General features: G+C 67.1%; 80 protein-coding genes (1 of these 80 running past the window's edge). 26 read left to right on the top strand and 54 right to left on the bottom strand.

Annotation, left to right across the window (positions count from 1 at the left end):
- From LRH25_RS19090 to LRH25_RS19010, 17 genes are all read right to left on the bottom strand, one after another.
- On the bottom strand, nucleotides 1-520 hold the 5' portion of the coding sequence (locus tag LRH25_RS19090; protein ID WP_141285336.1) for an MlaA family lipoprotein. 467 nt of this gene lie to the left of the window's left edge; only the first 520 of its 987 coding nucleotides appear in the window; its start codon is at nucleotides 518-520; its stop codon lies off the left edge, out of view.
- On the bottom strand, nucleotides 517-1,002 hold the full coding sequence (mlaD, locus tag LRH25_RS19085; protein ID WP_141285338.1) for an outer membrane lipid asymmetry maintenance protein MlaD: 486 nt from the start codon (nucleotides 1,000-1,002) through the stop codon (nucleotides 517-519). The genes LRH25_RS19090 and mlaD overlap by 4 nt, the downstream gene beginning before the upstream one ends.
- 49 nt (nucleotides 1,003-1,051) lie before the next feature.
- Nucleotides 1,052-1,831, bottom strand: coding sequence for a lipid asymmetry maintenance ABC transporter permease subunit MlaE (gene mlaE, locus LRH25_RS19080; RefSeq protein WP_141285340.1), 780 nt, complete (start codon nucleotides 1,829-1,831; stop codon nucleotides 1,052-1,054).
- Nucleotides 1,831-2,673 (bottom strand): ABC transporter ATP-binding protein, encoded by an 843-nt coding sequence (locus LRH25_RS19075; RefSeq protein ID WP_141285342.1) that lies wholly within the window; start codon nucleotides 2,671-2,673, stop codon nucleotides 1,831-1,833. Before LRH25_RS19075 ends, mlaE begins: the two co-directional genes overlap by 1 nt.
- 297 nt (nucleotides 2,674-2,970) lie before the next feature.
- Nucleotides 2,971-4,437, bottom strand: a complete 1,467-nt coding sequence (locus tag LRH25_RS19070) for a glutamate synthase subunit beta (protein ID WP_141285344.1) — start codon at nucleotides 4,435-4,437, stop codon at nucleotides 2,971-2,973.
- 31 nt (nucleotides 4,438-4,468) lie between these two features.
- Nucleotides 4,469-9,217 (bottom strand): glutamate synthase-related protein, encoded by a 4,749-nt coding sequence (locus LRH25_RS19065; protein WP_141285346.1) that lies wholly within the window; start codon nucleotides 9,215-9,217, stop codon nucleotides 4,469-4,471.
- A 119-nt stretch (nucleotides 9,218-9,336) separates the two neighbouring features.
- Nucleotides 9,337-10,050 (bottom strand): transposase, encoded by a 714-nt coding sequence (locus tag LRH25_RS19060; RefSeq protein WP_141285348.1) that lies wholly within the window; start codon nucleotides 10,048-10,050, stop codon nucleotides 9,337-9,339.
- Nucleotides 10,051-10,121: 71 nt separating this feature from the next.
- Entirely contained in the window at nucleotides 10,122-11,306 is a 1,185-nt protein-coding gene (locus tag LRH25_RS19055) for a deoxyguanosinetriphosphate triphosphohydrolase (RefSeq protein ID WP_375140557.1), read from the bottom strand.
- Nucleotides 11,303-12,382: a 3-dehydroquinate synthase gene (gene aroB, locus LRH25_RS19050; RefSeq protein ID WP_231011958.1), complete on the bottom strand. Its 1,080-nt coding sequence runs from the start codon at nucleotides 12,380-12,382 to the stop codon at nucleotides 11,303-11,305. Before aroB ends, LRH25_RS19055 begins: the two co-directional genes overlap by 4 nt.
- Before the next feature lie 120 nt (nucleotides 12,383-12,502).
- Complete coding sequence (tnpC, locus tag LRH25_RS19045; protein WP_231011957.1) at nucleotides 12,503-13,939, bottom strand: IS66 family transposase; 1,437 nt, start codon at nucleotides 13,937-13,939, stop codon at nucleotides 12,503-12,505.
- A gap of 111 nt (nucleotides 13,940-14,050) precedes the next feature.
- Nucleotides 14,051-14,593, bottom strand: coding sequence for a shikimate kinase (locus LRH25_RS19040; RefSeq protein ID WP_141285133.1), 543 nt, complete (start codon nucleotides 14,591-14,593; stop codon nucleotides 14,051-14,053).
- A complete protein-coding gene (locus LRH25_RS19035) occupies nucleotides 14,590-17,334 on the bottom strand; it encodes a beta strand repeat-containing protein (protein ID WP_141285135.1) in 2,745 nt (914 codons plus the stop codon). The genes LRH25_RS19040 and LRH25_RS19035 overlap by 4 nt, the downstream gene beginning before the upstream one ends.
- A 40-nt stretch (nucleotides 17,335-17,374) precedes the next feature.
- Nucleotides 17,375-19,549, bottom strand: a complete 2,175-nt coding sequence (locus LRH25_RS19030) for a type IV pilus secretin PilQ (protein ID WP_231011953.1) — start codon at nucleotides 19,547-19,549, stop codon at nucleotides 17,375-17,377.
- The gene (locus tag LRH25_RS19025) at nucleotides 19,546-20,079 is read right to left on the bottom strand and encodes a pilus assembly protein PilP (protein ID WP_141285137.1); all 534 of its coding nucleotides are present in this window, start codon (nucleotides 20,077-20,079) and stop codon (nucleotides 19,546-19,548) included. The genes LRH25_RS19030 and LRH25_RS19025 overlap by 4 nt, the downstream gene beginning before the upstream one ends.
- Nucleotides 20,076-20,780, bottom strand: coding sequence for a type IV pilus inner membrane component PilO (locus tag LRH25_RS19020; RefSeq protein ID WP_141285139.1), 705 nt, complete (start codon nucleotides 20,778-20,780; stop codon nucleotides 20,076-20,078). The genes LRH25_RS19025 and LRH25_RS19020 overlap by 4 nt, the downstream gene beginning before the upstream one ends.
- Nucleotides 20,781-20,789: 9 nt before the next feature.
- Nucleotides 20,790-21,410 carry a PilN domain-containing protein gene (locus LRH25_RS19015; RefSeq protein ID WP_141285141.1) on the bottom strand — a complete coding sequence of 207 codons (621 nt, stop codon included), beginning with the start codon at nucleotides 21,408-21,410 and terminating at the stop codon, nucleotides 20,790-20,792.
- A complete protein-coding gene (locus LRH25_RS19010) occupies nucleotides 21,407-22,486 on the bottom strand; it encodes a pilus assembly protein PilM (protein ID WP_231011952.1) in 1,080 nt (359 codons plus the stop codon). Before LRH25_RS19010 ends, LRH25_RS19015 begins: the two co-directional genes overlap by 4 nt.
- 270 nt (nucleotides 22,487-22,756) lie before the next feature.
- Here LRH25_RS19010 and LRH25_RS19005 point away from each other — a divergent pair, with 270 nt between their 5' ends.
- Complete coding sequence (locus tag LRH25_RS19005; RefSeq protein ID WP_141285143.1) at nucleotides 22,757-25,153, top strand: penicillin-binding protein 1A; 2,397 nt, start codon at nucleotides 22,757-22,759, stop codon at nucleotides 25,151-25,153.
- A 77-nt stretch (nucleotides 25,154-25,230) separates the two neighbouring features.
- Here the strand turns inward: LRH25_RS19005 and cyaY are convergent, their stop codons facing one another.
- Entirely contained in the window at nucleotides 25,231-25,590 is a 360-nt protein-coding gene (cyaY, locus tag LRH25_RS19000) for an iron donor protein CyaY (protein ID WP_141285145.1), read from the bottom strand.
- Between the two features lie 417 nt (nucleotides 25,591-26,007).
- Entirely contained in the window at nucleotides 26,008-26,982 is a 975-nt protein-coding gene (locus tag LRH25_RS18995; RefSeq protein WP_231011951.1) for a porin, read from the bottom strand.
- Between the two features lie 262 nt (nucleotides 26,983-27,244).
- Between LRH25_RS18995 and coq7 the strand changes: the two genes are divergently transcribed.
- Nucleotides 27,245-27,868, top strand: coding sequence for a 2-polyprenyl-3-methyl-6-methoxy-1,4-benzoquinone monooxygenase (gene coq7, locus LRH25_RS18990; RefSeq protein WP_141285149.1), 624 nt, complete (start codon nucleotides 27,245-27,247; stop codon nucleotides 27,866-27,868).
- 15 nt (nucleotides 27,869-27,883) lie between these two features.
- Here coq7 and LRH25_RS18985 read toward each other — a convergent pair whose 3' ends face one another.
- Complete coding sequence (locus LRH25_RS18985; RefSeq protein WP_141285151.1) at nucleotides 27,884-28,312, bottom strand: OsmC family protein; 429 nt, start codon at nucleotides 28,310-28,312, stop codon at nucleotides 27,884-27,886.
- Nucleotides 28,313-28,750: 438 nt separating this feature from the next.
- On the opposite strand from LRH25_RS18985, the gene ilvA reads away from it, so the two are divergent.
- Nucleotides 28,751-30,289, top strand: coding sequence for a threonine ammonia-lyase, biosynthetic (gene ilvA / locus LRH25_RS18980; protein WP_211361287.1), 1,539 nt, complete (start codon nucleotides 28,751-28,753; stop codon nucleotides 30,287-30,289).
- Nucleotides 30,290-30,295: 6 nt separating this feature from the next.
- Here the strand turns inward: ilvA and LRH25_RS18975 are convergent, their stop codons facing one another.
- Nucleotides 30,296-31,006, bottom strand: coding sequence for a peptidylprolyl isomerase (locus LRH25_RS18975; protein ID WP_211361286.1), 711 nt, complete (start codon nucleotides 31,004-31,006; stop codon nucleotides 30,296-30,298).
- 228 nt (nucleotides 31,007-31,234) lie between these two features.
- Here LRH25_RS18975 and apbC point away from each other — a divergent pair, with 228 nt between their 5' ends.
- On the top strand, nucleotides 31,235-32,326 hold the full coding sequence (gene apbC, locus LRH25_RS18970; protein WP_141285153.1) for an iron-sulfur cluster carrier protein ApbC: 1,092 nt from the start codon (nucleotides 31,235-31,237) through the stop codon (nucleotides 32,324-32,326).
- Nucleotides 32,327-32,351: 25 nt separating this feature from the next.
- A complete protein-coding gene (gene mobA / locus LRH25_RS18965) occupies nucleotides 32,352-32,975 on the top strand; it encodes a molybdenum cofactor guanylyltransferase MobA (protein WP_141285155.1) in 624 nt (207 codons plus the stop codon).
- Nucleotides 32,976-33,035: 60 nt separating this feature from the next.
- Here the strand turns inward: mobA and LRH25_RS18960 are convergent, their stop codons facing one another.
- On the bottom strand, nucleotides 33,036-33,413 hold the full coding sequence (locus LRH25_RS18960) for a ribonuclease HepT family protein (RefSeq protein WP_141285157.1): 378 nt from the start codon (nucleotides 33,411-33,413) through the stop codon (nucleotides 33,036-33,038).
- 241 nt (nucleotides 33,414-33,654) lie between these two features.
- Between LRH25_RS18960 and LRH25_RS18955 the strand changes: the two genes are divergently transcribed.
- The gene (locus LRH25_RS18955) at nucleotides 33,655-34,887 is read left to right on the top strand and encodes a tetratricopeptide repeat protein (RefSeq protein ID WP_141285159.1); all 1,233 of its coding nucleotides are present in this window, start codon (nucleotides 33,655-33,657) and stop codon (nucleotides 34,885-34,887) included.
- A gap of 115 nt (nucleotides 34,888-35,002) precedes the next feature.
- Entirely contained in the window at nucleotides 35,003-36,106 is a 1,104-nt protein-coding gene (locus LRH25_RS18950) for a ProQ/FINO family protein (protein ID WP_231011950.1), read from the top strand.
- A gap of 48 nt (nucleotides 36,107-36,154) precedes the next feature.
- Here LRH25_RS18950 and LRH25_RS18945 read toward each other — a convergent pair whose 3' ends face one another.
- Nucleotides 36,155-36,649, bottom strand: coding sequence for a cyanophycin metabolism-associated DUF1854 family protein (locus LRH25_RS18945; protein ID WP_141291067.1), 495 nt, complete (start codon nucleotides 36,647-36,649; stop codon nucleotides 36,155-36,157).
- A gap of 10 nt (nucleotides 36,650-36,659) precedes the next feature.
- Entirely contained in the window at nucleotides 36,660-38,963 is a 2,304-nt protein-coding gene (locus LRH25_RS18940; RefSeq protein WP_231011949.1) for a cyanophycin metabolism-associated ABC transporter, read from the bottom strand.
- 301 nt (nucleotides 38,964-39,264) lie between these two features.
- Here LRH25_RS18940 and LRH25_RS18935 point away from each other — a divergent pair, with 301 nt between their 5' ends.
- The 4 genes from LRH25_RS18935 to LRH25_RS18920 all read left to right on the top strand — a co-directional run bounded on the left by LRH25_RS18935 (nucleotide 39,265) and on the right by LRH25_RS18920 (nucleotide 45,523).
- On the top strand, nucleotides 39,265-41,475 hold the full coding sequence (locus LRH25_RS18935; protein ID WP_141289472.1) for a cyanophycin synthetase: 2,211 nt from the start codon (nucleotides 39,265-39,267) through the stop codon (nucleotides 41,473-41,475).
- A gap of 65 nt (nucleotides 41,476-41,540) precedes the next feature.
- Nucleotides 41,541-44,111, top strand: a complete 2,571-nt coding sequence (cphA, locus tag LRH25_RS18930; RefSeq protein ID WP_141289473.1) for a cyanophycin synthetase — start codon at nucleotides 41,541-41,543, stop codon at nucleotides 44,109-44,111.
- Between the two features lie 18 nt (nucleotides 44,112-44,129).
- The gene (locus LRH25_RS18925) at nucleotides 44,130-45,005 is read left to right on the top strand and encodes an AraC family transcriptional regulator (RefSeq protein ID WP_231011948.1); all 876 of its coding nucleotides are present in this window, start codon (nucleotides 44,130-44,132) and stop codon (nucleotides 45,003-45,005) included.
- 68 nt (nucleotides 45,006-45,073) lie between these two features.
- On the top strand, nucleotides 45,074-45,523 hold the full coding sequence (locus tag LRH25_RS18920) for a VOC family protein (RefSeq protein WP_231011947.1): 450 nt from the start codon (nucleotides 45,074-45,076) through the stop codon (nucleotides 45,521-45,523).
- Nucleotide 45,524: 1 nt separating this feature from the next.
- On the opposite strand, the gene LRH25_RS18915 is transcribed toward LRH25_RS18920, so the two are convergent.
- Nucleotides 45,525-48,119, bottom strand: coding sequence for a chemotaxis protein CheW (locus LRH25_RS18915; RefSeq protein WP_231011946.1), 2,595 nt, complete (start codon nucleotides 48,117-48,119; stop codon nucleotides 45,525-45,527).
- A gap of 123 nt (nucleotides 48,120-48,242) precedes the next feature.
- On the opposite strand from LRH25_RS18915, the gene LRH25_RS18910 reads away from it, so the two are divergent.
- On the top strand, nucleotides 48,243-48,497 hold the full coding sequence (locus LRH25_RS18910) for a cysteine-rich CWC family protein (RefSeq protein WP_141287822.1): 255 nt from the start codon (nucleotides 48,243-48,245) through the stop codon (nucleotides 48,495-48,497).
- Nucleotides 48,498-48,548: 51 nt separating this feature from the next.
- On the opposite strand, the gene ahpF is transcribed toward LRH25_RS18910, so the two are convergent.
- Both ahpF and ahpC read right to left on the bottom strand, forming a co-directional pair.
- Nucleotides 48,549-50,123 (bottom strand): alkyl hydroperoxide reductase subunit F, encoded by a 1,575-nt coding sequence (gene ahpF / locus LRH25_RS18905; protein WP_141287821.1) that lies wholly within the window; start codon nucleotides 50,121-50,123, stop codon nucleotides 48,549-48,551.
- Nucleotides 50,124-50,364: 241 nt separating this feature from the next.
- Nucleotides 50,365-50,928 carry an alkyl hydroperoxide reductase subunit C gene (gene ahpC, locus LRH25_RS18900; protein WP_141287820.1) on the bottom strand — a complete coding sequence of 188 codons (564 nt, stop codon included), beginning with the start codon at nucleotides 50,926-50,928 and terminating at the stop codon, nucleotides 50,365-50,367.
- Nucleotides 50,929-51,097: 169 nt separating this feature from the next.
- On the opposite strand from ahpC, the gene LRH25_RS18895 reads away from it, so the two are divergent.
- Both LRH25_RS18895 and LRH25_RS18890 read left to right on the top strand, forming a co-directional pair.
- Nucleotides 51,098-51,349 carry a type II toxin-antitoxin system ParD family antitoxin gene (locus tag LRH25_RS18895; protein WP_141287819.1) on the top strand — a complete coding sequence of 84 codons (252 nt, stop codon included), beginning with the start codon at nucleotides 51,098-51,100 and terminating at the stop codon, nucleotides 51,347-51,349.
- Nucleotides 51,346-51,696 carry a type II toxin-antitoxin system RelE/ParE family toxin gene (locus LRH25_RS18890; RefSeq protein WP_141287818.1) on the top strand — a complete coding sequence of 117 codons (351 nt, stop codon included), beginning with the start codon at nucleotides 51,346-51,348 and terminating at the stop codon, nucleotides 51,694-51,696. Before LRH25_RS18895 ends, LRH25_RS18890 begins: the two co-directional genes overlap by 4 nt.
- Here the strand turns inward: LRH25_RS18890 and LRH25_RS18885 are convergent.
- On the bottom strand, nucleotides 51,675-54,605 hold the full coding sequence (locus LRH25_RS18885) for an adenosylcobalamin-dependent ribonucleoside-diphosphate reductase (RefSeq protein ID WP_141287817.1): 2,931 nt from the start codon (nucleotides 54,603-54,605) through the stop codon (nucleotides 51,675-51,677). The genes LRH25_RS18890 and LRH25_RS18885 overlap by 22 nt on opposite strands.
- Nucleotides 54,606-54,875: 270 nt before the next feature.
- Here LRH25_RS18885 and LRH25_RS32850 point away from each other — a divergent pair, with 270 nt between their 5' ends.
- The 4 genes from LRH25_RS32850 to LRH25_RS18860 all read left to right on the top strand — a co-directional run bounded on the left by LRH25_RS32850 (nucleotide 54,876) and on the right by LRH25_RS18860 (nucleotide 60,337).
- Nucleotides 54,876-56,657 (top strand): methyl-accepting chemotaxis protein, encoded by a 1,782-nt coding sequence (locus LRH25_RS32850; protein ID WP_259374092.1) that lies wholly within the window; start codon nucleotides 54,876-54,878, stop codon nucleotides 56,655-56,657.
- Nucleotides 56,658-56,778: 121 nt separating this feature from the next.
- On the top strand, nucleotides 56,779-57,849 hold the full coding sequence (ydiK, locus tag LRH25_RS18870) for an AI-2E family transporter YdiK (RefSeq protein WP_141289934.1): 1,071 nt from the start codon (nucleotides 56,779-56,781) through the stop codon (nucleotides 57,847-57,849).
- Between the two features lie 92 nt (nucleotides 57,850-57,941).
- Entirely contained in the window at nucleotides 57,942-58,451 is a 510-nt protein-coding gene (locus LRH25_RS18865) for a DUF3016 domain-containing protein (protein ID WP_170201019.1), read from the top strand.
- Between the two features lie 110 nt (nucleotides 58,452-58,561).
- The gene (locus LRH25_RS18860; protein ID WP_141289936.1) at nucleotides 58,562-60,337 is read left to right on the top strand and encodes an MFS transporter; all 1,776 of its coding nucleotides are present in this window, start codon (nucleotides 58,562-58,564) and stop codon (nucleotides 60,335-60,337) included.
- A 12-nt stretch (nucleotides 60,338-60,349) separates the two neighbouring features.
- On the opposite strand, the gene LRH25_RS18855 is transcribed toward LRH25_RS18860, so the two are convergent.
- From LRH25_RS18855 to LRH25_RS18815, 9 genes are all read right to left on the bottom strand, one after another.
- Nucleotides 60,350-61,750 (bottom strand): hypothetical protein, encoded by a 1,401-nt coding sequence (locus LRH25_RS18855; RefSeq protein ID WP_231011944.1) that lies wholly within the window; start codon nucleotides 61,748-61,750, stop codon nucleotides 60,350-60,352.
- Nucleotides 61,751-61,815: 65 nt separating this feature from the next.
- Nucleotides 61,816-65,121, bottom strand: coding sequence for a beta strand repeat-containing protein (locus LRH25_RS18850; RefSeq protein WP_231011941.1), 3,306 nt, complete (start codon nucleotides 65,119-65,121; stop codon nucleotides 61,816-61,818).
- A 164-nt stretch (nucleotides 65,122-65,285) separates the two neighbouring features.
- Nucleotides 65,286-68,834 carry a beta strand repeat-containing protein gene (locus LRH25_RS18845; protein ID WP_231011939.1) on the bottom strand — a complete coding sequence of 1,183 codons (3,549 nt, stop codon included), beginning with the start codon at nucleotides 68,832-68,834 and terminating at the stop codon, nucleotides 65,286-65,288.
- 184 nt (nucleotides 68,835-69,018) lie between these two features.
- Nucleotides 69,019-74,820: a beta strand repeat-containing protein gene (locus tag LRH25_RS18840; protein WP_231012010.1), complete on the bottom strand. Its 5,802-nt coding sequence runs from the start codon at nucleotides 74,818-74,820 to the stop codon at nucleotides 69,019-69,021.
- Nucleotides 74,821-75,063: 243 nt separating this feature from the next.
- The gene (locus tag LRH25_RS18835; protein WP_231011937.1) at nucleotides 75,064-77,871 is read right to left on the bottom strand and encodes a hypothetical protein; all 2,808 of its coding nucleotides are present in this window, start codon (nucleotides 77,869-77,871) and stop codon (nucleotides 75,064-75,066) included.
- 192 nt (nucleotides 77,872-78,063) lie between these two features.
- On the bottom strand, nucleotides 78,064-78,813 hold the full coding sequence (locus LRH25_RS18830; protein WP_231011935.1) for an SDR family oxidoreductase: 750 nt from the start codon (nucleotides 78,811-78,813) through the stop codon (nucleotides 78,064-78,066).
- A complete protein-coding gene (fghA, locus tag LRH25_RS18825; protein WP_310733334.1) occupies nucleotides 78,810-79,706 on the bottom strand; it encodes an S-formylglutathione hydrolase in 897 nt (298 codons plus the stop codon). Before fghA ends, LRH25_RS18830 begins: the two co-directional genes overlap by 4 nt.
- Before the next feature lie 2 nt (nucleotides 79,707-79,708).
- On the bottom strand, nucleotides 79,709-80,809 hold the full coding sequence (locus LRH25_RS18820) for an S-(hydroxymethyl)glutathione dehydrogenase/class III alcohol dehydrogenase (protein ID WP_141288326.1): 1,101 nt from the start codon (nucleotides 80,807-80,809) through the stop codon (nucleotides 79,709-79,711).
- Between the two features lie 93 nt (nucleotides 80,810-80,902).
- Complete coding sequence (locus tag LRH25_RS18815) at nucleotides 80,903-82,006, bottom strand: PDDEXK nuclease domain-containing protein (RefSeq protein WP_141288327.1); 1,104 nt, start codon at nucleotides 82,004-82,006, stop codon at nucleotides 80,903-80,905.
- 199 nt (nucleotides 82,007-82,205) lie between these two features.
- Here LRH25_RS18815 and LRH25_RS18810 point away from each other — a divergent pair, with 199 nt between their 5' ends.
- From LRH25_RS18810 to LRH25_RS18800, 3 genes are all read left to right on the top strand, one after another.
- Nucleotides 82,206-83,534, top strand: coding sequence for a DEAD/DEAH box helicase (locus LRH25_RS18810; RefSeq protein WP_231011934.1), 1,329 nt, complete (start codon nucleotides 82,206-82,208; stop codon nucleotides 83,532-83,534).
- An 84-nt stretch (nucleotides 83,535-83,618) separates the two neighbouring features.
- On the top strand, nucleotides 83,619-87,176 hold the full coding sequence (locus tag LRH25_RS18805) for an AfsR/SARP family transcriptional regulator (RefSeq protein ID WP_231011933.1): 3,558 nt from the start codon (nucleotides 83,619-83,621) through the stop codon (nucleotides 87,174-87,176).
- Between the two features lie 124 nt (nucleotides 87,177-87,300).
- Nucleotides 87,301-87,741: a hypothetical protein gene (locus tag LRH25_RS18800; RefSeq protein ID WP_141288159.1), complete on the top strand. Its 441-nt coding sequence runs from the start codon at nucleotides 87,301-87,303 to the stop codon at nucleotides 87,739-87,741.
- A gap of 28 nt (nucleotides 87,742-87,769) precedes the next feature.
- On the opposite strand, the gene fdhD is transcribed toward LRH25_RS18800, so the two are convergent.
- The 6 genes from fdhD to LRH25_RS18770 all read right to left on the bottom strand — a co-directional run bounded on the left by fdhD (nucleotide 87,770) and on the right by LRH25_RS18770 (nucleotide 95,922).
- A complete protein-coding gene (fdhD, locus tag LRH25_RS18795) occupies nucleotides 87,770-88,612 on the bottom strand; it encodes a formate dehydrogenase accessory sulfurtransferase FdhD (protein WP_141288158.1) in 843 nt (280 codons plus the stop codon).
- A 64-nt stretch (nucleotides 88,613-88,676) separates the two neighbouring features.
- Entirely contained in the window at nucleotides 88,677-88,913 is a 237-nt protein-coding gene (locus LRH25_RS18790) for a formate dehydrogenase subunit delta (RefSeq protein ID WP_141288157.1), read from the bottom strand.
- A gap of 63 nt (nucleotides 88,914-88,976) precedes the next feature.
- Complete coding sequence (gene fdhF, locus LRH25_RS18785; protein ID WP_141288156.1) at nucleotides 88,977-91,868, bottom strand: formate dehydrogenase subunit alpha; 2,892 nt, start codon at nucleotides 91,866-91,868, stop codon at nucleotides 88,977-88,979.
- Between the two features lie 54 nt (nucleotides 91,869-91,922).
- The gene (locus LRH25_RS18780) at nucleotides 91,923-93,509 is read right to left on the bottom strand and encodes a formate dehydrogenase beta subunit (RefSeq protein ID WP_141288155.1); all 1,587 of its coding nucleotides are present in this window, start codon (nucleotides 93,507-93,509) and stop codon (nucleotides 91,923-91,925) included.
- Nucleotides 93,506-93,976: a formate dehydrogenase subunit gamma gene (locus tag LRH25_RS18775; RefSeq protein WP_231012002.1), complete on the bottom strand. Its 471-nt coding sequence runs from the start codon at nucleotides 93,974-93,976 to the stop codon at nucleotides 93,506-93,508. The genes LRH25_RS18780 and LRH25_RS18775 overlap by 4 nt, the downstream gene beginning before the upstream one ends.
- A 260-nt stretch (nucleotides 93,977-94,236) precedes the next feature.
- Nucleotides 94,237-95,922: an OFA family MFS transporter gene (locus LRH25_RS18770; RefSeq protein ID WP_231011929.1), complete on the bottom strand. Its 1,686-nt coding sequence runs from the start codon at nucleotides 95,920-95,922 to the stop codon at nucleotides 94,237-94,239.
- 173 nt (nucleotides 95,923-96,095) lie between these two features.
- Between LRH25_RS18770 and LRH25_RS18765 the strand changes: the two genes are divergently transcribed.
- Entirely contained in the window at nucleotides 96,096-97,178 is a 1,083-nt protein-coding gene (locus LRH25_RS18765) for a substrate-binding domain-containing protein (RefSeq protein ID WP_141287575.1), read from the top strand.
- Here LRH25_RS18765 and LRH25_RS18760 read toward each other — a convergent pair.
- The 10 genes from LRH25_RS18760 to LRH25_RS18715 all read right to left on the bottom strand — a co-directional run bounded on the left by LRH25_RS18760 (nucleotide 97,154) and on the right by LRH25_RS18715 (nucleotide 105,788).
- Nucleotides 97,154-98,566, bottom strand: a complete 1,413-nt coding sequence (locus LRH25_RS18760) for a chloride channel protein (RefSeq protein WP_141287578.1) — start codon at nucleotides 98,564-98,566, stop codon at nucleotides 97,154-97,156. The two genes, LRH25_RS18765 and LRH25_RS18760, sit on opposite strands and share 25 nt — an antisense overlap.
- Nucleotides 98,567-98,691: 125 nt before the next feature.
- Nucleotides 98,692-98,835, bottom strand: a complete 144-nt coding sequence (locus LRH25_RS18755; RefSeq protein WP_170200855.1) for a hypothetical protein — start codon at nucleotides 98,833-98,835, stop codon at nucleotides 98,692-98,694.
- Between the two features lie 142 nt (nucleotides 98,836-98,977).
- Complete coding sequence (locus LRH25_RS18750) at nucleotides 98,978-100,756, bottom strand: MFS transporter (protein WP_375140574.1); 1,779 nt, start codon at nucleotides 100,754-100,756, stop codon at nucleotides 98,978-98,980.
- Nucleotides 100,757-101,020: 264 nt separating this feature from the next.
- Nucleotides 101,021-101,338 (bottom strand): hypothetical protein, encoded by a 318-nt coding sequence (locus tag LRH25_RS18745; RefSeq protein WP_141287574.1) that lies wholly within the window; start codon nucleotides 101,336-101,338, stop codon nucleotides 101,021-101,023.
- Nucleotides 101,339-101,420: 82 nt separating this feature from the next.
- Entirely contained in the window at nucleotides 101,421-102,401 is a 981-nt protein-coding gene (locus tag LRH25_RS18740) for a hypothetical protein (protein WP_141287573.1), read from the bottom strand.
- A gap of 13 nt (nucleotides 102,402-102,414) precedes the next feature.
- Nucleotides 102,415-103,068 (bottom strand): hypothetical protein, encoded by a 654-nt coding sequence (locus LRH25_RS18735; RefSeq protein WP_141287572.1) that lies wholly within the window; start codon nucleotides 103,066-103,068, stop codon nucleotides 102,415-102,417.
- Between the two features lie 36 nt (nucleotides 103,069-103,104).
- Complete coding sequence (locus LRH25_RS18730) at nucleotides 103,105-103,341, bottom strand: DUF1289 domain-containing protein (RefSeq protein ID WP_231011999.1); 237 nt, start codon at nucleotides 103,339-103,341, stop codon at nucleotides 103,105-103,107.
- A gap of 50 nt (nucleotides 103,342-103,391) precedes the next feature.
- On the bottom strand, nucleotides 103,392-103,907 hold the full coding sequence (locus tag LRH25_RS18725; RefSeq protein ID WP_141287571.1) for a YbaK/EbsC family protein: 516 nt from the start codon (nucleotides 103,905-103,907) through the stop codon (nucleotides 103,392-103,394).
- 23 nt (nucleotides 103,908-103,930) lie between these two features.
- Nucleotides 103,931-105,115, bottom strand: a complete 1,185-nt coding sequence (locus LRH25_RS18720) for a YbfB/YjiJ family MFS transporter (protein WP_231011928.1) — start codon at nucleotides 105,113-105,115, stop codon at nucleotides 103,931-103,933.
- Nucleotides 105,102-105,788, bottom strand: a complete 687-nt coding sequence (locus LRH25_RS18715) for a 2-hydroxychromene-2-carboxylate isomerase (RefSeq protein ID WP_141291675.1) — start codon at nucleotides 105,786-105,788, stop codon at nucleotides 105,102-105,104. The genes LRH25_RS18720 and LRH25_RS18715 overlap by 14 nt, the downstream gene beginning before the upstream one ends.
- 112 nt (nucleotides 105,789-105,900) lie before the next feature.
- Between LRH25_RS18715 and LRH25_RS18710 the strand changes: the two genes are divergently transcribed.
- Nucleotides 105,901-107,310: a serine hydrolase domain-containing protein gene (locus LRH25_RS18710; RefSeq protein ID WP_231011927.1), complete on the top strand. Its 1,410-nt coding sequence runs from the start codon at nucleotides 105,901-105,903 to the stop codon at nucleotides 107,308-107,310.
- Nucleotides 107,311-107,474: 164 nt separating this feature from the next.
- Here the strand turns inward: LRH25_RS18710 and LRH25_RS18705 are convergent, their stop codons facing one another.
- Complete coding sequence (locus tag LRH25_RS18705; protein ID WP_259374090.1) at nucleotides 107,475-108,122, bottom strand: chorismate--pyruvate lyase family protein; 648 nt, start codon at nucleotides 108,120-108,122, stop codon at nucleotides 107,475-107,477.
- Nucleotides 108,123-108,444: 322 nt separating this feature from the next.
- Between LRH25_RS18705 and LRH25_RS18700 the strand changes: the two genes are divergently transcribed.
- From LRH25_RS18700 to LRH25_RS33170, 3 genes are all read left to right on the top strand, one after another.
- A complete protein-coding gene (locus LRH25_RS18700; RefSeq protein WP_141288572.1) occupies nucleotides 108,445-110,571 on the top strand; it encodes a type I secretion system permease/ATPase in 2,127 nt (708 codons plus the stop codon).
- 1 nt (nucleotide 110,572) lies between these two features.
- A complete protein-coding gene (locus tag LRH25_RS18695; protein ID WP_141288571.1) occupies nucleotides 110,573-112,054 on the top strand; it encodes an HlyD family type I secretion periplasmic adaptor subunit in 1,482 nt (493 codons plus the stop codon).
- Between the two features lie 546 nt (nucleotides 112,055-112,600).
- Nucleotides 112,601-115,343: calcium-binding protein (locus tag LRH25_RS33170; protein ID WP_310742437.1), on the top strand; the 2,743-nt coding region annotated here is incomplete at its 3' end.

Here is a 115,343-nt window from a genome sequence, read left to right as displayed (position 1 = left end):
TCTTGCCCTGCAGCAGGTTGTTGACCGTGGACCAGACATCGCCCAGATTGCCCAGCACGTTCTCGACGCCGGTACGCACCAGCTCCGGCACGACCTTCTTGTAGCCCTCGGCCACCGGCTTGAGCAGGTGCGCGTCCAGGCTTTCGTTGAACGAGAACACGCCGCGGTTGAAGGACTCGAACGGGTCGCGCCTGTTCGGGGTCGGTGCCGAGGGCTTGTCACCGGGCTCGGTGTCACGGTCAGCCTGGGCCTCCGCGGGAACCGCACTCGCCGGCTCCGCTGCGGGCGCCGCCGCGGCGTCGGATGCAGCTGGTGCTGGCGCCGGTGCGGTCTGCTGTGCGTCCGCCTCGGCTGGCGCGACCTGCTGCGTGTCCGTTGCGGGCGTGGCCTGAATGTCCTGCGACTGCTGGCTTTCGGAGGGCTCGGCGGCAACCGCGATGTCGTCCTCGCCCGCATGCGCGGCCAGGCTCAACACCAGCAGCGCGGCGGCAAGGCCGCTGCGGCGTGTCGTCATGCTCATTTGGAATCCCCTGCACTGTCGGCGCCCGCATCGGCCGCCTTGTTGAACAAGAACTGTCCGATCAGGTTTTCCAGCACCACGGCTGACTGGGTCTGCTTGATCACGTCACCCGCGGCCAGGTTCTTGTCATCTGCCCCCGGCTCGATGCCCACGTACTGGTCACCCAGCAGGCCGGCCGTCAGGATCTTGGCCGATGAGTCCTTGGGGAACTGCACGCCCTTGTTGATTTCCAGCGTCACCAGGCCCTGGTAGGTGGCCGGGTCCAGCGTGATGGACTTGACCCGTCCGACGTTGACGCCGGCCGAACGCACAGGCGCGCGTGGCTTGAGGCCGCCGATGTTGTCAAAGCGGGCCTTGACCTGGTAGCCCTCGGTGCTGGAGAAGCTGGCCAGGTTGGCCGCCTTCAGGGCCAGGAAAACGATGGCGGCGGCGCCAAGCAGCACAAACAGGCCAACCAGGATTTCGATGCTTTTCTTGTTCATAAACAGTTCTTTCGTGCTCCCGCCTTGGGCATGGGATTCGACATGCAGCTCAAGGGGTGGAGAACATCAGGGCGGTCAGCAGGAAGTCCATCGCCAACACACCCAGGGAAGCAATCACGACGGTGCGCGTGGTCGCATGGGCCACGCCTTCAGGCGTGGCCTGGCTTTCATAGCCCTGGTACAGCGCCACCGAAGTGCAGATCAAGCCGAACACGCAGGACTTGACGACGCCGTTGCCCACGTCGCGAAACACGTCCACCCGCGACTGCATGATGGACCAGAAGTTGCCAGCGTCCACGCCGATCAGCAACACCGCAACGACATAGGCGCCGAGGATGCCGATGGCCGAGAACAGCGCGGCCAGCAGCGGCATCGAGATGATGCCGCCAAGGAAACGCGGCGCCAGCACGCGAGCACGCGGGTCGATCGCCATCATCTCCATCGCCGCCAGTTGCTCGCCGGCCTTCATCAGGCCGATCTCGGCCGTCAGCGAAGTGCCGGCCCGGCCAGCGAACAGCAGCGCGGCGACCACCGGCCCCAGCTCGCGAACCAGTGCCAGGTTGACGATCAGGCCCAGCGACTCGGCCGCCCCGTAGGTCACCAGCGCGTAGTACATCTGCAGCGCCAGCACGAAGCCGACCGCCATGCCCGAGGCCAGGATGATGACCAGCGAACGGTTGCCGATGGCGTGCAACTGCGTGACGACCAGCCCGAAGCGTCGCAGCGCCGCCGGCAGGAAGCGGATCAGGTCGAACAGGAAGAAGGTCGCATGACCCAGCGACTGCAGCACGCGCAACGTGGCGGCGCCCAGGCGCGCAACGAGGTCCATCACAGCGTGGCCCCCTGCGTGTCGGCGGCCGGTGCTGCCAGGCCCAGCTGCTCGGCCAAGGGCGCAGCCGGGTAGTGGAAGCGCACCGGCCCGTCGGGCTCGCCGCGGATGAACTGGCGCACTTCCGGCTCTTCGGACTGACTCAGCTCGGCCGGCGTGCCATGTGCCACGACCCGGCCGCCAGCGGCCATCAGGTAAGCGTAGTCGGCGATCAGGAAACACTCCTGCACGTCATGCGAGACCATCAGCGTGGTCGCGCCGGTGGCGTCGTTGAGCTTGCGAATCAGGTTGGCCGTCACGCTCATCGAGATCGGGTCCAGCCCGGCGAACGGCTCGTCATACATGATGACTTCCGGGTCCAGCGCCACCGCGCGAGCCAGCGCGATGCGCCGCGCCATGCCGCCCGACACCTCGCTGATGCGCAGCGCCGCAGCGCCGCGCAGGCCCACCGCGTTGAGCTTCATCAGCACGATGTCGCGGATCATTTCTTCGCTCAAGCCGCCATGCTCGCGCAGCGGGAAGGCCACGTTCTCGAACACGCTGAGGTCGGTGAACAAGGCGCCGAACTGGAACAACATGCCCAGCCTGCGGCGCAGCCGGTACAGCTGGGCCTTGTCGCGCACGTTGACTTCTTCGCCGTCGAACACCACCCGGCCGCTGTCGACGGCATGCACGCCGCCAATCAGGCGCAGCAGCGTGGTCTTGCCGCAGCCCGAGCCGCCCAGGATGGCGGTGACCTGGCCACGCTGGAAATTCAGCGACACGTCGTTCAGGATGCGCCGGCTCGGGTCGTAGCCAAACGTGACGTGGTCGATCTCAATCAATGCTTGGGACAAAGGCAAGCGCGGCCACCAGGACCGGACTCAAAGGGGTTGAAGACAAGAGGGGCCACGCGCAGCCAATGGCTGGGGACCGGAAAGTCAATGCGTAGGATACCGGATCTTGGCGTTTCGCCTGTGGCGCGGGGGTTTCCGGCGTGTGATACCGGGTTCAACCTGAAATGCCCGGCTGCTGAGCCTCTGTCGTTGGCGTCGCACGCAAGTCCCGTTGCCAATGCAATACCTCGGCGGCGCTGAAAGCGCGAAGACCCCGCCAACCATCGGTCGGCAGGGTCTTCTCAGTGGGAAAAGCGACTCTGGTCAGCGCGGCAGTTCGCTGTGGCCCATCAGGAATTCGTCCACCGAGCGCGCGGCCTGCCGGCCTTCGCGAATGGCCCAGACCACGAGCGACTGGCCGCGGCGCATGTCGCCTGCGGCGAACACTTTCTCGACCGAGGTGCGGTAGCCGTGGTGCGCCTCAGTGGTGGCCTTGGCATTGCCACGGTTGTCCTTGTCCACGCCAAAGGCTTCGAGGATGGTGCCGACCGGGTTCACGAAACCCATGGCCAGCAGCGCCATGTCAGCCTTCAGCAACTGCTCGCTGCCCGGCACTTCGACCATCTTGCCGCCCTGCCATTCGACACGAACCGTCTTCAGGCCGGTCAGCTTGCCTTTCTCGCCCACAAACTCCTTGGTGGCGATGGCGAACTCGCGCTGGCAGCCTTCCTCGTGGCTGGACGAGGTGCGCAGCTTGTACGGCCAATACGGCCAGGTCAGGGGCCGGTCTTCCTGCTCCGGCGGCGTGGGCATCAGCTCGAACTGGGTGACGCTGGCCGCGCCATGGCGGTTGCTGGTGCCCACGCAGTCGGAGCCGGTGTCGCCGCCACCGATCACGATGACGTGCTTGCCTTCGGCGCGCAGTTGACCCTTGAGCTTGTCACCGGCGTTGACCTTGTTCTGCTGAGGCAGGAACTCCATCGCGAAGTACACACCTTCGAGGTCGCGGCCGGGCACCGGCAGGTCGCGGCTCTGCTCGGCGCCGCCGGCCAGCAGCACCGCGTCGAACTCGGCCTTCAGCTGCTCGGCGCTGACGGTCTCCTTGGCCCAGTTGGTGACCTTGCTACCCTTGGGCAGCGCGCCGACCATCACGCCGGTGCGGAAGACCACGCCCTCGGCTTCCATCTGCTTGACGCGGCGGTCGATGTGCGTCTTCTCCATCTTGAAGTCGGGAATGCCGTAGCGCAGCAGGCCGCCCACGCGGTCATTCTTCTCGAACACCACCACGTCATGCCCGGCACGCGCGAGCTGCTGCGCCGCGGCCAGGCCAGCCGGGCCGGAGCCGACCACCGCCACGCGCTTGTCGGTCTTGTGCTTGGCTGGCTGCGGCGCCACCCAGCCTTCGGCCCAGGCACGGTCGATGATGGCGTGCTCGATGGACTTGATGCCCACCGCGTCGTCATTCACGTTCAGCGTGCAGGCGGCTTCGCAGGGCGCCGGGCAGATGCGGCCGGTGAACTCGGGAAAGTTGTTGGTGCTGTGCAGCACCCGGATCGCATTGCGCCAGTCGTTGCGGAAGACCAGGTCGTTGAAGTCCGGGATGATGTTGTTGACCGGGCAGCCGTTGTTGCAGAACGGCGTGCCGCAGTCCATGCAGCGTGCGCTCTGGACCTTGGCGTCATCGCTCTTCAAGCCGATGACAAATTCCTTGTAGTTCTTCAGGCGTGACTCGACCGGCAGGTAGCCCTCTTCGAGCCGGTCGTACTCCATGAAGCCAGTGACTTTTCCCATGATGTTTGATTCCTAGCTTGCTGCGGCTGGCTTATTTGGCGGGGACAGACTTGGAGGCTTCAACAGCCTTTGCCTTGGTCACCACTTCGCTGGCTTGTTGCTTAGCATGCATCTCGCCCAGCGCGCGCTTGTACTCGTGCGGGAAGACCTTGACGAACTTGGCGCGCGATTCGGCCCAGTGGTCCAGGATGTCGCGGGCGCGCAGGCTGCCGGTCCAGCGGTGGTGGTCCTCGATCAGTTTCTTCAGCGTGGCTTCGTCGGTCTTGCCGCGATGGAACAGCGCCTTGTCGGTACCGCCCTCCTGCTCGGCGGCCGGCAGCACCTTGTCCAGCGCCACCATCGCGGTGTTGCAGCGTTCGGCGAACTTGCCGTCTTCGTCGTAGACGTAAGCCACGCCACCGGACATGCCGGCTGCGAAGTTGCGCCCAGTCACACCCAGCACGGCAACAGTGCCGCCGGTCATGTATTCGCAACCGTGGTCGCCCGTGCCTTCGACCACCGCGGTGGCGCCCGACAGGCGAACCGCGAAGCGCTCGCCGGCCACGCCGCGGAAGAAGGCCTCGCCGCTGGTGGCACCGATCAGCGCGGTGTTGCCGACGATGATGTTGCGGCTGGCGTCGCCGCGGAAATCGATGCTGGGGCGCACCACGACCCGGCCGCCAGACAGGCCCTTGCCGGTGTAGTCATTGGCCTCGCCGATCAGGTACAGCGTGATGCCGGGCGCCAGGAAAGAAGCAAAGCTCTGGCCGCCGGTACCTTCCATCTGGATGAAGACGGTGTGATCCGGCAGGCCTTCTGGGCGGTGGCGGATCAGTTCGCCGGAGAGCATGGCGCCAACGGTGCGGTTGACGTTGCGCGTGTCCTCCATGAACTGGACCTTCTCGCCCTTTTCGATCGCGGCGCGGCACTTCTCGATCAGCTTGCGGTCCAGCGCGCGGTCCAGGCCATGGTCCTGCGACTCGACATGGAAGCGCGGCACCTCGGCCGGCACCTTGGGCAGGTGGAACACGCGGCTGAAGTCCAGGCCCCTGGCCTTCCAGTGGCCGATGGCCTTCTTGGTGTCCAGCAGGTCGGCGCGGCCGATCAGCTCGTCGAACTTGCGGATGCCCAGCTGGGCCATGATGCTGCGGGCTTCTTCGGCAACGAAGAAGAAGAAGTTCACCACGTGCTCAGGCTTGCCAGCGAACTTCTTGCGCAGCACCGGGTCCTGCGTGGCCACGCCCACCGGGCAGGTGTTCAGGTGGCACTTGCGCATCATGATGCAGCCTTCGACCACCAGCGGCGCGGTGGCGAAGCCGAATTCGTCGGCACCCAGCAGTGCGCCGATGATGACGTCGCGACCGGTCTTCATCTGGCCGTCTGCCTGCACGCGCACGCGGCCGCGCAGCCGGTTCAGCACCAGGGTCTGTTGCGTCTCGGCCAGACCCAGTTCCCACGGCGAGCCGGCATGCTTGATGGACGACCAGGGCGATGCACCGGTGCCGCCGTCATGCCCGGCGATCACGATGTGATCGGCCTTGCACTTGGTCACGCCCGCGGCAATCGTGCCCACGCCGACCTCCGACACCAGCTTGACGCTGATGCTGGCCCGCGGGTTCACATTCTTCAGGTCGTGGATGAGCTGCGCCAGGTCCTCGATCGAGTAGATGTCATGGTGCGGCGGCGGGCTGATGAGGCCCACGCCCGGCACCGAGTGGCGCAGGCGGCCGATGTACTCGGTCACCTTGCCACCCGGCAGCTGGCCGCCTTCGCCGGGCTTGGCGCCCTGGGCCATCTTGATCTGGATCTGGTCGGCAGAGACCAGGTATTCGGTCGTGACGCCGAAGCGGCCGGAAGCAACCTGCTTGATGCGCGAGCGCAGGCTGTCGCCGTCCTTCAGCGTGTAGTCGGACTCGATCACGTCGGCGCCCACCACGTCGGACACCTTGGTGCCAGCGTTGATGGGGATGCCCTTCAACTCGTTGCGATAACGCGCAGGGTCTTCACCGCCTTCGCCGGTGTTGCTCTTGCCGCCGATGCGGTTCATCGCGATGGCCAGCGTCGAATGGGCCTCGGTGGAGATGGAGCCCAGCGACATCGCGCCGGTCGCGAAGCGCTTGACGATGTCGGCCGCCGATTCGACCTCTTCCAGCGGAATGGCCTTGCTCGGGTCAAACTTGAACTCGAACAGGCCACGCAGCGTCAGGTGGCGGCGACTCTGGTCGTTGATCAGCTGGGCGTATTCCTTGTAGGTGTCGAACTTGCCCGAGCGGGTGCTGTGCTGCAGCTTGGCAATCGCGTCGGGCGACCACATGTGGTCTTCGCCGCGGGTGCGCCAGGCGTATTCGCCGCCGGTCTCCAGCATGCCTTCGAGCAGCGGGTCTTCGCCGAACGCGGCGCGGTGATTGCGCAGCGCTTCTTCAGCCACTTCGAACACACCGATGCCTTCGACCTGCGTGGCCGTGCCGCGGAAGTACTTGGCGACCATGTCGCGGTTCAGGCCGATGGCCTCGAATAGCTGGGCGCCACAGTAGGACATGTAGGTCGACACGCCCATCTTGGACATGATCTTCGACAGGCCCTTGCCGATGGCCTTGACGTAGTTGTAGATCGCCTTGTCGGTCGAAAGATCAGCCGGCAGGTCGGCGTGCATCGCCGTCAGCGTCTCCAGCGCCAGGTACGGGTGCACGGCTTCCGCGCCGTAGCCCGCCAGCACCGCGAAGTGATGCACCTCGCGCGCCGAACCGGTCTCGACGACCAGGCCGGCCGTCGTGCGCAGGCCCTCGCGCACCAGGTGGTGGTGCACGGCAGACAATGCCAGCAACGCGGGGATGGCCACGTGTTCGCGGTCCATCGCCCGGTCGGTGATGATCAGGATGTTGTGGCCGCTCTTCAGCGCGTCCACCGCTTCGGCGCACAGCGAAGCCAGCTTGGCCTCGACGCCGGCCTTGCCCCAGGCCAGCGGGTAGGTGATCTTCAGCTCGTAGGGCTTGAACTTGCCGCTGGTGTGCGCCTCGATCGCGCGCAGCCGCGCCATGTCCTGGAAGTCCAGGATGGGCTGGGCCACTTCGAGGCGCATCGGCGGGTTCACCGCGTTGATGTCCAGCAGGTTGGGCTTGGGGCCGATAAAGCTGTTCAGAGACATCACGATGGCTTCGCGGATCGGGTCGATCGGCGGGTTCGTGACCTGGGCGAACAGCTGCTTGAAGTAGCTGTAGAGCGGCTTGTTCTTGTCCGACAGCACGGCGAGCGGCGAGTCGTTGCCCATCGAGCCGATGCCTTCTTCGCCGGCAATGGCCATCGGTGCCATCAGGAACTTGATGTCTTCCTGGGTGTAGCCAAAGGCTTGCTGGCGGTCCAGTAGCGCCTCGGTGAAGCTGGCCGGTGCGGCGGCCTGCGCGGCCGGCACTTCGTCCAGCTTGACGCGCACGTTGTCGATCCACTGGCGGTACGGGCGGGCGCTGGCGAACTGGTTCTTCAGCTCGCCGTCGTCCACGATGCGGCCCTGCTCCAGGTCGATCAGGAACATCTTGCCCGGCTGCAGGCGCCACTTCTTGACGATGCGGTTCTCGGGGATGGGCAGCACGCCGCTTTCCGAGGCCATGACCACCAGGTCGTCGTCGGTGACGATGTAGCGCGCCGGGCGCAGGCCGTTGCGGTCCAGCGTGGCGCCGATCTGCTTGCCGTCGGTGAAGACCATCGCAGCGGGGCCGTCCCAGGGCTCGATCATCGAGGCGTGGTACTCGTAGAAGGCCCGGCGGCGCGGGTCCATCTTCTCGTGCTGTTCCCAGGCCTCGGGGATCATCATCATCGCGGCCTGGGCGAGCGGGTAGCCGCTCATGGTCAGCAGCTCCAGCGCGTTGTCGAAGGTCGCGGTGTCGGACTGGCCTTCAAAGCTGATCGGGTAGAGCTTCTGCAGGTCGTCACCCAGCACCGGGGACTTCATCACGCCTTCGCGGGCGCGCATCCAGTTGAAGTTGCCCTTGACGGTGTTGATCTCGCCGTTATGCGCCACCATGCGGTACGGGTGCGCCAGTGGCCATTCCGGGAAAGTGTTGGTCGAGAAGCGCTGGTGCACCAGCGCCAGCGCCGAGACGGTGCGCGGGTCGGCCAGGTCCTTGTAGTACTTGCCGACCTGATCGGCCAGCAACAGGCCCTTGTAGATGATGGTGCGGCAGCTCATGCTGGGCACGTAGTACTCGCGGCTGTGCGTGAGCTTCAGGCGCTGGATGGCGGCGGACGCCGTCTTGCGGATCACGTAGAGCTTGCGCTCCAGCGCGTCCGGCACGATCACGTCCTGCCCGCGGCCGATGAAGACCTGGCGGATCACCGGCTCGGTGGTGCGCACGGTGGGCGACATCGGCATGTCGCGGTCCACCGGCACGTCGCGCCAGCCCAGCAGCACCTGGCCTTCGGCCTTGATGGCGCGCTCCAGTTCCTGCTCGCAGGCCAAGCGCGAAGCATGCTCCTTCGGCAGGAAGATCATGCCAACGCCGTATTCGCCCAGCGGCGGCAGCGCCACGCCTTGCGCGGCCATTTCGGCGCGGAAGAAGTCGTCCGGGATCTGGATCAGGATGCCGGCGCCGTCGCCCATCAGCTTGTCCGCGCCCACCGCGCCACGGTGGTCCAGGTTCTCCAGGATCTTCAGGCCCTGCTCGACGATGTGGTGTGCTTTCAACCCTTGGATGTGGGCCACAAAGCCGACACCGCAGGCGTCGTGCTCCTGCGCCGGGTCATACAAGCCGCCTTCGGCGAGCGCTTCGATTTCTTGGCGGGTAGGTCCCGTGGCGGCCTGGGTCATGGCGCAATCCTCGACGGTAGCTGGGGAATGCCCTAGTGTGCGCAATAACGCCTTGCCCTTCAAGTTCTATAAATTGGGGTCAGAGTCAATTAAACAGGCCACGACCCCGATGCAAGCATTTAAATAGGGACAGAGTCATCTGTCACAGCTGGCTTTCGTGGCCGACCACGCGACTTGGGGACCAAAGGCCGCGCCAGATCCTGTGCCAACTGCTGCATGAAACGTGGGCTGCCGAGCGGCTGCGCCTTCAACAGACTGCTCGTCAGGCGTTGCCGCTCGGATTCGGAAACCCCCTCTTCCAGCCATCGCCTGTAAGCCGCTTCTCGCTCGAAAGGCGTGTTGCCAAGCTGCCAGAACGCGGGATGGTCAGTCAACAACGGATCGCGGCGCTGCCCAAGGTGGTGCGCCATGCTGGACCATGGGTGGTCAAGCAAGCCCGAGACCAACCCGGCCCGATGCGGGTTGAGCTCGATGTAGCGCAGGCAGCTCAGCAGGTGGGTGTCCGCGTCGACCAGGTGGGAGCGAAAGCGGCCTTCCCAGAGCGTGCCTGAGCGCTGATGCTTGTGGTTGAACCAGCCCACATAGCGACGGCCAAGGCTTTGCATCATGCGGCTGAGGCCCTCGACTGTCTCGGGCGTGGCCAGCAGGTGCACGTGGTTGCTCATCAACACGTAGGCATGCACGGCCACTTTGTGCTCATGTGCCACGTCTCGCAGGATGTCCAGATAGCGCTGACGGTCAGCGCTGTCGATGAAGACGTCAGCGCGGTTGTGCCCGCGCTGGATCAGGTGATGCGGGTATCCCGCGACCGACATTCGAGGTTGGCGAGCCATGCCGGCAGTGTAAACAAATCGACTCCGACCCCATTTTTTTGGGGTCGGAGTGTCTGCGGCACAAGCTGGTGTCAGCGCTCCAGGAACACTTGCCTGCCGGTGAGGCGTTGGTGCTCCCGGGTGGCGAAGCGGTCGGTCATGCCGGCGATGTAGTCGGCAACGCGCCGGGGGCTGATGCCCTCCGTGGTCTCAGGCTCGCGGTGCTCTTCCGGTAACTGGCGGGGGTCGTCGAGGTAGGCGGCGAACAGCTCGGCAATGATGCGGCGACCCCGCTCGGTGGTGTCCATGACCTGCGGGTGGCGGTACAGCTCACGAAAGAGGAAGCGCTTGAGCTCGGCGCTGGCATGGCGCATGTCGGTCGTGAAGCGGATCAGGGCAGGATGCCGGCGCACCTCGTCGCAGGAAGCAGGCGCCGCGGTTGCGAGCGACGCCGACGCACTGGCAATCACGTCATAGACCTGGGCCGAGAGCATGCGTCGGATGACTTCCGCAAGCAGGCGGCGTGGCGCCTTGCCTGCCAGACCAGGATGGTCACGCTGGACTTCCTCGTCGAAACGGGCGAACAACCGAACCTCCCGCAAGGCGGCCAGGCTCAGCAAACCCGAGCGCACGCCATCGTCAATGTCGTGCGCGTTGTAGGCAATCTCGTCGGCCAGGTTGCACAGCTGCGCCTCCAGGCTGGGTTGCGTGCCGTCCAGGAACCGGCGCGCGACACCCGATGGTTCGCGGGCTTCGATCTGCTGGGCCAATGGCAACGGGCAGCGCTTCAGGATGCCCTCGCGCGTCTCCAGGCACAGGTTCAGACCATCCCATCCGGGGTAGCGCTGTTCCAACGCGTCCACCACCCGCAAGCTCTGCAGGTTGTGCTCGAAGCCGCCGTACTCGGCCATGCAATCGTTCAAGGCGTCCTGCCCTGCATGACCAAACGGCGTATGGCCCAGGTCATGCGCCAACGAAATGGCCTCCACCAGGTCTTCGTTCAGCCCGAGGCTGCGCGAAATGGAGCGCCCGAGCTGGGCCACCTCCAGCGAATGCGTCAGGCGCGTGCGGAACAGGTCGCCCTCGTGGTTGAGGAAGACCTGCGTCTTGTAGACCAGCCGGCGAAACGCGGTGCAATGCACGATGCGATCCCGGTCACGCTGGAAGTCGCTGCGTGTCGGCGCGGGTGGCTCGGCGACGCGCCGACCACCCGGACTGGTCGGAGGCACCGCGTAAACCGCCCGCAGCGGCGAACCCGGGCTGTCCGGAACACTCACGCGGAGCAAGCCTCCAAGGTCTGGCGCACCAATGCCTCCGGCGCTGGCCGCACCACGGCCGAACCGATGCGGTCGATCAGCACAAACCGGATGTCGCCGCCTTCGGCCTTTTTGTCCACGCGCATGTGCTGCATGTATTCGTCTACCGGCAGCTTGGGACCCAGCACGGGCAAGCCGGCTCGTTGCAACAGTGCCGACAACCGGACCTGAAATCCTACCGGCATCAACCCCAGTCGCTCGGACAAGTCCGCGGCCATCACCATGCCCGCGGCGACCGCTTCGCCGTGCAGCCAGACACCAAAGCCGAGACCGGCCTCGATGGCGTGGCCAAAGGTATGGCCAAAGTTGAGAATGGCACGCAGCCCGCCTTCCCGCTCGTCGGCCGCCACCACAGCCGCCTTGATTTCGCAGCTGCGACGCACCGCGTGCATCAGCGCATCCGGCTTGAGGGCAACCAGATCGTCGATGTGATCTTCGAGCCACCCCAGGAAAGCCGCATCGGCAATCGGCCCGTACTTGATGACTTCCGCCAACCCGGCAGCCACCTCGCGAGGCGGGAGTGTCTGCAAGGTGTCCACATCGCAGAAGACACGCAGCGGTTGATAAAACGCGCCGATCATGTTCTTGCCAAGCGGGTGATTGATGGCGGTCTTGCCTCCGACGGAAGAGTCCACCTGTGCCAGCAGCGTGGTCGGCACCTGCACGAAAGGCACGCCGCGCATGTAGCAAGCAGCGGCAAAGCCGGTCATGTCGCCAATCACGCCGCCGCCAAGCGCCACCAACACCGTTTTCCGATCACATTCGTGACCCAGCAATTGGTCGAAGATCAGGTTCAGCGTCTGCCAGGTCTTGTGATGCTCGCCGTCTGGCAAGGTCACCAGATGCACCTTGGCAAATCTATTTTTCAGCTGGGTTTGCACTGCAGCGGCATACAGCGGCGCGACGGTAACGTTGGTCACCAGCACTGCGGCGGAGGCACGCGGCAAATCGGACCAATGCTCTTCAGCCCGCAGCAGGCCAGAGCCGATCATCACGTCGTATGCACGATCACCCAGGCAGACTGGCACGCGGATCATCGGCAAATTAGAGGTCGCAGTCCTTGTTGGCATGCGGCAGTGTAAGCGTGGCCAATAGGTACGTATTCAGCCCCCTCACGAGGAAGTTGAGCGAGCAAGGGATGCCAAGCCCGAAGGCCATCAACCTGAAGGCGCGATCTGCGGTGGCGGTGACAGCAGACTTGGGTGGGGCGCCTTGTCGATCCAGGCGATGACCGCCTGATGCATGTAGGCTAGCAAGTCGCGGCCTTGCCTGCGGCAGGTTTCGACGACGCTGAAGCCACGCGCGATGAACTCGTCGCCGCGCTTGGAGCGGGTCGGCCCGGAGATCTTGCGCTTGAGCACGATGGACCTGATCGACCGTTCGGCCTCATTGTTGGTCGGCGGCACGGCCGGGTTGCCCACGAAGCCCCACAGCGCCGGCCAGAGCTTGAGCAGGTTCTGGCAGGTGGCCTGCGTGCGAGGGCAACCGGTCTGTTCGACCCCTCGGGTCAAGGCTGTGTGAACGCGGCGCTGCAAGGCCTCGAACTGCGCGCCGGCCTTGCCCCGCTCGCGCCAGCGAAACAGCACAAAGCCCAGCCCGAGCAAGCGGCGCCCGATCCGCCCTGCCAAGCCCTGGCGCTGGCCGATCCGGTTGAAGTCTCGCAGCAGGTGCGCCCAGCAGACTTGCCGCCGCTGCGGATCGATGAACGCATAGCCCGCATACCGGTCCAACACGACGATGCCGCCGGGCTCGCGTCCGATCAGCTCATGGATCACATACCGGGCGCGCGAGGGCAAGATGCTGAAGACCGCCAGGTGTGGCTGGATCGCAGCCCAGACCCAGTTGGTCTGGCCTTCTCGCGGGTAGCGCGTCTCGTCCATGTGCACCAGCGGCGCCTTGGCCAGTGACCCGATGGCCTCATGCACCGGCGCCTTGAGCGCTTGGGCCACCTTGCCATGGGCCTGCGAGATGGTGCCCACGCTGAAGTCCAGCCCCATCATCTGCGCCAGCAAGTCACGGATCTTGAACTGCGTCAGGTGGTGGCGGGTGCCCAGCGTACCGATGATGGCCAGCGCGCGCGGGCCGATCTGTCCGCTGGGCACGCCGGCCGGCAACGGCGCGCGATGCAGCTTGCCGCAGCCCGAACACACGCCGCCGTACAACTGGTACTCCTGGACATCGGCCACCGCGGGCGGAATGTCGAACACTTGGTGGCGATACGGCTTGCCCCGCACGGCCACCGCCTCACCGCACTCGCACTGCGGCGGCGACATGCACTCGTGCAGCCCGTTGACCTCGGTCTCCGGCAGCAAGGCACGGTAGGGGCCGGGGTGGCCCTTTTGCGCGCCACGCTTGCGTCCACTGGCGCGGCGCTGCGCTCGGTTGGCGCCTCCCGGGCCGTCTGAGGACGGCGGCTTCGATGAATTGTGCGAGTCCAGCTTCAGCCGCTCGGCCAGCAGCGCCACGGCCTGCCTCAACTCGGCCAGTTCCAGGGCCTGCTGCGCGATGATCTCGTGACACTGCGCCAAGGTCGCCGGCTTGACGCCCTCGACCTCACTCGGGGTGCTCGGCGCGATGCTCGGAGTGATTGCCATGAGGCCGCAGTGTTCTAGTCAAATCAGCAGCTTACAAGAGGCAATTCAAGTCGATTCGGCCGTGCCCTGCGGCGACGACCCTCGATGGATGGTTGGGGGGCTGAATACGTACTAGCCGCTTGCCGGGCCCTTGAACTGCTCAGGCCGAGCAAGCTCCAGTTGCATCGCAATCAAGTGCGCCAAAGTTGCCACGGAACTGCGCCCCGTGTCGACGGTGAAGTCAGCGATCTCGCGATACAGCGGGTCGCGCTGCGCAAACAGTTCGCGCAACCGAACCTGAGGCGGCACGCCTTTGAGCAAAGGACGCTGGGTGTCGTGCTGCAGCCGGCGGGCCAGGTCATCTACTTGCGATCGCAGGTAGATGACCAGATTGCCATCCGCCTTGAGCGCGTGGCGGTTGGTCTCGCGCAGCACGGCACCGCCACCGGTTGCCAAAACCAATCCATCTCGCACCGCGAGCCGCGCGATGGCCAACTCCTCGACGTCACGAAATGCCGGCTCACCATGCAGCTCGAAATATGTAGAGATCGAGCAGCCGATTTGCTGCTCGATCTCATGGTCACTGTCCGCGAACCGCCAGCCCAGGTTGCGCCCGAGTTGGCGACCAATGGTGGACTTACCGCTGCCCGGCAGTCCAACCAAACTGACGATCACAACGAGCAGGCGGTCCCGGAAGGCGGCGCCGCGGAAGTCGACACAGCCACCGGGAAAGTCGTCGTCAAGCCCAACGGAGAAGTTGTGCTGATGTAGATAGTCCCAGAACTAGCAGTTGTGAACTTGTAGCTGATCGCCGCAGCGGTCGCCGTCGAAGTATTGGCCACCGGCGACCCACCGCTCACACTGGTGGTGATGCCGTCCGTCGCCGACACGGTAACGGTGGTGCCAGCGGGCATCGGATTGAGGCGATTGTTGTTCTCGTCAGAAACCAGGAAAGTCAGACTCCCCGCTGCAGGCAGCTTGTACAACGATCCGCTTGCCATGCGGTAGTAAGTAGCACTACTCGTAGTGAAGCCGTCGTCCGCCACCACGATGGACTGCGCCTGACATCCATCATCAAGCAAACCACCGGACACATTGGCGACGACCGGCGTAGACGTTGCATCTCTGAACCACATGAGACGGGAACCAGACGTGGATAGCACAGTCTCCGCCGCGCGACGAACATAGCCTGCATTGCTCCAGGTGCCGTCGCAAGTACCCGCTTGGAAAGGAATGCTTGCGTTGACGGCAAGTAGGGAACTGCTCGGAGAGTGGCACGCAATGGTTCCCGCCCCCTTGATGAACTGATCGCTTTGGCCCGCATTATAGGCTTGGCTGAATTTACGACTCAGGAACACAGCACCCAGATCTTGATAGTCCTCAATACTGTCCCATTTGTTGTCCCCGTTCATGTCAATGAACGACTCTTCACCCAGCGCATAAGCCACCACGGTGATTCGCCCATCGACAGGCCTCGGATCCGCCGACTGGAAGTTCACCGTCGTTCCAGCCAAACCATTTGTGATGGTAGTGAATCCCTGAGATTGGACTTGCCCACCCTCGGCCACGAAATTCACCGTCGTGTTGGCTGGCACGGGGTTGCCCATTCGATCGGAAGCGATCACCGTGTAAGTATTGGTTGTCCCGTCATGGTTCATGCCTTCGATGTTGATCGTCTGTTGAGACAGCGAAAAATTCAACTGGGACGGCAGTCCAACGGCGATGCTCAAGTTACTTGATACCGTAGAAATGCCTGCACTGGTCAACGTCGCCTTGATTCGAACAGGGGTTGGCACAGTTCCAGAACTCACTCGAACTGCCACCTGGCCATTCGAGTCACTGATCTTCGTTTCCGTAGGCGCGGAACCATCAGTATTCACACCCAGCGCATCCATGGTCAACCCGCCAACGGTCGTGGTCGGCTGAAGCGCTACGCTTTGGCCCGGGAGCGGATTACCCGCTTGATCGTTGACCACAAAGGTCACCACAGAAGTTTCGCCCAGTCCGGAACCCTTCAGATAGATCGTCTGCGGCGACGCAGAAACGAAGCCAAGACTGCCGGCGGAAGGCTGAGACAAAGGAATGGTCAGAGAGCCGCTGGTGGAGGTACCCACCACGGTCACCGTGACTGTGTCGGTCGTATCCGTCGCACCGCACTGTACATCCTTGTACGTAAAACTAGCCGATCCACTGGACGTTGTCACGGACGCAGGAGTAATGGTTGCCTTGCCCTTATTGGCGCACAGCGACTGAATGGACAAACCGACCGGTGTACCTGCCGTCGTTCCCGAGAGGCTGACATTCAACGTGGCTTGACCATAAGCGCTCAGAGCACCGGTCAACCCAGAGGTGAAGGTTTGGATGCCAACGGATGTCGCACTGGTTTGGAATCCGAGGCTCTTCGTCAAAGCCGTGCCGCTGACAGTGGCGGAAGCCACAACGTAATCGGCGCCTGTGGCTGTGGTACTCACCGGATACAACAGCACAGATGCCTTGCCAGTTGAATCAGTGAGTGCCGTGCTAGAACTGAACGTACCGAGGCCAAGTGTCGTGCTGAAAGACACGACAGCGCTGGGCACAGCATTCCCGCTCGCATCCTGCAGGGTCACCGATACCGTGACAGGATTCGAAGCTGTCACGGTTTGAGCGGAAAGCGCCAAGGCAAGCGAAGCCGCCCCCCCGCTGACACTCTCCACGACGCTGATTTTTGCAGTACCAGTCACGTTACCGCTGGTAGCGGTCACCGTAATCGTCCGCGTGGATGCGTCTGCACCCATACTCACGGTCGAAATGAATGTGCCAGATGTGCTGGTGGAGGAGGCCGTGGAAGTAACAACACCGCCGTTGTCTGCGGTGACCACTACCGGAGCGCCGCTGACAACCTGATTGTTAGAGTCAACTGCCGTAACCGTGACCGTTACGGGCGTCGGTGCTTGATTGGCAATCGCAACGGAACTCAGTTCAACACGAAGGGCTGAAACTGTCGTGCCGCCACTGGTACTTACCACTGAAATTCGCGCAGCGCCAGTTATCTTCCCACTTGTCGCGGTGACCGTAATCGTACGAACAGTGGTATCTGCCCCCATCCCGACCGAAGAGGTCAGCACGCCAGATGTATCGGTCGCAGAAGCAGTAGAAGTAACAACACCGCCGCTGTCCGCCGTTACAACTACAGGAGCGTCGCTAACAACCTGATTATTTGCATCCACCGCAGTAACAGTAACGGTGACTGCCGCGGGCGCCGTGTTGATGATCGTTGCGGAGCTAAGGTCCAAACGCAACGCCGCAACCGTGCTTGCGCCTCCGCCACCGCCACCAACCACGGGCGTGCCTGCATCACCTCCGCCACCACCACAGGCTTGCAACATGGCTGCCAAAAGCAACCAAGCCGCAGCAATTTTCTTCCGAACCATCATTTCCCCTCTATTCCTCTTCGGCCCAAGCCGATGCAAATACTCAGCGAGCTGCAGACCTGTCCGTGATGATCTTAGGTGTGATGAACATCAGCAGTTCCGTCTTGTTGTTGTACCGAACCGTGTCGCGAAACAAAACACCAAGATAAGGAATATCACCCAGCAGCGGAACCTTGTTGACCTCGTCGCGCTCCTCCTGCGTAAAGATGCCACCGATGACGACTGTACCGCCATTCTCCACCAGCACCTGGGTCTTCACGTGCTTGGTGTTGATCGCCGGGCCTGCGGTGGTGTTGTCGCCTCGACTATCCTTGTTGACTTCGAGCGCGAGAATCACATTGCCTTCTGGTGTGATTTGTGGCGTCACTTCCAGACGCAGACTCGCCTTCTTGAAGGACACCGCGGTGGCGCCGCTTGACGAAGCGATCTGGTACGGGATCTCCACGCCCTGCTCGACTTCAGCCTTGCCTTGGTCGGTGGTGATCACCCGCGGGCTGGACACGATCTTGCCCTTGCCTTCCGCTTCCAATGCGCTAAGTTCCAAGTTCAGAAAGCGATTGGCGGACGCACTGAAAAGCGAGAGTGCCATCGTTGCAGCGGAGGCCGTGCTGATGGCACTGGTATTGGCCGGAAGGCTCACGAACTGGCTGTTGGAGTAAGCGGTGTCGGTGCCCTGCTGATTGGTCTGATAACCAACCTGGTTGTAGTTGCCGCCCACCGTTACGTAGTTGCTACCGCCGACCGAATAGCCGGGAACTCCCCCATTGACGCCACGCAGGTCAGTAGCCCCCAATTTGATACCCAATGCCCGGCCGAACTTGTCATCAGCCTCGACAATGCGCGCCTCGATCAACACTTGGCGCACTGGAATGTCAATTTTGGAAATCATGGTCGTCACCTCTTCCAACTTGGAAGCAATGTCCGACACAAAAAGCTGGTTGGTTCGGGCTTCAGCCAACACCGAGCCTCGTGGCGAAAGAATCCGTGTTGCGTTGGCCCCCGAGCCTGACGCGGCGGATCCAGCACCGGCAGCGCTGCCTTGCCCGGTCAAGGCCTTTGCAATCTCTTCGGCCTTGGTGTAATTGAGCTGATAGGACTGGGTCCGCACGGGCTCCAGTTCCGTAATCTTCTTTTTTGCCTCAAGATCCACCTGCTCCTTGGCGGCAAGTTCTTCTTTGGGCGCGATCCACAGCACGTTGCCAGACTTGCGCATGCCCAGACCCTTGGCCTGCAAGATTATATCCAGCGCATGATCCCAGGGCACATCCTTCAGGCGCAGCGTAACGCTGCCGGTCACAGTGTCACTGGTAACCACGTTGAAATTGGTGAAGTCCGCGATAACTTGCAGCAGCGCGCGGACTTCAATGTTCTGGAAGTTCAACGACAGTTTCTCACCCTGGAAGCCGGGACCCTGCACCAGTTTGTTCGGATCCATGCGCACCGGACGAACTTCCAACACGAATTGCGTATCGGTCTGATAGGCACTGTGCTCCCAGGCACCGCGAGGCTCGATCAACAGACGAACTCGGTCACCATTTTGCACAGCCGAAATGCCTTGCACAGGCGTGCCGAAGTCGGAAACATCCAACTTGCGACGCAGACTCTCCGGCAGGGTGGAATGCAGGAACTCCACCACCAAATTCTGGCCCTGCTGCCGCAAATCTACGCCGACTTGGGTGTTGGCCAGCCCCACTACGACGCGCCCAGCGCCATCTGGGCCACGCCGGAAATCAATGTCCCGAAGCGCCAGCTGTTCGGAATTCTGGTTGGTGGCGAAATGCACCGCATCCTGGGCAGCACCTGCTGAAGCCTGCGAATCCAACAGGATCAAGAGCGTTTTGCCTTGAATCTCTGTCTTGTAGGAAGTTGCCTGCTTCAGGCTCACTACCAGCCGGGTGCGATCACCGGAATTGGCAACGTTGACAGACCGAACATTGCCCTGGTTAACCTCTACACTGGACGTGCCCAAACCATTGGTGACACCCGGCAGATCGATGGCCACCCGAGGTGGCGCCTGGACCACGAACCCGGTGGGCGCAGAAGCCAAAGGCTGGCTGAGTTCAACCCGAATCACTTCGCCATTGGCCTGTTGCGAACCGGTGACCGAGCGAATGACGTTTTGCGCCATAGCTAAGCCCGGCGCCATCATCCCGATCGACAGCGCCAGGGCTGCCGCGTACCAACTACGCATCTTGCGTGACTCCAACCTGTTGTTCATTGCCCCGACTCCTGAAGCTGGAGGGTACTGGTGCGTTCAATCCACTCGCCAGAGGCGTCTTGCACGATTTCACGCAACTCGAGCTCGGTTTCGGAAATCTTGGTGATCTTGCCGAAATTCTGACCCAGATAATCGCCCGCCTTCACGTAGTGCAGCAGCCCCTGAACCTTCAGCAATGCATGAGGCTGGCCCCCTCGATTCACACTGCCGACCATCTTCATGCCATCCAGAGGAAACGACTCCAACGGTTGCTTCCGGCGGCGCATTTCAGCCGCGAGGATCGCATTTGAGCCTCTCGCATCAAGTCGTGTCCCCGCCACCATCTTGCCCGCACCAAACGGCTCCGGCGCAACACTGCCAACATAAGGCTCCGGCTCGAATTTCCGCGGCGGTAAAATCGGTTGCACATTCGGCTTAACCTCTTTCGCCTGTTGATCCATCCAGGCCTGAATCTCCTGGTTGTCACCAGAACAGCCAGCCATCAACAGGATCAGTCCCAACCCAAGCCAAGTCAAAAACTGCCGACTCATGACTTGCCCTTCTTCTTTGCGCTCACCTTTGCAGCAGCCTCTCGCTTGACCTCAGCCACCTCGGCTGGATCCAGATAGCGGTAGGTCCGCGCTGTGGCTTCCATGACCAAGGCACCCGAGTTGTCCTTGGCTGTAGTGGGCGTGATAACCAAATTGTGCAAGGTGACGATGCGCGAAAGATTGGCGACATCCCCAGCGAATGAACCAATGTCGTGGAAGCGACCGGACACCCGAATGGCGATTGGCAACTCGGCGTAATAGTCCTTCACCACCACCTGCCCCGGCCGGAAGAGCTCAAATTGCATGCCCCGCCCAACACCGGCCTGATTGATGTCCGACAGCAGCGCATCCATCTCAGCCTTGCCTGGCAATTGCTTTTCCAGCTGAGTCACATACTCCTGAACCTGTTCCTTTTGCTTGCGTAACTCTTCAAGATTGACGGCCTGGGTGAGCTTCTGCCGATATTCGGTCTTGAGTTTTGGTTCAAGGTCCCGGGATTGCGCCAAACGATCTGTTTCATCACTGATCAATAACAGCCAGCCCACCACCACAGCCACGACGGCAGCCAATAGCCAGACCACAGCCTTTGGCAGTATCGGCCACTGTCCGGGCTCCTTGGGGTCCAAGCCCTGAAACTGGCCGCCCGCCGCACGCAGCGACGCCCCGACGTCGATTTGAGAGGTTTTTTTCTGTGTCGCCATGGTCAATACTCAGGACACTTTGGCGGTCGCAGGCTTGCCAAGTGCCGCGCCGCTGGCAGCCCCCGCAGGCGGAGCGGGCCGCTTGATCGACACTTTGATGGAAAAATCAAACAATTTGCGTTGATCCTTGCCAATCAGAATGTTGGCGGACTTGCTTTCCACCAACTCAGGACGCTCCAACCACGTGGAGTTGTAGGCAGTGTTGCGCAGTAACTCGGAAACACGCTCATTGGTCTGGGCAACGCCACTGACAGTGACCTGATTCCCACTTTGACGGACGGCAGTCAGATAGACACCCTCGGGCGTCTGCTTGACAAGCTCGTTCAACAGATAGACCGGCACATTCCGATCCGTCTGGAGGTTTTCCACAGCGTTTTGTCGCGCCTTCAAGGCTTCGATTTCAGCCTTCAAGTCCGCGATGTCCTTGATCTTGACTTCGAGCTTGGTGATTTCCGTCTTCAGAAAGCTGTTTCGGGAGTTCTGCGCGGCAGTCAATTGCTGCAACACGAGATACCAAAGCAGGACGATACCGGCACCCACAATGGCTGCCAGTCCCAGGGCCGCGAAAAATGCCCGCTTGCGTTCCTGCCGGCGCGCCTCTCGGTGGGGCAACAGGTTGATCAGGATCACTGCACAAATCTCCGCATGGCCAGGCCGCAGGCCGTGAGGTAAGACGGCGCCTCACGCTTGAGCTTGGCCTCCCGCACCGCCGGCCCTAATTTCATGTTCTCGAAAGGATTCACCACGCGCGAGGCGAAACCGGTGACGTCCTTGACGCGTTCGCGCAACCCGGTCATGGATGCCGCGCCACCCGCCAGCATCACGTAATGCACCTTGTGATGCGGCGTGCTGGTGAAGAAATATTGCAAAGCACGGCCAATTTCATGTGCCAAGCTGTCCACAAACGGCGTCAGCAAGGTGGGGCCATAGTCTTCGGGCAGATCGCCACTGAGCTTTTTCTGCTCCGCCTCTTCATATGAAAAGCCGTATTGCCGCGAGATCAACTGCGTGAGTTGGGCACCCCCGAAAGATTGGTCGCGGTCGTACAGCAACTCGTCTTCCCGCAGGACCTTGAGACTGGTGGTATCCGCGCCAATTTCAAACAACGCGACCAAAGCGTCCTTGCCTTGGTCAGGCAAAGCGGCGACCAGCCGCGTCATGGCCAGACGGGAGGCATGCGATTCAATGTCCAGCACAACCGGCGTCAACCCGGCCGCCTCGGCCAGGCCTTGCCGGTCCTGCACGCGGTCTTTTCGCGAAGCAGCGATCAACACATCCACATCACCGGCCGAATTCGAATTCGGTCCAATCACACAGAAATCCAGACTGACTTCGTCCAGCGAGAACGGGATGTATTGATGCGCTTCGGTTTCGACCTGAAGCTCCATCTCCTCTTCACGAAGACCGGCAGGCAGCACGATGCGCTTGGTGATGACCGCTGCGGCCGGCATGGCCATCACGACGTGTCGGGTGCGCGTGCCGCTGCGGGCCACAACGCGCCGCACCGCATCGGCCACTTCATCAAATTTCTCGATTTGCCCATCCACGATCCAGCCTTTTTCAAAAGGCTCGCTGGACAGTCGTTCGAGCACCAATTCGCCGGACGATGACTGACCCAGTTCAACCAGCTTGACGCTGGATGAACTGATGTCGAGACCCATCATCTGGGGATGTTTCTGGCCCAGAAAGCGATCAAGAAAACCCACGGGAGATGGCTCCAGCGACACCGTGAACGGGCGCAAAGTTAACAAAGCACTTCAATGCTAGCAGCAAGCTTGTTGACGAACCAAGGATTTCCCCGGAACGAATCCGCGCGTCCGTTGCGCCAGACTGACTGATTGGTAAGCAAACGATACCGGTGCGGAACCTTTGCGCCTCCACCCAAAAGCTGTGTTTGCGCCATGCGCTGGCTGCCTGAGCCAACGGCAGTTGAAGCAACTTCCACTTCCTATAATCGGCAGCTCAACGGGAGAACCATGAGCGACGCCGACCCCAACGATCCCGCCTCTTCCTCATCCAAAGGTCCCGGCAAGCACTCCAGTTCGAACGCCGCCGTCGCCCCCGCTTCGCGGGCGGTGGCCGCACTGTTGCGAGTGCTGGCGGCGCTGTTTGGCGTGGCCCTGGCACTGGGAGCGGCCGGCCTGATTTGCGGCGGCATTGCGTTGGCGGTCGCCTATCCGAATCTTCCGGAGCTGGACGCGATCACGGATTACCGCCCAAAGCTGCCGCTGCGAGTCTTCTCCGCGGATGGCGTCCTGTTGGGCGAATATGGCGACGAACGGCGGCAGTTCACACCCATTGCCGAGATTCCAGACGTGATGAAACACGCGGTGTTGGCGATCGAAGACGCCCGCTTCTATCAACACAGCGGCGTGGACTACCTGGGCGTGCTGAGAGCTGGCGTTGCGCAGTTCGGTGCCGCAGGCAGCCAGGGCGCATCGACGATCACGATGCAGGTTGCGCGTAATTTTTACTTGTCGACCGAAAAAACGATCACTCGCAAGCTTTACGAGGTGCTGCTGGCGCTGAAGATCGAGAGCGCCCTGAGCAAGGACCACATCCTTGAGATCTACATGAATCAGATCTACCTGGGGCAGCGCGCGCACGGCTTCGCGGCCGCCAGCGAAATTTACTTTGGCAAGCCATTGCGGGAACTGACCGTGGCCGAGGCGGCGATGCTCGCCGGGCTACCGAAGGCGCCGTCGGCCTACAACCCGATCGCCAACCCGCGCCGGGCAACAGTGCGGCAGCGCTACATCGTGGACCGCATGCTGGATAACGGCTTCATCACCGCCGAGCAGCGCGAGACCGCCCTCGCACAAACCCTGAAATACCGCACGCCAACCGAGGTGCCAGTGCATGCGGAATACCTCGCGGAAGCAGCGCGGCAATTGATGTTTGCCCAATACGGCGCTGATACCTACACCCGCGGGCTGAACGTGCAGTTGACGGTGCAAGCCTCGGATCAGGCCGCGGCCTACCACGCGCTGCGCAAGGGTCTGATGGACTTCGAGCGGCGGCAGGTCTACCGCGGCCCGGAAGCCTATGTGGACCTGCCGGCAGACCCCAAGGCGCTGGACGCACGCATTGCGGAAGCGCTGGCAGACCATCCGGATAACGACGAATTGAAGGCCGCGGTGGTGCTGGAGGCGTCGCCCAAGAAGGTCATTGCAGCACTGCAATCCGGCGAAGCGCTGACGATCACTGGAGAAGGCCTGAAGCCAGCGACCTCCGGCCTGTCAGACCGCGCAGACCCGAAGGTGCAAGTGCGACGCGGCGCCATCGTGCGGGTACTGAAGACTGTCAAGGGTGACTGGACACTGACCCAGCAGCCGGAGGTCGAAGGGGCATTCGTATCGATGGAGCCGCAAACCGGTGCCATCCGCGCCCTTGTTGGCGGCTTTGATTTCGGCAAGAACAAGTTCAATCACGTGACACAGGCGTGGCGGCAACCGGGTTCCAGCTTCAAGCCCTTCATCTATTCGGCAGCACTCGAAAAAGGCTTCACGCCAGCCACGGTGGTCAATGACGCACCGCTGTTCTTCGACGCCGGCAGCACCGGCAGCCAACCGTGGGAGCCGAAGAACTACGACGGCACCTTCGACGGCCCCATGTCGCTGCGGCGTGCACTGGCGAAGTCCAAGAACATGGTATCGATCCGCGTGCTGCAGGCCATTGGCGTGCCCTATGCGCGCGAATGGATCACCCGATTTGGCTTCGAGAAGGAGCGCCACGATCCTTACCTGACGATGGCACTGGGTGCGGGCTCGGTCACGCCAATGCAGATGGTGACCGGCTACAGCGTGTTTGCGAACGGCGGCTACCGCGTCAACCCGGTCTTGATCGCGCGGGTGACCGACACCCGCGGCCGCGTGCTGCATGAAACCCGGCTTGCACCGCCTGATGAATCGCTGCGCGTCATCGAACCGCGCAACGCCTTCATCATGAGCAGCCTGCTGCAGGAAGTCGCACGCTCCGGCACGGCGGCTCGCGCGCAGGCCACGCTGAAGCGGCCGGACATCTATGGCAAGACCGGCACCACCAATGACTCCATGGACGCCTGGTTCGCCGGCTTCCAGCCTTCGCTGGCAGCCGTCGTCTGGATCGGCTACGACAACCCACGCAAGCTGGGCGACCGTGAAACCGGCGGTGGGCTGTCGTTGCCCGTCTGGATCGAGTTCATGGGCCAGGCGCTCAAAGGCGTGCCGGTGGCCGAAGTGCAGCCCACGCCAGGTGTGGTCAACGTGGCGGGCGAGTGGTACTACGACGAGTTCAGTGGCGGCCAGGGCGTCAGCAGCCTGAACACAGAAGAACACCTGCCCACGCCGCCAAACGAGGACGAGAAGAAAGGCATCCTGGACCTGTTCCGGTAGGAAGCCCATCCCGACCAGATTCGCTCGCCGCCGTGTGAACTGACGTCAAAGAGTCCCGAGGAGGCACCGCGCCGCCGTCAGGCGCCAGTGAACAGAAGTGCCACGCCAGCCTGCGCGCTGGCGTGATGCGAAAGACTTTGGAACAGTTCACTGCCATCACGCGTATCGACCCAGCGGCCAGCCGCCACGTCACATCGGTAGTGGAAACCGCCGCCTCGCGCCGCCAGCCAGATCTCGTGCAGCGGCGGCTGGGTGTTCAGGATGATCTTGCTGCCGTTGGGGAACGACAACTCCAGCAGGCCGCCGGTACGGTGGGTGTCGATGTCGATCACATCCCGGTCCAGCCACTGGTCGATCTGAGCTTCGACGCTGGCGAGCGCCAGGTGAGCCAGTTCGTGGTATTGCGCGTCAGTCAGGGTCGGAGCTGTCGTGGTCATCGCTAAAATTCAGTTATGCCGCATTGCGTGATGTTCAGTGTAGTGGCGCCGCAAAAGCGAGCACCTTTGAAGACCTCTTCGTCGCATGCCTTCTGTGGCCTGCCGCGAACTGCAACGCTGGCTGCAGGGCTGGCCCTGGCACTGCTGTGCGCTGGCTGCGGCCAACGGGCCAATTTGGTGCTACCCGATCAGGCATCAACCAAGCCGTCTCGCGCCTCTGCAACTTCTCCGGCCTCCACCGCGGCGCCGGCAGCCAGCGCAAGCCAGCCCTGAGTGACGCAGGCCGACTCGACAACTTGAGTCGCGCCTTGGCAAGAGCCGATGTGACAGAAATAAAAAAGCCCGAGAGGCATGGCCTGTCGGGCTTTTGCTCACACGGCATTCGCGCAGAGTGACTGCGCAAATGCCTGGAGAGACTTAGAACGAGTGGCTGAGACCGAAGTCGTAGCCGTTCTTGTTGTCGGCCGCCAAACTGCCACCAACATCGCCACCGATGCGGGCGTAGTCAGCATAGATCTTGGTGCGCTTGGACAGCTTGTACTCCACGCCCAGCCCAGCCTTCTTCAGGGTCTGCGAACCTGCGGCAAAGTCCACCTTGGACTGTGCGTAGCCAGCCTTCAGGTTGATGGCGCCGTAAGGCACAACCACGCCAACGAGGAAGCCCTTGACGTCAACGTCATTAATGGTCTTGCCATCGGAATACGAGCCGGACAGCTTGGCCATGCCGAAGTCGTAGGAACCGACAGCGGTCCACATCTTCTGGTTTTCAAACGTGGTGGCTTCGTACGCACCACCGACCATCAGCGAACCCATCGTGTAGGAAGCACCGACCGCATAGGGCTTCTCGGTGCCAGCGCCGTAAGTTTCCGCAACGGAAGCTGACAGCTTGAAGGCACCAAAAGCACCGTCATAGCGAACAGAATTGTCCAGACGACGCACATCCACCAACGCCTGCGTGGCGTCGAACTTGCTGGTGCGCAGCGTGGCGCCAACGTCACGCAGCTGAGCAATGGTGTCGCCACCGAACGGGTCAGCAGAGCTCACCACATCCCAGGCGCCGCTTTCCATGCGACCCAGTTGCAGGGAACCGAACTTGGTGTTCAGGCCCACGGAGGACCAACGGTTCCAGAAGGTGGTTCCGCCTTGTGCAGCGCCGGTGTCGGCAGAAATTTGGCTTTCAATCCGGAAGATGGCCGACATGCCATTGCCCAGGTCTTCAGAACCCTTGAAGCCGATGCGGCTGCCGTTGTTGTCGGCAACTTGCTTGTCCTTGGAAGCCACGGTCTTGGCCAGTGCCAAGTCCAGCTTGCCGTACACGGTCACCGACGATTGAGCGGAAGCGGCGCCGGCGAAAGCACCCAGAACTGCCAGAGCGAGCAGAGTTTTTTTCATTGCAACTATCTCCAAGATTGGTACGAGAGATCCGGAGGGTTGGCCTGGCCGCTTCATTGAGCGGCTGGTCCGGAGCGCACTAAAGGCAAACCCTGATGCGGAAGCTGAGCGTGATTGCACCAGAGCCCCGCCAAGGAGGCAAACTTTCAGGCACATCCGGCCCAGGGTCGTTGCCTATGGACAACGGGTGGCCAAAAAACGAACGCGTCACAATGGCGTCTTGCGAAATTCACATAACGCCAGCAATGGGGAGAAACCCAGGATGCTCGACACCTTGTTGATCAACGCAGATCAAGCGCTGCGCACGCTCTCAGGCGGCGCGAGAGCCAACCGCGCCAGCCCTGCGCAGCCCGAGCTTGGCGCGACGGCACTCAGCGCGTCGCAGAAGCGACTTTCCGGCGCACTGATGCGTGTGAACCATGTGGGCGAAGTTTGTGCGCAGGCGCTTTATCAGTCACAGGCGCTGGGCACACGTGATCCCGCGCTGCGGCGGGATCTGCAACAAGCCGCCGACGAGGAGATTGATCACCTGGCCTGGACGGCGGAACGCCTGAAGGCCTTGAACAGCCACGCCAGCTGGCTGAACCCGCTCTGGTACGCCGGCGCTTTCTCGCTGGGCCTGCTGGCCGGCCGAGCCGGAGACCGCTGGAGCCTGGGCTTTGTCGCGGAGACTGAGCGGCAGGTGGCCCGGCATCTGGCCAGCCACCTCGCGCGCCTGCCCACCGAGGACCATGCGTCACGCGCCATCGTGGCGCAGATGCATGCAGACGAAGTCCGGCATTCGGAACAGGCTGAGGCCGCCGGGGCCCATCGGCTGCCGCCCCCCGTTCGCGGCCTGATGCGGGTGGCAGCCAAGGTCATGACGACCACCGCACACTACATCTGACGATGCCGCGCAGCCTCAGGCCCCAGCCTCGCGCACTTCAATGCTGGTGCTGATCTCCGCCGTGCGGCCCAACATCGCTGTGGCCGAGCAATACTTTTCGTGCGACAGCGCCACGGCCCGCGCTACCGCGGCCTCCGGAAGCTGCTTGCCGGTCACCACGAAATGCATGTGCAGCTTGGTGAAGACTTTCGGGTCGACCGACGCACGCTCGGCCTTGAGGGACACAGTGCAGCCGCTCACCTCGTGTCGCCCGCGCTTCAGGATCAGCACCACGTCGTAGGCCGTGCAGCCGCCAGCACCGGCCAGCAGCGTTTCCATGGGGCGCGGCGCCAGGTTGCGGCCGCCGCCTTCAGGCGCGCCGTCCATGCTCAGCAAATGGCCGCTGCCAGTCTCCGCCAGCATCGACATGCCGGTTTCCGGCACCCAGTGGATCGTGCATTCCATCGACTTCATCCTCGTATGACGGCAGCGCCGCAGGCTCGCGACGCCACCAAATGTGAATTATCTCGCGGCGCGCCCCGCTGAAGGTTCGCCACGGGCCGCTTGCAACATATTGCAGCGCAGCACAAGTGCGGTTAAACTCTATTCATCGCATTGATGGATCTATCGATCAATGCCCCGGTTGTCTCCTCCACCTCCTCCATTGGTGGATTCAGCCCGGAGCTGCAAAGCTCCGGGCTTTTTTCTGTCTGGCGACATCTGGCGTAGGTCACAGCGCGCTGCTTTACCATGCAGCGCTTCTGCGTGGCAGACCCTCCGGGCGATGCGTGCGAAGTCATTTCAACCAGCATTGCACCGAGGAGAGACGCCATGGCAGGCGCCGCCCGTCCGGCCCGCCCTGCGGCGCGCCCGGCATCCAGTCGTTCCATGTCCGGCACCAGCATGGCGATCCAAGCGGCCACGCCGCCGAGCGCCAACGACTACCTGCGCAAGATCCTGAACGCCAAGGTCTATGACGTTGCAGACGAAACCGCGCTGGACCCGGCCCGCACGCTGAGCAAGCGCCTGGGCAACCAGGTGCTGCTCAAGCGTGAAGACCTGCAGCCGGTGTTCAGCTTCAAGCTGCGCGGCGCCTACAACAAGATGGCGCACCTGCCGCCGGAAAAGCTGCAGCGCGGCGTCATCTGCGCCTCGGCAGGCAACCATGCCCAGGGCGTGGCCATGAGCGCCAAGCGCATGGGCTGCCGCGCCGTCATCGTGATGCCCGTCACCACACCCAAGGTCAAGATCGACGCCGTGGCCGGCTGGGGCGGTGAAGTCGTGCTGCATGGCGAAAGCTATTCAGACGCCTACGGCCACGCGGTCGAGCTTGAAAAGGCCCAGGGCCTGACCTTCGTGCATCCGTTCGACGACCCGGACGTGATCGCCGGCCAGGGCACGATCGCGATGGAAATCCTGCGCCAGCACCAGGGGCCCATCCACGCGGTTTTCTGCGCCATCGGCGGCGGCGGGCTGATCTCCGGTGTCGCGGCCTACATCAAGGCAGTGCGGCCCGAGATCAAGGTCATTGGCGTGCAGACGGTCGACTCCGACGCGATGCTGCGCTCGGTCAAGGCGGGCAAGCGCGTGACGCTGCCCGATGTCGGCCTGTTCGCCGACGGCACCGCCGTCAAGCTGGTCGGTGAAGAGACTTTCCGCCTGGTGCGAGAGCTGGTCGACGACTTCGTGGTCGTCGACACCGACGCCGTCTGCGCCGCGATGAAAGACGTGTTCCAGGACACCCGCAGCATCGTCGAGCCTTCCGGCGCGATGGGCGTGGCCGGCCTGAAGCAGTACGCCGCCGAGCACAAGCTCAAGGGCCAGACGCTGGTGGCCGTGACCTGCGGCGCGAACATGAACTTCGATCGCCTGCGCTTTGTCGCCGAGCGGGCCGAGCTTGGCGAACAACGCGAAGCCTTGTTCGCGGTGACGATCCCCGAGGAGCGCGGCAGCTTCAAGCGCTTCTGCGAACTGATTGGCTCGCGCAGCGTCACCGAGTTCAACTACCGCATCTCGGACGCCAAGATCGCCCACGTCTTCGTCGGCGTGTCCATCAGCAAGCGCGACGAGGCCGACAAAATCGCCCGCAGCTTCACCCGCCACGGCTTCGCCACCGTCAACCTGACCGACGACGAGCTGGCCAAGGAGCATGTGCGCCACATGGTGGGTGGCCGCAGCGAGCTGGCGCGCGACGAGCGGCTTTACCGCTTCCAGTTCCCCGAGCGCCCGGGCGCACTGATGCGCTTCCTATCGGCCATGCATCCGGACTGGAACATCAGCCTGTTCCACTACCGCAACCAAGGCGCAGACTACGGTCGAATCCTCGTTGGCATGCAGGTGCCCAAGGGCAACAAGCAGGCCTTCAAGAACTTCATTGCCGGCCTGGCCTACCCCTGCGTGGACGAGACCGACAACCCGGTCTATCAGCTGTTCCTGCGCTGAGCAGCTTCAGCGCAGCGCCACGCCGGGCGGTACGGCCTGCGGCGCAGGCTCGACCCGCTCGGCCCGCAGGATGCGCACCGGCTTGACCAGCAACTGCCCACGCACATAGTCCTCGCCCTGGGCCGGATCGGTCGCCGCGCCGTGGATGCGGCGCACCACGTCCATGCCTTCCAGCACCTGCCCAAAGGCGGCAAAGCCCTGGCGATCCGGGTTGCGCTGGCCGCCGAAATCCAGCCCCGGCTGCTCACCGATGCAGATGAAAAACGCCGCGGCCGAGCCGGTGCCCACCGCACCACGCGCCAGCGACAGCGTGCCGTCATGGTGCCGCAGCCCGCTGGCCTGCGTGGTCTCGTGAGCCACCGGCGGCGCTGGCGTGTCGTCGCCCGCCACGCCACCCTGAATGACTTCGATCTGCGGCGTGCCGTGATCGTTGTCTCGCCGCACCGTGCGGTAGAAGCTGGCGCCCGCGTACAGCCCACGGTCCACGTAGCGCAGGAAATCGCCAGCGGACACAGGAGCGTGTGCCAGGTCAACAGCCACCACGATGGTGCCCTGCTCGGTCACCAAGCGGACCTGCACCGGCGGCGTGGGTGCAGTGGCCGCCGGGGTTGGCGGCGCGGTGGCAGCCCTGGCCGCACCGGCACAACCAGCCAGCACCCATGCCAGCGAGAACCCGCACAGCCTGCGGCGAAGAAAACCATGGTTTGCGTTCATCATTCAACGGCTCCGGTTTGCCGAGCCCCGGTGAAAAGTTCGCAAAGCGTCTCCAGATGGACCACTGCGAACCAGGGCTCCTGTGGGCTGCGCCCATGCACCAAGGGCGCAGCCGGTAGACTGCAGCGCATTCTCCATCCACGCGCAGCGCCGCCGCTGACCGACACTGCGCGCCCGGCTGCCTGCTGGCGCCTTCCGCGCCGGCCCCGCCCTCCCCTGCTCTCCACGCCCATGGCCCTCACCGAACAAGCCGTTCTCGCGGCACTGCAAACCGTCGTCGACCCCAACACCGGCAAGGACTTTGTCTCCACCCGCCAGCTGAAAGCCCTGCGCCTCGATGGCGGCAAGGTCAGCTTCGAGGTCGAGCTCGGCTACCCGGCGCGCAGCCAGGTCGCACTGCTGCAGTCAGCCCTGGCAGCGGCTGCTCGGACATTGCCCGAAGTTACCCAGGTCGACGTGCAGGTCAACAGCCACATCGTGGCGCACCAGGTGCAGCGGGGCGTGGCCTTGTTGCCGGGTGTGAAGAACATCGTCGCGGTCGCTTCGGGCAAGGGCGGCGTCGGCAAGAGCACCACTGCAGTGAACCTGGCGCTGGCGCTGGCGGCGGAAGGTGCATCGGTCGGCCTGCTGGACGCCGACATCTACGGCCCCAGCCAACCCACGATGCTGGGCATTTCCGGCCGTCCGGAAACCCTGGACGGCAAGAGCATGGAGCCGATGCAGGGCCACGGCATCAAGGTCAACTCCATCGGCTTCCTGGTCGACCCGGGCGACGCAATGATCTGGCGCGGCCCGATGGCCACGCAGGCGCTGGAACAGTTGCTGCGCCAGACCAATTGGGGCGAGCTCGACTACCTGATCGTCGACCTCCCGCCCGGCACCGGCGACATCCAGCTGACCCTCTCGCAGCGCGTGCCGCTGACCGGTGCCGTCATCGTCACCACGCCGCAGGACGTGGCGCTGATCGACGCGCGCAAGGGCCTGAAGATGTTCGAGAAGGTCAGCGTGCCCATCCTCGGCCTGGTCGAGAACATGGCCGTCTACTGCTGCCCGAACTGCGGCCACACGGCCCACATCTTCGGTGCCGACGGCGGCAAGCGCATGGCCGAGACCCACGGCGTGCACTATCTGGGCGCATTGCCGCTCAGCCTGGCCATCCGCGAACAGGCCGATGCTGGTGCACCCACCGTGGTGAGTCAGCCCGACAGCGAAGAAGCCGGCCTCTACCGCGCCATCGCCCGTCAGGTCGCGGTGCAGGTCGCGCAGCGCGCCAAGGACTTCTCGTCAAAGTTCCCCAGCATCAGCATCTCGAAGAGCACCTGACCCTCTGGGCAAAAGGGTCCTGAACATGACCGCCAGCATCCCGCGCGAGCAGGTCACCGGCCTGCTGCTGGCCGGCGGTCGCGGCCAGCGGCTGGGGGGGGTCGACAAGGGCTTGCAGACCTGGCACGGCCGGCCGATGGCCGAGTGGGCCTTGCAGCGCCTGGCACCCCAGGTCGGCACCTGCCTGATCAGCGCCAACCGCCATCTGGCTGACTACGCGGCGCTGGGCATGCCCGTGCTGGCCGACGCCGAGGGCGACTTCCCCGGCCCGCTGGCCGGCTTCCTGGCCGGCCTGTCGGCTGCGACCACGCCATGGCTGGTCACGGTGCCCTGCGACACGCCAAATTTCCCGCTGGACCTGGTCGCCCGACTGGCGAATGCCGCGATCACGCAAGACTGCGAGATCGCGATGGCCGCCACGCGATCCCCCGATAACGCTGAGGCACTGCGCCCCGAACCGGTGTTCTGCCTCCTGCGCTGCCATCTGCGTGCTTCGTTGCAGGCCTATCTGGCGCAAGGCCGGCGCCAGGTCGAACACTGGGCACGCCAGCACGCTTGCGCCTTCGTCGGTTTTGAAGACAGCGACGCCTTCTTCAACGTCAACACGCCTGACGACCTGGGTCGCTTGCGCAGCCTGCCGGCCGGCTGAGCCGGTCGCTGCGGCCGTGCGGCATTCACCAAACCGGCGCACCCTCGCGGCAGGCCAGCCTCAGTTCCAGTAGTTGAACAGCTCCGGCCGGGTGGCCCGGTATTGCTGCAAGGTGCTCAGCGTGGCAGGCACCAGCGAGTGCGCACCAAACCACAAGGCCTCGTCGCGGGCCAGGCCGCCGAGCTGATCCAGCGAGCTGGCCATGCCGCGCCAGCCTGCCCAGTCGATCTCCGGCATGCTGCGCATTGCATCCCGCGGCAAATGGCGCAAGGCCGTGGCCAACAGCCCCAGTTGCCGCGCCACCTCGCCCCGCTTGGTACCCGAAGCCAGCAATTCGACCTCGGCCAGCCCGTGGGTCAAGCCCAGTACCGCTTCGCCTGCCTGTTGAATCGCACCCAGCACGGCCGCCGTGTCGGTCGGCCGGTTTTGTCTTGTCATATCCCCGTTCATGCCCGCTGCTTCAGCATGATTCGGGCCAGCCACCCGGCGCAGCAGGCGTAACCATTCCCATTGGGGCCGCCGAGTTACAAAAAGGGCATGCCAGAAGTCGCCGCTGCGCATCACACCAAAACGTCTGCCCATGCGGCAAGGCGCCATTCCCACGCCAGCGGTTCCGCTCTACGATGAAGCATCGCCGCCGGCCATTGGCCTGCAGCTTCCATGCGCAGCAGGAGGTTTCATGCACACGCAAGGTCAAGCCCGTTTCGTCGCCGCATGCACGGCTGCACTGGCGTTGACCGCCATGCTGGCCGGCTGTGCGCAAGATCCTGCGCGGTCCCTTTCACAGCCTGCAGCGGTTGCCCGCATGGGCGCAGCGACACCGGCCATGGAGGCCCTACTGGCCGATGGCTTGTTCGCCGCGCCGCGGGAAACCATCGACACCAGAGACCTGTTCGCCGTGAACACCGAGATGCTGCATTTCCTGCGCGGCGAACTGTCACCGTTTCTTCACAGCGAGGGCAACCAACGCGGCCTGTACGAAGCGTTGCAAAGCACCAAGTACCTGAAACTCGACTACGACGCGACGCAAACCCGCACCGCAGCCGAAGCATTCAAGGCGCGCTCCGGCAACTGTCTTTCGCTGGTGATCCTGACCGCAGCGCTGGGCCACCGACTGGGCTTGCAGGTCAGCTTCCGACAGGTGCTGGACGAGGACACCTGGGGACTGAGCGGCGACATGGTGGTTGCCAGTGGCCATGTCAACGTCATACTCGGGCAGCGCAACTGGATGGCATTTGGCCGCGACAGCCAAGCCCTCGTCGTGGACTTCATGCCCTCCGAAGCCGTGCGCGGCAGGCGCGCACGGCTCATCAGCGAGGACGACGTCGTCGCGATGTTCGAGAACAACCGCGCCGTCGAGTCCATGGCCCAGGGCGACCTCGACACCGCTTACTGGTGGGCCAGAGCCGCGGTGTCGCATGAAAAACCCGCCGCCGCTGCCGTCAACACACTGGGCGTGATCTACCAACGCCGCCAACTTCCCGCTATGGCCGAGCAGGCCTATCGGCAAGCGCTCGCACTCGAACCAACCGACCTGCGCTCGCTGGCCAATTTGGCCGGCCTGATGCGAAGCGAGGGCCGAGACAGCGAAGCCACCCCGCTGGACCAGCGGATTGCCAAACTGATGCCGCAGCAGCCCTTCCACCACTTCCGCCTCGGCCTGGCCGCGGCGCAGCGACATGATTGGCTGCAAGCCCGCGATGAACTGACCCGCGAACTCGAACGTGACCCAACCTTCCAGGACGCCCAGGCCTGGCTGGCCCAGGTCTACCTCGAACTGGGTGATTTGCCCAATGCGCGCAGCCACCTCGCGCTGGCCGCGAAAAATGGCAGCACACCTGGCAACCGTGCGCTGTACGCAGCCAAGCTGGAGCATCTGCGGGCGGTGTCGCAGGTCGCCGCCAGCCGCTGAATCGGGCGCATGAGAGAAGCTTCGACCCCACGTAACAAAGCGCTTGAAAGGGCTGTGCGCGCAAAGCCGCTCAGCATGGGCACAATCGCGCCTTTCCCGCGCTTTCTGAATCTTCATGTCATCGACCCCTTCGCTGCCGAACCCGGCGCCCCTGGACCCTTCGGCCGAGACGCCAGAGGCCGCCGCCGCGCCCGGCATCGAATCCACCAGCCCGGAGGCGGGCGACTCGCCTGAGGCCGCTGCCACCGTTGAACCCGAGGCCCTGCAAGCCAGTGGCGACGAGGCGGCAGAAACCCCCGCAGCCGCAGCAACCGAGGCCGTGGACGCTGACGCCACCAAAGGCGAAGAAGCCCCGGCCGAAGACGCTGCACCGGCCGCCGCTGGCGCCAAGCCGGCGCCGGTGGCCATGTCGCCAGCCGAATGCGCCCAGGCGCTGAAGTCGCGCTTCCCGGCGCTGTTTGCTGGCGCGCCCAAGCCACTGAAGCTGCGCATCCAGGCCGACATCCAGGCCCGCGCGCCCGGCGTGTTCACGCGCCAGTCGCTGTCGGCCTTCCTGCGCCGCCACACCGGCAGCACCAGCTACCTGATCGCGCTGAGCCGGGCCAAGACCCGCTTCGACCTTGACGGCCAGCCGGCCGACGAGTTGAGCGACGAGCACCGCCAGGCGGCGGTAGATGAACTGACGCGCCGCCGCGGCGTCACGCAGCAGCGCCGCGAGGCCGAAGACCAGCAGCGCCGCGACCGCTTCAACCTGCTGCGCGACTTCGAGCACACCACGCTGACCGAGCCGAACTTCTGCGCACTCAAGGGCCTGACGCCCGAGCAACTGCATGCCACGCTGGCCCAGGCTCGGCAGGAGCTGACCGAAGCCCCGCCGCAGCGCGAGTTCGACCGCCGCCCACCGCGCGACGGCCAGTTCCGCGACGACCGCCGGCCCGGTGGCGGCGGTCCGCGCGGTCCTGGTGGCCCCGGCCCGCGTGGCGATGGCCGCGGCCCGGGCCGCGGTGATGGCCCACGTGCAGACGGTCCGCGCGCGGATGGTCCACGTGGCGACGGCCCGCCGCCGCGCCGCGAGGGCGGTGGCCCGCGTCGCGATGGCGCCGGCGCACGTGGCCCGCGCAACAGCGGCCCGCGCCGCCATGACGACAGGCCGCAAGGCCCGCGTGGCCCGGCCGGCGGCAAGCCGCCCGGCAGTGAAGGCGGCGGCAACGCGGCCTGATCAAGGTGAAACGGCGCTCAGGCGCCGTTTTTCATGGGCGGCCGGCGATCACAGGAAGCGTTCGAGCAGCTTCTTCGAATGCCGGTCCAGCAGTGTCAGGTCCGACACCAGGAAGACGATGCCGTGGCCGCTGGTGATCAGCAGCCGGCCACGCTCGGCCAGGCGGCGGATGTCTTCCTCGACCTTCAACACCAGCTCGGTGGTGCCGCGGTCGGTCTCCACCACCCAGGTGCTGGGCGTCGAAAACGTGGAGACCGAGACGATGCGGCGGATCTCCGGCACGAACTCTCGGCCGCGAAGCTCGTCTTCCAGCATCCGGCGCGGCGCCTCCGGCAAGGCCAAGAGCCGTGGCACCCAGGCCAGCTCGCGGCCCTCGGCGCTGACCAGCGACAGGCCGTCGTCCGGCGCGGTGATCGGGAACGCGCGCACGGGCGTGACGGCCTCGTGCACCACGCCCTGCGCGGTCGTCAGCGTCAGCCGGCCCAGCGCGTTGCGGCCAAGCGTGAAAGTGGGTTCGGACGGGTTCATCGGCGCGACTTTCATTGGACTGGCTTCATGACACCTGGACGCCATGCGCCGAGGGTTGCGGCAGCGCGCTGGAGAGCAGCGCCGCTTCGTGGTCGGTCTCGCCGTCCTCGTCGGCATCGGCCCGGCGGGCCTGGGCTTCGTAGAGCCGCCAGTAAGCGCCCTGCTTGGCCATCAGCTCGTCGTGCGGGCCGACCTCGACCACCACGCCGCGGTCCATCACCACCAGCCGGTCGGCCTTGCGCAGCGTGGACAGGCGGTGCGCGATGGCAATCGTCGTGCGGCCCTGGACCAGGTTGTCCAGCGCCTTCTGGATCTCCTTCTCGGTCTCGGTGTCCACGCTGGAGGTGGCTTCGTCGAGGATCAGGATGCGCGGGTCGATCAGCAGCGCGCGGGCAATGCTGATGCGCTGGCGCTCGCCACCCGACAGGCCCTGGCCGCGCTCGCCGACCAATGAGTCGTAGCCCTGCGGCAGGCGCAGGATGAAGTCGTGCGCATGCGCGGCGCGCGCGGCGGCGACGATCTGCTCGCGCGTCGCATCCTGCCGGCCGTAGGCGATGTTCTCGGCGATGGTGCCGAAGAACAGGAAGGGCTCCTGCAGCACCAGGCCGATGTGGCGCCGGTAGTCGGACACGGCGAAGCGCCGGATGTCCACGCCGTCGACCTTGATCGCGCCATCGGTCACGTCGTAGAAGCGGCACAACAGGTTGACCAGCGTGCTCTTGCCCGAGCCGCTGTGGCCCACCAGGCCAACCATCTCGCCGGGCTTGATCTCCAGGTTCAGACCGCGGATCACCGAACGGTTGCCGTAGCGAAAGCCGATGGACTCCATCGTCACGCCGCCACGCACCTCGCCGGTGGGCACCGGGTTCGAGGGTTCGGGCACGTTGGACACATGGTCCAGGATGTCGAAGATGCGCTTGGCGCCGGCCGCGGCCTTCTGCGTCACCGAGACGATGCGGCTCATCGAGTCCAGCCGGCCGTAGAAGCGGCCGATGTAGGCGATGAAGGCGGTCAGCACACCCACCGTGATCTCGCCCTTGCTGACCTGCCAGATGCCAAAGGCCCAGACCACCAGCAGGCCGATGTCCGTCAGCAGCGAGACGGTGGGCGTGAACAGGCTCCAGGTCTTGTTGAGCTTGTCGTTGACCGCCAGGTTGGCCTTGTTGGCCTCGCGGAAGCGGCCGGCCTCGCGGCTTTCCTGGGCAAAGGCCTTGACCACGCGGATGCCGGGAATCGTGTCGGCCAGCACGTTGGTCACGTCACCCCAGACCCGATCGATCTTCTCGAAGCCGGTGCGCAGCCGGTCGCGCACCAGGTGGATCATCCAGGCGATGAAGGGCAGCGGCAGCAGCGTGACCAGCGCCAGCCAGGGATTGATGGACGTGAGGATCACCGCGGTCATGCCAATCATCAGCACGTCGGTCGCGAAGTCCAGCGCGTGCAGCGACAGGAAAACCGAGATGCGGTCCGTCTCGGAGCCGATGCGGGCCATCAGGTCGCCGGTGCGCTTGGCGCCGAAATAGTCCAGCGAAAGCTGCAGCAGGTGCTCGAAGGCGGTGGTGCGCAGGTCCGCGGCAATGCGCTCGGAGACCAGCGCCAGCAGGTAGGTACGGGCCCAGCCCAGGCTCCAGGCCAGCAGCGCCGCGCCCAACAGGCCCGAGAGCAGCAGCATCACATAGGTGGGGTCGATGCGCTGGCCGTTCTGGAACGGGATCAGCACCTTGTCCATCAGCGGAATGGTCAGGTACGGCGGCACAAGCGTGGCGGCGGTGGCGGCCAGCGTCAGCAGGAAGCCGATCAGCAGCTGGCCGGCATACGGCCTGGCGAAACGGGACAGGCGCAGCAGCACCCAGGTGGACGGCGGCGTGTGCAGCTCGCGGTCGCAGACGGGGCATTCGTCGCTGTCGGGCGGCAGCAGCGCCTGGCAGGACGGGCAGCGCGTCGGGTCGTCGCCCTCGGCGGCCACGCCGGCGGCGCGCGCGGCCTGCACCTGCTCGAAGCGCTTGAGGAAGCGCAGCGCCAGCACGTTGGCACCCAGCGTGAAGCGCCAACGGGCCAGCAGCGCCGTGGCGTCCGACAGCTCCAGCGTGCCGACACCGGCATGGTCATGGTGGCGCAGCTGCAGCGCGGGCGTCAGCGGGATGCGGGTCCAGTCGGCTGCGCCCGGCGCACGGGCCAGCAGGCCGAGTTCGGTGAGCACCAGCTGGCCGTTGCCAAAGACCAGGTCGTCGCCCAGGTCCAGCGCGAGGCTGGCCAGCTGGGTTTCGCCAGCGGCCAGCGGCGCGGCCAGGGCGGGGGTGGCAGCGGAATGCGGATGTGGGTATGGCATGAGGCAGGCATTCGGCCGGCGCAGCCGCCCGGCGGATGCGCCAGGCGGCCGCCGGCCGCTGAAGCGGCGGATTTTCCGCGAATCCGGCCTCCACGGCGTGCGGGTCGATGCGGGGACTGTCGGGCATCAACAGCCCCGCCGGCCGCCGGCCAAGGCGAGGAGCGCAAAATCGCGGGATTGCGACGTGCTGGCAGCTGCCAGCTGCCGACACAATAAGCAGCACTGCCCGCGCGGCCGGTGGGCCGACGAAAACGGCCACCACGGCCGGCAACGGGTCACACTTTTCCTTGCCTGCCTGCCCATGAGCGAACCGAAGAACGACATCCAGCTGCTGCGCATCACCTACCTGCGCGGCCCCAACATCTGGACCTACCGGCCGGTGATGGAGGTCTGGCTGGACCTCGGCGAGCTGGAAGACTCTCCTTCGCAAACCCTGCCCGGTTTCACCGAGCGGCTGCTCAAGCTGCTGCCGGCGCTGGAGGAACACCACTGCGGCGTGGGCGAGCGCGGCGGCTTTCTGCAGCGCCTCACCGAAGGCACCTGGGCCGGGCACATCCTCGAGCACTGCGTGATCGAGTTGCTGAACCTGGCCGGCATGCCGACGGGCTTCGGCCAGACCCGCAGCACCTCCCAGCGAGGCGTCTACCGCATGGTCTTCCGCGCCCGCAACGAGCAGGTCGGCCGAGCGGCGCTGCAGCAAGGCCATGCGCTGCTGATGGCCGCGATCAACGACCGGCCGTTCGACACCTCTGCCGCCGTGGCCGTCGTGCGCGAGGCCATCGACGATTGCTACCTGGGCCCATCCACCGCCTGCATCGTCGCCGCGGCGACCGACCGGCGCATCCCGCACATCCGCCTGAACGACGGCAACCTGGTGCAGCTGGGCTACGGTGCGCGCCAGCGCCGCATCTGGACGGCCGAGACCGACCTGACCTGCGCGATTGCCGAGAACATCGCCAGCGACAAGGACCTGACCAAGACCCTGCTGAAGGCCTGCGGCGTGCCGGTGCCCGAAGGCGAGGTGGTGCACAGCCCGGCCGAGGCCTGGTCTGCCGCCGAGGACATCGGCCTGCCGGTGGTCGTCAAGCCCAGCGACGGCAACCATGGCCGCGGCGTGACGCTGGACCTGAGCAAGCAGGCCGACATCGAAGCCGCCTATGAAGTGGCCGCACGCCACGGCAGCGAGGTGCTGGTCGAACCCTTCATCCGCGGCGAAGAGCACCGGCTGCTGGTGGTCGGCGGCAAGGTCGTGGCCGCAGCGCGCGGCGAAACCGCCTGGGTCACCGGCGACGGCCAGCACGACGTGGCCACGCTGGTCGACCAGCAGATCAACAGCGACCCGCGCCGCGGCACCACCGAAGACCATCCGCTGAACCGCCTGAACGTGCGCTCGGACGGCGTGATCCAGCTCGACCTGCAACGCCAGGGCCTGACGCCTGACACCGTGCCGCCAGTGGGCAAGCGCGTGCTGGTGCAGCGCAACGGCAACGTGGCGATCGACTGCACCGACGCGGTCCATCCCGAGGTGGCGCATGTCGTCTCGCTGGCGGTGCGCGCCGTCGGCCTGGACATTGCCGGCGTGGACCTGGTGTGCGAGGACATTTCGCGCCCGCTGGAAGCGCAGGGCGGCGCCATCGTCGAAGTCAATGCCGGCCCCGGGCTGCTGATGCACCTGAAGCCGGCCGAAGGCACGCCGCGGCCGGTGGGCCAGGCCATCGTCGAGCACCTGTTTCCGGCGGAAGAACATGAAGGCCACGCCGGCCGCATCCCCATCGTCGGCGTGATGGGCACGCACGGCACGGCCACCATTGCCCGCGCGGTCGCCTGGCTGATCCACCTCAGCGGCAAGCCGACCGCGCTCGCCTGCCAGGACGGTCTGTTCATCGGCAGCCGCCGCACCGAAAAGGCCAGCCCCCAGGCCGCTCGCTTCTGGGAAGCCAGCCACCGGCTGCTGATGAACCGCGAGGCCCAGGCCGCCGTGTTCGAGAACAGCGCCGCGTTGGTGCTGGACGAGGGGCTGCCCTACGACCGCTGCCACGTCGGCCTGATCACCGATTTCGGTGGCGCAGAAGCGCTGGGCCGACACGACATCACCGAGGCCGACCAGCTCTACAAGGTGCTGCGCACCCAGATCGACGTGGTACTGGGCGACGGCGTGGGCGTGCTGAACGCGGGCGACGCGCGCATCGCCGAGATGGCCGAACTGTGCGACGGCGAGGTGCTGATGTACGGCGTGGACGAAGGCGGCACGCTGCCCGAGCCGCTGGTCGAGCACCAGGCCGCCGGCAAGCGCGTGGCTTTCCTGCGGGGCGGCCGGGTGCACCTGACGCAAGGCGCTGTCGAGCTGCCGGGCGTGGACCTGGCCGGCATCGTGCAGCGCCGCGGCCACGCCCCCACGCCCGAGCTGATGGAACTGCTGCTGGCTGCAGTGGCCGCAGCCTGGGCCTTCGGCATCTCGCCCGACCTCATCGCCGCCGGCATCGAAACCTTCGCGCTGCAAACCGCCGCCTGAGCGGGCCAGCTGCCTGTTTCCTTTCCCGCCCCACCGTCCCGCTCTCGCTGTAAAACAAAAGCACCATGGACATTTCCCGCATTCGCGCCTTGCGTGGCCCCAACCTCTGGAGCCGCCACACCGCCATCGAGGCCATCGTCACCTGCGGAGAACAAGAACGCGCACTGACTTCGCTTCCCGAGTTCGAGGCCCGGCTGCGCGCGCTGTTCCCCAACCTGGGCCCGCTGCGCCGCCAGCCGGACCAGGCCTCGCTGGCCCATGTGCTGGAAACCGCGACGCTGGCGCTGCAAAGCCAGGCCGGTTGCCCGGTGACCTTCAGCCGCACGACCGCGACGCTGGAACCCGGGGTCTACCAGGTGGTCGTGGAATACAGCGAGGAAGACGTGGGCCGCAAGGCTTTGATCGCAGCCGAAGGCCTGATCCAGGCCGCGCTGGCCGGCGGCAGCTTCGACCTGACTGGCACCGTGGCCGCGCTGCGCGAGATCGACGAAGACGTGCGCCTGGGCCCGTCCACCGGTTCCATCGTGCTGGCCGGCGTGGCACGCGGCGTGCCGTATCGCCGGCTCACGCAGGGCAGCCTGGTGCAGTTCGGCTGGGGCGCCAAGCAGCGCCGCATCTGGGCGGCCGAGGTCGATTCGACCAGCGCGGTTTCCGAATCCATTGCGCAGGACAAGGACCTGACCAAGACCTTGCTGCGCGCCGCTGGCGTGCCGGTGCCGCTGGGCCGGCCGGTGGACTCGGTGGACGAAGCCTGGGAAGTGGCGCTGGAGATCGGCCTGCCTGTCGTGCTCAAGCCGCAGGACGGCAACCAGGGCAAGGGCGTCACCGTCAACATCGTGACCCGCGAGCACCTGGAGATTGCCTACAAGGTGGCCGAGGAAATCGGCCAGGTCATGGTCGAGAAATTCCTGCCCGGCAGCGACTACCGGCTGCTGGTGGTGGGCAACAAGCTGATCGCCGCCGCGCGGCGCGACCCCCCGCTGGTCATTGGCGACGGCGAGCACACGGTGCGCGAGCTGGTGACCCTGGTGAATGCCGACCCGAAACGCGGCGACGGCCATGCGACCTCGCTGACCAAGATCCGCTTCGACGAGATTGCCGTGGCGCGGCTGGAGATCCAAGGCATGACGCCCGAGTCGGTGCCGGACAAGGGCCAGCGCGTGATCCTGCGCAACAACGCCAACCTCTCGACCGGCGGCACCGCGACCGACGTGACCGACGACGTGCACCCCGAGGTCGCCGCGCGTGCGGTGGCTGCGGCGCAGATGATCGGCCTGGACATCTGCGGCGTGGACGTGGTCTGCGACAACGTGATCCGCCCGCTCGAAGAGCAGAGCGGCGGCATCGTCGAAGTGAACGCCGCACCTGGCCTGCGCATGCACCTGTCACCTTCGTTCGGCAAGGGCCGGCCGGTCGGCGAAGCCATCATCAACCACCTCTACGGCCCGGGCGACGACGGCCGCATCCCGGTGGTTGCCGTCACCGGCACCAATGGCAAGACGACCACCACGCGGCTGATCGCCCACCTGTTCACTGCCGCCGGCCTGCGCGTGGGCATGACCAACACGGATGGCGTGCACGTCAACGGTCGCCAGATCGATTCGGGCGACTGCGCCGGCCCGCGCAGCGCGCGCAACGTGCTGATGAACCCCGACGTGGACGCGGCCGTGTTCGAGACCGCACGCGGCGGCATCCTGCGCGAAGGCCTAGGCTATGACCGCTGCCAGGTGGCAGTCGTCACCAACATCGGCGCGGGCGACCACCTGGGGCTGAACTACATCACCACGGTCGAAGACCTGGCGGTGCTCAAGCGCGTGATCGTGCAGAACGTCGCGCCCACCGGCTTCGCGGTGCTGAACGCGACCGACCCGCACTGCGCGGCAATGGCGCCGACCAGCCCCGGTGGCATCATCTTCTTCGCTGCCGACCGGCACCACCCGGTGCTGGCCACGCACCGCGCGCAGGGCCAGCGCTGCGTGTTCGTGGATGACGGCCACATCGTCGCCGCCGAAGGCAACTGGCGCGAGAGCGTGAGCCTGCGCGACATCCCGCTGACCCGCAACGGCAGCATCGGCTTCCAGGTTGAAAACGCGATGGCGTCCATTGCCGCCGGCTGGGCCGTCGGCCTGGGCTGGGACGCGATGCGCGCCGGCCTCGCCAGCTTCCTGAACGACGCCGACAACGCACCCGGCCGCTTCAATGTGCTGGACTACCACGGCGCCACCTTGATCGCCGACTACGGCCACAACCCCGACGCGATGCGCGCGCTGGTCGACGCCGTCAACGCGATGCCAGGCAAGCGCCGCTCGGTGGTCATCTCCGGCGCTGGCGACCGGCGCGACGAGGACATCCGCGAGCAGACGCAAATCCTCGGCAAGGCCTTCGACGACGTGATCCTGTTCCAGGACGCCTGCCAGCGCGGCCGCGAGGACGGTGAAGTGCTGGCGCTGCTGCGCCAGGGCCTGCAGGGCGCCCCACGCACCTCGCATGTCGAAGAGATCCATGGCGAGTTCATCGCCATCGACAAGGCCTTGTCCAAGCTGCAGCCGGGCGACCTATGCCTGATCCTGGTGGACCAGGTCGAAGAATCATTGGCGCACCTCGCAAAGCGCGTCACGGAACCCCAACTTCAGTGACCTTGCAGGGGCGTGGACATGCAGACGCAAGACACGCCCCAAACCTGGCAAGTTGACGGTCCGCTCGGCACTTGGATCGGTGCTGACTGGCGTCCACCGGCGCTGGCCGTCCAAGTCGAAAAACTCTGGGCCTTTGACGGCGTGCTGAACCATGCGCGGGAACGTGTGTTCCCGGATGGCAGCATCGAGCTGATCGTGCAGCTCGGCCCCTGCCACCGCAGCACCGAAGGCGACGAACACCGCGACGGGTTTCCGCGCCTGTGCTTCAACGGCCAGCGCCTGCGCGCCGAGGTTGTGGAGGCGCCGGCCGCGCGGGTGCAGGTCGTGGGCCTGCGGCTCACGCCGCTGGGCGCCCAGGCACTGCTGCGTGGTGCCCACACCGAAGCGCTGGACCGTACGGTGGACCTGGAACTGGCGCTGGGCGCAGCGGCCCGCGCGCTGGGCGACGCGCTGGCGGACGCCCCCCATCCTGCCGCGCAATTGCAGGCCGCCGCACGCTGGCTGCAGCGCGAGTTGCGCGACGCGGCGCCGCCGGATGCAAGCGTCGCCTGGGTCTGCCAGCGCCTGCGCGAGACGGGCGGCCAAGCCGGCATCCGGGCGCTGTGCGAGCAGGCCGGCCTGTCGACCACGCGGCTGCCGGCACGCTTTCGCGCCCTCACCGGCCTCACGCCCAAGCAGTACGCGCGGGTGATGCGCTTGCAAGCCGTGCTGGCGCTCCTGGCACGGGACGCGGCCTCGCCGCTGAGCGAGCTGGCGCTGGACGCTGGTTATGCCGACCAGCCGCACTTCAACGCCGAGTTCAAGGCCATGGCCGGCCTCACGCCGGGCGACTACCTGCGCGCGCAGCGTTACCCGAACACGGTCTCGCTGGCCGAGCCGGCACCGGCGCACTGAAAATTTTCACAAGACGGCCCCGCGCCGCGGACCTACGCTGGGCGCCAGTCCATCACCAGGAGACCGCCATGAGCAAGGTCCATGACCTGTTTGCCTATTTGTCGATGCGCGAAGCCGCCAAGGCCATCGAGTTCTACGTCGAGGCCTTTGGCGCCGAGGAGCTGTTCCGGCTGACCGAGCCGGGCACCGGGCGCATCGGCCATGCCGAGCTGCAGCTGGGGCCGCGTGTGTTGATGCTGGCCGACGAGTTCCCGGAGTTCGACATCCATGCACCCGCTGGCGCACCGGGCAGCGGCGCGCGGCTGCACCTGCACGTGGACAATGCCGACGCGATGATCGAGCGTGCAGTGGCCGCTGGCGCGACGCTGGTGATGGCGCCGCAGGACCAGTTCTACGGCGAGCGCGGTGGCCGCATCCGCGACCCGTTTGGCTACGAGTGGCTGATCGGCCACGAGATCGAGGCCGTGGCACCCACCGAAATGCAGCGCCGCTACGACGCGATGTACGAACCGTCCTGAATCAGGCGGCCTCGGCGATGAAGGGCTCGGCCACAGCGACCTGCGGCTCGGTCGCCGCAATGCGCATGCCGCCCGCCTGCAGCAGCGCGGCCAGGTCCAGCCGCTGCACCAGCTGCGGCTCGCCGTCGCCGTCGCGCTGGCATTCGGCCAGGCCGGTGATCCACGGCGCGAAGCCCTGGAAACCATCGGGCGCCGGGTGGTAACGCGCGGGGTCCAGCTCCAGCACCGAGACCACTTCGTCGACCCGCAGGCCCACGTGCAGCGGCGCGCCGTTGGCATGCTGGGCGCGCAAGACCAACACCGTGCCGTCCACCGCCCGCGCCGGGCCGGGCACGCCCAGCAACTGGCGCGCGCACAAGACCTGCACCAGCGCCGAGCCACCCGGCAGCGCCACTTCGAGCAAACCCAGCCCGGCAGCACCCGCACCAGGCGTGCGCACCAGGCCACGCGAGGTCGCGGCTTCCAGCACATGCTGCGCCGGCAGTGCATAGCAGGCGCTGCCGACCCGGAACATGGCCAGCTCCTCGGCCTGCGCGCTGGCCACCGGGTGGCTGGCGCGCAGTTCGGCCTGGCCGATGCCGCCGTCGCGGCGCTCGGCCGCGCCCAGGCGCAGGCCGACGACCGCGGCGACACCATCGTCATGACCGTCGCTGGTTCGGAATTCACGGTAGCCGCCGGCGGCCATGCGCGCCAGCAGGTAGCGCTGGCCATCGTGGTCGACCGGCGCGGTGGCGCTGCCGGCTTGCGCGATCAGCTCGGGCGGCGCGTCGCCGGCCACGCTCAGCACGCGGCCGTGAGGGTCGACAAAGGCGGCAAAGCCGTCGCGGCCAGCAAGGATGTCGCTCAGCATGGCCTGCAGTTCGCGCACGGCGTTGAAGACGATGGCGATGCCGCCCACCACACGGTGGCTGTCGACCGGGTCGCGCACCGCGGCGAGGTAGGTGTAGGTCGGGCCGCCGGCATGCCAGTCGCTGTCGTCGAAACCGGTGACGGCGTACAGCTCGCTGCCGGAGAGGGCTTCGACCGCGCTTTGCATTGCCGCCGGCACCGACGTGCCGATCAGCGCATCGCCCGGGTCGTCGCCCTGCGGCCCGGCCGAAGCGCCGCAGATGCGGCCGTGGCGGTCGAACACGACCAGCCGGCTGTAGACGGTGTAGAGGCCGTTGATGTGGCGCAGCAGCGCGTTCAGCGGCGCGGGGTTGGCAGACGCAGCTTCGTCGGCCAACGCGGCACGCAACAGCGGCGACAAGGCCCACCAGCGGCAATCGTTGGCACGCTCGTAGAGGTTGCGGTCCAGGATGTCAGCCGCCAGGCGCGCCATGTCGTGCGCCCGTTGGCGTCCGCGCGCGAGGCCGGTGCCGCCAATCTCGTGAATGGCCTGATCCACGCGCGCCTGGGTGCGGATGCCGGCGGCGCTGACCTGGCGCAGCACGGCGGTCAGCCGCAGCCGGTCGCCTTCCTGCGTGCGGGCCAGCAGCCGGCCATTCCAGACCACGCGGCGCAACTCGCGGTTGATCGCATCGGCATCGTCGCGGATGCCGGCCAGTGCGCTGCCGCTGGCAGCCACCGCGTCGGTCGCCGGGTTGCCTTCGGTCGCGTCGCGGCGGCTGGCGAAGGCCGTCAGCAGCGAAACCATGGCCACCGCGCGCCAGCCGGTCGGGCCGGGGTAGCCCTGGTACGGCGTGCCCAGGCATTGCAGGCCCAGGTAATCGCGGCCGGCGAACTGGGTCAGCTGCATGCCGGCGGTGGCGCCAGGCGCCGCCAGCGCAAGGCGCACACCCAGCGGCACGTGGGTCACGTCGCTGCTGGCAATGACACGCTGTTGCCCGTCGACCAGCATCAGTGCGATCTGTGGGCGCTCACCGCCCACGTCGGCAAAGATCCGGCTCATCTCGTCATCAAAACGGAAGCGCAGCAGCAGCACGCCCACCGGCCGGCCGACGGCGTCGGCAATGCGGTGGCCGTACAGCAATGCGGCGGACTGGCCGGTCGCAGCCAGGTCGCTGGCGCCAAAACGTTCGCAGAAACCGGCAGCGGCCAGGGCCTGGGCGACCAGTGGCTCGCGGCTGCGCTGCAGCGCCGGGCGGGCGGCAGGTTCGGCGTCGGTGCTGCCGTCGTCCAGGCGAATCAGCAGCGTGCCGTCGGGTGCGCAGAGCAGCACGTCGTCGTAGACGCTGTACTTGCGCTGGTATTCGGCCAGGCGCTCACGCATCGCGGGCGCGTCGGCCGCGCGCTGCGCAGCATCGGCAGCGCAGAAGCGGGCGACAACCTCGTCGGTCGCGAGAAAGCCGACGTCGGCCGTGCGCTCGAACAGGTTGCGCACCAGGATGTCGATGGCGCACTGGGCCTTGGCGGCGAGTTCGTCGGCCAGCTCGGCCTGGGTCTCGTCGGCCATCTGCTCGGTCAGGCGTCGCTGCAGCTGGTCGAAACGTTCTCGCGTGTCGATCAGGGTCGGCAGGATGGTGGCGGCTTCGGCCGGGCAGCTGATGGCGGCGCTGGATTCGATCAGGCGCCAGACCATGCCGAGATCGTGCAGGTCGCGCTCCGCCACCAACACCCGGCGCATGTGCGCGACGAGGTCCTCAGGACAAGTCATGGGTTTACCGTTCACAGTGAGGCATTGCTGCATGCTAGCCAGCGCCCGGAGAGCAGAACCGGCCAAGTACAGGGGAAGTACCGTGCATCTTTGGCAAAGCCCACGCCATGCCACACTGCCGGCATGCCAGCGCTTGACCCGGCGACGACGACGCCCACCGCCCAGCCCCTTGCCAATCGATTCAGCGACCGCTGCCCGCGCTGTGGCGGCGGTTTTCACTGCGGCGTGAACGACGCAGGCCCATGCGCCTGCAGCACCCTGAAATTGAGCGACAGCACCCTGGCCGCGCTGCGCCAGCGCTACGGCAGCTGCCTGTGCCTGCGCTGCCTGCAGGCCGTGGCGGCTGGCGCGGACGTCGAGCCACTGCCAGGCGCCTGATACAAAAATGGCTTCCCGAAGGAAGCCATTTTTTGTGGGGCGCGCCGGGGGTCAGGCAGCTGCCGGTGCCGGCGTGCGGATCAGGTAGTCGAAGGCCGACAGTGCCGCCTTCGAGCCTTCGCCGGCGGCGATGATGATCTGCTTGTACGGCACCGTCGTCACGTCGCCCGCTGCGAAAACGCCGGCCAGGCTGGTGTGGCACTTGGCGTCGATGATGATCTCGCCGAACTTGCTCAGCTCCAGCGTGCCCTTGAGGAACTCGGTGTTGGGCACCAGGCCGATCTGCACGAACACGCCCGCCAGGTCGAGCTTGTGCTCGGCGCCGCCCACGCGGTCCTTGTAGCGCAGGCCGTTCATCTTCTGGCCGTCGCCAGTGACTTCCAGCGTCTGCGCGTTGGTGTGGATGGTGACGTTGGGCATGCTCTTGAGCTTGTCCACGAGCACGGCATCGGCGCGCAGCTGGTCGGCAAACTCCAGCAGCGTGACGCTCTTGACCACGCCTGCCAGGTCGATGGCAGCCTCGACACCGGAGTTGCCGCCGCCGATCACCGCCACGTCCTTGCCCTTGAACAGCGGGCCGTCGCAGTGCGGGCAGTAAGCCACACCCTTGGTCTTGTACTCCTGCTCGCCAGGCACGTTGATGTTGCGCCAGCGCGCGCCGGTGGCCAGGATCACGCTGCGGGCCTTGAGCACGGCGCCGTTGTCCAGCACCACGCTGGCGTAGCCGCCGGGCTGCGCCGCAGCCTCCAGCTTGGCCACGCGCTGCAGCGTGATGATGTCCACGCCGTAGTGGCGCACATGGGCCTCGAGCGCCGCCGCAAATTTCGGCCCCTCGGTCTCCAGCACCGAAATGAAGTTCTCGATGCCCAGGGTGTCCATGGTCTGGCCACCAAAACGCTCGGCGACGATGCCGGTGCGGATGCCCTTGCGCGCAGCGTAGACAGCAGCAGCCGCGCCGGCCGGGCCGCCACCGATGATCAGCACCTCGTACGGGGCCTTCTCGTTGAGCTTGGCGGCTTCGCGCTTGGCCGCGCCGGTGTCGATCTTGGCCAGGATCTCGCCCACTTCCATGCGGCCATTGCCAAACGGCTGGCCGTTCAGGAAGACGCTGGGCACGGCCATGATCTGGCGGTCTTCGACTTCCTTCTGGAACAGCCCGCCATCAATGGCCACGGCACGGATGCGCGGGTTGAAGACCGCCATCAGGTTCATCGCCTGCACGACATCCGGGCAGTTGTGGCAGGTCAGGCTCATGAAGGTGTCGAAGGCGAAATCGCCATCGATGGCCTTGATCTGCTCCAGCACTTCAGGCTCGACCTTGGGCGGATGGCCACCAGCCCACAGCAGCGCCAGCAGCAGCGAGGTGAACTCGTGGCCCATCGGCAAGGCGGCAAAGTGCACGCCCATGTTGTGGCCGACGCGGGTGATCTGGAACGACGGGCGACGCTCGAAGGTGCCGTCGAAGCGGGCGCTGATCTTGTCCGGCGCGATCGCGGCGATCTCGGTGACCAGCTCGCGGATGTCGGCGGCACCAGCGGAATCGTCCAGGCTGGCAATCAGCTCGATGGGCTGGCTGATGCGTTCGAAGTAGGTGGCGAGTTGCGCTTGGGTGTTGCTGTCCAGCATGGCGTGATCCTTTCGTGGCACTTGTTTCATCAGGGCGAGTTGGTCCCGGCCCTCTTGAAAACCCACCACAGCGGACCGCTGGAACGGGTTTTCAACAGTGCCTGAATTCAGCGAGAAGGTGGGCAAACACGAAGCCCGTCATCACACTCAACCGAGTCCAGCAGCCGCCGCGGATCCGGCTCTGCCGGTCCGCTGGTGGCGCCCCCTCGAAGGGGGAGGCGGCTTGCCGCCTCGGGGGTGGTTAGATTTTTCCGACCAGGTCGATGGACGGTGCCAGGGTCTTGGCGCCTTCCTTCCACTTGGCGGGGCAGACCTGGCCCGGGTTGGCGGCGGTGTACTGGGCGGCCTTCAGCTTGCGCAGGGTTTCCGACACGTCACGGGCGATTTCGTTCGAGTGGATCTCGGCCGTCTTGATGATGCCTTCCGGGTTGATCACGAAGGTGCCGCGCAGCGCCAGGCCTTCTTCCGGGATGTGCACGCCAAAGGCGTTGGTCAGCTTGTGGGTCGGGTCACCCACCAGCGGGAACTTGGCCTTGCCGACGGCCGGCGAGGTTTCGTGCCAGACCTTGTGCGAGAAGTGGGTGTCGGTGGTCACGATGTAGACCTCAGTGCCCGCTGCCTGGAAGGCGGCGTAGTTGTCAGCCGCGTCTTCGATCTCGGTCGGGCAGTTGAAGGTGAACGCGGCGGGCATGAAGATCAGCACGGACCACTTGCCCAGCAGCGATTCCTCGGTGACGGTGATGAACTTGCCATTGTGGAAGGCTTCGGTCTTGAACGGTTGGACTTGGGTGTTGATCAGGGACATGCTTTGGAGCTCCTCTGGCAGTTGGTGGTGGAAGTCAGTCAATCGACAGGACGAATATTAGGCCGGTCGCGCGATGTTTTGGATTGATTGATCGAATGTGTCTGATTGAGTGAAGCTATTGCGAAGCACCAACTTTGCCATTTCTTGCCAAAGCACTTAAGCTTTCGACATGAGCACGATGAACATCTCGCTGCCGGACAGCCTCAAGGCTTTTGTCGACGCGCAGGTCAGCCAACACGGCTACAGCACGAGCAGTGAATACATGCGGGAGCTGATTCGCCGCGACCAGGACCGCCAGCAGTTGCGCAAGCTGCTGCTTGCTGGCGCAGCATCTGCCCCCACGGTACCGGTCACCCAGGCCTACTTCGACAGCCTGCGAAAGCGGGCTCGTCAGGCAGACAAGCCTGCGCCGCAGGCGTGACGCCCAGACCGGTCATCCCACGCGAACAGGCAAATCGGGATGTTGACGAAGCCCTGGCCCACTATCTCAGCGAAGACGCTGAATCGGCGGCACTGGGCTTCATCGATGCGCTGGAAGACGCGTACACCCACATTGGCCTGCATCCAGCGACAGGTTCGCCGCGTTACGCCCACGAACTGGGCCTGCCCGGTCTGCGAACCTGGATCCTGACCGCCTACCCGCACCTGGTGTTCTACATCGAACGCGAGGACCACATCGACGTCTGGCGTGTGTTGCACGGCCTGCGCGACATTTCGACAGAGATGCGGGAACAGGCCGGGGACATTCAACCGCACTGCCCCACGTAGCCACAGGCGGTGCAGAAGTCGCAGCCGTCCTTGTGGATCATCGTCGCGTTGCCGCATTCCGGGCAGGGCTTGCCGGCCATCGGCACGACCTTGTCGGCCACCGAAGTGCGGGGCGCTGGCGAGGCCAGGATGCCCATCTCGCGCAGCGGGAAGCCCTCTTCGTCCAACACACCCAGCATCGCGTAGCGGTGGATCACCAGCCGGGCAACATAGGCCACCGTGCTCGGCCAGACCTGCTGGCGTTTCTGCCCCGGAATCGGCGCCATGAAGTGGCCCAGCGGCTCGCCGACGTTCAGCAGCTTGCGCAGCTTCATGCCGATCCAGGCTGGGTCGATGACCCGCATGTCCAGCGACAGCAGGCGCGCCAGCCCGTCGAACGCGCGTGGGTAGTTGCCGGAGAAGCCGAGCGCACACGGCCGGGTGACGTAGCCGGCCGGCGCGTCCGGGCTGGCCAGCGCCACTTCCTTCAAGGTCAGCGTGAAGGCTTCGCCGGTGGCCGGGTTGTCCACGTCGACCGCCCAGGCCAGCGTGCCCGCCGTGGTGGTGCGCGGCTCGTCGCGGCTGAACATCGCGTCCAGCACCGGCGTCGGCCCGTCCTGCAACGCGCCCAGCTGCTCGCAGCGCCAGCGAATCACGCTGGCCGTCGCGGCGACCACGCCAGGAAACAACCGCTTCTCCCCGCTGGGCGGAAAGGCCATCTCGAACGCGCGCTCCTCGGCGACGGTCGCCAGCGCGTCGAGCTTGAGCTTGAGCCATTGCGGGTCGTTGACGCGCATGTCCATCGACAGCGTCTTGGCCAGCGCACCCAGGCCACGCGGCTGCTCTGCACCGTTGACCCAGACTTCAAACGGCAGCGTGCGGCCGAACAGCCCGCCGTCCGGCCCGGCTTCGGCCGGCAGTTCACCGACGAACAGCGCGAAGTCGCCGTGCGGGTGCTGGATCATGTAGCTCCAGGCCGGATTGCCACCGCGCAGTTCCGGTCGGCCCGGCCAGCGCAAGGAAGTGAGCACCGGCTTTGGCAGCTTTTCCAGTTTCAGGCGCTGGTTCGCGCCGTCGGTGGTGAGGGTCGTGAGCGGTGCAGGCGTGGCGCTGGGCGTGGGCTCGACGCTGAGCACCGAGCCCAGGATCGCATTCGGCCGGTAGGTCGCCAGGCCCTTCAGCCCGCTTTTCCACGCCGTCATGTAGAGGTCCTGGAAATCGACGTAGGGGTAGTCCGCCGGCACGTTGACGGTCTTGCTGATGGACGTGTCGATGCAGGGCGCGACCGCCGCGACCATCAGCGCGTGCGCCTCGGCGCTCATCTCCAGCGCGGTGACGAAGGCCTCCGGCAGCGGCGTGTCGGCGCCCTTCAGGTGGCGGAACAGGCGCCAGGCATGGTCCTCCACCGCATATTCCTTGAAGCTGCTGTCGGGCATGCGCTTCTTGCGGGTGTAGGTCCAGCTGAAGGCCGGCTCTATGCCGTTGCTGGCGTTGTCGGCAAAAGCCAGGCTGATGGTGCCGGTAGGTGCAATGGACAGCAGGTGCGAGTTGCGCAGCCCGTGCTTGCGGATGCGGTCCTTCACCGCCTGCGGCAGACGCGAGGCGAAAGTGCCACGCGAGAGGTACAGGTCCGCATTGAACAGCGGGAAGGCCCCTCGCTCCTGGGCCAGGTCCACGCTGGCGTCATAGGCACCGTCGCGCATGATCTCGCTGATCTGCCGCGCCATGTCGCGCGCGGCCGGCGTGTCGTAGCGCAGGTTCAGCATAGCCAGCGCATTGCCGAGGCCGGTGAAGCCCAGCCCCACGCGCCGCTTGTTGGCCGCCTCCTCCTGCTGGCGCGGCAACGGCCAGACGGTCACGTCCAGCACGTTGTCCAGCATGCGCGTGGCCACCTTCACCACCTCGGTGAAACCGGCCGCGTCAAACCGCGCACCGGGTTCGAACGGCTCCACCACGAAGTGAGTCAGGTCAATGGAGCCGAGGCAGCAACAACCATAAGGTGGAAGTGGCTGTTCGGCGCAAGGATTCGTTGCCGCAATCGTCTCGCAATAACTCAGGTTGTTGTCCTGGTTGATGCGGTCCAGGAACAGCACGCCGGGTTCGGCGTGGTCGTAGGTCGCGCGCATGACCTGGTCCCACAGGCCGCGGGCGGGCACGCGGCGGTAGACCCACAGGCCGTCGCCGCGCTGGTAGGCGCCGGCAGCTTTCTGCTTGGCGCCGGGCTCGGCGCGATGCAGCAGCTCGACCTCGCCGCCGGCCTGCACGGCTTCCATGAAGACGTCGGTCACGGCAATCGAGATGTTGAAGTTCTTCAGGTCGCCCTGGTCCTTGGCATGGATGAACTCTTCAATGTCCGGGTGGTCGCAGCGCAGCACGCCCATTTGCGCGCCGCGGCGCGAGCCGGCGGACTCGACCGTTTCGCAGGAGCGGTCGAACACGCGCATGTAGCTGATCGGTCCGGAGGCGCTGGACTGGGTGGAGCCGACCCAGGCACCGCGCGGGCGGATGCGCGAGAAGTCATAGCCCACGCCGCCACCGCGGCGCATGGTTTCGGCCGCCTCGGTCAGCGCGGTGTAGATGCCGGGCACGCCGTCTTCTTCGCTGGCGATGGAGTCGCCCACCGGCTGCACGAAGCAGTTGATCAAGGTGGCGCTGAGCGCGGTGCCGGCAGCGGAATTGATGCGGCCGGCCGGCACGAAACCGCGGCGCTGGGCGTCCAGGAAACGCGCGGCCCAGTGGGCTTGCTGTGCAGCGGGTTCCGCGGCGGCAAGCGCGTTCGAAATGCGAGCACGCACTTCGTCGACGCTGCGTTCTTCGCCCTTGGCGTACTTCTCGACCAGCACCTCTTCGCTGATGGCCTGCGGCGGCAGGTTGGCGAGGCTGGGGGCGGCCGACGGGCGGCGGCCAGTGGTGCTGGAGGTCTTGTTCATGGCGGGCAATGGCGCTGCGGAGGCTGTGGAAATCCACAGCCTCCATGATGAACCAAAGCGGCCTGCCGTGGGGCCTGTCTGCATGCACCCGAGGGTTTTAGCGGCGGCCGCCAGATAGGTCCGGATTTGCACCACTGATCCGGCTTCAGCCTCGCATTGAAAGCGTCGATAAACAGGGTCGAATCCGCAACACCCGGGCGGGGCGCGTGCCTGCAATGCACGCGAATGGAGACATCCGGCTTTTTTTGGAGGTTCCACGAAGTGAACAAGATGCGACATTGGAAGATCGGGACCCGGCTGCGGCTGGCCTTCGGCCTGATGGCGGCGATGCTGCTGCTGTCCAGCGGCCTTGCGCTGGCCAAGCTCAGCGCCATGCAGGAAAACGTGCTGCAGGTGACTGACAACTGGTTGCCCAGCGTGGTCACGCTGAGCGAGCTCGACGCGCTCATCTCCAAGGCCAGAACCGCGAGCCTGCGCCATGTGCTGGTGGTTGACGTCGAGAACAAGAACAAGGCCCGCGCGATGCGGGACCAGGCCGTGGAGAAGGAAATCCCGGAGCTGCTGGCGGCCTACGACAAGCTGGTTTCTTCGCCCGAAGAAGGCGAGTTGAAAAAGCAGCTGGACGCGCAGTGGAAGGCCTATGTCGCGGTTGACAACAAGCTGCTGGCAGCATCCGAAACCAGTCGGGTGCTGAGCGCCGTGATCGCCACCGGAGACTCGAACGACAAGCTGATGGCCTTGCTCGCGACCCACAAGGCCATGATGGAACTCAACCGCAAGGGCGCAGCCGACGCGCGGGCCGAGTCGGTGCAGGGCTACGAAGCTTCGCGCGTTGCGACCATTTCGTTTGCCGTTGCCGCACTGGCGATTGCAGGCGTGCTGGCCTGGCTGATCACCCGCTCGATCACCACGCCGCTGCAGGCCTCGCTGAGCCTGGCCACCCGGGTGGCCGAAGGCGACCTGACGATGCGCCTGCCGGCCGATGGCCGCGACGAAGTCAGCGCACTGAACCAGGCACTCAATGCGATGGCCGAACGCTTGGCCGAACTGGTCAGGCAGGTGCGCCAGAGCAGCGAAAGCATTGCCACCGGCTCCAGCGAGATTGCCACCGGCAACGCCGACCTGAGCCAGCGCACCGAGCAGCAGGCCGCCAATCTCGAAGAAACCGCTTCTTCGATGGAAGAGCTGACCTCGACCGTCAAGGCCAGCAGCGACACCGCCCAGCAAGCCTCGCAGCTGGCCACCGCGGCCTGCGCTTCGGCGACACGCGGCGGCGAAGTGGTGGGCCAGGTCGTCAGCACGATGAACGAGATCACCAGCAGCAGCCGCAAGATCGGGGAAATCATCGGCACCATCGACGGCATTGCCTTCCAGACCAACATCCTGGCGCTGAACGCTGCGGTGGAAGCGGCGCGGGCCGGCGAACAGGGCCGCGGCTTTGCGGTCGTGGCCGGCGAAGTGCGCAGCTTGGCGCAGCGCAGCGCCGAGGCGGCCAAGGAGATCAAGAGCCTGATCGGCGCCAGCGTCGAGAAGGTCGAGACCGGTTCGCGCCTGGTGGGCAGCGCCGGCACGCAGATGGACGACATCGTCGCCCAGGTGCGCCGCGTGGCCGACCTGATCGGCGAGATCAGCGCCGCCGCCCGCGAGCAGAACGATGGCATCGGCCAGGTCAACACCGCCGTCACGCAGCTGGACCAGGTGACGCAGCAGAACGCCGCGCTGGTTGAGCAGAGCGCCGCCGCGGCCGACAGCCTGAAGCAGCAGGCCGCCAAGCTGGTGACCCTGGTCAGCACCTTCCGGCTGGGCGGTGACGCCGGCCTGCCGCCAGCCGCGCCGCCGGCCCATCACGTGGCCGCGGCACAGGCCATCCGCAGCGCCGCCGCGCCGCGTCCGGCGCCGGCTGCGACGCAAGTCACCACGGCCTCCCCGACTGCAACTGCTGCACCTGCTGCACCAGCCAAGGCAGAAGTGACCAGACCCGCCGCGCCGCGCCCTGCCGCACCGCCGCCGGCCGCACCTTCGGGCCCCGGCGACGATTGGGAGAGCTTCTGACCGCGCGCTGTCGCGCAGCCTGAACCCGAGGCCGCCTTCATGGCGGCCTTCCGTTGCCGCCGGCAGATGCGGGGGCTTGCGCTTGGCCGATACTGCGGCGTCTGCAACGACTGCCGCCGCCATGCCTGCTCACCGCTCTTCGGATCTGCCGCGCCAACTGCTGTCCATCCTGGCGCTGCTGGCCTTGATCGCCACCGGGGTCTGGGTGCTGCGGCCCTTCATCGCGCCGCTGATCTGGGCCACGATGATCGTCGTCTCGACCTGGCCGCTGATGGTGCGGCTTGAAGCGCGGCTCAAGGGCCGGCGCACCCTCGCGGTCGCGCTGATGCTGGTCGCCCTGCTGCTGTTGTTTTTCGTGCCCATCACCGCGGCGCTGGTCACGCTGGTGGACCACGCGGACGAGGCGGTCGAGTGGGTGCGCTCACTGCCGCTGGACAAGCTGGCCGCGCCGCCGGACTGGGTGGCCGAGCTGCCGGTGGTGGGCGCCCGGCTGGCCCAGCTGTGGCGCGAATCCGCCGAGGCCGGCGCCAGTGCGCTGCTGGCCAAGCTCAGCCCGTATGCCGGCAGCATGGCGCGCAACATCCTGTCCGAGGCCGGTGCACTGGGCATGATCGGCCTGCAGTTCCTGATGACCATGCTGATCTGCGGCGTGCTGTACGCACATGCCGAATCGGCAGCCGACCTGTGCCGCCGCTTCGCGCGCCGGCTGGCCGGGCCGCGCGGCGTGGAAATGGTGCAACTGGCCGCGATGTCGGTGCGCGGCGTGGCACTGGGCGTTGTCATCACCGCGGTGGCGCAGGCGCTGCTGGGCGGGCTGGGGCTGCTGGTGGCCGGCGTGCCAGGCGTGTCGCTGCTGACGACCATCATGTTCGTGCTGACCATTGCCCAGATCGGCCCGTTCCCGGTGCTGCTGCTGGCCTGCGGCTGGCTGTTCTGGAAGGGCCACACCGGCTGGGCCATTGCGCTGTTCGTCTGGTCGCTGCTGGTCGGCACGCTGGACAACGTGCTGCGGCCCTGGCTGATCCGCAAGGGCGCAGACCTGCCGCTGCTGCTGATCTTCACCGGCGTGGTCGGCGGCCTGATCGCCTTCGGCCTGATCGGCATCTTCCTCGGCCCGGTGGTGCTGGCCATCACCTACACCCTGATGGGCGCATGGGTCGATGAAGTGCCGGACGAAGACAACCCCGCATGATGCTCGCGCGTTGCCAACACTGGCCGCGCCATGCCCCCAACAGCCGGCCCGCGCCTTGCTCCCAGACCTTGCCGCTGTACAAAGGATTCGCCATGTCGCCTGCGCACTCCCGCTCCCCCGCCCGGCCCGTTCGCGCCGCCCTGCTCGGCCTGGCCTGCGGTGCCTGGTTCACACTGGCCCAGGCCGGCGTGGTCGAGGCCTATTTCCCGGACCCGCGCGCGATGAGCGACGTGCGCGATGCCAATGGCTTCAATGCCGATGTCGAGAAGCCGCTGGGCGACTACCTGCGCACATTGGGCGACAAGCTGCTGGGCGACCGCCGGCTGGTCATCAACGTGATCGACGTGGATCTGGCCGGTCAGTTGGAGCCGGTCGGCCCGCGGCAGGAAATGATCCGCGTGCTGCGTTCGCACACCTGGCCGCGCATCGAGCTGCGCTACCAGCTGAGCGACGCCAACGGCGTGGGCCTGCGCAGCGGCGAGGTGCGGCTGATCGACACCGACTACCTGTCCAACGCCCGCCTGGCCGGCGCCACCGACCCGCTGCGCTATGAGAAGCAGATGCTCAAGGAGTGGTTCATGCGCGAGTTCACCGAGCGCTGATCGCCGCTGGATTGGGCTGTCCGCGGCCTGTCCACCACGGGCCGACCCTGGCCTGCCGGCACGGCGATTGCGGGTAGAGTCGCGTCGCCCGTTGCTCACCCCGGCTCCCCATGCGCCTGCCCAATCTCTTCGCCACCTCCCGCGGCCGCCTGGCCGCGTTTTTCTTCCTCTACATGACCGAGGGCATTCCGCTCGGTTTTGCGGCCACCGCGGTGGCCACGCAGTTGCGGCGGCAAGGCGTGGGGCCGGCCGAGATCGGCGCCTTCGTTGGCTCGTTCTACCTGCCCTGGGCCTTCAAGTGGGCCTTCGGTCCCATCATCGACGTGTTCGCGTCCGAGCGCCTGGGACGGCGGCGCGGCTGGATCCTGGGCACGCAGCTGATCATGGTGGGCACGCTGCTGTCGCTGCTGGCGCTGAAGCTGCCGGACCAGCTGGCGCTGTTCACCATCATCCTGCTGGTGCACAACACCTTCGCGGCGATGCAGGACGTGGCCATTGACGCGCTTGCCGTCAACACGCTGAAGGAAAACGAGCGCGGCACGGCCAACGGCATGATGTTCGCCGGCGCCAACGTGGGCCAGATGATCGGCGGCAGCGGCTCGCTGTTCCTGGCCGGCTACTTCGGCTTCCAGTCCACCTTCTTCTTCGTCTCGGCCTGCATCCTGGCCGTCACCGCGCTGGTCGTGCTGCCGCTGAAGGAAGCCGCCAGCCCGGCCCGCATCAAGGCCGCAGGCTCGGCCATGGCCGCGGCGTTCGCCGAGATGCGCGACTTCTCTGTCACTGCCTTCCGCTCCTTCCTCGGCACGCGCGGGGCATTCGCCGGGCTGGCGATGTCGCTGCTGCCGCCAGGCGCGATGTGCCTGGGCCTGGCGCTGCAGAGCAACCTGGCTGTCGAGCTGGGCATGAACGACGACCAGATCGCCTGGCTGAACATGCTCTCCACCATCTGCGGCGCGGGCGGCAACCTGCTGGGCGGCTACATCTCCGACCGCTGGGGTCGCCGCCGCTCGCTGGGCATCTACATCGCGCTGATGAGCCTGCCGGTGCTGGTGATGATGGCCATCCTGCAGCAGCATGGCTGGATCATGCCGATGGCGGAAGGCTCGGCGAGCCGGCCCACGGTCACGCCGTTCCTGATCAACGCCTACTGGGCCGCCGTCTTGTCCTACGGCGTGTTCCAGGGCCTGATGTACAGCGCCGCCACCGCGCTCTACATGGACGTGACCAACCCGCGCGTGGCCGGCACCCAGTTCACCGCCTACATGGCGATGTTCAACCTGACCATCTCGTACAGCGCGACCTGGCAGGGCATTGCCATCGAAAGCGTGGGCTATCCCAAGACCATGCTGATCGACGCCTTCTTCGGCCTGCTCTTCATCTCGCTGCTGCCCTTCACGCAGCGCCGCGCCAGCGACCCGGCAGGCTTCTCCGACCACCATGCCTCCGGCCGCGCTCGCAAGCTGGCGCTGGGCCTGGCGGCGGTGAACCTGCTGTGGGTGCCGCTGTTCGCCAACCAGGCGCTGCTGGGCGCGGCACTCCCAATCGCGCAGATCTTCTACTCGCTGATCTTCATTGGCTCGGCGCTGTTCCTGTTGGCCGGCGGCATGGTGCTGCGCGAGTCGCATCCGGTGCTGGCGCGCTGGGGCAAATGGTTTGCGCCCTTGCTGCTGCTGATGGTGGCACGCAACCACCTGGACACGCTGGCCGGCTGGCTGGGCCAGACCGAGGCGACGCTGCAGTCGTCGAGCGCGCCCTTCTTCTACGCCGTGCCGGTGCTGGCCGCCGTGTTGTTGCTGCAGTTGGCCCGCGAGCACTGGCAGGCGCTGGCGCAGTTGGACGCGGACGACACGAGCGACGCAGACCTGGCGTCGCGCGGCGCGGTCTGACGGAAAGCGGCGCTACAGGTTCGCCGTCAGCGTCAGCGAGTTCATGCGCCGCGTGAAGGCGGCAAACGGCAGCGTGGACTGGCGGCGGGCCCAGCCGAGGTTGACGCCCAGCTGCCAGTTGCGCGCCAGGTCGTAGCGCCAGCCGAGGTCGGCGGAATCGAGCCGGTCGTCGCGGTTCAGCACAAAGCCGAGCGGGAACTCGGTGCCGCGGTAGCGCGCATCGGTCCGGCTGAACGACAGCGACATGCGCTGGCGCTCGGACAGGCGCAGCGAACCGCCGAATTGCGCACGCTTGGCGACCTGGTAATCCACCGCATCCCCCGGTGCGTCACTGGCGCCGCGCGACAGGCCCAGGTCCAGTTGGTGGCCACCCTCGAACAGCCAGTGCAGTTCGCCCTCCCAGCTCAGGCCTTTCCAACCGCGGCGCTTGTAGCCTTGGTAAGGCGCATAGGCCTCGAAGCCCTTGTGCTCGCCGCCCAGTTTCAGCGTGCCGGCCAGTGGCAGGCCGGGCCAGTCTGACGGCGGGGGTGCCGACGGCTGTGGCGTTTGCGGGTCCGCCTGCGCGGGGTCGGCCGGGTCGCTGGCATCCACCGGGTTCGCCGGCGCGGGTGCACCCTCCAGCGGCGGCAGCGGCCACGGCATGCCGGCCTGGCTGGGCTCGAAGCTGACGGTGGCATACCAGCGCCGGTCGCCGTTGTCGGCCGCGTAGGCCTCCAGCGGATAGCGGGTGTGGGTGTCGCGCAGCTCGGCGCCCACGCGCACGCCGGGCGCCACCAGGTGCTGCGCCCGCAGCACCGCCTGTCGGGTTTGCATGTCGGCCTGCGCGGTCTGCTCGCGGTGATTGAGGTAGCGCTTTGCCGAGCGGGTGAACTCGGCTTCCAAGCGCAGCAGCCCGTCCTCGCTGTCGTGGCGCAGCACGCCGGCCAACGCGTGGGCCCGGAAGTGGTCGGCTGTGTCGTCGCTGCCGGCACCGACCACGTCGTGCCAGTCCTGCAGCACCGCGCGCCAGGCCAGCGCGGTGCGCTCGTCCAGCAGGTTCAGGCCATCCAGCGCCAGCTCGGCGTTATCGGTGTTGTCCTGCGGGCTGTCGAGCTGGCGCGTCAGCTCGGCGCGGGTGCTGAGCTCGTAGCGCTGGTCGCCATCGGGCAGCACGATGCTGAGCCCCGGCATCCACGCGTGGAAATGACTGAACAGGGGCTTCGTCGGCTGCAGCCGCAGGTTGCTGTTGGTGCCGTAGGCCAGGCCCAGCTGCGGCGTGATCTGGAACGGCCCGGCCGTCCAGGCCTGCGGCTGGTACAGCGGTGGCGCCAGGCCCGGCGGGTTGGCCTCAGGCGCGGGCGCCAGGCCTTCGGGCGCGGGAGCTTCGGGGGCGCCCTGGCCCCAGGCGACCTGCGGGCCGGCCAGGCAGGCCACCAGGGCCAGTGGCCGCCAAAGGATGTGAATGCCGACGCGACTGCCGATGCGGATGCGATGCGTGCTCAGTGTCGATCTCCCATGCGTGGTCCGCCCATCACAGGCAGCGCGCGCACGCTGCGACCGCCGGCGCTGGCTTCGGTTTCTATCGGCGGCGCCAGCCGGCCCGTCAATGCCGCGCCCCCCAGTGTCGGCCGCAGGCCGGCCAAGCCCGCCTTGAAGCCCGGCATGCGCTCGGCCAACAACGGCGAACGGTGCGTGCTGCTGGTGCCGGTGTTGCCCACCACGCCGAGCGCCGACGATACCGGCTTGGCCGCCAGCAGGTAAGCAAAATCGGCGCCCTTGGCCGTGCTGGCCGTCAGGCTGAAGCTGACGACCAGGCTGTTGGCGCCGGCCTGGAAAGTGCCCAGCGCCAGCGGATGGTCTGTGAAATAGCTCTGCGCCGCGGCAAAGCTGGTGAAGCTGCTGCTGGCCAGGGTCGTCGTGCCGCTGACGACGGTGAAGCTCATCGAGCTGAAACCGCCGTTGTAGCCGGTCAGGCCCAGCAGGCCCAGCGTCAGGTTGCTGTTGCTGGACAGCGAAAAGCTGTAGCTGGCGCTCGCACCGTAGGTCTTGCTGCCGACCGCCGCCGCGCCGTAGTTGGCCCCCATCACGCCCAGGCCCAGCACGCTGCTGCCACTGCCCAGCGCCGCGGCCACGTTGGGCCGGGTCGCGAGCACGCTGTTCAGCGTGGCGGCACTGGGCCGGCCATTGCTGCTGGCAAAGGCCTGCAAGCCGTTGCTGCCACCAGCGAGGTTGGGGAGCGTGAAGCTCTGGGCCGTGTTGTAGGTGCCGGCTGCCGTGCTGCGCGCGCCGCCGCTGGTCGCTGCAGTGGCCGTGTTGGTGACGCTCGCGCCGCCCATGGCGGCCATGCTGATGGCCGTGGCGCTGCCATTTCGGCCGTTGGCATTCGCCTCTGACGACAGGTCCGCCGCGCCCAGCCCTTGCGTGGTCGCAGTGGCATTGGCGCCGTCGCCAGTGGCCTTGGCCACGGCTTGCGCCAGGCCGCCATCGGCTGTGGCGATGGCCGTGACCTCAGCCTTGGCGTTGCCCGCCAGGCCGCCAAAGCTGCTGCCGCCGGTGGCTTCGGCGCTCAGCACCGTGTGGGCCAGCGAACTGCCGGTCAGCGTGGCCGTGGCCTTGCCGCCACGGTCACTGCCAAACGAGGTGCCGCCGCTGGCCAGCAGTGTGGCGTTCAGCTGCGCGCCGGTGGCATCGTCGGACAGCTGGGCGCCCGCGCTCGCCTCGCCGCCGATGCTGCCGCTGCCGCCGTAGGCGTTGACGGCCACGCTCAGCGCGCTGGCCTGGTGCTGCGTGAGCTTCAGCTTCGAGCTCGCCGCGCCGCCCACCCCGTTCTGCCCGAAGTCGGACGAACCGCCGCTGCCAGCCACCGCGCTCTGCGAGAGCGAGAGCAGGCCGTGGGTGCTGCCGCTCACGCTGTTTTTCAGGTCCACGCTGACGCCGCTGCCGCCCTGTGCGCCTTCGGAACCGGTGCCCCCGTTGCCTCCGCGCGCCTCGCCGGTGAGGCTCAGCGAGCCGCTGTCCGCCTTGCCTGAGACGGCCAGAGACGCAGCGCCGCCTGTGCCCGCCACGCGGCCCTGGCCGGTCGCGTTGCCACCGTCGCCGCCAACCGCCGTGTGCTGCATGTACAGCGCAGCCGCGCCGCTGGTCTTGCCGCTCGCCTGGACCGCGGCCGCACCGCCGATGGCACCGTTGCCGTCACCGCCCGAGCTGCCGCCGGTGCCGCCGGTCGCGTCGCCATACAAGCTCAGGTCGGCTGCGCTTTTGAGCGACAGCGTGGTGCTGGCCGCGCCACCGGCCTGGGCCTGGCCGTTGATCGCGCCGCCGCCGGTGCCGCCGTAGGTGGCGAGTTGCACCATGGCCGGGCCGCTGCCGACCAGCGACAGGCTCAGGCTGTTGCTCGCCGCCCCCCCCGCGCCACCCTGGGCGCTGGCGGAGAAGCCGCCGCTGCCGCCATTGGCGTTTTGCGTCAGCGTCAGCGAGCCGCTGCTGCTACCGGAAACGGCATTGCTGACGCTTTGCGCCGCACCCGCACCGCCGGCCGCGCCGTCATAACCGGAGCCGCCCATGCCACCCGCCGCCGCCGCGTAGACGCTGACCGTGCCGCTGTCGCTGGCGCCATGCGCCGTCACCGTGCCGGCCGCGCCGGCGCCAGCGGTGTGGCCGCTGCCCGCGGCGTCGCCACCACTGCCGCCTCGGGCTTCCACGCCGACCGTGGCCATGTGCTCGCCGGCGCTCGTCACGTCCCCGCTGGCGGTGCCGGCCTGGCCCGCGGCACCACTTGCGCCCTGGCTGCCGCCGCCACCCGAACCGCCGGACGCGCTGACGTTCAGCAAAGCATCGCCCGCCGCCCGCAGCTTGCCGCTGGCATTCGCTGCGCCACCCATCCTGGCCACGCCGCTGACTGTGCCGCCGCCCGTGCCGCCACCGGCGCTGAGAAAGACCTGCACCGATGCGGCCTGCGCGTCCGTCAGCTTCAGCTTGCTGGCGCCCTTGCCCCCGGCGCCTGCGCTGCCGCTGTCGCTGTTGCCACCGGCACCGCCAAAGGCTTGCTGCGTCAACGTCAGCGAACCGGCGCTGCTGCCGCTGGTCGCGTTGACCAGCTTGACGCTGCCGCCGTCGCCCCCGTTGGCACCGGCATTGCCGGCACCACCCTGGCCGCCCATCGCAAAAGAGGTGGCCATGGCCGCGCCGTTGCCGCTGACGGCGCTGCTCAGCGCACTCGCGCTGGCGCCTGCGCCGCCCTGGAAACCAGCGCCGTTGGCCGCACCACCGCCCCCGCCCACGGCATTCGCCTGGGCCGTCGTGTTCTGGCCGGCGCTGCCTCTCGCCACGGCGCTGGCGCTGGCCGCGCCCCCAGCACCACCGGCCGCACCGCTGCCCGCGCCCGCGCCCGCGTCGCCACCGGGCAGACCCGCACCGCCACCCACGCCGCCATTGGCCTGCGCGCTGCCGGACAGGTCACCCACACTGGCCTGGCTGGTGGCCTTGGCCGTGGCCGTGCCACCGTTGCCGCCCTTGCCGGCATTGCCACCGGCGACATTGCCACTGCCCGCACCACCGTTGCCACCGCTGCCACCATTGCCGCCCACGGCCTGGGCGCTGTTGCTGCCATCGGTCGGTGCGCTGGCATTGGCATTGGCCACGCCCCCCGCACCGCCGGTCCCGCCAGCGCCGCCCGGCGCACTGCCCGCGGTGCCGGTGCTGCCGGTGGTGGCGCTGTCATTCACCGTGGTGGCCCAGGCCGACTGGATGGCCGCGGACAGCAGCAGCGGCAGCAACGGGTGTACAGCGCGAAAACGAGTGCTCATGAGAAGGCTCCTAGAGGGTCGGCGACACGGCGATCCCTTGCGGGTGTGCGCCTGTGCCGGCAGCCACCTCCTTTCGCCATCCGGCGGCATCCTGCCATTGGCCCGCGGCACTGCCTCCCCCCACGATCTTGGGGGAAGGGACATGCACGGCGGCGCTGACAGAGTCAGCGCTTGTCGACCCCGCGCAGGCTCGCACCGCCCAGGACGGGCAGCGCACGGGCGTTTCGGCCCCGGTCGCCCTCGCCTTCCGCCTCGACGCCTTCGGCCACGCGCGGATTCGACCGCATCACCACAGCCGAACCGCCAAGCGTTGGCTGCAGCGAACCCAGGCCAGCCTTGAAGCTGACGGCCGGGGCGCGCGCCATGGCCAGGGCTGCAGGCTTGGCCACCGCGGCGCTCACGGTGCGCGGGCCGGTGGCCTCATCGGCGTCGACCTGCAGGTCGGCCTTGCCACGGCCGAAGGCCACGCCGGCCAGCCGGCCCATCAGCGTGGGCGCCTTGCGGGCGCCGACGGTGCCGGTGGCAACGGCGGCCGCAGGCGCCTCGGCGCTCAGCGAACCGGTGGGCTTGGACGACAGCACGTAGCCGATGTCCGCGCCCTTGGCCGCCGCGGCCGTCAGGCTGAAGCTGATCACCAGGTTGTTGGCGCCCGCGACGAAGGTGCCCAGCGAGAGTGGGTGGTCGGTGAAGTAGGTCTGCGCCGAGGCCAGCGCCGTGAAGCTGGTGCTGACCAGCGTGGTGGCACCGCTGACGACGCTGAAGTTCATGCTGGTGAAGCCGCCGTTGTAGGCCGTCATGCCCAGCAGGCCCAACGTGAGGTTGCTGTTGCTGGCCAGCGAGAAGTTGTAGCTGGCGCTGGCGCTGGCGCTGTAGCTGCGGCTGCCGAATGCACCCGCGCCATTGCTGGCACCCAGCGATCCCAGGCCCAGCACGCTGGCACCGCTCACGGCGGCCGAGACATTTGGGCGTCCGCTCAGGGCCGTGCTCAGCGCACTGGCGCCCGGCGCGCCATTGGTGAAGGCAAAGGCCTGCAGCCCAAGGCCACCCTTGCTCAGGTCCGGAAAACGAAACGGTGCCGCGGGGTCGAAGCTGCTGGCAGCCTGGCTGTGCACGCTGCCACCGGCTGCGGCCACCGCGGTGCTTTCGATTTTGGGAATCTGGGAGATGTCGCCGGTCACCCGGCTGATGGCGGTCGCCAGACCGATCCTGGCCGTGGTCCAGGCGTCAGAAAGCAGGTCCGCTGCGCCCAGGCCCTCGGTTTCGGCCTGCGCACGCGCCTGGCTGCCCCGGGCCGTGCTGCTGGCCCGTGCAAGCCCATCGAACTGCGTGGTGACCGCCAGCACGCTCGCATCCGCGGTGCCTTTGGCGCCAGCCGAGGCGCCGGCGCCACCTTCGGCGAGCCCGGTGATGACGGTGTGCATGCCGGTGGAGGCGGTTGCGACAACGCGGGCGCCCCCACCCAACTGGCTGCCAGCAGCGCGGCCTCCGATGGCGCTGAGGCTGAGATCCACCGAGCCGCCGGTCCAGGGGCCGAGATTGACCAGGGCCTCTGCTGCGCCTCCCGCGCCGCCTTGTGCCGAGCTGCCGCCTTGGCCCCCTTCACCGCCTTGCGCCTTGAGCGTTCCGCTCAGCACGGCCGAGATGTTTTCGGATTGCATCAATTGCGCGCTGGCACGGCCACCACTGCCACCCAGCGAGGCCTGTGCAGCACCGCCAGCACCGCCTGTTGCAGTTTCCACGTAACGAGGCAGCACAACGCCGAACAACATGTCGTCGACCACGCCATACACCACCGCGTCTCCCCCTGCGCCACCTGCCGCACCGGACAGCCCGGCGCCCCCGGCCCCGCCGGTGGCGCCGGCCGAGGCGGTCGAGCCAGCGACGCCGGCATGGAACCCCGCCTGGGCCTGCGAGGCACCGCCCGCGCCGCCACGGTAGCCGATGCCTGCGCCAGTACCACCAGCCCCGCCGGTCGCCATGGCAGAACGCTGGGTCGCCAGAGCATCAAGGGTTTCGCCGCCGACAGTCGACGTGGCGCGGCCGCCCTGACCACCGTCGCCGGAGGACAGCTCGTTGCCTCCGGCACCTCCCTGGGCCAGCGCCTCGACCTGCAGGATGCCAATGCCGGAGCCGGCAGCGGAGGCATAGGCATCGGCTCCCGCTCCACCACCGACCAGTTCGCCGCTCTCCGAGCTGTCGCCCCCACGCCCGCCCTGGGCCTCCGAGCGCAGAAAGACCGAACTGGCCGTCTGGTTCTGCTCGCTCAACTCGGATGTCGCCGCCCCGCCCGAGCCGCCGATGTAGTACTGCGCAGCGCCGCCGTCCCCACCCTGGGCACGCTGATACAGCGACAAGGCACCGGTGGTGGTACCGACGGCGGCATTGCTGAGCCACACCTCCGCGCCGCCAGCGCCCGGTTTGCCCCTGACGGCGCCGCCATCACCGCCTCGCGCCCGTGCCGTCACACTGACTGCGCCGCTGCCGGACTGGCCGCTGGCCTGGACGCTCGCGGTGCCGCCATGCGGGTCGTCGTTTCTCAAGCTGACCTGCCCTCCCACTGCATCGGCAACCACCGTGACCTGGCCGGCGCCGCTGACGCTGCCACGTGCCGATGCGCTGGCCGCACCACCGGTGGAGTTGCCGTTGCCGCCTGTGGCGGTGGTCGTGAGCGACAGATCGCCGACGCCGCTGACGTCGGCAGTTGCAAGCGCATCGCCGCTGCGCAAGTCTCCGTTCAGGCCAGTGCCGCTGTGTCCGCCCTGAGCGCTCACCGTGACGATCTGCGAGGCTGCAAGCGTGTCGACCCGGGTCAGGGTGCTGCTGGCGTCGCCGCCCATGCCGCCAACGGAATAGGTGCCACCGCCCTTGCCGCCGGAGCCGCCTTGCGCGGCCTGGATGAGGGTCAGCTGACCAGCGGTGCCGCCGCTCACTGCATTGACCAGCGACGCCGAACCACCGCTGCCGCCGTTCGTCGGTGAGTAGCCGTCGATGCCATTTCCGCCATTGCCGCCCACTGCGGTGGCGCTGACCATGACCTTGCCGCTGCCGGAAAAGGCGCTGGCATCGACGGCGGTGACGGGGCCGCCGTAGCCACCCGAAGCTTCGGAGTTCCAGTTGGGGCCTCCGGTTCCACCCGAGCCGCCCACGGCAAGCGCCGTCGCCTCGGCGGCGTTGGTACCGGTCGCGGTCGCATTCGCGCTGGCACTTGCAAGGTTGCCGCTGCCGCCAATGCCACCGCTGGGCGGCTCGCCACTCGGGCTCTCAGGGCCAATGCCGGTGTCGCCGCCGTTGCCGCCGTATGCACTGGCCACGGCCTTGGCCGCACCGGTGGCTGGCGATGACACGGCCTTGGCCGTTGCGGTGCCGCCGTTGCCGCCGTTGCCGCCAGTCCCTGCGTCCACGGTGTCGGTGCCAAGCCCGCCAGTGCCGCCACGCCCGCCGTTGCCGCCAGTGGCGGTGGCGGTGTTGCTGGCATCGCCATTGCCGCTGGCAGTGGCGCTGGCGTTGCAGCCATTCCCGCCAATGCCGCCGTTGCCTCCGGGCGAGGCGCCCGGGCTGCCGGTGGCGCCGGTGCAGCCAACGCTGGTCACGGTGGCTGCACCGGCAGGTCCAAGCGCCGCGGCGCCGAGCAGCCAAGGCACCAGGGAAAGGCGGGAGATTCGAGAGGCGCGCCACGCCATGCGCGCGGCAACCCGGTGGACAGAGGAAGTCATGGGCAGTCCTTGTCGGCGGCACGCAAGCCAGGGGCACCTGACTGCGGCGAGGCCGGAAAGGCCTTGTTCACCCGGGGCCGGCATCACGCCACCTGGAAAACAGCAATGCCGGCCTTGCATCATGCCGGCACAGCAAAATCACCGCGATGACCTTCGCTCTGGACCAGGGTAAACACTGAACACATCAGCGCCTGTCGATCCCGCGCAGGCCAGCGCCCGAGACCGGCAGAACATGGGCACGCCGCTCTTCGGCCTGCAGGGTCGGCTGACCGGCCAGCGCCGCGCCGCCCAACATGGGCCGCAGTGTCATCAGGCCCGTCTTGAAACCCAGGCCACCCGGCGCGGCCGGGAGGCGGTCGACGCGGGTGATCAGGGTCGGCGCCCTGCGTGCACTTTCGGTGACCATGCCCCGGCTGGTCGTCGCCACGGCCACGCCACCGGCTGGCACACCAGCACCGGTGGCCAAGGCCCCGGTGGGCTTGGACGACAGCACGTAGCCGATGTCCGCGCCCTTGGCGGCGGCTGCCGTCAGGCTGAAGCTGATCACCAGGTTGTTGGCGCCCGCGACGAAGGTGCCCAGCGAGAGTGGGTGGTCAGTGAAGTAGGTCTGCGCCGAGGCCAGCGTCGTGAAGCTGGTGCTGATCAGCGTGGTGGCGCCGCTGACGACGCTGAAGTTCATGCTGGTGAAGCCGCCGTTGTAGGCCGTCATGCCCAAGAGGCCCAGCGTCAGGTTGCTGTTGCTGGCCAGCGAGAAGTTGTAGGTCGAGCTGGCGCTGTAGCTGCGGTTGCCGGTGGCGCTGGCCGAGTAGTTGGCCCCCAGCGAACCCAGGCCGAGCACGCTGCCGCCGCTCACCGCAGCGGTCACGTTGGGCCGGCCGCTGAGCGCGCTGGTCAGCGTGCCGGCGCTGGGCGAGCCGTTGCTGTACGCAAAGGCCTGCAGCCCGTTGCTGCCGCTGCTCAGGTTCGGGAAGGTGAAGCCTGTGGCGGTGTTGAAGGTGCTGCTGGCCTGGCTGTGGGCGCCGGCCTTGGCGGCAGCGCTGGCACTGTTGCTGATGCTGGTGCTGCCGCTGGTCACGGTGCTGACCGCCGTGCCGGTGCCGGCTTCGCCGGTGACGTAGGCATCGGCGCCGGCGTCGGCCGCCGCCACGCCCACGCTGGTGGCAGTGGCGTTGGCGGTGTAGCCGGTGGCGGTGCCGGTGGCATGGGCATAGCCGTTGGCGGCGGTGGTGGTCGCCGTGACGGTGGTGGTGGCATTGCCGCGGTTGCCGCCGTTGCTGGTGCCTCCGGTGGCGGTGGCGTTGAGCTGGCTGTAGGCCTGGGTGCTGCCGCTCAGCGTGGCGGTGGCCTTGCTGCCGGTGGCGCTGCTGGTCGAGTTGCCCGCGGTGGCCGCCATGTAGCCGGTCAGGTGGGCACCGGCCTTGGTGTCGCTCAGCGTGCCGGTGGCCGTCGCCGCGCCGGCAATGGCGGCGGTACCGGTGCTGGTGCCGCCACCAGTGCCGCCGTTGGCATTGATGGTGACGCTCAGGTTGCTGGGCTTGGCGGTGTTGAAGTTCAGGTTCGAGGTGGCGTTGCCGCCCTTGCCACCGGTGCCGGTGTACGAATAGCCACCGGCGCCGCCGTTGGCTGTCTGGGTCAGCGTGAGTGTGCCGTTGGTGTTGCCGGCCACGGCGTTGGCCACGGTGACCGCGGCGCCATTGCCGCCGTTGGCGCCGTTGTAGCCGGTGCCGCCGTTGCCGCTGCTGCCGGTCGCGTAGACCGACACCGCGCCGGTGCCGGTGGTGCCGGTGCTCTTGAGCAGGGTGGCAACGCCGCCGACGCCGCCGGTCTTGCCGGCGCCATTGGCCGAGCCGCCGCTGCCGGCGCTGGCGGTGGTCTGCAGCGTGACGGTCTGGCTGCCGCTGCTGGTGGCCACGCCCTGGCTGCTGGCCGTGCCGCCAGCATTGCCATTGGCCGCGCTGGTGCCGGCACCGCCCACACCGCCGGTGCTGGTGGTGTAGAGCGTGGTGGCGCCAGCGCCGGTGAGCGTGGCATTGGCAGTGGCCGCGCCACCGGCCGCCGCCGTGCCGGTGGCGCTGTTGCCACCGCTGCCGCCATTGGCCTGCACGCTGGAGGCCAGGCTGCTGGCGCTGGTGTTGCTGAAGCTCAGCGTGCTGCTGGCCACGCCACCCGCGCCGCCGGCGGCGCTGTCCGAACTGCCACCATAGCCGGCTGCCGCGAGCTGGTTCACGGTCAGGCTGCCTGAAGTGGTGCCGCTGACGGCATTGGCCAGCGTGACGTCCGCGCCTTTGCCGCCCTTGGCGCCGGCCGTGCCGGCACCGCCGTTGCCGCCATCGGCCCGGCCGTTGACGTAGACCGTACCGGTGCCGCTGCTGCCACTGGCGCCCATGGTGGCGCTGGCGCCGGCACCGCCGCTCTTGCCGCTGCCATTGGCCGCACCGCCGCTGCCGCCGCGGGCCTGGGCATTGACGGTGGCGGCGAAGCTGCCGCTGGCATGGGCGGCGGTGCTCACGCCCCCGCTGCCGCCGAGCTGGCCAGCCGCGCTGGCACCACCGCCGCCACCCACACCGCCGGTGGCGTAGCTGTAGATCGTCAGCGCGCCGCTGCTGGTGATGTCGGTAGTGTTGCTGGCGGTGCCGCCGGCCTTGGTGGTGCCCGAGGTGGTGCCGCCGCCGGCACCGCCGTTGGCGGTGGTGTTGACGTTGGTCTGCGCGGCGCCCAGGCCGCTCAGCGTGAGGCTGCTGACGGCATTGCCGGCGTTGCCGGCCGCCGCGGTGTAGGCATAGCCGCCGCTGCCGCCGGTGGCGTTCTGGGTCAGAGAAAGCGTGCCTGCGGTGCTGCCGGAGACGGCATCGGTCACGGTGACCGCGCTGCCGGCGCCACCGGCGGCGCCGTTGTAGCCGGTGCCGCCGTTGCCGCCGTAGGCCAGCGCGCTGGCGCTGGCTGCGCCGGTGCCGCTGCCCACCTGCGAGGCCACGCTGGCGCTGGCGCCGGCCCCGCCGGCCTTGCCGGCGCCAGAGGCCGATCCGCCGCTGCCGCCATAGGCTGTGACTTGGCTGCTGGCGCTGTGGCCCGCCGTGGTGACGGCGGCACCGGTGGCGCTGGCCGCTTTGCCGGCTGCGCCGCTGGCGGTGCTGCCACCGGCCCCGCCTTCGCCGCCGTCGCCCGAGACGTTCAGCGTCAGGTTGCCGACCGAGTGCACGTCACCGGACGCGGTGGCCGTGCCACCCACCTTGGTGCTGCCGGTGCTGGAACCGCCGCCGGTGCCACCGGTGGCGTTGACCGTGACGTTCAGCGTGCTGGCCGCAGCGTCGTTGATGGTCAGCGCGCTGGCGGCATTGCCTCCGGCGCCGGCTGCCGCCGCATCGCTGCTGCCGCCTCCACCGCCGTAGGCACCCTGGGTCAGCGTCAGGCTGCCGGTGGTGCCGCCGCTGGTCGCGTCGGTCACGGTACTGGCGCCGCCCGCGCCGCCATCGGCCCCCGCGCTTCCCGAACCACCCGAGCCGCCGCGCACCGCGTTGGCCACGTAGACCGTGCCGTTGGCGCTGCTGGCGCTGGCCGTGCCTGTGCCCTTGTTGCCCGCGCCGCCAACCTGGCCGGCACCGCCCGCGGCGCCACCCGCGCCGCCCTGGGCGTTGAGCGACAAGGAAGCGCCACTGCCGCCGCCCACCTGCAGCGCGCCGCTGGCCGTGGCCGTGCCGCCCACGGTGCCGCTGCCGGTGCCGGCCCCGCCGCCGGTGCCACCGGTGGCATAGACATAGGCGGTCTGGCTGCCGGTGGTGGTGCTGTTCAGCGTGCTGCTGGCCGCGGCGGCATTGCCGGCGGTGCCGGTGCTGGTGCCACCGCCATTGCCGCCGTTGGTGTTGACGGTGGTGGTGAGCTGCGAGGCGGTGGTGTTGTGGGTGGTCAGGCTGTTGGTGGCCTTGCCCGCGTTGCCGGCCACGCCGGTGTACGAATAGCCGCCCGAGCCGGCATTGGCCGTCTGGTTCAGGTAGACGGTGCCGCTGCTGCTGCCGGTGGTGGCGTCGGTCAGCGTGACCGCTGCGCCATTGCCGCCGCCAGCGCTGTTGTAGCCGGTGCCGCCGCTGCCGGCATTGGCGGAGGTGGTGGACGTGACCGTGCCGGTGCCCGAGGTGCCGCTGGCGCTGGATGTGGCGGCGCTGCCGTTGCCGCCCTTCTTGCCGCTGCCCGAAGCAGAGCCGCCGTTGCCGCCGTAGGAGGTGGCATTGATGTTGACGGCATGCGCCACGGTGCTGGTGCCGCTGGCGGTGGCCGCGCCGCTGCCGCCAGCGGCGCCGTTGGCGGTGGTGCCGCCGGCGCCACCGCCGCCGCCGCTGGCCGTGACGTTCACCGTCAGCCCGCCGATGCCCTGGGCGCTGCCCGTGGCCGTGGCGGCCGCACCTGCGGAGGCCGTGCCGCTGGTCGTGCCGCCACCTTCGCCGGCGTTGGCGTTGGACTGCACCAGCAGGCTGCTGGCGGCGTTGTTGACCACGTTGAGGTTGGACTTGGCCGTGCCGGCCGTGCCCGCGGTGGCGTCAGCCGAGCCGCCGGCCGTGCCGCCGACGGCGTACTGGTCCAGCGTCAGCGCGCCGGCCGTGCTGCCGGTGGTGGCGTTGACGAGTTGCACGTTGGCGCCGTTGCCGCCGCCCGCGCCGCCGCTGCCCTGGCCGCCATTGCCGCCATAGGCCCGGGTGTAGATGTTGGCCGTGCCGGGGCCTGAGCCACCCCCGGCCTGCGCCGAAGCGCCGCCGCCATTGCCGCCCTTGACACCCACGCCGGTGGCGCTGCCGCCGGTGCCGCCCATGCCCTGGGCAGTGACGTTGCTGGAACCACCGCCGGTGACGGTGCCGCTGGCGGTCGCCGAGCCGGCGCCTGCCGCCCCGCCGCTGCCCGCGCCATCGCTGCCCCCCGCGCCACCGTTGCCATAGGCCGCCAGGCTCAGCGTGCCCACACCGGTGACGCTGGCCGTGCCCTGGCCGGCCGCGCCCGCGGCGGCCGTGCCGGTGCTGGTGCTGCCACCCGAGCCACCTGTGCCGGTGACCGAGATGTTCTGGTAGCTGGCGGTGGTGTCGTTGCGGGTCAGGCTGCTGCTGCCGCTGCCCGAGGCGCCGGCCGTGCCGTAGTACGAATAGCCGCCGCTGCCGCCGGTGGCGTTTTGGGTCAGGTAAAGCGTGCCGGCGGTCGAGCCACCCACCGCATTGCTGACGCTCTGGGCGGCGCCGTTGCCGCCATTGGCGCCGTCGTAGCCAGTGCCGCCGGAGCCCGCCGAAGCAGTGGCCGCGACCGACACCGTGCCGGTGCCGGACACGCCTTGCGCGCTGATGCCGGTGACCGCGGCGCCGTTGCCGCCCTGGTTGCCGGCGCTGATCGCCGCCCCCCCGTTGCCGCCATAGGCCAGCGAGTTGGCGGTGGCGCTGCCGCCGCCTGCGGCCGTGGCGCTTGAGCTGGCGCTGGCGCCTGCGCCGTTGCCGCCGGACGAACCGGTGCCCGCGCCAGCCCCGCCATCGCCCCCCGGCGAGCCGGAACTGCCACCGCTGCCACCGTAGGCAGTGGCCGCCGCCGTGGCGTTGCCGGCTGCCGGTGTGGAAGTGGCAGAAGCGGAGGCGCTGCCGCCGTTGCCCCCCTTGCCGCCCTTGCCGCCCTGGATGGACGCCGTGCCGCCACCACCAGCACCGCCGCTGCCACCGCCGCCACCCGAAGCGGTGGCCGTGTTGCTAGCATCGCCGCTCGAAGCTGTGGCCGACGCGTTGCCGCCAACACCGCCCGCCCCACCGGCAGCCCCGGGCGTGGCGCCATTGCTGCCGGGCGTGCCCGCCGTGCCGCTGTCATTGACCGTCACCGCATAGGCTTGCTGGATGGCCGCGCTGAGCAGCAAAGGCACCAGCGGCGCGAGCACCGAGCCCAGGCGCAAGGCACGGTGGGCCGAAGAGACGGAAAACGAAGATGCGCCGGCAGGGGCGCCGGCAGAGCTGAGGGGGCGACGTGACATGGTCATTCCTTGTCGAGAGCGAACGAACGAAAGCGGCCGGGCGGTCCCGGACGCAATCCTCGTTCAGGCGATTCGTGGGCATGACAACGCGGCTCACCAAACTGGCTGCCGCCATCTCTTTCCTGCCCGGGCCGGGATGCTGCCACCCTGCCCCCGCCAAGCGTCACCCCCAGGGTGGGGATTGGCCCCGCACCGTCCCCTATTGCGGGGACGGGTTGTCACTTGGGTCGCCCGGATGACGTACTAGCGCCGGTCGGCGCCGTGCAAGGCCGCGCCCACGGAAAACACCGGCAATACCTGCCGTTTGCGAGCGGAGCCGTTTTCGCCATCTACCGCGGCGGCCACTTCCGCCCGCGGGCTCAGCCGGCTGACAAAGGCGGCACCGTCCAGGCTGGGCCGCAGCGTCACCAGGCTGGTCTTGAAGCCCAGGCCGCGGTCCGTGCGCGCCACCAGCAGCGGCGCCCGGCGCGCGCTGTCGGTACCGGCGGTGATGCTGGTAGTTGCCACCGGCGCCAGCGCACCGGTGGCCTTGGCCGACAGCACGTAGCCGATGTCCGCGCCTTTGGCCGCGCTGGCCGTGAGGCTGAAGCTGAGCACCAGGTTGTTGGCGCCGGCGGTGAAGCTGCCCAGCGACAACGGGTGGTCGGTGAAATAGGTCTGCGCCGAGGCCAGCGTCGTGAAGCTGGTGCTGACCAGGGTGGTCGCGCCACTGACCACGCTGAAGCTCATGCTGGTGAAGCCATCGTTGTGGGCTGTCATGCCCAGCAGGCCCAGCGTGAGGTTGCTGCTGCTGGCGAGAGAAAAGCTGTAGGTCGCGCTGGCGCTGTAGGTGCAATTGCCTTTTGCATAGTTGCCGTAGCTCGCGCCCAAGCTACCAAGTCCCAGCACGCTACCGCCACGCAAGGCCGCAGTCACATTGGGACGGCCGCTCAGTGCAGCGTTCAAGGCGCCTTTGCCTGGGTTGCCGTTGCTGTAAGCGAAGGCCTGCAGGCCTTCGCTGCTGCCCAGGAACCCCGCCCTGCTGTTGAAAGTGCTGACGGCCTGGCTGTGCACACCGCCCTCGGCGGTCGCACCGGCGCTGGCGGTGATCCTGGTGTCGCCGCTGGTCACGGTGCTGGTGGCGACAGCGCCGCCGCTGTTGCCGGTGGCATAGGCATCTGACCGTAGGCTGGCGGCACCCAGACCGGTGGTCAATGCGGTTGCATTGGCGACGTAGCCGACTGCTGAGGCAGAAGCAGTAGCGCTGCCGCCCGCCGCCGTGGTGTTGGCGGTAACGGTTGCAGAAGCGTTGCCCTGCCAGGTCCCGTCGCCGGCAAATGCTTGGCCGAGCAGGGCTGTATACGTCGCGGTTGTACCAGTCAAGTTCACCGAGGCAGCGCCGCCTGACGCGCCACCGGCCGAGTTACCACCTTGCGCCGTTGCTCGGGCGTTCAGCGTCCCGCCCACCCGGGTATTGCTCAGCGTCTGGACCAGGCTGGCCGCCCCGCCTGTGCCCGCCACACCGGCGTCCGTGTGGCCGCCGTGGCCGCCAAAGGCGTAGGCGTCCGTGTGCAGCTCGCTGGCTTGGCTGGTCTGGTAAGTCTGGCTGAGACCGGCGTCACCTCCATTGCCCGCCCGACCTGTGTCCGAATCGCCGCCGTTTCCGGCCTGCGCCGTTTGGCCGAAGCTGATTGCGCCATTGGTCGAAGCACTCACGGCATTCTCGATCTTGGCGCTGCCACCTTGGCCGCCAGCAGCCCCACTAAGACCACTGCCACCCGAACCGCCGAATGAATTGGCGGCAATGTCCACCTGTCCTGTATCACTCGCACCACTGCTCTTCAGCAGCTCAGCCGCGCCCCCGGCACCCGCCGCATGGCCAGGCCCAATGGCATTGCCACCGCCGCCACCGATGGCACCCATCCCCACCGAGACCGCGCTGTTACCAATCGTCCGGGCAATGCCTTGGACCTTGGTCGCCCCCCCATTGCCCCCGTTGCCATCAGCCTCGGCTGAACCACCATTGTCGGCAAAGCTTCCAACGGAGAGGAGCAATGGTCCAGCGGTAGTGATCTCGCCCACGGCCTTAGCGGTCCCACTGGCGGCGGCTTGACCAGCACTGGCACCACCGCCAGCGCCGCTGTGGGCAGTAACCATCACGGTGCGACTACCGAGGCTGCTATCGCTGAAACTCAGCATGCTGTTGGCAGAGCCCCCCGCGCCGGCCACACCTGTATCAGCGTGGCCGCCGTTGCCGCCCACTGCGGTCTGAGTCAGAACCAAAGCCCCCTCGGTGACACCGCTCACGGCATCGGCAAGCGCAGCATTGCCGCCCTTGCCACCGCCGGCACCATTCACCCCCGCTCCGCCATGGCCCGCATCAGCTTCGAGGCTCACCGTCACGACGCCCCTATCAGAAGCGGCATGTGCGCTGCCACTGCTGGCAACACCGCCGTTGCCACCGATGTTGCCGCGGCCGTTGCCGCCGCCTCCAACGCCTCCGTGAAAACTGGTAGATGCCGTGGCCGCGCCGTCGCCATGGGCGATAGCAGAGGCTACGCCGCTGGCCACACCGCCGTGGCCGCCGGATGCCCCGGCCCCGGCGCCAGCGCCGCCATTACTGCCAGGCGCGCCCGAGGCACCACCATCGCCCCCACCGGCGTGGGCCATGGCGGTTGCATCACCCTCCGCCTGCGCAGCCGTTACAGTGGCATTGGCTGCGCCACCATTACCACCTTTGCCCGCCTTGCCGCCCTGGACAGATGCGCTTCCCGCCCCGCCGGAACCGCCGGCGCCACCGCTTCCGCCGTGGGCATCCGCCGTGTTGCTCGCGTCACCGCCGGTGGCGCTGGCCATGCCGGCCCTGCCGGTCTGACCAGTGCCACCGCCACCACCGCCTGCCGAACCAGCTTGGCCAGTCTTGCCCGGTGCACCTTGCTCGCTCACGTACTCCGCGTGTGCCTGCTGGATGCTGATCGCAAGCAACAAGGGCAGCAGCGACAGAACCCGCAGGTTGGCCGCCGACGCGCCTACGCAACCGTTCGCACCCCTGCGCGAGCCACGCAATTTCATGACATTCCTCCCTGGTGACCGGGCATGGCCCGGGTGGTTCTTCTAGGCATGGGGCGCCGCATCGCATTGCAGGCCCATCCGCGGCCACGAAGCTATCAGGAAGCTGTCAATGCCGCCATCGCGCGAACGCGAGTCATCGTCTTCTGTGTGGAGGATGCGTGAAGCCGCATCCTGGGGCAAGCCAACAGCGGCTCAACCCCGCCCCACAAACGGCATGCCGGTCGCCATGATGGTCATGTTCAGCACGTTGGCGTTCAGCGGCAGCGCGGCCATCTGGACCACGGCTTCGGCGACGTGCTGGACGTCCATGCGGGCTTCGGGTTTGACGCTGCCGTCGGCTTGCGGCATGCCGTGGGCCATCGTGGCTGTCATGTCGGTGGCGGCGTTGCCGATGTCGATCTGGCCGACGGCGATGTCGAAGGCGCGGCCGTCCAGCGCAGCGCTCTTGGTGAGGCCGGTGATGGCGTGCTTGGTCGCCGTGTAGGCGATGGAGTTCGGTCGCGGCGCGTGGGCCGAGATGGAGCCGTTGTTGATGATGCGGCCACCGCGTGGGACCTGGGCCTTCATGATGCGGAAGGCCTCGCGGGTGCAGAGGAAGACTCCCGTGAGGTTGGTGTTCACCGCCGCCTGCCAGGCCTCCAGCGGCAGCGCCTCCAGCGGCACGCCGGCGGTGAACACGCCGGCGTTGTTGAACAGCAGGTCCAGCCGCCCGAAGCGCTCGCGGATCTGGTCGAACAGCGCCTGCACCGACAGCGCATCGGTCACGTCCATCGGCAGCGCCAGCGCGTTCGCGGCCTGAGGGTGGCCAGCAAACGCTGCTTCCAGCGTGCCCTGCTGGCGGCCGCTGAAGATCACCGTCCAGCCGGCCGACAGCAAGGCCAGCGCGCAGGCCTTGCCGATGCCGCTGCCGGCGCCGGTGACAAGCGCGATCCGGGTTGTCACGGCGCGCACAGCGCCGCAGCGTGGTGGCGCATGTGGTCTTCGATGAAGCTCTGGATGAAGTAGTAGCCGTGGTCGTAGCCGGCCTGGCGGCGCAGGGCCAGCGGCTGGCCGGACTTCAGGCAGGCGGCTTCGAAGGCTTCGGGCTGCAGCTGGCCTTCGAGCAGGAAGCGGTCGGCCTCGCCCTGGTCGATCAGGATGCCGGCCGGGTGCGGAGGGCTGGTCTGGGCGGCCATCAGTGCGCTGGCGTCGTGTTCAGCCCAGCTGCTTTCGTCTGCCCCCAGGTAGCCGGTGAAGGCCTTGCGGCCCCAGGCGCAGTTGCTGGGCGCGCAGATGGGTGCGAAGGCCGACAGGCTGGCGAACTCGCCGGGGTGGCGCAGCGCCAGCGTCAGGGCGCCATGGCCGCCCATCGAGTGGCCGAAGATGCCGGTGCGGCCAGCGTTCATGCCCAGCGCGGCCAGCTCGGCGCGCACGCCGGGCAGCAGTTCGCGCAGCAGGTAGCTTTCCATGCGCCAGTTCGTGGCCCATGGGGCCTCGGTCGCATCCAGGTAGAAACCGGCGCCAACGCCGAAGTCCCAGGCCTCGGCCTCGCCAGGCACGCCCGCGCCGCGCGGGCTGGTGTCTGGCATCAGGAGCGCGATGCCGAACTCGGCCGCCCAGCGCTGCGCACCGGCCTTCATCGTGAAGGTCTCTTCGGTGCAGGTGAGCCCGGCCAGGTAGACCAGCAGCGGCACCGTGGCACCCGGCTTGGCCTGCGGCGGCAGGTACAGCGCAAAGCCCATGGGCAGGCCGATCTCGCGCGATTGGTGGCGCTGGAAACGCTGCTCGCCGCCAAAGCTCAGGTGATGGCTGACCAGCTTCAACTCGTCCAGCTGCATGTTGCCTTGCACTGCCATGGTCAGAACTCCACCACGGCGCGGATGGACTCGCCGCGCTTCATCAGGTCAAAGCCTTCGTTGATGCGCTCCAGCGGCAGCTTGTGGGTGATCAGGTCGTCGATGTTGAGCTTGCCGTCCATGTACCAGTCGACGATCTTGGGCACGTCCGTGCGGCCACGCGCGCCACCGAAGGCCGAGCCTTCCCAGTGCCGGCCGGTGACCAGCTGGAACGGCCGGGTGCTGATCTCTGCACCCGCCTCGGCCACGCCGATGATGATGCTGCGGCCCCAGCCCTTGTGGGTGCACTCCAGCGCCTGGCGCATGACCTTGGTGTTGCCGATGCACTCGAAGCTGTAGTCGGCGCCGCCATCGGTCAGCTGCACGATCGCATCGACAATGTTCTCGTGGTCCTTGGGGTTCAGGAAATGCGTCATGCCGAACTTGCGCGCCATCGCCTCGCGGGCCGGATTCAGGTCCACGCCGATGATCTTGTCGGCCCCCACCATCTTGGCGCCCTGGATCACGTTCAGGCCGATGCCGCCCAGGCCGAAGACAACCACGTTGGCACCGGCTTCCACCTTGGCGCTGAACAGCACCGCGCCAACGCCGGTGGTCACGCCGCAGCCGATGTAGCAGACCTTGTCGAACGGCGCATCCGGCCGGATCTTGGCCAGCGCGATGCCGGGCACCACGATGTGGTTGGCAAAGGTGCTGGTGCCCATGTAGTGCAGGATGGGCTTGCCGCCGATGGAGAAGCGGCTGGAACCGTCCGGCATCAGGCCCTTGCCCTGGGTGGAGCGAATCGCCTGGCACAGGTTGGTCTTGCGCGAGAGGCAGAACTTGCACTGCCGGCATTCAGGCGTGTAGAGCGGAATCACGTGGTCACCCGCCTTCAGCCAGGGCACCTTGCTTTCCAGCACCACGCCCGCGCCTTCATGGCCGAGGATGGCCGGGAACAGGCCTTCCGGGTCCGCGCCCGAGAGCGTGTAGTAGTCGGTGTGGCAGATGCCGGTGGCCTTGACCTCGACCAGCACCTCGCCGTCGCGCGGTCCTTCGAGGTCCACGTCTTCGATGGTCAGGGGTTGGCCGGCCTGCCAGGCCACGGCTGCACGAGTTTTCATGGGTGTTCTTTCGATAAGGTAAGCAGTCGCCACTCAGGCGGCGAGCTGCAGTCTGAAACAAAGCATAGCGGCTGGCCGGGGCAAGTCATGGCGTCACGAACCTCGCTCTGCATCGACCTGGACCAGCGTCGTCAATTCGCGGCGCAATTCGTTCTGCAACTCGGCCTCGGTGGGCAGGTACAGCTGGTAGCGGCTGGCAAAGATCTGCCGGCTTTGCTCGGCCAGCACGTAGCGCACCACCGCGTCGTTTTTCTCGGTGCAAAGGATCAGGCCGATGGTCGGGTTGTCGCCTTCGCCAAGCAATTCACGGTCATACCAGTTCACGTACAGCTGCATCTGCCCCAGGTCGGCATGGTCCAGCTTGCCGACCTTCAAATCGATCACCACGTAGCATTTCAGCTTGACGTGATAGAAAACCAGGTCGGGGTAGAAGTGGTCGCCATCCAGCGTCAGGCGCATTTGGCGGCCCACAAAAGCGAAACCACTGCCCAACTCCAGCAGGAAGCTCTGCAATTGGGAAATCAAGGCTTCTTCCAGCTGGTTTTCCTGTAGCCGCGGCACTTCTGGCAGGTCCAGGAACTCCAGCACGTAGGGGTCCTTGATGACATCGGCGGGTTGTGTCGGAATCAGGCCCTCGCTGGCCAGCGCCAGCAAGCCGGCTTTGTCGCGACTCTTGGCCAGACGTTCGAACAGCAGCGAGGCGATCTGCCGCTCCAGTTGCCGGGCAGACCAGGCGTTTTGAACCGCTTCGATCTCGTAGAAGCTGCGCGCCTCGGGTCGCGCCACCTTCAACAAGGCGCGATAGTGTGTCCACGCCAATGCGGTGTGAAGCTGGCCGGGGCGCCAATCCGTCGGCTCGGAAAGGTCACGCAGTGCGTGACCTTTCTCCAGCAGCTGAGGGTAGCCGAGGTAAAAGCTGCGCATGTGTTTCAGCGCAGTGAGCGAAAAGCCGCTGCCAAGCTCGGCGCCCAGACGGGCCGCGAGCCCTTTCAGCAGGGCCTGGCCATAACCCGCACGTTGGGCCCCGCCCTGCTCGGCCTCGACAATTTGCTGGCCGATCAACCAGTTCGCCCGCACATGCGCCGAGTTGACCGACCGCGCCGCCTGCGCGCGCGCGCCATGCCAGATGGCCTGGATGCGCGCCAGCAGTTCAGCCTGCGCAGGTTCGCTGTTGAGCGCGTCCTGGTGCCGGCTCACCGACAGGCCTTCCTGCGCTGGCGGACAAGCAACCCGTGAAGGTCGGCTTGGTTCGGACTGTGACTGAGCGAGCGGCAAGGCATTGAAGCAAGACGAGCGGGGGTTGGCAACACCCGCGGATGCTAAACCCGCGGGCCGATTTGGGGCTACACCGGACGCCCCGCATACACTGGCCGCCGAATCTTGATGAGGGCGCCGGATGTCTTTTGAATCGCTGGGCCTGGCGCCCGCCCTGCTGCGTGCGCTGGCCGACCAGGGCTTGCCGGAGCCGACCCCTGTGCAGGCCGCTGCGATTCCGCCGCTGCTGGCCGGGCGCGATGTGCTGATGCAGGCGCGCACCGGGGCTGGCAAGTCGGTCGCACTGGCGCTGCCGCTGCTGCAGCAATGGCTGGCCGGTGCGGCCCAGCACCCGCGACCCACGCATGCGCTGCTGCTGGTGCCCACGCGCGAGCTGGCCCTGCAACTGGGCGAGACGCTGCGCGAGCTGGCGCACAGCCTGCCGGGGCTGGTGAAGATCGCCGTGGTGTTCGGAGGCGTGTCGATCAATCCGCAGATGATGGGCTTGCGCGGCGGGGCCGACATCGTTGTCGCCACGCCCGGGCGGTTGCTGGACCTGGTGCGGCACAACGCGCTGTCGCTGGGCCAAGTCAAGACGCTGGTGCTGGACGAGGCCGACCGGCTGCTGGCGCTGGGCTTCGAGGAAGAGCTGGCCGAGGTGCTGGCGCTGCTGCCGGCCCGGCGGCAGACGGTGCTGAGCTCGGCGACCTTCCCGCCGGCCGTCACCACGCTGGCGGAGCAGTGGCTGCAAGAGCCTGAACAGATCCGCCTGAGCAACCTGACCACGGCGCGGCCGGACATCCGCCAGCGCGCGCTGGTGGTCGAGGAAACCCGCCGCACCTCGCTGCTGCGCCACCTGCTGGCCCAGCGCATCGAGCTGAAGCAGGACGCGCGTGCACTGGTCTTCGTGGCCAGCCAGCATGCGGCCGAGAAGGTGGCGCACAAGCTGGCGCTGGCGGGCGTGGCGGCCGAGCCGTTCCACGCCGGCCTGAGCCAGGGCGCGCGACAGAACATGCTGCATGCGTTCAAGCAGGCCAAGCTGCAGGTGCTGGTGGCGACCGACATGGCCGCGCGCGGCCTGCACATCGACGCACTGCCGCTGGTCGTCAACTACGACCTGCCGCGCTCGTCGGAGGACCATGTGCACCGCATCGGCCGCACTGGCCGCGCGGGCGCAGAAGGCGAAGCGATCAGCTTCATCACGCCGGCCACCGAAGCGCATTTCCGGCTGATCGAGAACCGCCAGGGCCAACGCGTGCCACGTGAGCAGATCGCCGGTTTCGAGCCGCACGTGCACCATGCCGCGCCGGCTGCGCCGGCCGAGGAAGACAGCGGCGACATGCCCTTGCCCGCCGGCACCGGGCTGGACCCGAATGGCGGCATCAAGGGCAAGCGCAAGAGCAAGAAGGACAAGCTGCGCGAGGCCGCAGCCAGCGCCAAGGGCGAGCGCCAAACGCAAAAGCCCGGCTGACGCACCGCGCAACCCCAAGCCTGGGGATCGTCCACAGGACCAAGCGCAGAGATACTGCGGCGCGCACGCCAACCCTGCTGTACCTTGAAAGCTACCCATTGCCTGCTGCGCCTGCTGGGACAGCCCCGCCTGAGCTGGCTGGGCGAGCCCGCACGCGACATTCGTTTCCGCTATCGCAAGACCTGGCTGTTGCTGGCCTGCCTGGCCTGCCACCCCGCCGAATGGCAGCCACGCAGCGTGCTGGCCGGGCGCCTCTGGCCGGCGCTGCCGGCAGCCGCCGCCCTGACCAACCTGCGCCAGTTGCTGGCCGATGCGAGCCAGGGCCTGGGGTCGCTGGCACTTGGGCTGGCACTGGAGGTCGAGCGCCAGCAGGTGCGGCTGCGACCGCACGCGCAGTTGCTGGTCGACCTGCACCTGCTGCGGGAGTGGCAACAGCAAGCCCCTGCCGACGCAGAGCTCAGCCTTGCGGCCCTGGGGGATGCACAGATCTGGTTGAGCCCGCTGCTCGAAGGCTTTTCCACAGACGCCCTGACCTCCGGCGACGACTGGCTGGGGCCAGAACGTCAACGCTGGCGGCAGACGGGCCTGGCCAGCGTTCGCACCCTGAGCCGTTGGCTGCAAGCCCAAGGGCGCACCGCTGCGGCCATTTCTGCCGCCCGCGCCGCCTGGCAGCAGGAGCCGCTGGACGAAGACCTCGCTGCCGGGTTGATCGATCTGCTGGTTGCCCATGCGGACCTGCGCGGCGCGCGCGAGGTGCTGACCTTGACCGACAACCACTGGCGCTCCGAACTGGGCCTGGCCGCGCCGGCCGCGCTTCGGGCGAGATTGCCGGCGCCGGGCGTGTCCCCCCCGCCACCGGCACGCCCGGCCACCGAGCAGCGCTGGCTCACGCTGCTGCAACTGCAGTTCAGTCCGTCGGCGCAGGATGCCGCCAACGCGCCGCCAGATGAGTTCGAAGCGGCATGCGTCCAGGCCCTGAGCCAGGCCCAGGGCCTGGTGCGCCAGTGGGGTGGTGAACCGCTGGCGGTTCTGGGCCGCAGTGCCACCGCCTGCTTTGGCGCGGGACCGGATCCGGAGCATGCGGCCGAGCGTGCCGTGCTGGCCGCACTGGCTGTGCGGGCCGCCAGTGCCCCCTCGCTGATCTGCTGCGGCGCAGTCGTTTCCGGTTTCACACTGGTGGCCTCCGGGCCCCAGGGCCTGGCGCTGCCCGAGCGGCTGCCGCTGGCGTGCCAGGCCTTGTGCGAAGAGGCGGCAGACAGCAGCCTGCTGGTGTGCGCCGATGTGGCAGCGCAGATCTCGCAGCGCTTCGTGCTGCAAGCCCATGCGCTGCCGCCACCGGCGGGTGCATGCGGGCCCGTGGCTCGCGTGCTGGGCCTGCGGCCACCCACCTCGGCCGCCAGCCCTTCACAGCAGGCTGCCGGCGACGCACCGGATCGCCCCGTCTCCGTCCTGGGTCGCGAACGCGAAGTGCGTCAGCTGCAACAGGCCTGGGCCCGGGCGCAAGGTGGCGAGCCGCAATGGTTGGTGCTGGTGGGGCCTGCCGGCATCGGCAAGACGACCCTGGCCGAACACCTGGCGCAGACCGTCACCGCCCAGGGGGGGCAGATGGTCCGCTGGCCATGCTCGCTGCGGCTGCAGGCGCGGCCGTTCGGCCCGCTGAGGCGACACCTCGCCCTGAAAGACGATGCCACGCCGAATCGCCCACAGCTGCTGGACGCCGCCTTCGACTGGCTGGACAGAACCTCCCGCACCGAACCGCTCCTGCTGCTGCTCGACGACGTGCACTGGGCCGACGAAGCCACCCGTGAATTCCTGGCCCGCTACGCCGCCACCTTCGCCAACCAGCGCCTGATGCTGCTGTGCACCAGCAGGCCCGAAGCGCCCCTGCCAGAAGAGGGCCGGCCGCCGCAGCTGCTGCCACTGGGGCCGCTGGCTGCGGCCGATACCCGGGCCCTGATCCGCCGCCACGCCGGCGCGGACCTGCTGGACCCCGTTCAGCTCGACGAGATGGCGCAACGCAGCGGCGGCATCCCGCTGTTCGCGGAGCGACTGGCGCTGCAGCACGCCGGCGGCAGCGCGGCCCCTCCAGGCGTGGCCCTGCCCTACATGCTGCAGGCCGAACTGGACCGGCTAGGCCGCGGCCGACAGGTGCTGCAGGCTGCCGCAGTGCTCGGGCCGCAGTTCAGCGCCACGGCGCTGGCCGCACTGCTGCCCGACGAACCGGACCTCGCGCCCGTCCTGGCCCAGGCCCTGGCGCTGCAGCTGCTGATACCGGCAGAGGCGCGGGGCGAACAGGGTTATGCGTTCCGGCATGGCCTGATCCACGAAGCCGCGAAAAACAGCCTGCCGCGCGCCACCCGCCGCGAGTTGCATGGCCGCCAACTCGCCTTGCTGCACATGCAACCGTCGACCCCGCCCGCCGAACTGGCCTCGCACCTGGAAGGCGCCGAGCGCTGGGCCGAAGCACGAGACCGCTGGGCCGAGGCCGGCGATACGGCACTGACACAGGAGTTCGCACAGGACGCCATGCGCCACTACGCCCGCGCCCTGCAGCTCGGCGAGCAGCCGGGCGCCGCCCCGCCGCAAGACCTGCTGCTTCACCTTCGCCTGCAGCATGCCCAGGCCACCATGATGTGCCAGGGCTATGGCTCCCCGCTGGCGCACGCCACCTACGGCGAGGTCCTGCAGGCCCTGCAGGCCAGCGATGGCGACACGGCCGAACGGCGACGGCTGCGTTTTCGCGCCCTGTCGGGGCTGTACATGGGCGCAGGCTCGCAGGGCCGCAGCCTGGGCCTGGACCACGCGCGGGGCTTGGTCAACACGGCGCAGGACCCAGCCGAAATGCTGATGGCCTGCTTCGCCATGGGCAACTCCCAGTTCTGGCACGGCGAACTGGCCGACGCAATGCACCACCTGCAGCGCGCCGCCGAGCTGGCCAGCGGGTTGTCACCCGAGCAACGCCGCCGTTGCATGGAAGACGACGCAGCGTTGCTCAGCGCCTCCGTGCGAAGCTGGAATTTGTGGTTCCTGGGGCGGCCCGAGGAGGCCAGGCAACTGGCCGATGCAACCGTGGGCCTGGCCCGCCAAGCCGGCCGGGCCCACGCGCTGTGCTTCAGCCTCAGCCTTGCGGCAGCCGTGCACTGGTGCCTGGGCGACACCGAGCGGGTGCTGACCGTCTCGGGTGAAGCCTGCATGCTGTCCGAACGCTTCGGTTTCCCGCTCTGGCGCGGTTTGAACCGGCTGTTCGTGCTGTGGGCGCGGGCCTGCCAGGGCGCGCCCGGCGTGGCGGCCGAGGGGCTGCAGGCCGCCCAGCAAATGCGCATGGCCTACCGGGCAGGCTCGACCACGGCACGCTGGATCCTTGGCAGCGCCCTGCTGCAAGCCGGTGAAATCCAGGCCGCCCAGGCGGAGCTGACATTGGCACTGGAAGACGCGCGCAGTGGGCTGGATCACTTCTGCGAACCTGAGCTGCTGCGACTGCTGGCGCTGTGCCAACTGAAGTCTGGCGAGACCCAAGCCGCCGAATGCCTGCTCATGGAGGCCGAGACCCTGGCCGTGCGGCTGGGCGCCACTGGCTTGCTGCCAGCCGTGCGCGAGCTGCAGCGCGCAGCACGCCGTCAAGGCGCGAGCCTCGCGCGCTGACTACGCTTTGACTACGCGGGCTGCCTAGCATGGGCATCGCCCAGTGGCGCCCGAAGTGACGGATGAAAACGGCTGCCTCGCGCCACCCAGCTTTTCCAACATTCAGACGCAGAGACCCACCCCCATGTCCAGATTCATTGCGATTCCCGCCCTGCTTGCCGCAATTGCGCTGAGCCCCCTCCTCGCCCAGGCCAGCACGCCGTTGACCAGCGTCGGCATCACCGCCGGCATCCCGTCCACCCCGGTGAAGAAGCAAGGCGAGAACTTCTTCAAGACCACCTTCAGCTTCGGCTACCAGCAGGGCAAGGTGATGCTCTCAGGCGCTGCCGACGGTACCGGCACCTTCTACGTGGACGATGTGATCACCGTCCACGTCGTGCGACCGGACGGCACCAAGCAAAGTTTTTCGTACGACTTCAGCGGCGGCTGCCAGGACGCCTATCCGCTGAATCCGGTGGACCTGAGCGACCTGTTCCAGCCGGGTGTCAACAAGGTCACGGTCACGCTGGCGGACCGCTGCGGCACCGTGGTGCAAGCACCCGCTGTGTTCCTGAGCACCCACTGAGCAAGCTTGCCGGTGCGCGACAGGCCGTTCACGGCACGTAGCGCACCGCCTGCTCGCCACGGCAAAAGCCGTAGAGCTGCAGCCCGGCCTGGCGGGCGATGTCGACCGCCAGCGAGGTCGGCGCCGAGATGGTAGCCAGCAGCGGCACGCCCAGCCGGGCGCACTTGCGCACCAGCTCGTAGCTGGCGCGGCTGGACATCACGATGAAGCCGTCGTCCATCGGCAACCTTGCCTGCACCCGGCTGCCCAGCAGCTTGTCCAGCGCGTTGTGGCGGCCCACGTCTTCCATCACCTGCAGCAGCTCGCCCTCGCGCGTGGCCCAGCCGGCGGCGTGGTGCGCGCCGGTCAGCGCGTTCAGCGGCTGCAACGCGGGCATCTGGGTGAAAGCCTTCAACACCGTGGCCGGTGGCAGCGCGGCCAGCCACGCGGGTGGCGACAGGCGTTCGGGCAGCAGGTCCAACCGGGTCAGGCTGTCAATGCCGCACAGGCCGCAGCCTGTGCGGCCGGCCAGCGTGCGGCGCTGATCCTTCAGCCGCATTTCGGCGGCGGCGGCCACTTCGAGCTGGACCTCGACACCTTGCGCGTTCGCGATCACGTCAATGCCATGGCACTCGGCTGGCGACAGCAGCAAGCCTTCGGAAAGCGCAAAGCCCAGCGCAAAGGCTTCGAGGTCGGCCGGCGTGGCCATCATCACGGCATGCGAGATGCCGTTGAAGACCAGGGCGACCGGGGTTTCGGTGGCCACCTGATCGGAATCAGCGTGGTCCAGCGGTCGGCCCTGGCGCACGCGCCGCACGGTGACAGGCACCGTGGGAGGCGGCAGGGAATCGTCGGCCGGCGAAAGAAGATGGGGAGAGAAATCGTCGCTCATGCTGGCGGCAGATTCTGCGCGCAAACGCCAACCCCGGCTTGCGCAGGTGCGCGCACCAAGGCGCTCAATCGAGCACGTCTGCGCGCACCTGCAAGGCGTCGCGCACGATGGGCAGCAGCCCGTCTTCCGCGCCGCCTTCGGCCCGGGCCTCGATGTGCCGCGCCAAGGCGTGGCGCATGCGCGGCGCCCAGAACTTGCGAATGTGGGTGGCAATGCCGTCCAGCGCCTCGGCCCGGTCGGGCTGGGCCTGGAAGAACTGGCCGATCTGGTTGGCCATGTGCACCAGGTGTTCAACGTCCATGAGGCGCGCTTTCTGAATGTCCACAGGGTGGGACGGCGGACAGGGAAACGGCGGTGAAGGTCTTCATTTGCCGATGACCTCCGCGCGCCGCGCCTGGTCCAGCAAGTCCAGTTGGGTCTGGTTGAACTCGGCGTAGCCCCGCTGCCATTCCGAGGGCTGCGCCACCGGCATCACCTGCACCGCCGTCACCTTGTACTCGGGGCAGTTGGTGGCCCAGTCGGAGGCGTCGGTGGTGATCACGTTGGCGCCGGACTCCGGGAAGTGGAAGGTGGTGTAGACCACGCCCGGCTGCATGCGCTCGCTGAGCACCGCGCGCAGCACCGTGTGGCCGGCGCGGCTTTCCACGCCCACCCAGTCGCCAGCGCGCACGCCGCGCTCCTCGGCGTCGTGCGGGTGGATCTCCAGCCTGTCCTCGTCATGCCACTGGTTGTTGGGCGTGCGGCGGGTCTGCGCACCCACGTTGTACTGGCTCAGAATGCGGCCGGTGGTCAGCAGCAGCGGGTACTTGCGGGTGACCTTTTCCTCGCTGGGCACGTACTGGGTGACGATGAACTTGCCCTTGCCGCGCACAAACTTCTCGCGGTGCATGATGGAGGTGCCGGCTTCTTCGGTGCTGTCGTTGCAGGGCCACTGCACGCTGCCCAGGCGCTCGATCTTCTCGTAGCTCACGCCGGCAAAGCTGGGCGTGAGCATCGCGATCTCGTCCATCACCTGCTCGGGCGATGCATAAGCCATGGGGTAGCCGAGGGCGTTCGAGAGCTTGACGGTGACCTCCCAGTCGGCCAGGCCCGGCAGCGGCGGCATGGCCTGGGTCACGCGGGAAATGCGGCGCTCGGCATTGGTGAAGGTGCCGTCCTTCTCCAGGAACGAAGACCCGGGCAGGAACACGTGGGCGTACTTGGCGGTTTCGTTCAGGAAGATGTCCTGCACGACGATGCATTCCATGCGGCTCAGCGCATCGGCCACGTGCTGGGTGTTGGGGTCGGACTGCACGATGTCCTCGCCCTGGCAGTACAGGCCCAGGAAGCTGCCCTCATGGGCGGCGTCGAACATGTTCGGAATGCGCAGGCCGGGCTCCGGGCTGAGCTCCACGCCCCAGGCCGCCTCGAACAGGTTGCGGGCCGTGGTGTCGGAAATGTGGCGGTAGCCCGGCAGCTCATGCGGGAAGCTGCCCATGTCGCAACTGCCCTGCACGTTGTTCTGGCCGCGCAGCGGGTTCACGCCCACGCCCTCGCGGCCCACCATGCCGCAAGCCATGGCCAGGTTGGCAATGCCGATGACCATGGTCGAGCCCTGCGCGTGTTCGGTGACGCCCAGGCCGTAGTAGATGGCCGAATTCGGGCCGGCGGCATACAGCCGCGCGGCAGCCCGCACCTCGGCCGCCGGCACGCCGGTGGCCGCTTCCAGCGCCTCGGGCGAGTTCTCCGGCCGGGCGACGAATTCGCGCCATTCGGCAAAGCTCTTGGTGTCGCAGCGCTCGGCCACGTAGGCTTCGTTGACCAGGCCTTCGGTGACCACCACATGGGCCAGCGCCGAGATCATGGCCACGTTGGTACCCGGGCGCAGCGCCAGATGATGCTGGGCCCGCACATGGGGCGAGCTGACCAGGTCGATCTTGCGCGGATCGACCACCACCAGCTTGGCGCCTTCGCGCAGGCGGCGCTTCATGCGCGAGGCGAAGACCGGGTGCGCATCGCTGGGGTTGGCGCCAATGACCAGGATCATGTCCGACTGCTCGACCGACTTGAAGGTCTGCGTGCCGGCCGAGGTGCCGAAGGTCTGGCCCAGGCCGTAGCCGGTGGGCGAGTGGCAGACCCGGGCGCAGGTGTCGACGTTGTTGGTGCCGAAAGCCGCGCGGATCAGCTTCTGCACCAGGTAGGTTTCTTCGTTGGTGCAGCGGCTGGAGGTAATGCCGCCCACCGAATCCTTGCCGTGCGCGGCCTGGATGCGCTTGAACTCCGACGCGGCGTAACCGATGGCCTCGTCCCAGCTGACGGGCTGCCACGGGTCGCTGATCTTCTTGCGGATCATCGGCGTGGTGATGCGGTCTGCATGGGTGGCGTACCCCCAGGCGAAGCGGCCCTTGACGCAGCTGTGGCCGTCGTTGGCCTTGCCGTCCTTCCAGGGCACCATGCGGACCACGGTGTTGCCCTTCATCTCGGCCTTGAAGCCACAGCCCACGCCGCAATAGGCACAGGTGGTGATCAGGCTGTGCTCGGGCTGGCCGAGCTCGATGATGCTGTTTTCCTGCAGCGTGGCCGTCGGGCAGGCTTCCACGCAGGCCCCGCAGGAAACGCACTCGCTGTCCATGAAAGGCTGGTCCTGGCCCGGCGAGACGCGGCTCTCGAAGCCCCGGCCGGAAATGGTCAGCGCGAAAGTCCCCTGGGTTTCCTCACACGCCCGCACGCAGCGGTTGCAAACGATGCACTTGCTGGCGTCGTAGGTGAAGTAGGGATTGGAGGTGTCCTGCGGCGTGTCGCAATGGTGGGCGCCGGAAATGCCGTCGACCTCCTTGCCAGCCACGCCGTAGCGCACATTGCGCAGGCCGGTGACGCCGGCCATGTCCTGCAGCTCGCAGTTGCCGTTGGCGCTGCAGGTCAGGCAGTCCAGCGGATGGTCGGAGATGTACAGCTCCATCACGCCCTTGCGCAGCTGCTGCAGCTTGGGCGTCTGGGTGCGCACGACCATGCCTTGCTCGGCCGGCGTGGTGCAGGAGGCGGGGAAGCCGCGCCGGCCGTCGATCTCCACCAGGCACAGCCGGCAGGAGCCGAAGGGCTCCAGGCTGTCGGTGGCGCAGAGCTTGGGCACCTGGATGCCGGCCTCCACGGCAGCCCGCATCAGCGAGGTGCCCTTGGGCACCTTGACCGGGTAACCGTCGATGTTCAGCGTGACCTCTTGCGCGGACTCGCGCGCAGGGGTTCCGAAATCGATCTCTGTCTTGAGGTGGTTCAGCATGATGGCGGTCCTCGGGTGCAGGCAATGATGGGGCGGGTGATCCGGCAGCGCGGATCAGGCGAGCTGCGGATCGGGCGCGGCGGCAGTGGCCGGCACCAGACCGAAGTCCTCAGGGTAGTGATTCAGGGCAGACAGCACCGGATAAGGGGTCATCCCGCCCATGGCGCACAGGCTGCCGTGGAGCATCGTGTCGCAAAGCTCGCGCAGCAGTTCGACCTGCTGCTCGCGATGGCGGCCCACCAGGATGCGGTCGATCACTTCGACCCCACGGGTGGAGCCGATGCGGCATGGCGTGCACTTGCCGCAGCTCTCCAGCGCGCAGAACTCCATCGCGTAGCGCGCCAGCTTGGCCATGTCGGCCTTGTCGCTGTGCACCACGATGCCGCCGTGGCCCAGCGCCGCGCCCATCGCGGCATAGGCCTCGTAGTCCATGGGCACGTCCCACTGCGATTCGGGCACGTAGGCGCCCAGCGGGCCACCCACCTGCACCGCCTTGATGGGCCGGCCGCTGCGGGTGCCGCCACCGAAGCCGTAGAGCAGCTCGCGCAGCGTCAGGCCGAAGGCCTTTTCGACAAGGCCGCCCTGGCGAATGTCGCCACCCAGCTGGAACGGCAGCGTGCCGTGCGAGCGGCCCATGCCGTAGCCGCGGTAGAAATCGGCACCCCGCGCGAAGATGATGGGCACGCTGGCGAAGGTGATCACGTTGTTGATCACCGTGGGCTGGCCAAACAGGCCTTGCAGCGCCGGCAGCGGCGGCTTGGCGCGCACGATGCCGCGCCGGCCTTCAATGCTTTCCAGCATCGCCGTCTCTTCGCCGCACACGTAGGCGCCCGCGGCCTTGCGCACCTCCAGGTGGAAACGCTTGCCGCTGCCCAGCACATCGTCGCCCAGGAAGCCGGCCGCGGTGGCGCGGGCGATGGCCTCGCTCATCACGGCCACCGCGTGCGGATACTCGGAGCGGATGTAGACGTAGCCCATGGTGGCCCCCACCGCCAGCGCGGCGATGGTCATGCCCTCGATCAGCATGTAGGGGTCGCCCTCCATCGTCATGCGGTCGGAGTAGGTGCCGGAGTCGCCTTCGTCGGCATTGCACACCACGTACTTCTGCACCGAGACCGCCCCCGCCACGGTTTTCCACTTGATGCCGGCCGGGAAGGCGGCACCACCTCGGCCGCGCAGGCCCGAATGGGTGACTTCATGGACCAGCGCGGCGCTGTCCAGCGTCACGGCGCGGCGCAGGCCGGCCCAGCCCTCGTGGGCGGCGTAGTCGCTCAGCGAGAGCGGGTCCGTCACGCCCATGCGGCGGAAGGTCAGGCGCTCCTGCAGGGCCAAGAAGGGAATTTGCTCGGTGATGCCGTGGCGCAGCGCATGGGCGCCGCCCTGCAGCATGCCGGCGTCGAGCAGGCCAGGCACGTCTTCCGGCGTGACCGGGCCATAAGCCACACGGCCAGCCGGCGTGGCCACCTCCACCAAGGGTTCCAGCCAGAACATGCCGCGCGAGCTGTTGCGCACCAGTGCCATGGCCAGGCCGCGCTGGGCGCAGCCGGTCTGCAGCGCGGTGACGACAGCGTCGGCGCCAGCGGCCAGCGCCGCCGAATCGGCCGGCACGTAAACGGTGACAGGAGCGACTGCGGTGTTCATGCCAGGATCTCCAGTTGCTCGCCGAGCTGGCGCAGCCGGGCGGGGGTCATGCGGGCATGCAGTTGGTCGTCCACCTGCACGGCGGGCGAGGAGGCGCACAGGCCCAGGCAGAACACCGGCTCCAGCGTCACCGCGCCATCGCTGCGGGTTTCATGGGATTTGCAGCCCAGCAAGGCCTCGGCCTCGGCCAGCAACTCGTCGGCCCCGCAGGCCTGGCAGGCCTCGGCCCGGCAGACCTGCACCACATGCCGGCCCGGCGGCGTGCTGCGGAAGAAGTGGTAGTAGCTGATCACCCCATGCACCTCGGCACGCGAGAGGTTCAACGCCTCGGCAATCGCCGGCACCACCATCGGCGGCACATGGCCCAGCCGTTCCTGCACAGCGTGCAGCAGCGGCAGCAGCGCGCCGGCCCGCTCGCGGTGGGCGGCGATCAGTGGGTTGACCTGCGCGGCCAGCGCGGGCGCCATCGGCTCCGGCCCGGCGCCGGGGATCTTGGACGTGCGCGGCACGAAGACCAAAGGGGCCACCACCGGCGTACCGGCAACTGACGAGGGACGATCTGGCTTCATGCTGGCATCCTCTGAATCAAGAGCAGGTTCGAGACAGGGCTCGAACAAAAAACCTTTGGGGGCCCGGCAACGGCCGAGCCCTGGCGGCGCTCCAGCCGCGCCGCGATAGCCTGCGCCTTCGCGAGGCCGGCGGCACACCGCCGACCTCGCCTGGCCCATCAATTGAAGAACTTCATCACGCTCAGGCCGGTGCGGTAAATGCCCCAGGCCAGCGGGATGCCCACGGCCGCCCAGGCCAGCACCACCCAGGCGGGATTGCTGACGTGCGCAGCCGCATGGCCCCCGCCACCCTGCGCAGCCACCGTCGCCTTGTCATGCGCCAGCCGTTTTTCCTCGGCCAGTTCGGCATCGCTCATGAAATGCTTCTTGTCGATCGGGCGGACCAGCAGGTTGCAGATCAGGCCGATGCCCAGCATGCCGACCAGGATGTACATGGTCTGGTTGTAGACCTGTTCGCGCGGCAATCCCAGGCCGAGCTGGTAGTCACGCATGTAGTTCACGACGACCGGGCCCAGGATGCCGGCTGTCGCCCAGGCGGTCAGCAGGCGGCCGTGGATGGCGCCCACCATCTGCGTGCCGAACAAGTCGGCCAGGTAGGCCGGCACGGTGGCAAAACCGCCACCGTACATGCTCAGGATGATGCAGACCGCGCCGACGAACAGCAGCTTGGAGCCGGCTGCAGCACTGGCCGGGATGCTGGCGTACATGGCAGCGCCCAGCACGAAGAAGACCACATAGGTCATCTTGCGGCCGATCTTGTCCGACAGGCTGGCCCAGACGAAGCGGCCCCCGATGTTGAACAGGCTGATCAGCGCCGCGAAACCGGCGGCCACGCCGGCGATGGCCGTGAGCTGACCCTTGTCGAGGGCAGTGAATTTGGCCGCGTCACCGCTCAGGCCGATCAGGCTGCCACCGAAAATCTCCTGCAGCATCGGGCTGGCCATGCCGATCACGCCGATGCCGGCCGACACGTTCATGCACAGCACCATCCAGACCAGCCAGAACTGCGGAATGCCCCAGACCTTCTTCACGTGCACATGGTGCTGGGTGATCATCGCGTTGCCGGTCTGCGCCGGCGGCGGCGTCCAGCCCTCTGGCTTCCAGTTGGTGGCCGGCACACGGTAGGCCAGCGCGCCACCCATCATGAACACGAAATAGACCAGGGCCATCACGACAAAGGTCTGGGCCACCCCGACATCGGTGGGCGTGGCAAAGGTCTTCATGAGCTCGGCTGCCAGCGGCGAGCCGATCATCGCGCCGCCGCCAAAACCCATGATGGCCATGCCGGTGGCCATGCCACGGCGGTCAGGGAACCACTTGATCAAAGTGCTGACGGGCGAGATGTAGCCAAGCCCCAGCCCAATGCCGCCAATCACACCGGAGCCCAGCAGCATCATCCAGAACTGGTGCTGCATCACCCCGACGGCCGACATCAACATGCCACCGCACCAGCAGACCGCGGCCACCACGCCGGCCTTGCGCGGCCCGGCCCGTTCCAGCCAGCCGCCCCACAGCGCTGCGGAGCAGCCCAGCAACACGAAGAAGGCGGTGTACATCCAACCCAGCGTCGACACCTTCCAGTCACAATTGGTGACAAAAAGCTCCTGCCAGAAACCGACTTCCGGGCCGCACTTGATGGCTTCCTTGATGCCCAACGCCTTTGAAAGCGGCAGCCAGAACACGGAAAAGCCATAGGCCATGCCGATGCAAAGATGGATCGCGAGTGCCGCCGGGGGCACGAGCCAGCGGTTGAAACCTGGCCCGGCGATGATGCGTTCCTTGGACAAGAAGCCAGAGGAAGATGGCGCCGCGTTCGGCATGCCGCCTATTACTGTGGTGGACATCGTTCGATACTCCTTTTTTTGTGACTACAGGGGCAATTCGAACCGATCCCCACGACCTTTTGCCCCGCACCGGCAACTGGCGCTGCGGAATGGTCTCAATCGACACGGACATCCGCAATATGAATGGCACTGCAGTGCACTTATGCTGGTTACCGCATAAATAGCTTTCCCGCATGGACAAGATCTCGATCCATCCCGTCTGGACAATTCAGACAACCGATGGCGGCGCACTACCGCCGCGCCTGTTGACATTGCTGGTGCAAGTTCATGCCCATGGCAGCCTGCTGGCCGCCTGCCAGCAAATGGGCCTGTCATACCGCCATGCTTGGGACCTGGTGCACCAGGGCGAGGCCCAGCTCGGCGCCACGTTGCTGCACATGACACGCGGCAAGGGCTCCAAGCTGTCCGCCCTCGGCGAGAAGCTGGTCTGGGCGGACCATCGCATTGCCGCGCGGCTCAAGCCGGCGCTTGACTCGCTGGCCTCGGAGTTGGCGGCCGAGATCGGCCGCCTAGCCGTTCACACGCCACCCATGCTGCGGCTGCATGCCAGCCATGGTTTTGCGATCGAGGCGCTGGTCAGCGCGCTGAGCCAGGACGGCCTCGCGGTGGAACGACGCTACGGCAGCAGCACCGAGGCCGTCGCCGCACTGTGCGACCACGCCTGTGATGCCGCCGGCTTTCATGTGCCGCTGGGGCCGCTGGCGACGGCCACGCTCGCCCACTACGCCCGCTGGCTGGCCGAGCCGGCGCTTTGCGTGATCGACATCGCCACCCGCCGCCAGGGCCTGATGGTCGCCTGCGGCAATCCAGCGAAGGTCTACGAACTCTCAGACCTGCTGCGGCCGGGCCTGCGCTTCATCAACCGCCAGGCCGGCTCCGGCACCCGCTTCCTGCTGGAGCGGCTGCTCGCCGCGCAGGGGCTGGACGCCGGTCGCATCTCCGGCTTTGAGCAGGGTGAGTTCACCCATGCAGCGGTGGCCGCCTACGTGGCCAGCGGCATGGCCGACGTTGGCTTCGGCCTGGAGCCGCCGGCCCGCCGCTTCGGGCTGGACTTCATGCCGCAGGCCAACGAGCGCTACTTCCTGCTCTGCCATGCCCAGACGCTGGAACGCCCGGCCATGCAGCAGTTGCTGGCACGGCTGCGCGACCCGGCGATGCGCGCCCAGCTCGACGCCCTGCCCGGCTACGACGCCCGCCACGCAGGCCGGGTCACCCCGCTGGTCGAGGCCTTTCAGGAACCAGCAGCACTGGGCTGAGGCTGGCCCGCTTGAGGCGTGGCCGGGGCAATGCGCAGCAGGCCGGCCAGCTCTTCATACATCGGCCGCGCCAGCAGCCGCGACACGCCGCTGGCCAGCATGGCGCTGGCCATCAGGCTCAGCACCATCGCATGGCCGGAAACCATTTCCATCACGATGATGAAGGCCGTCAGCGGGGCCTGCGTGGCCGCGGCCAGGAAGCCGACCATGCCCAGCGCGATCAGCGGAATGGCCGCGTCGCCGGTGATGCCGGTCAGCAAGGCAATGTCCCGCCCGACGCCCGCGCCCACCGCCAGCGACGGCGCAAACACCCCCGCCGGCACACCGGACCAGGCCGACAGCCAGGTGGCGCAGAACTTCAGCAGCGTGAACACGCCGGGCAGTTGCGCCTCGCCTTCGAGCATGTCGCGCGTCGGTGCGTAGCCTGCGCCCGCCGTGGCCTGGCCGGTCACCAGGCCGATCAAGGCCACTGCCAGCCCGCAGCCCGCGGCGAAGCGCAGCGGATGCTCGCGCCGCCAAGCGCTGAAACGGTCCGGCAGGCCGCGCATCGACACCACCACCAGGCGCGAGAACAGCCCGCCGCCCAGCCCGGCCACCAGCGCCACCAGCAGCCCTGGAAAGAACAGGTGCCAGGACAGCTGCTGCACCGGCAGCTCGCCGAAATAGGTGTGGTTGCCGAACACCGAGACCGACACCAGGCCGGCCAGCACGATGGCCGCGATCACCAGCGCGCTGTGCGAAATGCCGCGTCGGCGCGAGAGTTCCTCCATCGCAAAGATCACGCCGCCCAGCGGGGTGTTGAAGGTCGCGGCAATGCCGGCCGCGGCCCCCGCCACCATCAGGTCATGGCTGTCGATGCCCGACAGCGGCGACAGCCAGCGCCGTGCATGGTCCATCACGCCTGCGCCGACCTGCACCGTCGGCCCCTCGCGGCCGATGGAGAGCCCGGCCAGCATGCCACCGGCCACCAGCACCACCTTGGCCAGCGAAAGCCGCAGCGAGACCAGCGCGCTGCGCTGCGACGGCGTCAGGTCGTCTTCCAGCGCCCGCACCACCTGCGGAATGCCCGAGCCCAGCGCGCCGGGCACCCAGCGGCGGGTGCACCACAGCACCAGCACCGTGACCGCAGGCGTCCAGGCCAGTGCCCACCAGCGCCCGCCCGGTACCGTGCCGCGCAACAGCAGGAAGGCTTGATACGCATGTTCGGCCAGCAGCGTGGAGCCGACCACCAGCAGTCCGGTCAGGACCGCATAGACGAGCACCACCGCGCGGTCCACCCACTGCCGGCCGGCCACCAGTTCCTGCTGGAGATTGCCCCAGAAGTCCGGCGCCACGCCATGCACGCCGCGCACGGCGGCCTCTGCACGGGACTGGCCAGCGCGCAACATCCGCCCCAGCCAGGCCAGCCAGAGGGTCGGCAATCGATTCGGCAACCGCATCCGCCGATGATAGGCGGGCCTCACGCCTCTTTCGCGGTTGGCAGGCCACGCTCGGAGCGTGGCCTCGGGGGGTCTCAAGGCGCAGTGCCCGAGGCCTCCGGTGCGTGGGACTCGATCCCGTGCTTCTCGCCGCTCATGTCGACCGAATCTCCGGCCTTCATCACGACGAAAAGCGCCAGCGCAGCGAACACCACAAAACCCAAAGCCAGCTTCCACATCGCCCTTGTCTCCGTCAGTTGTTTGAAGCCCGCAGGCTATCGCCTGGCGCTGACGCCACGCCAACAACAGCCGACGCGGGGCTGACAGACAAGAAAAAAGCGGCCCCGCAGGGCCGCCTTGTCTTGAGGGGAAGCGGCGTGCTCAATCGCCCGCGTAGATGTCCACGTCCTTGGTCTCGCGCACGAACAGCATGCCGATGACGAAGGTGGCGCCGGCGATGATGATCGGGTACCACAGGCCGTTGTACATGTTGCCGGTCTGGGCCACGATGGCCAGCGCGGTGGCCGGCAGCAGGCCGCCGAACCAGCCGTTGCCGATGTGGTACGGCAGGCTCATCGAGGTGTAGCGGATGCGGGTTGGGAACATCTCCACCAGCATCGCGGCAATCGGGCCGTAGACCATGGTCACCAGGATCACCAGGAAGGTCAGCAGCGCGACCAGCTTGACCTTGTCCATCTTGGCCGGGTCGGCCTTGTCCGGGTAGCCCGCGGCCTTCAGCGCACCCTTGATCTTGCTGGTCAGCACGGCGTCCTTGGCCGTCTTGTCGTCGCTCAAGGTCTTCAGGCTGCCTTCTGCGGCGGTGATGGCCTTGGCGTCCGGCGTGGCGGCGGCCTTCAGGTCGGCCAGCTTCTTCTCGGCGCCGGCCTTGGCGGTGGCGACGTCTTCCGGGCTGATGGCAGTGCTGATCTCGGTTTCGCCGATCTTGATCACGGCCGGCGTGCCGGCAGGTGCCTCCAGGTTGTCATAGCTCACCGAGGCGCCGGCCAGCTTCTGCTTGGCCACATCGCACGAGCTGGTGAACTTGGCGGTGCCGGTCGGGTTGAACTGGAACGAGCACTCCTTCGGGTCGGCCGTCACCGTGACCTTGGCGCTGGCCTGCGCACGCGCCAGGTCGGGGTTGGCCGACTCGGTGATCATGCGGAAGACAGGGAAGTAGGTCAGCACGGCGATCAGGCAGCCGGCCATGATGATGGGCTTGCGGCCGATCTTGTCCGACAGGGTGCCGAAGACGATGAAGAACGGCGTGCCGATCAGCAGCGACAGCGCGATCAGGATGTTGGCCGTGGCCCCGTCCACCTTCAGCGCACCGGTCAGGAAGAACAGCGCGTAGAACTGGCCGGTGTACCAGACGACGGCCTGGCCGGCGGTCAGGCCGACCAGCGCCAGGATCACGATCTTCAGGTTCTTCCACTGGCCGAAGGATTCGGTCAGCGGCGCCTTGGAGGTCTTGCCCTCGGCCTTCATCTTCTTGAAGGCAGGCGATTCATTCATCGACAGCCGGATCCACACGCTGATGCCCAGCAGCAGGATGGAGACGATGAACGGGATGCGCCAGCCCCACTTTGCGAACTCTTCTTCGCCAATGGCGGTGCGGGTGCCCAGGATCACCAGCAGCGACAGGAACAGGCCCATGGTTGCGGTGGTCTGGATCCACGCGGTGTAGGCGCCGCGCTTGCCGTGCGGCGCGTGCTCGGCGACGTAGGTCGCGGCACCGCCGTATTCACCGCCCAGCGCCAGGCCTTGCAGCATGCGCAGCGCGATCAGGATGATCGGTGCAGCGATGCCGATGGACGCATAGTTGGGCAGCACGCCGACGATGAAGGTCGACAGGCCCATGATCAGAATGGTCACCAGGAAGGTGTACTTGCGGCCAATCATGTCGCCCAGGCGGCCGAAGACCAGCGCACCGAATGGCCGCACGATGAAGCCGGCAGCAAAGGCCAGCAGCGAGAAGATGGTGCGCGAGGCCGGGTCCAGTGCCGAGAAGAACTGGTTGCCGATGATCACGGCCAAGGTGCCGTACAGATAGAAGTCGTACCACTCGAACACCGTGCCCAGCGAGGACGCGAAGATGACCTTCTTCTCCTCCGCTGTCATCGGCGCGGTCGACACCGTCGGTGTCATTGCCACTGTTGCCATGCTTGTCTCCTGATGACCGAGCGCTGCCCCAACGGCTGCGCTGCGCTGCACTGTTGGCCTTGGCGCTGACCCGCTTCTGACGCCAAGCTGAACAGAAACTGACAAACTCCGGTCCAACCCTGAGACCGCGTTCCGGCATGCGGAAAACGGGCGCCTAGCGAGGGAAAGTCCCAGGGGCCGATGGCGTCGGTGCAAACCCCTGCTGTGCAAGGCCCGGAACCGCCGCCGAGCGGCTTTGGCCCTTTGGTGCGCTGCGGTGCCCGGTCAGGCCAGGGCGGTGAACTCGGCAAACATCGTGTGCGACTCCGGCAGGCTGGCCAGCGGCACGTAGTCGCACACCTCGGCGAACTCGGCCCACAGCGCCAGCACTGCGGGGTTGCCATGCGCTGCGCCCACCGCCTCCGCCGAGCGCCACTCGAAGACCTCCACCAGCGTGCCTTCCGCTGCCTGCATCACATAGGCCGGGCGGTCACTCACCAGCCCCTGCTCGGCCAGCACCCGCAAGTGCTTGTCGATCAAGCTGCGCAGCACCTGCTCCTGGCCCCGCCTGGGCTTGTAGGCCACGATGACAAACACCCCCATGGCGACGCCTCCTTCCCTGCTTCCACGCCCGATGCCCCGATGCTAGCGCCACGCCTGGGCACTGGCACCAGGCGCTGACGGCTCAGGCCAGCGGCAAGACTGCGTGCGCCCGGCTGAGCTCATCGTGCAGTTGCTGCACCATGAGCAAGTCCTGGTCCACGACCGAACTGCCCAACGCCGCCACAAAGCTGCAGGCCGCAAAACCGGCCGCACGCACTTCGTAGGCAGCGATCCAGGCTTCGCGCTCCGACAGCCTTTCGGGCTTGACGGGCCAAACGCCGGGCCGCGGGCGCAGGCGCTCCATCCAACCGATGCGCCAGGGCTTGGCGCTGACGCGGGCGCGGAAGCAGCCCTGGTTCAGGCACATGCGGGCGTACAGCGGGTCGGCACCCAGTGCCTGGAAGTGCTGTGGCAGCTCGGGCTCGTGGGCGTCGAAGCCGCGGTGCATGGCCAGCAGGCGCATGCCGGCCGGCGTGCGGTAGAGGCGCAGGTGCCATTCGGGGTGGGCCAGCAGGAAAGCGTCGATGCGTTGCCGGGCGCGCCATTCGTCCGCCCCCGGATGGCGCATGCGGTGCTTCGCCAGCCGGGCGGACACAAAGCTGCTGAAGAGCCAGGCCCCCAGCGCCGCGGCAAAGAAAGCCACCCATGAATGCCGCTGATGGCCGAACACCGCCGCCAGGCCCCACAACAGGCCGAGCAGCGCACGCTTGAGGCCTTTGTCGACATCGGTGGGAAAGTCGATGTCGACGAACAAGGCCTTGGCGGTGTTCAGGCAACGCGCGCCGTAGCTGTTGCGGGTCACCACCAGGTCTTCGCCATGGCGGCTGACGATTTCCTCGCGGATCGGCAGGCCCTGGGCGCCGTTGTACGGCCGCTTGAAGTCGCGCGGCGGCAGCTTCTCGCCGGACAGGGCGCGGGCCAGCGCCTCCTGCGCGCGCTGGTCGGCGTGCTGCTGAGCCGCCTCCTGGCTGATGTCGGACCAGCCGAAGCGGCGCAGCGTGCGCTGGCTGCCTTCGGCCTTGTGTTGTGCGCGGCCTTCGGCCCAGAAGCTCGGGACGATCATCTGAACAGAGAGCTCAATGGACCTGGCCGCTGCCACCCTGCCCTGGCCGCATCTGCTGCTGGCGCCAGGCCAGGTAGCCCAGCAGCTCGGGCAGCGGGAAAAAACCTTCTTCCGGTGGATGGGCCGGGAGCTCGCACACTTCCAGCAGCTCGACCTCGGTGGCAGCGGCGCGTTCGCCCAGGGCGGTGTCCAGCACGATCAGCACGCCGCTGTCGAACTCCTCTTCCATCTCGGCAATGAAGCCGGGCACGGCAATGCGCAGGCCCAGCATGTGCGGCGCGTCTTCGTCCAGCAGCGGCTGGAACCACAGCTCGGCCGGCTGCAGCTCGATGCCCTGGTAGCGAATGCCAAAGTCGAAGCCCAGCGGTGGTTTCAGCGCAACGACCCGCCAGCCGGTGAGCGGCGAGGCCAGCGCCACCAGGGTTTCGACCTTGTCGAACAGGTCCACATCGCCCTGCGCGGTGATGACCAGTTCGCGCGGCGAGACCTCGGCCGACGAGACCTCGAACCACAGGCCGTCGTCGAGTGCCTGCAGGCGCAGCAGCAGCTCGTCCCAGAAGACATCGTCGGGACTGCGCAAGGCGTCCAGCTCGGCCTGGTGCTCGAACAGCCAGGCCCAGAACGCCTGGGCTGCCTCACGCCACGGCGCGGGGTCATTCAACTGCATGCTTTGGCCTCGGGTGACGGAAATGGAGGAACGGGGTCAGCTGGCGCCGGGCGACGGGGGCAAAGGGCCGAACAAGGCTTCCTGCTGCTGTTGCCAGCGCCCGGGCAAGCGGGCCCAGACCTGCAGCTTGCCGGCCTCGTCCTGGCGCGACCAGGCGATGATTTCATCGATGCTGCGCAGGCAACCTTCGCACCAGCCCGTGGCCGGATCCATGCGGCAGACGGAGATGCAAGGCGACGGCACCGGCTGGCCAGCGGACCAATCCGCGGGCAGGACGGGTGGCGCGTCCAGCAAGAAGGCGGGAACGGCGCGGTCCACCGGGCTCAGCCTTCCTGCGCCACGTCGGCCACCGGCGCGCCGGTGAGCTGCACCAGCTCGTCCGGGTGCAGGCGGAACACGCCGTTCGGGTGGCCGGCAGCGGCCCACACCTCGTCGAAGCGGAACAGCGTGCGGTCGATCAGCGTGACCGGCCGCGTGGCATGGCCCACTGGCGAAACGCCGCCGATGGAAAAGCCGGTGCGCGACTTGACGAAGGCCGCGTCGGCCCGGCCGATGGGGCCGACCAGCGCGGCAACCTTCTTCTCGTCCACCCGCTGGTCGCCCGCGGCCACCACCAGTACCGCCACTTCGTCGGACTTGCGCCGGAAGATCACGCTCTTGGCGATCTGCCCGGTCGCCAGGCCCAGCGCTTCGGCGGCTTCCTGGCAAGTGCGGGCCGGCACGTCCAGCCACTTGGGCAGGTGCGGGTGGCCACGCTCGGCCAGCAGGCGGGTGACCAGCGCAAAGCCTTCGTGCGGGGCTTCGGCAGCGGAAGATGAAAGTTCGATCTCGGCGCTCATGCCGTGATTGTGGCGGCAAGCGCTCAGCGCCTGGTCGGTGCGCCGCCGGACTTCGGCAGGCAGGCCAGCAGCACCATGCCCATCGCCAGCACTGCGGCGGTCAGGTACAGCGCACCATGGAAGCTGCCACTGGCCTGCGCCATCGCGCCAGACAGCGCGGGGGCTGCGATCTGTGCCGCGCCGTAACTCAGCGTCAGCCGCGCCATGGCTTTGCCCGGGTTGTGCGGCGAGCGGCGGCCCACCAGCGCCAGTGTCAGGCTGACGATGCCGACGAAGGTCGCGCCGTAGCCGATGGCGCTCAGCAGCGCCGCGGCCAGCGTGCCGGACAGTGCGGGCAGCAACACCGCCACCGCCTGCACGCCGAAGGCGATCAGCAGCGCACGCTGCTCGCCAATGCGACGGGCGATGCGATCCCACAGGAACACCGTGGGCAGTGCGGTAAGCCCCACCAGCGCCCAGGCCAGCGGCCCATGCCCGGCCAGCGCCGGCTCGCGCTCGACGATGGTGACGGTGAAGGTGGCGCTGACGACAAAGCCCCAGCCCGCCGCGAAGTAGCTGGCCGACATCAGCAGCAGCCAGCGCAGTGAAGGGCCGCCCCCATCGCTCGCGGCGTGCGCGGGCGGCGCGGCCGGCGGCACTGGAGGGCGCCAGCGCCAGGCCGGCAACAGGAACACCAGCCCCACGCCGCCCAGTGCCAGCCAGTGCGCCTGCCAGCCCGGCCACCAGCGCGTGAAGGCCCAGCACGCCAGCGCGGAGACCACCACGCCCACGCCAATGCCCATGAAGTGCAGCCCCAGCTCGGGCCGGCGGCCGGCGCGCATCAGCCAGTTCAGCACCAGGCCCGAGCCCAGCAGCATGCCGGCCGCGCCACACAGCCCGCCCAGGTAGCGCAGCATCAGCCAGCCGGGCCACCAGTCGCCCAGGCCGAAGGCCGCGGTGCTGAGCACGGCCAGCAGCAGCCCGGCGCTGTAGAGCCGATGGCGCCAGCGCGCATCGTCTATCCATGCGGCCAGCAGCGTGCCGCTCATGTAGCCGGCATAGTTCACCGCGGCCAGCAGGCCGGCGTTGCGGTCGGACAGCCCCGTCTGCACCTGCAGTTCGGGTAGCAGCGGCGTGTAGGCAAAACGCGCCAGGCCGACGGTCAGCACCAGCGCGCTGAGACCGCCGGTGATGACTTGCCAGGGTTGGAGAGGCTTAGATCCGCCCATCGGCCAGGCGGCGTTCGATCTGCGGCTTGCGGTCATTGCCCCAGAAGGGCTCGCCGTCGATGATGAAAAACGGCGCGCCGAACACGCCCAGCGCCAGTGCGTCGTCATTGGCCTGCTTGAGCCGGTGCTTCCAGACCGGGTCGCCCCAGGCGTCCTGCGCAGCCTCGGCGTCCAGGCCGGTCTCCGCCACCAGCGCCTTCAGCGCGGCCGGCTCGCTGAGCGGCACGCCGCGTGTGAAGTAGGCCCGCATGCCGGCGCGGGACCATGCGGCGGCAGCGTCCGGCCCTTGCGTGTCGTGCAGCCACCAGAACACGCGGGCGGCGTTCTGCGTGGCGATGGGAAACGGCGCGGGCTGGCGATACGGCACCCGCTCGAAACGCGCCGAGCGCTCGAAATCCAGCAGCGTGTACTCGCGCTTGACCGGATGCGATACCGGGCTCACCAGAAACCGCTGGGCCGCCCCAAGGTTTCTGACCCCCTCGGGGGGCGGGCTGGGCGCGAGCCCGGCCCTGGGGGCGCTCGTGGATTCGGCGGCCTGGAAAGCCACGCCCAGCAGGATGGCGTGGCGGCGCACTGGCCGGCCATGACGCGCGGCCAGCGCGTCGATCCATTCGTTGGCGATGTAGGCATAGGGTGACGAGAAGTCGAAGAAAAAGTCGATGGCGGCAGGCATGATCGTGCAAACGATAGACCGATCCGTCGCGCGTGGCGACAGTGCATGCCCCGGTTGCGCAGTTTCGTCGCAGCAGTACCGCATGCTGCAAGGTCTTGCCTAGCATGGCGCCATGCCGCACCTTTCCGTCAATGCCGCGCGCCGGCACTTCCAAGCCTTGGCTCTCTCGGCCCTGCTGGCGCTGAATCTGCCGACAGCGCATGCAGCCCCGCTCTCCGCCGCCGAGGAGTCCGCCATCGACAGCACCGTGCGCGAGGCGCTGCGCACGCAGCGGGCGCCCGGCGCCGTGGTAGCGATCCGCCGCGGCGGCGAGTTGCTGCTGCGCCGCGCCTATGGCCTGGCGGACGTCGCCAGCGGCCGGGCCATGCACGAGGACACGGCCTTCGAGATCGGCTCCATCACCAAGCAAATGACCGCGGCCGCGGTGCTGCAGCTGGTGCAGGCCGGCCGGCTCTCGCTGGACGACGCGGTGAGCAAGTTCGTACCCAGCTACCCTGCTGCTGCACAAGTGACCGTGCGGCAATTGCTTCAGCAGACCAGCGGGCTGCCGGACTTCGCCGGCACAGAGGCTTTTGCCGCCAACGCGACGCAGACGCCGGCCCGCTTCGAGCAGGTACTGGCCACGGTACAGGCCGCGCCACAGCAGTTCACACCGGGCAGCCGCTTTCGCTACAGCAACACGAACTACCTGCTGCTGGCCCGCATCGTCGAGACCGTCAGCGGCCAGCCGTTTGCGACCCGGCTGGGCGAGCAGGTGCTGGCCCCCGTCGGCATGGCCCACACCGGGGCCAGCGACGGCGCGCTGCGCTGGCCGGACCTGGCCAGCGGCCACACCACCGAAGCCGGCCAGGTGCAGCGCGCGCCCCGCTTCCAGCCAAGCTGGATCCGCGGTGCCGGCGAGCTGGTGTCGACCGCCGATGACCTGCTGGCCTGGGCCGAGGCGCTGGGCAGCGGCCGCGTGGTCTCACCCGCGTCGTATCAGGCGATGGCCACGCCTGCCGTGCTGAACAACGGCCAGCCCGATGGCTACGGCTTCGGCCTTTTCGTCGACCGCCAGGCCGGCCATGCACGGCTGTGGCACGGCGGCGGCACGCTGGGCTTTTCGTCCAGCCTGATGCGGTATCCGGCAGAGCAGTTGACCATCGTCGTGCTGGTGAACCACGAAGCGCTGAATGCGTCGGCGCTGTCGGCCTCGCTGTTCGAGGTTTTGCACCCCGAAGCCCGCGCCGCGCACGCGCCGGTGCCGGGCGAAGACCCGGCCTTGACGCAGCAGCTGCGGGCCTGGTTGGCCGCACTGAAGCAGGGCACGCCAAGCGCCGACATCGCGCTCGCGCCAGCGCAGCGGCAAGCCCTGCAGAACACCTTGGACAACTACGGCCGGCCCGAAGCGCTGGTGTACCGCGGCCAGCGCGGCGATGGCGAACGGCGCTACCTGCTGCGCTTTGGCGCGCAGTGGTTCCACTTCGATTTCAGCCGCGCAGCCGGCGGCGCCCTGCGCGCCGCGACGATCACGCCGGAGTGATCTCAGAGCCTGAGAGTTTTTCGGCCGTGCCCGAAGGGCGCGTCACAACGCCTCCGCTCTAGGCGCAAAGCGCAGCCATAGCTCGGGCTATGGCGAGCATTTGTAACGACGAGCGGGGGTGTTTTGGCGTGCAAGGCGGGCTTGGTCGAAAGACTCTCAGGCTCTCAGTCCGCCCGGTGGTAGCGCAATGCGCGCTGCGCCTGGCGCGCCGGCCAGCCGGCCATCAGGCCGGGCACGAAATATTCGCCCACCAGCAGGGCCTGGCCCTGGCGGTGGAAAGTGGACCAGCGCTGCCAGACGCCGCGCGCCGGGCAAGGCTGGCCAGTGGCCTCGGCCCAGGCGCGGCACAAGGCGCGCGCCACCGGATGCGCGGCCGGCAGCCAGTGCTGCGAGAGCGGCGAGCGCTGCACGTCGCCTCGCGTGAACAGCAGTTCGGCCAGCGGCCGCTGCGCCAAGCCACGCAAGGCCTTCCACGGGCCGCGCGCGGCGGCCGCAGCCGGCGTGACCGAGTGCGCGAACACCATCGGCTGGTCGGCGCCGATCAGCAGCACGGTCCGCGCATGCACCGCCGCGCCGCGCTGCAGGCCCAGCGCCTGCGCATCACCCGCGTTGCAGGGGCGCAGGCCTTGCGCCAGCACCTTCACCGACAGCGGCGGGCGGGCGGTGCGCAGGTGCACCGTCAGCGAACCTTCTGCCCGTAACCAAGCGGCAGCTTGCCCCGATGTTGGACGCCCTCCGCTGCGCCGCCCTGTCGCGTGCGAGCCAATCCAAGCCCCGCCAAACGCGCGAAACCTACTCGTGCAAATTCCCATACGCAACTACTTTGTAAATCTGAGCAAAGCAACGGATAACATTGAGGGGATTTTGCGTCGCGGTCGAGGCTCTCTCAGCCGCCCAAGCCCACCAAGCGCCATAGAGCGCGGGCAGATCCACAACGAAGACGCTCAGGGAGGAACCAAGGCGCCGTAAAGGCGGGGGTGCGCCCTGTTCTGTCTGCCATTCGCTCAGTCATCTGCTGAGCGCGACAGGACCATGCAGGCGCCCTCGCAGCACACCGAACCTCTCACCTCCGACGCGGAATCCGCAGCCGAGGCGCCATCGCAAGGCAGGCTCCAGGCCTTTCAAGCCCTGGCCATGCTGGCCCGGCTGCACCATGTCGCAGCGGAGCCTGCCTCATTGCTACACGAGTTGGGGCTCTCGCCCGACGAAGCGTGGCAAATCGAAGACGTGCTGCTCGCGGCCCGCAGCATCGGCCTCAAGGCCAAGGTGAGCAACCCACCTGCGGAACGGCTTGCTCAGAACCCCTTGCCCGCATTGGCCATTCTCAAGGAACCGGGTGCGGGTAAAAACGCGTCGGTGCGACTGGTGGTTTTGGCCCAGTGCGACGGACAACGTGTCCTGTTGATGGCCCCTGGCACAACCAGTGACAGCCACAACGGCCGCCCCACCATCGAACCGCTGGAGGCATTCCTCGCCCAGTGGACTGGCGAGTTGGTGCTCGTGACCAGCCATGCCAGCTTGGCAGGTGAGCTCGCGCGCTTCGACTTCAGCTGGTTCATTCCCAGCATCGTCAAGCACAGGCGCTTGCTGGGCGAGGTGCTGCTGTTCTCGCTGTTCCTGCAGTTGTTCGCGCTTGTGTCCCCGCTGTTTTTCCAGGCAGTGATGGACAAGGTGCTGGTCCACAAAGGCTTGAGCACCCTGGACGTGCTGGCCGTTGGCCTGCTGGGCGTGGTGCTGTTTGAAAGCACGCTCACGGTGCTGCGCGCCTACGTGCTCAGCCACACCACCAGCCGGATCGACGTGGAACTGGGCAGCCGCTTGCTGCGCCACTTGCTTGCCTTGCCGCTGGCCTACTTCCAGGCCCGCCGAGTGGGCGACTCGGTGGCCCGCATGCGCGAGCTGGAAAACATCCGAAGCTTCCTCACCGGCAATGCCCTCACGCTCGTTCTCGACCTGCTGTTCTCTACGCTGTTCATCGCCGTCATGTTCAGCTACAGCACGTCACTGACGCTGATTGTCGTGGCCTCCTTGCCAGCCTATGTCCTGCTCAGTCTGCTGGTGGTACCGGTGCTGCGCGGCAGGTTGGCGGAGAAGTTTGCGCGCGGCGCGGAAAATCAGGCCTTGCTGGTCGAAACCATCGCCGGCATCCAGACCGTCAAGGCCACTGCACTGGAGCCGCAGGTCGCTCGCCGCTGGGACCAGCAACTGGCCGCCTACGTCAGCGCGAGCTTCAAGACGCAGAACCTGGCGCAGGCCGCCCATGAAGGCGTGAACCTCGTCGGCAAGCTGGTGAACGTGGCCACGCTGTGGTGGGGCGCCCAGCTGGTGATGGACGGCTACCTCAGCGTGGGTCAGTTCGTCGCCTTCAACATGTTCGCCGGGCGGGTGGCCCAACCCATCATGCGCATGGCGCAGATGTGGACGGATTTCCAGCAAACCGGACTATCCATGGCCCGGCTGGGCGACATCCTCAACACCCCCACCGAAGTGCGCCCGCAAAGCGCCTCGCCGCTGCCGGTCTTGAAGGGCCGTGTGAGCTTCGATCAAGTCAGTTTCCGCTACCGGCCCGATGCGCCCCCGGTGCTGCACAACATCAGCCTGGACATCCGACCCGGCGAGGTGATCGGCATCGTCGGCCGCAGCGGCTCCGGCAAAAGCACCTTGACCAAGCTGGTTCAGCGCCTGTACGCCCCTGAGCAGGGCCGCGTGCTGGTGGATGGCCACGACATTGCGCTGATCGATGCCGCCCAGCTGCGACGCCAGATCGGCGTGGTGCTGCAGGAAAACTTGCTGTTCAACCGCAGCGTGCGCGAGAACATCGCCATCGCCGATCCGGCCGCGCCACTGGAGGCCGTGCTGCGCGCCGCGCACCTGGCCGGCGCCCATGAGTTCATCGCGGAATTGCCCCAGGGCTATGACACCCTGGTGAGCGAGCAAGGCGCCAGCCTCTCGGGCGGACAACGCCAGCGAATTGCCATCGCCCGCGCGCTGTTTGCCAACCCTCGGGTGCTGATCTTCGACGAAGCCACCAGCGCGCTGGACTACGAAAGCGAAGCCATCATCCAGCGCAACATGGCGGCGATCTGCCAGGGGCGCACCGTGATCATCATCGCCCACCGGCTCTCCGCCGTGCGGCGAGCCCATCGCATCATCGCGATGGACAAAGGCCGCATCGTGGAAGCCGGTAGCCACGAAGAACTCATCGCACGGCCCAAGAGTCTCTATGCCCACCTGTGGCAGCTTCAAACAGGAGGGGCATGACATGGCCGCCCAGATGACAAATCACCCCGCATGGGCCTTGTTCCAGCGCTACGCCGCCGTTGGCAAGGCCGCCTGGCAACACCGCCACGAACTGGCCGGCCCGGCGCGGCTGAGCGATGAACTGGCCTTCCTGCCCGCCCACCTCAGCCTGCAAGACACGCCCGTGCATCCAGCGCCTCGCCGTGCCGGCATCGCCCTCTGCGCGCTGTTCACTGCCGCGCTCGTCTGGAGCGTGCTGGGCAAGATCGACATCGTGGCCGTGGCCAACGGCCGGGTGATCGTGCACCAGCGCAGCAAGACCGTACAGCCGCTGGACACCAGCGTCGTCAAAGCCATCCACGTCAAAGACGGCGATCAGGTCCAGGCAGGGCAGTTGCTGATCGAACTCGACCCCACCAACGCGCTGGCCGATGCCAGCCGCGTCGACCAGGAGCGCGCCTCGGCTTACAGCGAAAGCTTGCGCACCCAGTTGCTGCTGAGCGCGCTGTCGGCCACGCCCGTCCTGGCCCCAACCTGGCCCGCGCAGCACGAGTTGGCGCCAGACGATGCCGCCTTGGCCAAAGCGCAGTTGCAGACGGAGTGGGACGACATCAGCGCCAAGCTGGCCAAGCTGCAGGCCGAACTGGAAACTCGCGTTGCCGAGATGGACACCGCCCAGCAGCAGGTGGCCAAGCTGCAAACCACCCTGCCACTTGCCATTCAGCGCGAGGCCGATTTCAAGGCCCTGAGCGCCCAGGGCTTCGTGGCCGGCCATGCGGGACAGGACCGCACCCGCGAACGCATAGAACTGGAGCGCGACCTGGCCACCGCGCAGGCCAGAACCCGCGAGACCCGTGCCGCGCAACTCGAAAGCCAACAGGCTCGCCTGGCCTACCGAGCCGAGACCCTACGCAACCTGCGCGAACGCCATGGCGAAGCCGAGCTCAAGCTCCACCAATCCGACGAAGAGCGCCACAAGGCCAGCCAGCGCACCGCTTTGACCCGCCTCACCGCCCCCGTCAGCGGCAGCGTGCAGCAGCTCGCGGTGCACACCGTGGGCGGCGTGGTCACCCCCGCGCAAGTCCTGCTGGTGGTGGTGCCCAACGACGCGCAGGTCAGCGCCGAGGTCAAGCTGGAGAACAAGGACATCGGCTTCGTCCGCGAAGGCCAGTTGGCCGAAGTGAAGTTCGAAACCTTCCCCTTCACCCGCTACGGCACCGTGCCCGCCACGGTCACCACTGTCTCGGCCGATGCCGTGCTGGAAGACAAGCGCAGCACCGCCAGCACCTCGACCACTGCCACCACCGAAGACACCACCTCCGTGGCCAGCTTCCCCGCCCTGCTCACGTTGCAGGCCTCCACGCTGAACATCGACGGCAAAACCGTCCGCCTCACCCCCGGCATGAACGTCACCGCCGAAATCAAGACCGGCAAGCGAAGAGTGATCGACTATCTGATTTCACCGATTCGCCAGCGGATTTCGGAAAGTGCGGGGGAGCGGTGAAATGGATTTCCACATCATGAATTTGCATGGTATTCATGGTCTTCCACATCGTAGATGATGAGGTTCTTTAATGGGCTACCGTCTTTATCATTTTCAAAGCCAGCTGGGCCAAAAAATAGCCAACTGAAGGCCGCCCACGCACGCCGCATTAATACATGCTAGAGAAAATATTAACAACAAGCAAAGCGTAGTCGACCATGCAACTTCCCAAGACCAGAAAACAGCATCCTGCAGGCACGAGATAATGCGCAAGGCAATTGACCACCAATATATTTACAGTCAATTCAATCCGCATCAACAAATCCCCCGCACATTTTTCACCAAAGCAATCCACCCAACCACCCAAGCATAATCACCTCAAACGACAAAAATGACCACGCTATATGCCTACATCTTCGCCACACTTGCCGGATCTATTTTATCGTGGTTAATATACAAAATAATATACTCTAGATTTAACAAGAAGATCTCCTTCGACGGATCCCAGTTCATCATTGGAATTATTCTCCTTTTCTCCTGCCTTATTTACGCAATCACGGACTTCATATGAGCCTACCTACATTTTTCTCCAACTTCTTTTCAGAAATGGCTCGCCGCATGGCTGTGGCGGTCCCGATAAACATTCCGTTTGGCGCACTCGGCGTACCTGGACCGGTTCCGTCGTTATTCGGATACCTCCTTTATCCAACTGAAGCAAATGCTCCGACCTTATTCGACACAGACGCCGATGGCTTTATCCATCCGAGCGAAGGCAGAACCTGGCCTGTCACCGCACAAGAACAGGCGGAGATGGATAAATACAATGACATGATTCGAGGGATCTCAGCGGCTCAAAAGTCCGCGCTTGACGAGGCACTGGCGGAGACATTCCCAATTTCCAGTGGTGCAATCAATGTTTCAACAAACACCAACTTCAACGCCGCCCTCAACTGGCGCCCACGCCGCGACCCGCTTGCGATTGACCTGGACGGCGATGGCATCGAGACGCTGGCTGTGGGGACCAATCCCGTTTTGTTCGACCACGACGCGGATGGCGTCAAGACCGGGACCGGGTGGCTCAAGGGGGATGACGCTTGGTTGGTGATGGACCGCAATGGCAATGGCAGCATTGACACCGGGCGCGAGCTGTTTGGCGTGGATACCCAGATCACGCGGGCGGACGGCAGCACCGGGCTGGCCAGCAGCGGCTTTGAGGCGCTGAGCAGCCTGGATGCGAACCACGACGGGGTCTTCAATGCGCAGGACGCGGCCTTCACTGAAGTTCGTCTCTGGCAGGACCTGAATGCCGATGGCATCAGCCAGGCGGGAGAGCTTTTCACGCTGGGTGACAAGGGCATTGTGAGCATTGCGCTTACTGCGGAAACCGGAACCAATGCCGATCTGGGCAACGGCAACGCCGTGACCGGCAAGGCCGATGTGATCCGCGCGGATGGCACCGCCACTGAGGTGGATGCTGTGAACCTTGCGGACAATGCCGTGGCCAACCTCAATTTGGCCAGCAATCCTTTCTACCGCGAGTTCACCGACACCATTCCCCTTACGGCGACGGCAGCTGCCTTGCCGGAGATGACGGGCAGCGGGTGGGTGCGAGATTTGCGGGAATCGATGAGCCTTGAATCGGCAAGCGCAGCGCAACTGCAAACGCAGGTGTCATCTTTCGCCGCCGCCGACAGTCGAGATGAGCAGCTTGCACTCGTTGACAGCATCCTCAGCGATTGGGCAATTTCCTCCGGCCGATACAACGCGCCATTTGGCACGCTCATCGCGCTCAACAAGTCCATCGTGACGAACGGATCCACCACCACGACTCACTACACCGAAGCGGAGCCCGGTTCGTATGACCTTTCGCAGCAAGTCGTACCAGCGCTTGATGTGAGATTTTCTCAGGGCTATTACATATGGGACACGATTGGCCCAGGTGTTTATGGCTACGTACCGGGCCCCGAGGCGCTGGAGATCGTTCGGCGCATGACGATGCTGGAGATCTTCAATGGCAGCCGGTTTTTTGACATCACCCAAACCACGACCAATACAAGTCCCGGCGGGAGCCAGAGCGGCGGTGGCAGCGGCGGCGGCGGTGCCGCCCCCACAAAGGGCTTGGTCACGCAATTGACGGTGACCCTCTCCGCCGATCAGATCAATTTCATTAACCAAGCGTACGAAGCATTGCAGTCATCCGTCTATGGCGCGCTGGCAATGCAAACGCGGCTGGCAGACTACCTGGACAGCATCCAGTTGGTCATTGACGACCAAGGCGTGCAATTCGACACCACAGGGCTGACGACCCTGCTCACGGAGAACAAGGCGGTCAACCCGCACGATGCCATCCTTGATCTGGTTGACCTGAACCGCTATTCGCACGACACCCTCGTGGCCGTTGGCTATGACGGGATGAATGCGCTGCGCACCTGGGTGGACGAACTCCCCGCGGATTCGTCGATCAGAAGCGACTTGGCAGCCGCGCATGTGCTGCTCGCCACGTCCACCGCTGCGCCAACTGGCTCTAGCAGCGACGACCTGTACCTGGGCAACGGCGCCAACAACACCTTCAACGCCAACGCAGGAAACGACTTGGCGGATGGCGGCGCCGGCAATGACGTGATGCACGGCAACGACGGCAACGACCAATTGCTTGGCGCTGGTGGCAATGACACGCTATATGGAGACAACGGCAACGACACGCTCGACGGCGGCATCGGCGATGACGCCCTCAGCGGCGGCGCTGGCTCCGACACCTACCTGTTCGCCCGCGGCTCCGGCTCCGATACCCTCAACAACACCGACTCCAGCACCGGCAAGACCGATACCCTGGCCTTTGGCGCCGGCATCGCCCCTTCGGACATCAAGATCACCCGCTCCGGCGACAACCTGATCCTGTCCATCGTCGGCTCTTCCGACAAGGTCACCGTCACCAGCTATTTCAGCGCCGACGGCACCAGCAACTACCGGCTTGAGTTGATCACTTTCGCCGATGGCACTTCCTGGGACATCGCCACTGTCAAGGCCTTGGCCATCACCGGCTCCAGTGACGTCGACTACCTGACGGCCTACGCCACTGCCGATGTCATCACCACCCTGGGCGGCAACGACACCGTCTATGCCCGCTCTGGCGACGACACCGTCTCCGGCGGCGATGGCAACGACATCCTCAATGGCGAAGACGGCAATGACTTGCTCGCTGGCGACGCAGGCAATGACACGCTCAATGGCGGCAACGGCAACGACACGCTCGACGGCGGCATCGGCGATGACGCCCTCAGCGGCGGCGCTGGCTCCGACACCTACCTGT

Origin of the sequence: Ideonella azotifigens (genome assembly GCF_021043325.1) — a bacterium.
Lineage (GTDB): Bacteria > Pseudomonadota > Gammaproteobacteria > Burkholderiales > Burkholderiaceae_C > Ideonella > Ideonella azotifigens.
Note: the sequence above shows the minus strand (reverse complement) of the source record. Positions and strands in the feature narration are given on the sequence as shown.

Bases quoted from the DNA above. Each gene is read 5' to 3' on its own strand.
- LRH25_RS18820 (WP_141288326.1), bottom strand. From the start codon at position 80,809: ATGAAAACTCGTGCAGCCGTGGCCTGGCAGGCCGGCCAACCCCTGACC.
- aroB (WP_231011958.1), bottom strand. From the start codon at position 12,382: ATGATCCGCGTGCCAGTCTGCCTGGGTGATCGTGCATACGACGTGATG.
- coq7 (WP_141285149.1), top strand. From the start codon at position 27,245: ATGCTCGACACCTTGTTGATCAACGCAGATCAAGCGCTGCGCACGCTC.
- LRH25_RS18850 (WP_231011941.1), bottom strand. From the start codon at position 65,121: ATGAGCACTCGTTTTCGCGCTGTACACCCGTTGCTGCCGCTGCTGCTG.
- LRH25_RS19030 (WP_231011953.1), bottom strand. From the start codon at position 19,549: ATGAACAACAGGTTGGAGTCACGCAAGATGCGTAGTTGGTACGCGGCA.
- LRH25_RS18895 (WP_141287819.1), top strand. From the start codon at position 51,098: ATGAGCACGATGAACATCTCGCTGCCGGACAGCCTCAAGGCTTTTGTC.
- LRH25_RS18780 (WP_141288155.1), bottom strand. From the start codon at position 93,509: ATGAACACCGCAGTCGCTCCTGTCACCGTTTACGTGCCGGCCGATTCG.
- LRH25_RS19035 (WP_141285135.1), bottom strand. From the start codon at position 17,334: ATGATGGTTCGGAAGAAAATTGCTGCGGCTTGGTTGCTTTTGGCAGCC.
- mlaD (WP_141285338.1), bottom strand. From the start codon at position 1,002: ATGAACAAGAAAAGCATCGAAATCCTGGTTGGCCTGTTTGTGCTGCTT.
- tnpC (WP_231011957.1), bottom strand. From the start codon at position 13,939: ATGGCAATCACTCCGAGCATCGCGCCGAGCACCCCGAGTGAGGTCGAG.
- LRH25_RS18740 (WP_141287573.1), bottom strand. From the start codon at position 102,401: ATGATCGTCCCGAGCTTCTGGGCCGAAGGCCGCGCACAACACAAGGCC.
- LRH25_RS18775 (WP_231012002.1), bottom strand. From the start codon at position 93,976: ATGGCGCCCGCGCTGGCCGCGCAGGTCAACCCACTGATCGCCGCCCAC.
- LRH25_RS18925 (WP_231011948.1), top strand. From the start codon at position 44,130: ATGCAGACGCAAGACACGCCCCAAACCTGGCAAGTTGACGGTCCGCTC.
- LRH25_RS18940 (WP_231011949.1), bottom strand. From the start codon at position 38,963: ATGCCATACCCACATCCGCATTCCGCTGCCACCCCCGCCCTGGCCGCG.
- ilvA (WP_211361287.1), top strand. From the start codon at position 28,751: ATGGCGATCCAAGCGGCCACGCCGCCGAGCGCCAACGACTACCTGCGC.
- LRH25_RS18985 (WP_141285151.1), bottom strand. From the start codon at position 28,312: ATGGAATGCACGATCCACTGGGTGCCGGAAACCGGCATGTCGATGCTG.
- LRH25_RS18975 (WP_211361286.1), bottom strand. From the start codon at position 31,006: ATGATGAACGCAAACCATGGTTTTCTTCGCCGCAGGCTGTGCGGGTTC.
- LRH25_RS18755 (WP_170200855.1), bottom strand. From the start codon at position 98,835: ATGTGGAAGCTGGCTTTGGGTTTTGTGGTGTTCGCTGCGCTGGCGCTT.
- LRH25_RS18840 (WP_231012010.1), bottom strand. From the start codon at position 74,820: ATGTCACGTCGCCCCCTCAGCTCTGCCGGCGCCCCTGCCGGCGCATCT.
- ahpF (WP_141287821.1), bottom strand. From the start codon at position 50,123: ATGCTGGACAGCAACACCCAAGCGCAACTCGCCACCTACTTCGAACGC.
- LRH25_RS18760 (WP_141287578.1), bottom strand. From the start codon at position 98,566: ATGTTGCGCGCTGGCCAGTCCCGTGCAGAGGCCGCCGTGCGCGGCGTG.
- LRH25_RS18960 (WP_141285157.1), bottom strand. From the start codon at position 33,413: ATGACAAGACAAAACCGGCCGACCGACACGGCGGCCGTGCTGGGTGCG.
- LRH25_RS19060 (WP_141285348.1), bottom strand. From the start codon at position 10,050: ATGGCTCGCCAACCTCGAATGTCGGTCGCGGGATACCCGCATCACCTG.
- LRH25_RS18720 (WP_231011928.1), bottom strand. From the start codon at position 105,115: ATGGGCGGATCTAAGCCTCTCCAACCCTGGCAAGTCATCACCGGCGGT.
- fdhF (WP_141288156.1), bottom strand. From the start codon at position 91,868: ATGCTGAACCACCTCAAGACAGAGATCGATTTCGGAACCCCTGCGCGC.
- ahpC (WP_141287820.1), bottom strand. From the start codon at position 50,928: ATGTCCCTGATCAACACCCAAGTCCAACCGTTCAAGACCGAAGCCTTC.
- LRH25_RS18835 (WP_231011937.1), bottom strand. From the start codon at position 77,871: ATGAAATTGCGTGGCTCGCGCAGGGGTGCGAACGGTTGCGTAGGCGCG.
- LRH25_RS18910 (WP_141287822.1), top strand. From the start codon at position 48,243: ATGCCAGCGCTTGACCCGGCGACGACGACGCCCACCGCCCAGCCCCTT.
- LRH25_RS18770 (WP_231011929.1), bottom strand. From the start codon at position 95,922: ATGTCCACCACAGTAATAGGCGGCATGCCGAACGCGGCGCCATCTTCC.
- LRH25_RS18750 (WP_375140574.1), bottom strand. From the start codon at position 100,756: ATGGCAACAGTGGCAATGACACCGACGGTGTCGACCGCGCCGATGACA.
- LRH25_RS18845 (WP_231011939.1), bottom strand. From the start codon at position 68,834: ATGACTTCCTCTGTCCACCGGGTTGCCGCGCGCATGGCGTGGCGCGCC.
- apbC (WP_141285153.1), top strand. From the start codon at position 31,235: ATGGCCCTCACCGAACAAGCCGTTCTCGCGGCACTGCAAACCGTCGTC.
- LRH25_RS18800 (WP_141288159.1), top strand. From the start codon at position 87,301: ATGTCCAGATTCATTGCGATTCCCGCCCTGCTTGCCGCAATTGCGCTG.
- LRH25_RS18725 (WP_141287571.1), bottom strand. From the start codon at position 103,907: ATGAGCGCCGAGATCGAACTTTCATCTTCCGCTGCCGAAGCCCCGCAC.
- mlaE (WP_141285340.1), bottom strand. From the start codon at position 1,831: ATGGACCTCGTTGCGCGCCTGGGCGCCGCCACGTTGCGCGTGCTGCAG.
- LRH25_RS18865 (WP_170201019.1), top strand. From the start codon at position 57,942: ATGTCGCCTGCGCACTCCCGCTCCCCCGCCCGGCCCGTTCGCGCCGCC.
- mobA (WP_141285155.1), top strand. From the start codon at position 32,352: ATGACCGCCAGCATCCCGCGCGAGCAGGTCACCGGCCTGCTGCTGGCC.
- LRH25_RS18765 (WP_141287575.1), top strand. From the start codon at position 96,096: ATGGACAAGATCTCGATCCATCCCGTCTGGACAATTCAGACAACCGAT.
- LRH25_RS18885 (WP_141287817.1), bottom strand. From the start codon at position 54,605: ATGAACAAGACCTCCAGCACCACTGGCCGCCGCCCGTCGGCCGCCCCC.
- LRH25_RS19070 (WP_141285344.1), bottom strand. From the start codon at position 4,437: ATGGGAAAAGTCACTGGCTTCATGGAGTACGACCGGCTCGAAGAGGGC.
- LRH25_RS18955 (WP_141285159.1), top strand. From the start codon at position 33,655: ATGCACACGCAAGGTCAAGCCCGTTTCGTCGCCGCATGCACGGCTGCA.
- LRH25_RS18705 (WP_259374090.1), bottom strand. From the start codon at position 108,122: ATGGGAATTTGCACGAGTAGGTTTCGCGCGTTTGGCGGGGCTTGGATT.
- LRH25_RS18715 (WP_141291675.1), bottom strand. From the start codon at position 105,788: ATGCCTGCCGCCATCGACTTTTTCTTCGACTTCTCGTCACCCTATGCC.
- LRH25_RS19065 (WP_141285346.1), bottom strand. From the start codon at position 9,217: ATGACCCAGGCCGCCACGGGACCTACCCGCCAAGAAATCGAAGCGCTC.
- cyaY (WP_141285145.1), bottom strand. From the start codon at position 25,590: ATGACCACGACAGCTCCGACCCTGACTGACGCGCAATACCACGAACTG.
- LRH25_RS18745 (WP_141287574.1), bottom strand. From the start codon at position 101,338: ATGGGGGTGTTTGTCATCGTGGCCTACAAGCCCAGGCGGGGCCAGGAG.
- LRH25_RS18995 (WP_231011951.1), bottom strand. From the start codon at position 26,982: ATGAAAAAAACTCTGCTCGCTCTGGCAGTTCTGGGTGCTTTCGCCGGC.
- LRH25_RS18790 (WP_141288157.1), bottom strand. From the start codon at position 88,913: ATGGACGTTGAACACCTGGTGCACATGGCCAACCAGATCGGCCAGTTC.
- LRH25_RS18735 (WP_141287572.1), bottom strand. From the start codon at position 103,068: ATGCAGTTGAATGACCCCGCGCCGTGGCGTGAGGCAGCCCAGGCGTTC.
- fghA (WP_310733334.1), bottom strand. From the start codon at position 79,706: ATGGCAGTGCAAGGCAACATGCAGCTGGACGAGTTGAAGCTGGTCAGC.
- LRH25_RS18810 (WP_231011934.1), top strand. From the start codon at position 82,206: ATGTCTTTTGAATCGCTGGGCCTGGCGCCCGCCCTGCTGCGTGCGCTG.
- LRH25_RS19025 (WP_141285137.1), bottom strand. From the start codon at position 20,079: ATGAGTCGGCAGTTTTTGACTTGGCTTGGGTTGGGACTGATCCTGTTG.
- LRH25_RS18915 (WP_231011946.1), bottom strand. From the start codon at position 48,119: ATGACTTGTCCTGAGGACCTCGTCGCGCACATGCGCCGGGTGTTGGTG.
- LRH25_RS18950 (WP_231011950.1), top strand. From the start codon at position 35,003: ATGTCATCGACCCCTTCGCTGCCGAACCCGGCGCCCCTGGACCCTTCG.
- LRH25_RS18695 (WP_141288571.1), top strand. From the start codon at position 110,573: ATGGCCGCCCAGATGACAAATCACCCCGCATGGGCCTTGTTCCAGCGC.
- LRH25_RS18935 (WP_141289472.1), top strand. From the start codon at position 39,265: ATGAGCGAACCGAAGAACGACATCCAGCTGCTGCGCATCACCTACCTG.
- LRH25_RS32850 (WP_259374092.1), top strand. From the start codon at position 54,876: ATGCGACATTGGAAGATCGGGACCCGGCTGCGGCTGGCCTTCGGCCTG.
- cphA (WP_141289473.1), top strand. From the start codon at position 41,541: ATGGACATTTCCCGCATTCGCGCCTTGCGTGGCCCCAACCTCTGGAGC.
- LRH25_RS18945 (WP_141291067.1), bottom strand. From the start codon at position 36,649: ATGAAAGTCGCGCCGATGAACCCGTCCGAACCCACTTTCACGCTTGGC.
- fdhD (WP_141288158.1), bottom strand. From the start codon at position 88,612: ATGAGCGACGATTTCTCTCCCCATCTTCTTTCGCCGGCCGACGATTCC.
- ydiK (WP_141289934.1), top strand. From the start codon at position 56,779: ATGCCTGCTCACCGCTCTTCGGATCTGCCGCGCCAACTGCTGTCCATC.
- LRH25_RS18920 (WP_231011947.1), top strand. From the start codon at position 45,074: ATGAGCAAGGTCCATGACCTGTTTGCCTATTTGTCGATGCGCGAAGCC.
- LRH25_RS18860 (WP_141289936.1), top strand. From the start codon at position 58,562: ATGCGCCTGCCCAATCTCTTCGCCACCTCCCGCGGCCGCCTGGCCGCG.
- LRH25_RS19005 (WP_141285143.1), top strand. From the start codon at position 22,757: ATGAGCGACGCCGACCCCAACGATCCCGCCTCTTCCTCATCCAAAGGT.
- LRH25_RS19020 (WP_141285139.1), bottom strand. From the start codon at position 20,780: ATGGCGACACAGAAAAAAACCTCTCAAATCGACGTCGGGGCGTCGCTG.
- LRH25_RS18700 (WP_141288572.1), top strand. From the start codon at position 108,445: ATGCTGGCCCGGCTGCACCATGTCGCAGCGGAGCCTGCCTCATTGCTA.
- LRH25_RS18710 (WP_231011927.1), top strand. From the start codon at position 105,901: ATGCCGCACCTTTCCGTCAATGCCGCGCGCCGGCACTTCCAAGCCTTG.